Genomic DNA, 101,625 nt, shown 5'->3' with positions numbered 1-101,625 from the left:
CTCTGGCTCGGCCTGCTCGCTATCGCTTTCTTCTAGCGGTTCCAACCCCACGCGCCCCAGCGCCGGGGATTCGCGTGCCACCGTCTCTTCCTGGCCCCCACTCACTATCTCGACAGGCTCACCATCGTACCACTTGGCTCAGGCCGCGCCGCGAGGGGGGGTCGAGTCGGTACAGCTCATCGTGAGCCCAGGTGCGGTTTGGCCGGTTGACGGCGCGGGAGGCTTGGGGCACGTGCGTGTCCCATGTACCTCCCGCGTTTGTTTCAAGAGCAGGACCCCGAGCGGCTCATTGCATTCATGAAGCGCTACAGCTTCGCCACCCTCGTCACGGTGGAGGATGGCGCTCCGTTCGTCTCCCACCTGCCGTTCCTCGTCGAGCCCGGCTCGGGAGGCTCGAAGGGCCGGCTGCTGGGCCACATGGCGCGTGCCAACCCGCAGTGGCGCGCCTTCTCCGAGGCTCGGGATGTCCTCGTCATCTTCCAGGGGCCGCACACCTATGTGTCCCCCTCCTGGTACGTCACCGAGCCCAATGTCCCCACCTGGAGTTATGCCGTCGTCCACGCCCACGGACGGCCTCGCGTCGTCACCGAACAGGACGAGTGGATGCGCATCCTCCGCGACACCACCGACACTTACGAGGCCGGCTTCGAGAAGCCCTGGACCGTCGAGCGCGCGGGGGAGTTCGTCTCGCGCATCCTCCCTGGCACCGTCGCCTTCGAGATCTCCCTCTCAAGCGTCGAGGGCAAGTTCAAGCTCAGCCAGAACCGTGCCCCCGAGGATCGCCGCGCCGTCATGGAGCACCTTGAGCGCAGCGAGGATCCCGAGCAACGCGCTGTCGGTGCGCTGATGCGTGAGCGGGATGTTTGAGGCACGGTGAGGAAATGGCTGGTTACTCGGGTACTCCTCTTCCCAAGAAGCTCGGCATCAAACCCGGCTCTCGCGTTGCCCTCATTGATGCTCCCCAGGGCTTCGATGCCATCCTCGCGCCTCTGCCCGAAGACGTCGCCTTCATCTCCGGCGCCCGCGCGAAGTTCGATGTCGCCGTCGCCTTCTTCACCCGCGCGGCGGACCTCTCCCAACGCTTCCCCGCGCTCGTGAAGCGCCTGGAGCCCTCCGGCGGGCTGTGGATCTCCTGGCCCAAGAAGAGCTCCGGCGTCGCCACAGACCTCGACGAGAACCGGATCCGCGCCGTGGGGCTCGCCACTGGCCTCGTCGACAACAAGGTCTGTGCCGTCGACGACACGTGGTCGGGCCTGCGCTTCGTCGTGCGACTGGCTGACCGCCGCTGACTCGCGGCCCGCTGCTTCGCTCTCGCGGCCCCCCGGCACGGGAGCCGTGAGACGAACGGACAAAACAATGATTTTCCCGGGCATGGCTCGGCGGATGGCTCCAGCGCTACTCACTGGCCCGTTGTCGCCAACCGTTTCGCCACTCCTTCCCCGGGAGCTGTCCCATGAGCAAGCTGAACCCCACCCCCTGGACTCCGCTGCGCACGTTGCGCGCGGCCACCCTGAGCATCGCCCTCATCACCGCTGGCTGCGAGGGAGACGCTGGCCCCGCTGGTCCCGAGGGCCCCAAGGGGGACTCCGCCATCGTCGACCCCTCGCTCAGCACCGTCGAGAAGGCCATCGTCGGCATCGGTGGCAAGGACGCCGTCCAGGGCCTGCAGAGCTTCGAGCTGCAGATCTCCGCCTTGAACTACACCGCTGGTGAAGGCTTCCGCCCAAGCGATGCCCCCCTCCTGGGCAGTACTGTGGATGGGACCGTCATCAGCTATGACGTGGCGGGCGACAAGATCAACATCCACCAGAAGCGCAACCTGACCCTGTTCGTCCCTCTCGCCCAGGACTACCAGGAGATCATCAACGGCAACCAGGGCTACCTCGAGGGCAGCGAGAGCGTCTTCGGTCTGCCGGGTGGTCCGCTCCTGCCGGACCGTATCGCCGCCATCCGCCGGCAGCAGCGCCTGCTCAACCCGCACCTCATCCTCAAGGACATCGTCGCCAACCCGAGCCTCGCCCAGGACGGCGGTGCTGCACTGCTCGGTGGAATCCTCCACCACCTGCTGGTGGTGAATGATCCGTTCCACGCCCTCACCCTCTACGTGAATGCACAGACCGGACAGATCTCCAAGCTGGCCACCGTGGAGAACGAGCCGCTGCACCGCGATGTCCCCGTCGAGGTCTTCTACGAAGGCTGGGAGACGACGCCGAACGGACTGCGCTTCCCGAAGAACGCCTATATCGGTGTCGACGGGCATCTGGTCCACTCCGAGACGCGCAAGGCGGTGACCGTGAATGGCACCCTGGCTCCCGCGCTCTTCCAGCTCCCGGCCGGCAACCTGCCTCCCTACAACGCCGAGGACGCGGCGCGCGGTGCCTCCCAACACCAGTTCCACATGATCTTCGCCTCGTTCGGCATCCCGCTCGATGGCCTGGATCTCTCCCTGGCGGAGACGGAGCTGGCACCGGGCGTCTGGTACCTGAGGGGCTTCTCCCACAACACGATCGTCGTGGAGCAGGCCAAGGGCGTCGTCGTCCTCGAGGCGCCGCTCTACCCGGAGCGCGGGGATGCCATCATCGCCTGGGCGAAGCAGAAGTTTCCCACCAAGCCCATCACCCACGTCCTGGCCACCCACCACCACAGCGACCACGCGGGCGGACTGCGCGCTTTCGTGGCGGCGGGTGCCACGGTGGTAGCGCATGAGTCCGTGGCCAGCTTCTACCAGGAGCTCTTCCGCGCTCCGTCCACCATCCGCCCGGACAGCCTGGCGCGCACGCCCGCTCCCATCCGGCTGACGACGGTGCCAGCGGGAGGTTCCCTGCGGTTCGAGGATGCCTCGCACCCTGTCGTCGCGTACTCAATCGACAACACGCACGCGGCGGACATGCTGCTGTTCTATCTGCCCAACGAGAAGGTCGCCTTCGTTTCGGACCTCTTCAACCCGGGCCAGGGCGGCGTCGGCAACGGGCCCAAGGAGCTCTACAAGTCCATCACCCAGACGCACCAGCTGGACGTCACCACCATCACGGGTGGTCATGGCACCACGAGCACGCTCGCGGACCTGAAGGCGGCTGCCGGCGAGTAGGGCGGGCAGGCGGAGTGTCAGCGAGTGTGCCCCGGAGACCGGGCGATGTCTCCCGGATCCGGGGCGGTTCGTTTCGCGCAAGTCGCGCGTGGTAGCCTCCGGATCATCATGCAGCCCTCGAAACCCACCGGCATGGATGTGCTCGCGGATGTGCTCTCCGCCACTCGCATCGGGGGCACGCTGTTCTGCCGCTCCGAGCTGGCGGCCCCCTGGGGCATGCTCTTCGAGGCGGCTCCCCGCGCGGGCCTCCACATCATCGCCCGAGGCTCATGCTGGCTGCGCACTCGCGCCCGGGGCGAGCCCCTGCACCTGGCGCAGGGGGATGTCGTCCTGCTCCCGCACGGCACCGGGCACAGCCTGATCAGCGCTCCCAGCGTCCAGGCCCTGCCCTTCCTGAAGCTCGTCGGCAAGTGCCAGGTGTCCCAGGACTCCCACGGAATGAACCTGAGCCTGGACGGCAAGGGCCCCTCCACCGTGGTGCTGTGCGGCGCCTACCGCTTCGAACACGAGGGCATCCACCCGCTCCTCGCGCTGCTGCCGCCCGTCATCCACCTGCGCGCGGACGCGGGCGCCATGTCCGGTCCCCTGGAGGCGGTGCTCCGCCTGCTCGTGGCCGAGTACACCCAGCCCGGTCCCGGTACCATCACCGTCACGGCCCGGCTGGTGGACGTGCTCTTCATCCACATCATCCGCGGGTGGCTCGAACAGCAACCCGAGGGCAGCGCCGGGTGGCTCGGAGCGGTGAGGGATCCGCAGGTGGGCCGCGCGCTGGCGCTCATGCATGGTGAGCCCCGCCGGGACTGGACGGTCGAGTCTCTCGCCGCCGAGGTGGCCTGCTCTCGCGCCACCTTCGCACGGCGCTTCCGGGAATTGGTCGGCGAGCCGCCGCTCGTCTACCTCACGAGGCTGCGGATGGATGTCGCCGCGCGCATGCTGCGCGACAGTGATCAACCCCTGGCCGCCATTGCCGAGCGCGTGGGCTATGCCTCCGAGTTCGCCTTCAACCGCACCTTCCACCGCCTGCGCGGAGTTCCTCCCGGGCGCTACCGTGAGAAGGCCCGCGATGCCATGGAGGTGCCAGCCAGCGGCGGAGCGATGATGCCCATGTCTCCACTGGCTCCGTGGGCCCTTCCCCCGGCCACGGCGAAGTCCGGCCTGGGCAGGGGCCAGCGCGGGCTCGGGGAGCGCGGACGCGTCGCGCGCAGCGCTCCCCGCGAGGAGTGAGCTCGCAGGGGCGAATCTCCGCTCCCGTCTACTCGAACAGGGGCATCCCCGCCGCGGCCTTGCCGATGAAGTCGTAGAGCAGATCCGTCGTCGGTGACATGACGGTGGCTGCCCGAGCGTCCCGGAAGTACCGCTCCAACCCGACCTCCTTCCGGAAGGCCGCGCCGCCGCACACGCGCATGGCCAGCTCCGTCACCTCGGTGGCCATCTCTCCCGCCGCCGCCTTCACCTCCAGCACGCGCAGCTGGGCGTCCTCGCGCCCCTCCTCGAGCGAGTCCAGCGTGTCTCGCAGCAGGCCTCGCACCATGTCCGTCTTCAGCCGCATGCGCGCCAGGTACGCGCGGATGGTCGCCAGGCTCGCCAGGGACTGGCCCAGGTGATCGAAGCGCGTCGCCGCCACGTGCGCCGAGGCCTTCTTCGTCGCCGCCTCCATGATGCCCAGGTAGCAACTGGCGCTCAGCACCTGGAAGTGGGACAGGGCGATCCCCATCATGAGCTCGAACCCGCCCCCGTCCGGCCCAAGCATCGCCGAGCGGGGGATGAGCACGTTGCGCGCCTCGATGGGGCTGGAGGCGTTGCCGCGCAGCCCCAGCCCGTCGAACGCCCGGGGGTACGACAGCCCGGGCGCCTTGCCGGGCACCAGCCAGAGCGTGCTCAAGCCCGAGGCCGCCAGCGGCTTGCTGGACCAGACGTAGCTGTCCACCTGTCCCGCCGAGGTGGCCCAGCTCTTGTCCGCATCCAGGCGGACCGTATCTCCGTCAGCGGGTGCCGCGGTGCTCACGGGCGCCCAGAAATGGCTGCGCGAGCCCGCCTCGGAGAAGGCCAGCGTCGTGATGTGCCGTCCAGCGGCGATCTCCTGCCGCACCGCCCACGGGCCATGCTGCTCGATGATCGCCGTCGCGCAGTAGTGCATGCACAGCACCATGCCCGTGGAGCCACAGGCCGCGCCGATCTGCTCCACCACCCACGAGGCCGCTCGCAGCCCCTGCCCCGAGCCTCCCACGCCCTTCGCGCTCAGCAGCCCGAGGATTCCCTCGCGCCCCAGCGCTTCCATGGCGGCCCGAGGGAACGTGCCGTGCAGGTCCGTGACGAGGGCCTGGGGCTCGATGACTTCCGAGATGATGCGAGCCAGTGCGTCGATCATTTCCGGCTTCTCCTGTGAGGGTGAGGTGCGGCGAAGGCGGAACCCTAGCCGGTGCCCACGACGCGAGAGGAGACCCGGGCGCACCCACCTGGTCTCACCCCAAGGCCGGGAGTTCCGCTGTCAGACTCCACCGCTAGGGTGGAGGGGACTTGCAAGGCTGTTTCGTGTCCCGGTTTCCAACCCCTCCGTACCGGGATGCGGGCCGCACTCGGGACTCGGCGCCTGGGTGCGGCTTTTTTTGCCCCAAAAAGACCCGTGGGCCCGGTGCCCACCTCGGCGCCGCGCCCACGTGCCTTTCCCGTCCTTGTCGAACTGACCGAGGGGGATGCCCTCGGGGCCCTTACGGAAGGAACCGGGTGACCGCTGTCCCTCGCAAGGGACGACCGGCCTTCATCTGGAGCCTGGCGAAGTCGCAACTCCGCCTGCTTGCCCTGGGATCATACCCGGGATTGCCCGGATGTTCATCGTTCTTTGCACCTGCAAAGGTGGGTCCCGGTCTGGATCAATGGGTGAGAGTACTCCCCGCGTGGGGGATAGGTTTCAGGTTAGTCACTCAGGGAGTGCGCAGGGGGGACGGCCTGGGGCGCGCCAAGGCGGACGGCTGGGGAGCAGAGGGGCGTGGCCGCAGCTCGATTGCCCGGCTGCCCGGCGCTAGCGCTCGGAGCGGCGGCTGTTGTTGCGGATGTACTCCTCGCGCTCCTTGCGCGTCATGTTCGTCACGTCCACGAGATCCACCTCGAGCGCGCCCTCGTTGTCGGGCAGCCGCGAGTCCGGGTAGGTGCAGCGCAGCGTCTCGAGATCATCCAGCTGGTAGCGCTTCCCCGCCTCGAGGACGCGGTAGGTGGGCCGGGCGTTGGGGCCTCCGTCGTGGCTCATGCACAGCACGCGGCGCACGCGGCCCTTGGCGTCCTTGCGCAGCTCGGCGAAGTCGTCGCGCACGGTGAAGAGGTAGGTGGACTTCGGGTTGAGGCCGTGCAGCCAGAGCTGGTGCTCGCGCTTGAGAAAGACGGCGTGCTTCTGCGCGTCGAAGACGAGGTAGCGCGGGGGCCTCCACTTGGACTCGCTGAACTGGACGCGGACGGTGCCGCGGTTGTCGCCCAGCGGCGTCTCGTCGATGGCGAAGATGCGCATCCGCCGGGCACCCTTGATGGTGCGGCTCGAGCCGGAGAGCACGCCAAAGGAGTCATCCACGGGAAGATCGCCCTCCAGGAAGTAGGCGAGCGTGCTGGAGGTGGGGCCATTCTCCGTGTACGCCGCGCCGCCCTCGGTGCGCACGGTGTACGAGACGGAGGGGTTCAGGTCGATGGTGGCCGTCTCGTACTCGGGGACGGGCATGGCGTTGTAGGCCGTGCGCAGCACCAGCAGGCGCGTGGGGTAGACGAGTTCGTTGAAGTCGAGCGCCTTGTCCCCCTGGGCCTGGGCGGCGACGGTCTCGGCGCCCGCGTCCGCCGTGCCCGCGTCCACCCCGGTGATCGTGGTGACGGGCTTGGTGACCGGGGGCGGCTCGGGCACCGCGCGCTTCAGCTCCGCGTTCATCGCCGGATCCGTGCGGCCATCGGGCGTGAAGCGCTTGGTCCACGGCAGGTAGTCGGGCAGGGTGAGGACCAGGGTGTTGGCCTCGTTGATGATGAAGCCATCGACGAACGTCGGCGTCTTGCGGCCTGTGTCCTTGCCGTTGAGCTTGATCGAGGCGCCGCCAGGTACGGAGGTGAGCCAGACGGTCGTGGTGGGCGGAGGCGGTTCGGGAGGCTTGGGCCGCAGCACCGCGTAGAGGACGAGGACGACCACCACGCTGAAGATGCCCAGGCTGATGTTGCGCACCAGCTTCTGCGTGCGCTCGTTGCGCTCGGACTCCTCCTGGGCCTTGGCGGCGCGCACGGCGGCCAGGGGATCATTCTTGCCGCGGGCAGCGACGCGGGTGGGAGGAGCCTCCTCTTCCGTCGCCGGGGCACCGCTGACCGCGGTCAGGCTGGGCCGGGTGTCATCGAGCGGCGCGTCCACGGGCATGGCGAGCGAGGGCAGGCTCTCGGGCGGGGACTCCTCGGGGAGGAAGCGTGGAGGGGCCTCGGGGAGGCTGGAGCGTTCGCCCGTGAGCGGCTTGCGCGAGCCCGTCACAGGGATGCCCGAGAGGGTGGTACGCCGTGCCCCACCCGAACTCCCGCCAGGCAGCCGCCGCACACCCGTGGTGGTGATGCTGGAACCGCCCGAGCTGGCCGGCTTTGCGCCTCCATCGCTCGAAGGTTTGCTGCCCCCGCCGATCGAGTGACGGCCGCTCGTGCGCCCCGAGCCCAGGGCGGCGCGGTTGCCCGTGCCCGGCGTGCGCGTGCCTTTGCCTGGGGAAGAGATGCGCGCCTTGCTGGGAGGGGGGGCTGGGGCTGGGTTCTGCCACGCGGAGAGCTGATCGGCGAAGGTGGGCGGCAGCTCCACCTTGCGGCCCTCGGCGGTGAGATCCTCGGTGAACAGGTGCGCCACGAGCTGCGCGAGCAGCGAAGGGGTGAAGCGCGGGTTGTCCCGGTACAGCAGCTCCACCAGCGCCTCGCTGAACGCCTTGGCCGTGTGGAAGCGATCCTCGCGGCGCCGCGCCAGCGCCTTGGTGATGATCTCCTCCAGCTCCGGGCTGATGGCGGGGTTCACCTGCGAGGGAGGCGTGTAGTCCCCGGCGAGGATGCGAGGCAGCACGGTGACGAACTCGCCGTCATAGGGACGTCGGCCGCAGACCGCCTCGTAGAGCACCACGCCCGCGGCATACACGTCCGTGCGCGAGTCCAGGTCCTGCCGTCCCTGGGCCTGCTCGGGAGAGAAGTACGGGTACTTGCCCTTCACCACGCCGGGAGACGTCTTCTGCTCCACGACGCTGGTGGCCTTGGCGATGCCGAAGTCGATGACTTTGACTTCGCCCTCATAGGAGATGAGGACGTTGTCGGGGGACACGTCGCGGTGGACCAGGCCCAGGGCCTGCCCGTCCTCGCCCACGTGGCGGTGGGCATAGTCCAGCCCGTCGCACAGCTTGCTGACGACGTGGAGCGCCAGGGGAATGGGGAAGCAGCCCATGCCCGCCTTGGCGGCGCGGCGCAGGACCTTGGACAGCGGCTGTCCGTGCACCAGCTCCAGGGCGATGAAGTACTGGCCATTCACCTCGCCGAAGTCGAAAACCTGGGCGATGTTGCCGTGGCTCAGGCCGGCGGCCACCCGCGCCTCGCTGACGAACATCTCGACGAAGTCCGGATCATCGGCGAAGTGGGGGAGGATCTGCTTGATGACGCACGGCTTCGTCACGCCCGCCGCGCCCTTCAATCGCGCGCGGTAGGTGACGGCCATACCGCCCGCGGCGAGCTTGGACACGAGGACGTACTTGCCAAATTCCTGAGGCTGAGGGCCGGTTTCCGCCAAGGTGCAGGTGGTGGGGGTGGAGTCTTCGCAGCATAGCCTATTCCCAGGGGAATACCGGAAGAGGGCCAGCCGCCGATGGGACCTGAGAGGACGTGGGGTTGACCAGGACCCCCGGATTGCTCCCTCATAGGCGGCTCCAAGGGGTTCGTGTGGAGGACATGGCCGGTGCCCTCCTGAGAAGACTCGAGGCGAGGCAATGGCACACCCGCTGATGTCCCTGCTGCGTGGGGTGGGGATCGCGTTCATCGTGGCGCTGATGCCGGGGTTGGCGGCGGCGCAGGGAGAGGCACCCGCTCCTCCTTCGGTAGAGGGCGTGGGGCCGAGCGCCTCGGACGTGCCGCGGGCTGCTCCGGTTCTGGAGCCTGCTCCGATGGCTGTCGAGGGTCCCCTGGGGACACTGCCGCCCCTGGGCTCCGCGCTCTCCCCTCCGTCGCGCCCGGGGTTCCGGGTGCTGCCGGTGTTGGCCTCGGTGGTTCCAGGGCTGCTGTTTCACGGGATGGGGCCGCTGGTGGCGGGGGACACGCACTCGGCGGGACGGCTCTTCGCCATGGAGGGCACGGGGCTGGGGCTGCTCGCGGTGGGCGGGGTGCCCATTGCGCTGACGGGAGCATCGCGGCGCGTCATCGGCCCGCTGTACACCGTGTGTCTGGCGGGGGCGGGAATCTTCTCGCTGTCCGCCATGGCCAACATCTACTCGGTGGTGTCTCCGGCCTTCACTCCGGGAGTGGCCGCGCCGCGCCTGCCGCCGCTGGAGCTGGACTTCGGCTACCAGCACGTGAGCGATCCGAACTTCGACTATCGCCACTTCGTTGTACTGGGAGCCACGGCGCGGCTGGACTCGACTCGGCTGGAGGCCGCCGTGCGGCTGTCTCCGAACGAGGGCAACGCGCGGGTACGGCTGGGCGGTGCGTACCGGCTGCTGGGCGAGCCCGAGCAGGCGCGAGGCGGCGCGGACGGCACGGCGCTCGATTTCGAAGGCGGGGTGCTCTACCACCGCTTCCCCACCGAGGGCTTCGTGCTACTGGGCGGCGAGGTGGGCCTGCGAGGCCGGTATGCCATGGCGCGGCTGAGCCCGAGGCTGGAGGGCTCGTTCGCCGAGGTGAGCGCGGGCCTGGCGTTGCAGGGCTACAGCTTCTTCGGGCCGATCAACGATGATGCGCTCCACGAGCAGGTGTTGTTCACGTTCGGGTACGGCGTGTACCTGGGGCGCTCGGGGCCGCTGCGAGGCGAAGCGCTCCTCTATTACGACCACCGGAAGGACGACTACGCCGGGGGATTGAAGTTCGGAGCGGGCGTGCCGGGGTACTTCGGCCTGCGAGGCCGGGTGCTGCTGAGCGAGCACTGGGGCGTGTCCGCGGATGTGCAGGCGGGCTCGGCGTATGTGGCGCGAGTGTCGGCGGTGTACACGATCGGAGGTGAGCCGTGAGGCGCGTGGGACTGTTGCTGGCGTTGCTGCCGCTGGCCGGGTGTGTGCGTCCCGCGGAGGGGCGTGCGCTGAAGGACCTGGAGATCGGCCACGCCGAGGGGGCGGGACTCTCGGTGGTGGTGGAGGACGGCCTGGCGTCGGTGCGGAGCCTGGAGTCCGGAGCGCTGACGCTGTGGGGGAACGCTCCGGTCCTGCGCGTGCGAGCCACGCCCTCGGCCGCCGCGCCCGAGTGGTGGACGCTGATGGTGCGCAACGCCATGCCGGACGCGGAGCTTCAGGCAGAGGCGGGCGGCGAGGCGCTCGAGGTGGAGGACGGGCCTTCTCCGCTGCCGACGGTGAAGATGTGGCGGGTGCGCCTGCGGCCTGGAGCCGAGGCACGCCTCCAGGTGGCGCCGCCAGATTGGGCGACGGCCCAGCCCTTCCGGTTCGTGGCGCTGGCGGACGTGCAGGAGGCGCTGCCGCGCGTGGGAGACATCTACGCGCGCATCAACGAGGACCCGTCGCTGCGCTTCATCTTCTTCTCGGGAGACCTGACGGAGACGGGCAGCCGCGAGCAGTTGCAGGAGTTCCAGGAGCGGCTGGAGGAGTCACGCATCCCGCTGTACGCGACGCTGGGCAACCACGAGACGTTCACCCTGGACCTGCCGTACTTCGAACTGGTGGGTCGCGGCAGCCAGCACTTCACCTTCCAGGGAGTGCACTTCACGCAGTTGGACACGGGCAACGGCACGGTGGATCCGCTGGTGGAGGAGTCGCTCGACGGGTGGTTGGAGCAGGGCCGGGATGCGGTGCACGTGGTGGGCATGCACATCCCTCCGCTGGATCCGGTGGGGGTGCGCAACGGCTCGTTCTCCAGCCGCAACGAGGCGGCGGCGCTGGTGGGCAAGCTGGCTCGGGCTGGAGTGGACCTGACCCTCTATGGGCACGTGCACTCGTTCTACGCGTACTCGAACGCGGGCATCCCCGCCTACATCTCCGGAGGAGGGGGCGCCATCCCCGAGCGCTTCGATGGAGTGGGGCGGCACTTCCTCGTCGTGGATGTGGATCCTTCGAAAGGCGTGCAGGATGTAGCGGTGGTGCGGGTGGACTGAGCGTCTGCGGAGGCACAGCACGGATGGACTCATCTCTGAACCTCCAGGCCCGGCTGAAGCGCTGCCGCCCGGCGCACCTGCTGATGGGCCTGTTCTTCCAGGGGACGCTGGACCACCTGGAGCGGCTCATCGGGAGCGACGTGACAGGTGAGCTCCGGGCGCAGGTGAGGAGCACGGAGAAGCCGGTGCTCCCAGTCCTCTTCTATCCGGTGGGCGACTACCTGAAGCTGTTGCAGCTGGGGGCCCAGGCGCTGGTGGAGCGCGGCCGGAGCTTCTCGGCAGCGCTGGACGAGCTGGGGTACGGCACGGCGGAGGCGCTGTTCGCTTCCTCCATGGGGCAGATGCTCGTGGTGGCTGCGGAGAAGGGGCCTCACGAGGGCTTCGCGGAGCTGCCCGCGGTGCTGAAGATGATCGCCATCTTCGGCGCGCGGGAGTACCAGCGGGTGGACGAGACGCACGGCCGGCTCTCCTTGCGAGGAGAGCTCCAGGGGCCGTCCTGGAGCACGGGGCTGCTCCGAGCCGTCCTCGAGCGGGTTGTCGGCGGAGAGGGCACCGTGGAGGTAGGTTCCGAGACGTTCATCCCCTACCTGGACTTCACCCTGGAGCTTCGTTGGGGATGACGCCGCTGGCCTCGGGCGGGAGCGAAGGCGGCGGGGCCGATTTCTCGGCCTCAGGAACGAGCCTCTTGAAACGGACCTGAACATCTGTGCAGATAGAGGCAACCCTACCTCAGAGGTCTGCCATGTTCGATTCGTCCGGAAATGATCCCATCTCCCCCGCGCTGCAGGACTTGCTGAAGCTGTTCGGCCAGGAACTGTCCCAGGTGAAGTTCCCGGAGATGGACCGGGCAGTGCTGGAGCAGGCGGCCGAGCGGGTGAAGGAGAAGGCGGAGGAGGTGGCTCGGGCGCAGGCGGCGCTGGAGGCGGCGCGCCAGTCGCTCTACGAGAGCCAGGAGGCGCTGCTGCAGAAGGGGCAGCGGGCGCTGGCGTACGCTCGCATCTTCGCCGAGGAGGATGCGGAGTTGAGCGCGAAGCTGGATGCCATCAGCCTGCCGCGTCCGGCCCGCAAGGCGCCGCGAGCCGAGGGCGCGATGGCGCTGGAGGCTCCCGCGGTGCAGGCCGAGGAGAGCGCGCCGCGTCGCCGGGGCCGTCCGCCGAAGGCTCGGGGCAGCGCGCCGCTGTTCGCCGAAGGGGCCTCGCCCGAGGCCATTGCCGCCGTGGAGGCCGAGTCCGCCAACGGCACGCTGCACACGGCCTGAGAGGCCCCCGCACGAGGGGCTGCTGTCTGTACAGCAGTCCGGAGGGCAGGGCATTGGATCCCAGACAGATGTTCTGAACTGAAGCATTGCCACCGGAAAGGTTCATACACACCGTTTGGGCTCCAGGCGCGCCACCTGGGCACACAGGAGCCAGCTCATGAAGACGCTCTCGTCCACGGGTTCGTTGGATGAATCGCGGTGGTCCATTCCTTCCGCGGAGGTGACCTCTGTCTTCCAGTGGAAGTACGACGGAGGCCGCAGCCGGCTGCTCTCTCTCTACGAGAAGGGAAAGACGAAGCAGTGGGATGCCAACACGCGGCTGGACTGGTCGTTGCAGGTGAATCCGGAGAACCCGTTGGGGTTCCCGGACTTCTATGTGGTGCTGCACGGTTCGGACATCTGGGAGCGGATGGATGCGAAGGAGCGCGGCGAGGCGCGCTTCCACCTGGATGCGTGGCGGTTCTCGCAGTTCCTGCACGGTGAGCAGGGGGCGCTGGTGTGCGCCTCCCGCGTCGTCCAGACGGTGCCGGACCTGGATGCCAAGTTCTACGCGGCCACGCAGGTGTTCGACGAGGCACGGCACGTGGAGGTGTTCTCCCGCTACCTCCGCGAGAAGCTGGGGCTCATCTATCCCATCAACCCGAGCCTGAAGACGCTGCTGGAGCAGGCGCTTGGGGATTCGCGGTGGGATTTGACGTATCTGGCGATGCAAGTGCTCATCGAGGGGCTGGCGCTGGCCGCCTTCGGGTTGATCCGGGACTTCGCCACCGAGCCGCTGGGCCGCTCGCTGACGGCCTACGTGATGCAGGACGAGGCGAGGCACGTGGCCTTCGGGCGGCTGGCGCTCAAGGATCTGTACCCCCAGTTGACGGAGCAGGAGCGGGACGAGCGCGAGCAGTTCGCCGTGGAGGCCTGCTACCTGATGCGCGATCGCTTCCTGGGGCAGGAGGTGTTCGAGGAGCTGGGGCTGGACGTGGCCGCGTGCATCGAGCACATGCGGACGTCGGAGCTGATGCGCGAGTACCAGAAGATGTTGTTCTCGCGCATCGTGCCCACGCTGAAGGACATCGGGCTGTGGGGCCCTCGGCTGCGCGGTGCGTTCGCGGACATGGGAGTGCTGGAGTTCGCGGAGCTGGACACGGAGGCGCAGGGCCGGGCAGACGAGGATGTGGCTCACGAGCTGGAGCAGTTGCGCGAGACGCGGGACACCTATGTGAAGGGGGTCACCTCCGAATTAGAGGCGACGCACTGAAGCCGCGAGGGAGCGGGAGCTGGCGTGCCTGCCAGGCCGTCCACAGCAGCAGTGCGGAGAAGACGAGCGCATAGGGCCGCCAGAGCAGGAGCTGGCGGGCCGCGTCGGCGCCGAGCAGTGCATCCGAGGTCAGCACACCGGTGAAGCCCGCGAGGAGCACGAGCGCGAGCCCACCGCGTGTCCGGGTCTCGGCGGTGGCTCGGAGGAGGGGCCACGCCATGACGAAGTTCGCGCGCCAGGCGAGGGGCGAGAGCAGCGTTACACCGAGGCAGCACAGCGCAAGCAGGTCCACGGGGCCGGCTCGGCTCCAGGCGACCACGGCTACGAAGAGGAGGAGCGCGACGGCTTGCGCCACGGCGAGCGCCGAGCCAGAGGGCTGGGCGTCCGAAGGAAGCACGAGGGAGAGCAGCAGGGTGGGGAGTCCCTGAGGGTTGTGGCCGAGCGCCCACGGTGGGGTGGTGCGGGCGAGCGTGTCCAGCCAGGCGTGGCCCTGGGCGAGCAATCCGGAGAGTCCGTACCGCGCGACGGAAGGGATGGCGAGGACGAGCCCCACGCCAACGCTGGCGGCGAGCACCCGCCAGTGCTGGCGTATCAGCAGGAAGAGGGCGAGCAGTGCGGCGGGAGGCTTGAGGAGGACAGCCACGGCGAAGGCGGTGGCAGGGCGCCAGGTCTGGCCGCGCTCGGCACCCACGGCCGTGAGGGCCAACAGGAGCAACATCACTCCATCCACCTGCGCATAGAAGAACTCGAGGTGGAACGCGGGCAGCAGGGCCAGCGTGGCGAGCACGGGGGCCCAGGGCCAGGGGGAGCGTTCACCCACGGCGGGTTGCGCGCGAGAGGCGAGTCGGGCCAGGGCTCCCACCGCCGCCACGGAGCCCAGGTTCCACAGCGCCGCCGCGGCGCGCGCGGGCAGCAGGGTGAAGGGGAGGAACAGGGGGGCCGTCAGCGGGGCGTACTTGAAGGGCATGAAGCCATCGCCGGCGGGGTACAGGTCCGCGCCTGCCAGGAAGCGCTCTGCGGCGAGCAGGTACACGCGGAAGTCCAGGCCGCGCCGAGGATGCTGCCCGAGCACCACTGCCAGCACGGCCAGCACCAGCAGCAGTACACGGAAGGCCCACTCGGGAGCCGAGGCAGCGGGTCCGCGTCGGATGCTCATCCCCGGATCAGCGGGTGTCGTGGCGGCCATGGGCGGGCATGCTTCTAATCTCCTTCAAGCCTTTCCCTGAAGGAGAAAGCCGCCACTCGGGAGCCTCAGGTGGGGTTTCGCACCTACAAGCCGTAGGCCTCCAGGAGCCCCAGCCACACCTCGCTGAGCGTCGGGAAGGACGGCACCGCATGCCACAAGGTGTCCAGTGGAACCTCACCCGCCACGGCGATGGTGGCCGCGTGCAGCAGCTCGCCCACCTCGGGCCCGGTGAAGGTGGCGCCGACGATGACCCGGCGTGACTCGTCCACCACCAGCCGGGCCGTGCCATCCAGGTTCCGTCCGAGCAGCTCCGTCCCGGCCACATGGCTCAGGGACTGCTGCACGGTGCGCACGCGCAGGCCCTGCTTGCGTGCCTGTTCCTCGGTGAGCCCCACGGACGCTACCTGCGGGTGCGTGAAGATGACCTGCGGCGTCGCCCTGGCATCCGCCCAGGCCCGCACCTCCTTACCGGCGATGTGGTCTCCCGCGAGCCTCGCCTGGTACTTGCCCATGTGCGTGAGCAGGTTGCGCCCGTTCACGTCTCCGCAGGCGTAGAGCCAGCCTCCGTCCACGCCCTTGGCGCGGAGCTGATCATCCACCTCCACGGGCTTGCCCGGAGTCAGCCCCACCGTCTCCAGGCCGAGCTCATCGGTGTTCGCCACGCGGCCCATGGCCACGAGCAGCTCGTCCGCACGCAGCGTATCCCCCGAGGAGAGCGTCACCGTCACCTCGCCCTGACCGCCAGGCCGCTGGACGCGAGTGGGCTCCACGCCCAGGCGAACGGTGACGCCACTGTCTCGCAGGGCCTTCTCCACCTCTTCGCTCACGAAGGGCTCGTAGCGGGACAGCAGCCGGCGGCTCCTCTGAACCAGCGTCACCTCCGAACCGAGCGAGCGCCAGGCCTGTGCCAGCTCCACGGCCACCACGCCTCCGCCGAGCACTACCAGCCGCCGTGGCACCTCCTTGGCTCCCGTGGCGCCGCGATTGTCCCAGGGCCGTGCCTCCTTCAAACCGGGGATGTCTGGCAGTCGCGGGCGGCTACCGGTGGCCAGCACCACGGCCTTGCGCGCCGTCAGTTCGCGCGAGCCCTCCCGACCCTCCACCCGGACCGTGCGCGGGCCGCTCAGGCGTCCGTGGCCGCGCACCACGCGGATGTTCGCCTTCTCGGCCCACTGCGCCTGCGACTCGTCGTTGTAGTCGCCAACCATGTAGTCGCGGTGCTTCAGCACCTCGCGAGCATCCAGCGGAGCCTTTGCCGCTTCCTGGAGCCCAGGCGTATGCCGCGCGAGCCACTGGGCCTCGGCGGGTCGCAGCAGCGCCTTGCTGGGAATGCACGCCCAGTAGGAGCACTCACCTCCGAGTAACTCCTGCTCTACGAGTGCCACCGAGAGTTTGGACTCCTTTCCTGCACCCGCGCGCTCCGCGGCGACTTCACCCGCAGGGCCTCCGCCGATGACCACGACATCGAATGCTTCCGCCATGTGCTCACCCCCGTGTCTCCCTGCTGCCTACGCTGAGGGTCGGAGCACGCCAAGTCGCGAGGAGGCATCTGCCTCCAGCGCAACAGAAGCCATGTCCCACCGGTCAGCCGTGGGAATAGGGGGCCGCCGGCCGGGCTCTCAGCCGCCAAGAAGCCCTGGGCGCACGCTGCGCCGCGTCATATTCGATTCGAGCCACGCAGCCTCCCTGGTCGCAGTGGGCCGATCCGAGGCCTGCCTGCCATGGCGGCAGGCTTCGGGTGTACTCCATTGAACGGACGGTGCGCGGGGCGGTCAGTCCCCGGAAGAAGGATCCGTCGCCAATCATTGCGAGATAAGTTCCCGCCATGACGGGGATGGCCTACAATCCCGTCTCGGACAACGCGAACATGCTGGGGCGTCGTCTAATGGCAGGACGTCAGACTTTGAATCTGATTATCAAGGTTCGAATCCTTGCGCCCCAGCCACCTCGCTCTCGGGGGGTGTAGCTCCGCCACCCGAGACGCGTGCACACGGGGGTGGTGCCGATGCCGCAGAAGGTGCTCCTCCTCGTCTCTGTAGGCAGCCCGCCGCCCACGCTGCTCAAGGAGCTCGAGGAGCCGCTCGCCACGCACATGGGCATCACCGCCGTGCCGAGCAAAGGGGCCTTGCCCCGTCCCGATTACGCCTTCAACAAGGACCGCTCCCAGTACCACTGCAACGCCATCATGCGGCGGCTGGTGACGCTCCAAGAGCCTGGGCACTCCCTGGTGATGGGCATCACGGATGTGGATCTGTTCGTACCGGACTCGGCCTTCGTGTTCGGCGAGGCGGACCGTGAATCCCACTGCGCGGTGGTGAGCACCGCCCGCCTGCGAGCTGGAGCCGACGCGGATCAACTCCGCCGCCGCGTCCAGGTGGAAGGGGTGCACCAGGCCGGGCACCTGCTGGGGCTGTCCTACTGCGAGGATCCCCGCTGCGTGATGTTCTTCGCCCAGATGCCCGTGGACTGCGATCGCAAGCAGCTGGGACTGTGCAACATCTGCCGCAACGAGCTGGCGAAGCTCAACCGGTAGGAGCATCTCCTCCCTGTCATTGAATGAGGCCGTTGCGTTGACGTCTCGAAGGGGTGCCCCCAGAGTGTGGGCGCCTTCTTCAAGAGCAGGGAGCCTATGAAGTGCATGAGTCGGATGGTCGGCGCGTTGGTGTTGGCCGCGAGCCTCGCGGCATGTGAACCCATCGACATCGATGATGGTGGCGGTGGTGGGGGTGGTGGCAACGTGCTGTTCACCCGGGGATTCGCCTTCGTCCGCGAGGACCGGAACGTCTACGTGGTGGACGACGCGGGCGACCCCAACAGCCCGAAGCGGCTCACGACGATCGGCGGAGCTTCCCAGCCCGCGGTGTCGCGCAATGGACGCAGCGTCGTCTTCGTGCACCAGACGGCCACGGGCTTCGAGCTTCAGACGGTGCCCACGGATGCGAGCACCGGGCCCTCCACGGTGTTCGCCTCGGGGACGACGGCGTGCGCGAACTGCACCAACTTCCGCTATCCCACCTTCAGTCCGAACGGCAGTGTCATCGTCTTCGCGTTCAACCGGGGCTCGGGCAACTTCGCCCTGGGCCGGGTGAACGTGGACGGCAGCACCTTCCAGGTGCTCACCAATCAGCCCAGCACCTCCTTCGGCGCACCGTCGTTCTTCCCGGATGGGCAGAGCGTGCTCGCGCCGTCGGGCTCCACCAGCACCCAGCTCAGCCAGCTGTCGCGAGTGAGCCTCACCGGTACTGTCTCCTCCATCACCAACGACCTGGGCAATGAGGTGCTGTGGGTGGTGAACCGGGCCGCGGTGTCTCCGGACGGACAGCAGGTGGCGCTGGATGGACGCCTGTCATCGGGCGGCTCGCGCATCTTCGTCGGGCCGCTGAGCGCCCCCAACACGATCTCGCGGGTGACGGATCACCCCGGTGAGCCGGGTGCCCAGGACACCTTCCCCATCTGGATGAACACCAGCCAGGTGGGCTTCCTCTCCAACGCGGGCGGGACCACGAACATCTACCGGGTCAGTGTTCCCGCGACGACGGTGGGCTCGGGCACGTTGCTGATCCCCAGCGCCGGCGACCCCTCCTATGGAGGCCCGTAGGCCTCCGTCCTCCTGCTGCGTATCTCACAGGCCCGCTGAGCAGGCGAGCGGCCCCGCTAGCGCTTGTGCGGAGAAGGCGCCATGCTTCCGGCCCGGAGGTAGCTGATGTCCCTCTTCGATGCCGTGATGGCCGGTGATGAGGCCCGTGTGGAGGAGCTGCTCGCCGCGGGCGAGGATCCCAACCCCCTGGGAGATCGCGGCCGCACGCCGCTCATGGTCGCCGCCGAGGCCGGCCACGCGGACATCGTCCGTCTGCTGCTGGACGGTGGAGCCGAGCCGATGCTCACGGACGACATGGGCGAGACGGCGCTGCTGATGGCCGCCGCGCATGGCCACCCGGCGGTCTGCAAGCTGCTCATGCCTCACGCCAGGTCGGACGAGCGCGACATGGCGCAGACCCTGCTGAGGACCTCCGGCGGGAGCATCCTGGATGTGCCGCCCGGCCCCCCGGGTGATCGCGCTCCCCCCAGCGAACGCAGCCGCAAGATGGCCTCGGCGGGCGCGTATGTGGCCGAGAAGCTCGGCGACGACGGGCCGGCCAAGCGGCTGGCGCGGCTGCTGCGCTCGGAGAAGGGCCGCAAATAGGCAGGCCTCCGGGGGCCGGACGATATGCATGTCAGGCCCATGCGTTCTTCTCTTGCTGGGGCGGCCGGGCTCCAGGGTCTCGAGCCGGCGGGCAGCTCCCCGAATCGCAGTCTCAGGAGGATCTGCCATGAGTCACCGCGTCATGCGTTGGTGCCTGTTCCTCGGTCTGCTCGTGGGGTTGAGCGGTTGTGGCTCGGCGCGCCATCAGGAGGCGCTGTACCGCGCGACGTATCAGCACGTGTACGCCCAGCCGGTGGAGCAGGTGTGGCCCGAAGTCGTCAGGCTCGTGACGGCTCAGGGCTATGGGGTTCGCAAGAGCGGCAGCCAGTTCATCCTCGTCACCGAGTGGCGCAACGACACGGCGATGTCGCGCGTGGTCAGCTCCTCCTCTCGGCTCTACGCGGAGGGCTTCCGGGTCGACAACGGCTCGTGCGCGGTGCGCATCTTCCGGGAGACGGTCTTCACCGGGAACAAGGGCGCGATGACACCGCGCGACAGCATGTTCACCGACAGCCTGACGGTCGGCACCGCGGGCGATCTCAATCCCGCCGCCGAGGACGGTATCAGCCGGGTCCAGTACGTGGGCAATGCGCAGGACCGCACGCCCCTGACCAGTGGGCCGGTGCAGATGAACCGCAGCGTCAGCCGGGACGGCGAGCTGGAGTGGAAGCTGCTCCAGTACCTGGATGAGAACGCGGCCCTGGGGATCCAGGCCGAGCTCGCGCAGAAGGAGCGCAAGTAGCTCGGGCGCTTCGCTTCACGAGGAGCCCGAGCCCTGAGGCCCGTTACTCGGGCTTGGCGCTCACCGTGGCACCAGGAGTGACCGTGGCCGGGCCGGACTTCGTCTCGAGGGCGTCGGCCACCAACTCGGTGATGTCCTTCACCTTGATGTTCTCCTCGCGGCCCGTGTCGTTCACCGCGTCGCGCAGCATCGTCGAGCAGAACGGGCACGCCACCGCCACCACGCCGGAGCCGCCCTTCTCCTTGTAGTCGCCCACCTGGCCCGGCTTCTTCTTGTCCGTGGCATCCGGGAAGGGCGTGCTCGGCTGGGCCGCGTGCTGCAGCGTCAGCGCCGCCTCGTTGATGCGGTTGTGGTTGATGCGCGTGCCGATGTGCTCCTCCATCCACATGCGCCCGCCACCCGCGCCGCAGCAGAAGCCCTCGCGCTTGCTGCGCTGCATCTCGATGACTTCCAACCCCGGAATCGCCTTCAGCACCTCGCGCGGCGCGTCGTACACCCCGTTGTGCCGGCCCAGGTAGCACGGGTCGTGGTACGTCAGCTTCGAGTTCATCACCTGCGACAGCTTGATGCGCTTGTCCTTCAGGAGCTCGTTCATGAGCTCCGTGTGGCTGATGACGCGGTACTCGCCGCCGAACTCCGGGTACTCGTTCTTGATGGTGTTGAAGCAGTGCGGGCACTGGGTAATCACCGCCTTCACCCCCAGCCCGTTCCACGACTCCACGTTCATCTTCGCCATCGTCTGGTACAGGTACTCGTTGCCCATGCGGCGCGCCGTCTCGCCGTTGCACATCTCCTGCTTGGACAACGTCGCGAAGCTCACTCCCGCCTCGCGCATGATCTTCACCAGCGCCCGGCTCACCTTCTTCTGCTTGTCGTCGTAGCTGCCCGCGCAGCCCACGAAGAACAGGTACTCGTACGGACCGCCGCCATCGCCCCACGTGGGCAGGTGCAGATCCTCCGCCCACTCGTCACGCCGGTCCTGCCCGATGCCCCACGGGTTGCCCTGGCGCTCGATGCCCTCGAAGACGCGCTGGATCTCCTGCGGGAACTCCGCCTTCACCTGTACCTGGTAGCGGCGCATGTCGATGAGCCGGGGGATGTTCTCGATGAACACCGGGCACGCCTGCTCGCACCAGCCGCAGCTCGTGCACGCCCACACCGTCTCCGCCTTCAGCGCGCTGCCGATGATCTCCGGCAGGGGCTCCTTCACCCCGCTCGGGGCGTAGCCCTCCTCCACCCACTGCTCATGGTCCCAGAGCCAGTGCTTCAGATCCTGGTTCACGCCCTTGTGCGTCAGCGGCTTGCCGGTGATGTACGTGGGGCAGTGCGTCTGGCAGCGGCCGCACTCGGTGCACGAGTACAGGTCCATGCCCTGCTTCCACGTCAGGTCCTTCACCGTGGCGGTGCCGAACTCCTCCTTCTCCAGGTTCGGCGTGCCCAGCTTGCCGCTGGGCCTCGTGCGCTGGAAGAAGACGTTCGGCAGGCCGGTGATGATGTGGAAGTGCTTGCCGCGCGGCAGGAAGTTCAGGAACGCCAGGATGATGGTCAGGTGCATCCAGAACCCGGCCAGGCCCAACACGTGCGCGCCATGCGTGCCCAGCGCCATCATCCCCAGGCCCACCACGCTGGTGGTCGGCTCCCACCACACGAAGCTGCCGTTCTGCGCCACCATGTGACTGCCGCCGAAGGCGAACTCCGTCACCATCAGCCCGCCGATGAAGCCCAGGATGAGGTAGGCCTCCCACGAGGGCGTCATGCGGTCCGGCTTCACCTTGGAGCGCAGGAAGACGAAGTACAGCACGCCCAGCACCGCCAGCGTCGCCACCACGTCCTTCACCAGCAGGTACACGCGGTACAGGTTGAGCACCGGCGGGTGGTTCACCCAGAACGGGTGCCCCAGGTCCGTGAGCACCTCGAGCGCCGACTCGCTGAAGCCCATCGCGAACAGCGAGAGGCTGCGCAGCTGCAGCACCAGGAACGCCGCGAAGATGAACACGTGCATCAGGCCCGGAGTGAACTCCTCCGGATCCACCATGCGTTTCTGCCCGAGACCGAAGCGCAACAGCTGCATCGCGCGGAAGGGGATGTTGTCGAGCCGGTTCTCCCCCTTCATCGAGAGCAGGGCGCCGACGCGGCCTGCCATGGTCATGACGAAAACGGAGAGGGCAACAGCGATGAGCAGGCCTGTGATGATGGGGCTCATAGGGGCTCGGGGGCGCTCGGCAGCCTGTAAAACGGGTGGCGCATTGCCGCGATGCGGCAAGGACTGTCTCTCAACCTAACAAGGTTGATTCGCGAATCAAGCACGGAGGTGGGTGAGAAGCCCAGACCCTTGCCCTCGAATCCCAGCAAGCATTCGGGATTCGACGAGAGCAGGCGTCCAGCCGTGCGCTGCCCGACGTGCGTGGGCTGCGAGTAGCTCAACGGGTTTACACGCTGGGAGCACGTGCCCACCCTTCCGGTAAATCGGTCAACGCGTTGTGGAGACACCGCATGGTGCGGCTCTCCGTCGACCGAATGGGGGGCGCCCGCCGGGGGGCGAGCGGCTGTCGCCGTCTACCCGAGCCGCCGTCGCGGAGCGTCCGGAGGTTGCACCATGAAGCACGACGACACGACGTATCTGGACGATGACAATCAGGGCTTCGTCGTCCTGGGAGATGACGGAGAGAACCAGAAGGTGCTCCCGGTGACCGTGACTGCTGGCGGCCGACAGTGGACGTACAACGAAGAATCCTGGGGCGGTTGGGATCCAGAATAGGTCGAGCGCCCCCGCGGCCCGTGTCAGCGCGGGGGCCCCCGCAGTCCGCCATCGAAGCACTCCATCGAAGCACCCATCCGGGTCGTAGCTCCCCGCGAGTTCCCCGGTGTCTCCCGCTCGATTCCACGCGTTTTCCGGGACTCTGGCCGCAGGAGGGTTCCTGCGAGGCGCTGCAAACCCCTGGAATCCTTGAGGTACGAAGTAGGTTGAGACGCGCCGAGCGGACCTGCTGTCTCCTTATGTATAGGAAAGCGGCACAATAGCCCTCATCGAGGGGAATCGAATGAAGCTGACGGCCTGGGCAGTAGAGCGCGACAACGAGCAGGGCAGGGATGTCTCTCTGCTCGTCACCCTGGAAGCCGATGAGGATGCTCCTCGCGCTCCTGTTGCCGTCAATCTCCTCATCGATCGCAGTGCCTCCATGCGCGGCGCGCCTCTCGTTGCTGCCGTCGAGGCCGCGCAGGCCCTCGTCGCTCAGGCCGGGCCGCGCGATTACATCGGCCTGCTCGCCTTTGATGGCATGCCCGAGCAGGTCCTCCCTGTTCGCGCCATGGAGCCCGATGCCAAGGCCGAGCTCTCGGAGCGTCTCTCCGCGCTCGAGACGGGCTCCGGCACCGCGCTCCATGAGGCCGTGGATCTGGGTGCCGCCTCCCTGCGCCGCGTGCTCATCCCCGGTGCCCGGCCCAAGCTGCTGCTCCTCACCGATGGCGAGCCCTCCGTCGGCCCCGCCTCCATCATCGACTTCCGTCAGCTCGGCTCGAAGGTCGCTGAGTCCGGGCTCACGCTCCATGCACTCGGCCTCGGCCGCCACTACATGCCGGAGATCCTCGAGGCTCTCACCAGCCCCTCCGGCACCGGCTTCTCCCACGCCGATGACGCCGAGGCCCTGCCCACCACCGTGGCCGGCATCGTCACCGAGCTCTTCGGCGAGGTGGCCTCCGAGGCTCGCGTCCACGTTCTGCCCTCTGGCTTCTCCGAGCTGCGCTGCCGCCACCGCTATCCCGCTCGCGTCGAGGGTGACGCGATGAGCGTCCTGCTCGGTGCCATCTCCCAGGCCTGTCTGCGCCGGGCCCTCTTTACCGGCCGCCTGACGTCCGCCGACTGGAATGTCTCCGTCACGGCGTCCTTCCTGGAGCGCGGAGACACCCGTCGCCCCTCCGTGCCCGTGACTCGCGTCCTCCCGGACAGCCCTCAGGGCAAGCTCGTTCGCGCGGTCACCGTGGAGTTGGATCTCGTCGCCGCCGAGGGCGCTGCTTGGAAGGCCCTCTCCCGGCGTGATGTCGATGCCGCTGGCCGTTCGCTCAACGAGGCCGAGGCGGCTCTGCATGAGCTCGTTCGGCTGTCCGTGGAAGAAGTGCCCGCGCGCCGCCACCTGGAGCGTCTGGCGGATCTGCGGCTCGCCGTGGAGCGCCGTGTCGCCGAGCTGCCCGCCCTCATGGTCCGCCGCGCCAAGGCCGAAGGGGCTCGCACCTCCGTCAGCCAGGTGATCCGCATGCCCGTGAATCCCAAGAAGAAGGTGGAGCACTGAGGGCATGACCTCCTCGCTGGCCACCGTGCGCGATGCATTGCGCGAGTTCGAGGCCAGCGGCGCCTTCTCCGAGCCCGCCTTCATCGCCCTCCGCACGCTGCTGGCTGGTACCGTTCCCGGTGAGCTCGTCGACGGTCTGCTCGGGCTCTTCTTCGAGCGCCACATCCTTCACGACACCCGTCGGCGCGAGCTCCTCGCCATGGACGATGATGCGCTGGCGCGTGCCCTGCGCCATCGCTTCCGCCAAGTTGTCGCCGATGGCCGCGAGGATCATGAAGCCGCCCATGCGCTCGGGGCACACGTGCGCGACGTGCTCGCCCGCGTCGTGAGCGGACCGCCAACGGTGGCTCCCTGGCCCGCACTCATCACCCAGGGTCAGCGCTTCAGCCGCGCCCAGGTGGAGGAGGCCATCCGCGCCCATGCCGGAGAACTCGGACGCTGGCCCCAGTCCGCTGAAGCCCTCCGCGAACTCATGCGCCGCTATGCCCCGGAGGCTCCTACTCCTCCGGACGACGAAGAATCCGGGCTGCATGATCCACCCGAGGCGCTCCGGCGACGCATGGACGCCCAGCGGCTGGCCGGTCAGCTCCTCCAAGTGCTCCGGCCCCAGGAGCGCCTCCTCCTGCGCCACCTCCTCATGGAGGAGGGCACTGTCGAGGATTGGGCACGCGGACAGGGCCTTGCTCGCGCCACCGCGTACCGCGTGCTGGCCCGGCTGAAGACCGTGTGCCGCTCCGAGCTGGAAGGCCGCTCGAGCTCCACCCAACTCAAGGCCCTCGAGGCCCTGTTCGGACAGCGCGGCAGCTAGGCAGCCCGCGTCTCCTACACCTCCCACCTCTTAGAGAAGTCACCACGTTATCGGGTGAAACTCCCGGGGGGCTCGTGTCACATGCCTCTCCCGGGGAATGCCTGCCTGCCAGCAAGGTTGCGAGGGGCCTGACAGTAGGGGTGGCAGGGGCCGGGCCGACGGGTTAACGGGAGGCACATGAGGCGTCAGCGGCTATCGAGTTGGGGAGTGCTCCTGTGTGGGTGGGTGGCTTCGTCCGTGGCGTGGGCCGGGCCGCCCGCTTCGGCCGTGGGCTCCGGCGCTCCCGATGAGGGCGAGCCGCGCGTGGAGACCGAGCTGCTGGTGGACTCCTCCCAGGTGAAGCCCGGTGACGCCTTCCGTGTCGGCGTCCGCTTCAAGATGGATCCCGACTGGCACATCTACTGGAAGAACCCGGGCGACGCGGGCCTGTCCACCGATGTGTCCTGGGACACTCCTGGCAGCACCGTGGGCGAGCTGCGCTGGCCCTTCCCCGGCACCTTCCGCACGCCCGACGGCTTCATCATCACCTACGGCTACCATGATGAGGTGCTCCTCTTCGCCGAGGCGCGCGCCTCCGAGCAGGCCTCGGGCAGCCTCACGCTGTCGGCCGCGGTGGATGCGCTCGTGTGCCGCGAGCGCTGCATCCCCGCGCAGATGCTCCTGTCGCGCTCCCTGGCCGTGGGCACTCAGACCGTGCGCGATGCGGAGACCTCTGTCCACTTCGATGCCGCTCAGGCCCAGGTGCCGCTCACGCTGGAGGCAGCGAACCTCACCGCCACGCTCGCCCTGGAGTCCCAGAGCCTGAAGACGGGCCAGCCCTTCTCGGGGACGCTCACCGTGTCCACCCGCGAGGGACAGCTCCCTCAAGGCGTCGAGCCCGGCTTCTTCGTCCCCGAGCGCATCAAGGGAATCAAGCGCATGGACCTCACCGAGGAGGCTCCCGCTCGGTTCCGGCTCCAGGGCGATGCCTCGGCGAATGCTCCCAAGGAGGCCCCGCGCTTCAAGGGCGTGCTGCGGCTGGGCACCGCGCAGACCGGTTACCGCGCCGTCGAGGTGGATCTCCCGCTCGCTCCCGTGGAGGCCGTTCCTGTTGCCGCGAAGGCTCCGCCGTCGGTGGCTGCTCCGGTGGCTCCGATGCAGGCGCAGATGACGGCGCCCGGTGCGCCCGCTTCGGGGATGTCCCTGGGCGTGGCCCTGCTGTTCGCCTTCTTGGGTGGCGCCATCCTCAACCTCATGCCGTGCGTGTTCCCCGTGCTGGCGCTCAAGGCCTACGGCTTCACTCGCATGGCCCAGGAGGATCGCGGACGCGTGGGCCGCCATGCCCTGGCGTATACGGGCGGAATCGTCGGGACGATGTTGCTGCTCGCCTTCGTGGTGATCGCCGTCCGCGCGGGCGGCACCACCGTGGGCTGGGGCTTCCAGTTCCAGGAGCCCCTCTTCGTCTCCGCCGTCTGCGCCGTGCTCGTGGCCTTCGCGCTCAACCTCTTCGGCGTCTTCCACGTGGGCACTGATGGCACGGCGCTGGCCAGCAAGGTGGATGCCTCGCACGGCCTGTCTCGCAGCGTGGGCGAGGGCGTGCTCGCGGTGGTGCTGGCCACGCCCTGCTCCGCGCCGATGATGGGCACCGCGGTGGGCTTCGCCTTCGCCGCGGGCACCGGCACCGTGCTCGCCATCTTCACCGCGCTGGGCCTGGGGCTGGCGCTGCCCTTCTGCGCGCTCGTGATGATTCCCGGGTTGGCCAAGCGGCTCCCCAAGCCGGGCGCCTGGATGGAGCGCGCCAAGCAGTTGCTGGGCTTCGCCCTGCTTGGCACCGCCGTGTGGCTGGTGTGGGTCGTGGGCGGGCTGGCCGGCGTGGATGGCATGGCCCGGCTGCTCGCGTTCCTCGTGGCCGTCGCCGTGGGCACCTGGCTGTACGGTCTGGCGCAGGCGACGGAGGGGACTCGGCGTCTGGTGGGCATTGTCGCCGCGCTGGCCATCCTGGTGACCACCGCTGGCTTCGCCCTTCGCTTCGAGGAGGGCGCCGCCCCCACCGCGCGCGCCTCCACCGCGTCGGCCGCCCAGCCGTGGGACGAGGCAGCCGTGGCCGCCGCGCTCAAGGCCGGCCAGCCCGTGTTCATCGACTTCACCGCGGACTGGTGCCTCACCTGCAAGTTCAACGAGCGCACCGTGCTGACGAGCGAAGGGGTGCGCGCGGCCTTCACCCACCATCAGGTGGCCTTCTTCGTGGCGGACTGGACCCGGCGCGATGCTCGCATCACCGCCATGCTCGGAGCCCATGGCCGCGCCGGAGTGCCCATGTACCTGGTCATCAGCCCCTCCGCGCCCGAGCGCCCCGAGGTGCTCCCCGAATTGCTCACCGCGGACACCGTCATCCAGGCCGTGAGGCGGGCATCCGGGCTCAGCGCGGAATCAACGTGAGGGTGGCTGGTTACTCCGGGCGACAACAGTTTCACCGGCGAGGGAGGGACTCCCTCGTGCCATCCCCGCAGACAACAAGGAGCTGAAAGCCATGAAGCGTGTCTTGACCGCCCTCGCGTTCACCGCCGCCCTGGGCGTCACCGTTCCCGCCTTCGCCGCGGACACCGCCGAAGTAGGGAAGCCCGCCCCCGCCTTCACCCTCAAGGACGAGACGGGCAAGGAGTACTCGCTGTCCCAGTACAAGGGGAAGATCGTCGTCCTCGAGTGGACCAACCCCGGCTGCCCCTTCGTCCAGCGCCACTACAAGGCGAAGACCATGCAGAACACGTGGAAGGGCTACGACGCGAGCAAGGTGGTGTGGCTCGCCGTGGACTCCACCTCTTCCGTGACGCCGGCCTCCGCCACGTCCTGGAAGAAGGAGCAGGGCTTCACCTACCCCGTGCTGCTGGACTCCGATGGCAAGGTGGGTCACACCTACGCCGCGAAGACGACGCCGCACATGTACATCATCGATGAGAAGGGTGTGCTGCGCTACGCGGGCGCCATCGACGATGACCCGCGCGGCAAGAGCACCACCGCCACCAACCACGTGAAGACCGCGCTGGACGCGCTGCTCTCCGGCCAGCCCGTGACGGAGACCACCACCGAGCCCTACGGCTGCAGCGTGAAGTACAAGAGCTGAGCCGTCCCTGTCGTGTCCGGGCCTCTGTCCTCTCGACAGAGGCCCTCGTGTCACCCGCAGTCACGAGCCACCGGACGAGGTGAGCGCGGAGCTCCTCGGCTCTCGAGCCCTGGAGCCGCTGCTCCCACGCCCCGTGAGGCTCTCTTCCCCACATCTGCCTGACGTGTGTCACCCTGTAGCGGACCTGTACTTCTGATCCTGGAAACGCCTCCTGGGTGGCCCAGAGTGCAGAAGCGAGGTCAGAAACGAGCGCTCCCCCGAAGCCTCCATTAAAAGGAGGAATAGGGCAGGTGTCGGAGGGGGGAGCCGATGATCTGCCTTCACGGGATCCAAAACCTGCCTGCCCGCCCAACCGTAAGGCAGGCATGCCGTTGTTCACTCGTGTGTGCAGTATCATTGCAGAACTTCAGGTAAACGCCCGGATCCCCTATACCAGGGCGCTGACATTCCCCCGGGCGGGGCCGTTCCGCCCGGCGTCGTCTTGAGGTCCCCGTGTCCACGCGTCTGTCTCTCGCGCTGCTGTTGCTGGCCTTCACCGGATGTATTGATGGCAGTACCCCGGTGAACGTGGGCGCCACCCGAGGCGAGCCCGATGCCACCCACTCGACGGTGGAAGTCGTACCGGACACCGGGGTGGCCGCGGACGGGGTGTCGGTGGCACTCGTGAAGGTGACGGTGCGAGACCGCAATGATCGCGTGCTCTCGGGGGTGGCGGTGTCCTTCACCGCGACGGGCTCGGGAAACACGCTGACGCAGCCGCCCGTGACGGATTCCAGCGGTTTGACGCAGGGCTCCATCGCCTCCACGCGGGCCGAGACGAAGACGCTGACGGTGGTGGTGGGCAGTGGTGACAGGACGGTGGAGCTGACGCAGCACCCGGACGTGACGTTCGTTGCGGGTGACGCGTCGCGTCTCGAGTTCGTCACCCAGCCGCCGGGCTCGGTGCGTGCGGGAGAGGTGTTCGCGCCGGCCGTGCATCTGCGGGTGCTGGATGCCCAGGGCAACGTGGTGACGGCCCCGGTGGATGTGACGCTGACGCTGGAGCCTGCGGCCAGTGGTGCCACGCTGGGCGGCACCGCGACGCGCGCGACTTTGGAGGGTGAGGCGAGCTTCGATGACCTGGCAGTGACGCGCGCCGGCGTGGGCTACACGCTGGTGGCCAGCGGGCCGGGGCTCGTGTCCGCGACGAGCACGCCGTTCGATGTCACCGCGGGCCCCGCGGACCCCACGAAGACCCTCGTCGAGGTGAGCAAGAGCGGCGTGGTGGCGGACGGCACGGACTTCACCGTCATCACCGTCACCGTGAGGGATGCGTTCGACAACCCGGTGCCGAGCCAGGCGGTGGACATCTCGAGCACGGGTTCCGACAACACGCTGACGCCGTCCGGTTCCACCTCGGGAGCGGATGGCACCGTCACCGCGACGCTGAGCTCCACGACGGCGGAGGTCAAGACGATCCAGGCGACGGTGAACGGCGTCGTCGCTCCGCCCACGCCGCAGGTGACGTTCACCTCGGGGACGGCGGATCAGCTCGTCTTCGTCGTCCAGCCGCCCGTGCAGACCGTGGCGGGGCAGACGATGGCTCCCGCGGTGGAGGTGCAGGCGCTCGATGCCCAGGGCAACCGCGTCAACTCGGCCAGCTTCAACGTCACGCTCGAGCTGGAGCCGACGACCAGCGGCGCCACCCTTGGGGGCACCGTCACCAAGGCCCTGGTCTCGGGGGCGGTCAGCTTCGGTGACTTGAATGTGAAGAAGGCCGGCGCCGGCTACACGCTGCGCGCCACCGCGTCGGGCGTCACGGAGGCGCTGAGCAACTCGTTCACGATCGTCGCGGGGCCGGTGGACCTCACGAGGACGCTCGTCCAGGTGAGCAAGGGCACGGTGACGGCCGATGACTCGGACTTCACCACCATCACGGTCACGTCTCGCGACGCCTTCGACAACCCGGTGTCGGGCCAGGCCGTGGGGCTGTCGGTGTCGGGCACCAGCAACACGCTGTCGGCGGACAATGGCACTTCGGGCTCGGATGGCACCTTCAGCGCCACGCTCAAGTCCACCAAGGCCGAGCTCAAGACGGTCTCCGCCACGCTGAATGGCTCGGCGGTGTCTCCGCAGCCGCAGGTGAACTTCGTCTCGGCCACGGCTTCGCGGCTGTCCTTCGTGGTCCAGCCGCCCACGCAGACGGTGGCCGGGCAGACCCTGGCGCCCGCGGTGCAGGTGGAGGTGCTCGACCCCCAGGGCAACCGCGTCACTTCGGCCAATGCCAACGTCACGCTTGTTCTCGAGCCGGTGGCCAGTGGCGCCACGCTCGGCGGCACCACGACGAAGACGCTGGTTTCGGGCCTGGTCGACTTCAGTGACTTGAATGTGCAGAAGGCGGGGACGGGCTACACGCTGCGCGCCACCGCCACGGGCCTCTTCGATGCCGTCAGCACGGTGTTCGATGTCAGCGCTGGACCGGTGGACCTCTCGCGGACTCTTGTCGAGGTCAGCAAGGCCACGGTGACGGCCGATGGCACGGACTCGACCACCATCAAAGTCACGTCCCGGGACTCCTTCGACAACGCGGTCTCGAACCAGGCCGTGGGGCTGACGGTGTCGGGCACCAGCAACACGCTGTCGGCGGCCAGCGGCAACACGGGTTCGGATGGCACGTTCAGTTCCACGCTCAAGTCCACGAAGGCCGAGGTCAAGACCGTCTCCGCCACGCTGAATGGCACGGCGGTCTCGCCGCAGCCGCAGGTGACGTTCGTCTCGGGCTCGGGTTCGCGGCTGGCGTTTGTCGTCCATCCGCCCGCGCAAACGGTGGCCGGGCAGGCGATGACGCCTGAAGTGCAGGTGGAGGTGCTCGATGCCCAGGGCAACCGCGTCACCTCGACTAGCGCCAACGTCACGTTGAAGCTGGAGCCGGTGGCCAGCGGCGCCACGCTCGGAGGCACCACCACCAAGGCTCTGGCCGCGGGACTGGTCAGCTTCAGTGATCTGAATGTGCAGAAGGCGGGTACGGGCTACACGCTGCGCGCCACTTCCGTGGGCCTCACCGACGCGGTCAGTACGGCCTTCGACATCACCGCCGGGCCGGTGGATCTCACGAGGACGCTTGTCCAGGTGAGCAAGACCACGGTGACGGCCGATGGAGCGGACTTCACGACCATCACCGTGACGTCTCGGGACTCCTTCGACAACCCGGTTTCGAACCAGGCTGTGGGCCTGACGGTGTCTGGCACCCTCAACACGCTATCGGTGGCCAGCGGCAACACAGGCACGAACGGCACGTTCAGCGCCACGCTCAAGTCCTCCAAGGCCGAGGTCAAGACGATCACCGCCACCGTGAATGGCACGGCGGTCTCGCCGCAGCCGCAGGTGACGTTCGTCTCGGGCTCGGGTTCGCGGCTGTCGTTCGTGGTCCAACCGCCCACGCAGACGGTGGCCGGACAGACCCTGGCTCCTGCGGTGCAGGTCGAGGTACTCGATGCCCAGGGCAACCGGGTGACTTCCGCCAGCGCCAACGTCACGCTGACGCTGGGGCCGGTGGCCAGTGGCGCCACACTCGGTGGCACCACGACGAAGGCGCTGGCTTCTGGGCTGGTCAGCTTCAGTGATCTGAATGTGCAGAAGGCAGGGACGGGCTACACGCTGCGCGCCACAGCTGCGGGCCTCACTGACGCGGTCAGCACGGCCTTCGACATCACGGCTGGGCCGGTGGATCTCACGCGGACGCTCGTCCAGGTGAGCAAGACCACGGTGACGGCGGATGGCGCGGACTTCACCACCATCACCGTGACGTCCCGGGACTCCTTCGACAACCCGGTGTCCGGCCAGACGGTGGGCTTGGCTGTGTCAGGCACCTTCAACACGCTGGCGCCGACCACTGGCACCACGGGTACGAATGGCACGTTTACCGCCACGCTCAAGTCCACCAAGGCGGAGAGCAAGACCGTCTCCGCCACGCTGAACAGCTCTCCGGTCTCGTCGCAGCCGCAGGTGACGTTCGTCTCGGGCACGGCTACCCGGTTGGCTTTCGTGGTCCAACCGCCCACGTCGACCGGCGCTGGGCAGACGATGACTCCCGCCGTGCAGGTGGAGGCATTGGATGCCCAGGGCAACCGGGTCGCTTCTGCTAGCGCCAACGTCACGCTGACGCTCGAGCCAGTGGCCAGCGGCGCCACGCTCGGCGGCACCACGACCAAGGCGCTGGCTGCGGGTCTGGTCAGCTTCAGCGATCTGAACGTGCAAAAGGCGGGCACGGGCTACACGCTGCGCGCCACCGCCTCGGGCCTCACCGATGCGGTCAGCACGCTCTTCAACATCACCGCCGGAACTGTGGACCTCACGAGGACGCTCGTCCAGGTGAGCAAGACCACGGTGACGGCGGATGGCGCGGACTTCACCACCATCACCGTGACGTCGCGGGACTCCTTCGACAACCCGGTTTCGAACCAAGCTGTGGGCCTGACGGTGTCTGGCACCGGCAACACGTTGTCGGTGGCCAGCGGCAACACGGTCGCGGATGGCACGTTCAGCGCCACGCTCAAGTCCATCAAGGCCGAGGTCAAGACGATCGCCGCCACGCTGAATGGCACGGCGGTCTCGCCGCAGCCGCAAGTGACGTTCGTTGCAGGTACGGCCTCCAAGCTGTCATTCGTGGTCCATCCACCCTCACAGACGGTGGCCGGACAGACGCTGGCGCCTGCGGTACAGGTCGAGGTGCTCGATGTTCAGGGCAACCGGGTGACTTCCGCCAGCGCCAACATCACGCTGACGCTGGAGCCGGTGGCCAGCGGCGCCACGCTCGGAGGCACCACCACCAAGGCGCTGGCTGCGGGTCTGGTCAGCTTCAGTGACCTGAATGTGCAGAAGGCGGGCACGAACTACACGCTGCGCGCCACCTCAGCAGGTCTCACGGACGCGGTCAGCACGGCCTTCGCCATCACCGCCGGAACTGTGGACCTCACGAGGACGCTCGTCCAGGTGAGCAAGACCACGGTGACGGCCGATGGAGCGGACTTCACGACCATCACCGTGACGTCCCGGGACTCCTTCGACAACCCGGTTTCGAACCAGGCTGTGGGCCTGACGGTGTCGGGCACCAACAACACGCTGTCAGCGGCCAGCGGCAGCACGGACACGAACGGCACTTTCAGCGCCACACTCAAGTCCACCAAGGCGGAGAGCAAGACCGTCTCCGCCACCGTGAATGGCACGGCGGTCTCTCCGCAGCCGCAGGTGACGTTTGTCGCAGGCACGGCCACCCAATTGGCCTTCGTCGTCCAGCCGCCGACTCAGACGGTGGCCGGACAGACGCTGGCGCCTGCGGTACAGGTCGAGGCGCGGGATGCCCAAGGCAACCGGGTGACTTCCGCCAGCGCCAATGTTGCGCTGACGCTGGAGCCGGTGGCCAGTGGCGCCACGCTCGGAGGCACCACCACCAAGGCGCTGGCTGCGGGACTGGCCAGCTTCGGTGATCTGAATGTGCAGAAGGCGGGCACGAACTACACGCTGCGCGCCACTTCCGCGGGCCTCACGGACGCGGTCAGCACGGCCTTCGACATCACCGCCGGAACTGTGGACCTCACGAGGACGCTCGTCCAGGTGAGCAAGACCACGGTGACGGCGGATGGCACGGACTCCACCACCATCACCGTGACGTCGCGGGACTCTTTCGACAACCCGGTGTCCGGCCAGACGGTGGGCCTGGCTGTGTCGGGCACCAGCAACACACTATCGGCGGCCAGTGGCACCACGGGCACGAATGGCACGTTCACCGCCACGCTCAAGTCCATCAAGGCCGAGGTCAAGACCGTCTCCGCCACGTTGAACAGCTCTCCGGTCTCGTCGCAGCCTCAGGTGACGTTCGTTGCGGGTCCTGCCACCCGGTTGGCCTTCGTGGTCCAACCGCCCACGTCGACCGGCGCTGGGCAGACGATGACTCCCGCCGTGCAGGTGGAGGCGCTGGATGCCCAGGGCAATCGGGTCACTTCATCCACGCTCAGTGTGACGCTGGCGATCGAGCCGGTGGCCAGTGGCGCCACGCTTGGTGGCACCACCACCAAGGCGCTCGCTTCGGGCGTGGCCAGCTTTAGCGACCTGAAGGTGCAGAAGACGGGCACGGGCTACACGCTGCGCGCTACCGCCACGGGCCTCACCGATGCGGTCAGCTCGCTCTTCAACATCACCGCCGGGCCCGTGGATCTCTCGAGGACCCTCGTGGAGGTCAGCAAGGCCACGGTGACGGCCGATGGCACGGACTCCACCACCATCACGGTCACGTCGCGGGACTCCTTCGACAACCCGGTGTCCGGTCAGGCCGTGGCCCTCACGGCCTCGGGCACCAACAACACGCTGGTGCCGACCAGCGGCACCACAGGCACGAACGGCACGTTCACCGCCACGCTCAAGTCCATCAAGGCCGAGGTCAAGACCGTCTCCGCCACCGTGAATGGCACGGCTGCCACGGCGCAACCGCAGGTGACGTTCGTGCCAGGGCCCGCCGCCAAGCTGGCCTTCGTCGTCCAGCCGCCCGCGCAGACTGGCGCCGGGCAGACGATGACTCCCGCCGTGCAGGTGGAGGTGCTCGATGCCCAGGGCAACCGCGTCACCTCGTCCACGCTCAGCGTGATGCTGGCGCTGGAGCCGGCGGCCAGTGGCGCCACCCTGAGCGGCACCACCACGAAGGCCGTGGTCTCGGGCCTGGTCAGCTTCAGTGACCTGAGCGTGCGGAAGGCAGGCACCGCCTACACGCTGCGCGCCACCGCCACGGGCCTCACCGATGCGGTCAGTACCCCGTTCAACATCGTCGCCGGATCGGTGGATCTCACGAGGACCCTCGTGGAGATCAGCAAGAACACCGTCACCGCCGACAACACGGACTTCACCACCGTCACGGTGACCGTGCGCGATGCCTTCGACAACCCGGTGTCCGCCCAGGCCGTGGCCTTCACCGTCACGGGCAGCGGCAACACGCTGTCCGCAGCCAGCGGCTCCACGGGCACGAATGGCATCTTCAGCGCCACGCTCAAGTCCACCAAGGCCGAGGCCAAGACGATCTCCGCCACCGTGAATGGCACGGCCGTCTCTCCGCAGCCGCAGGTGACGTTTGTCCCCGGCCCCGCCGTGAAGCTCGCCTTCGTCACCCAGCCGCCCACGCAGACGGTTGCGGGGCAGGTCCTGGCGCCCGCGATCGATGTGGAGGCGCTCGATGCCCAGGGCAACCGCGTCTCCTCGCCCAACGTCAGCGTGACGCTCGTGCTCGAGCCGACGTCCAGCGGCGCCACGCTCGGAGGCACTGGGACTCGCATCACGGCCTCGGGCGTGGCCAGCTTTGGCGATCTCTTCATCCAGAAGGCGGGCACCGGCTACACCCTGCGCGCCACGGCTCCGGGCCTTACGTCCGCCGTCAGCAACCCGTTCAACATCGTCGCGGATGTTCCGTCGCTCCCGCAGACCACCGTCACGCTCAGCAAGAGCACCGTCGCCGCCGACAACCTGGACTTCACCACCATCACCGTCACCGTCAGGGATGCCTTTGGCAACCCGGTGTCGGGCCAGGCGGTGAGCCTCGCCGTCACGGGCAGCGACAACATCCTGTCGAGCACCAGCGGCCCCACGGCCGCGGATGGCACCTTCTCCGCCACGCTCAAGTCCATCATGGCGGAGATCAAGACCGTCTCCGCCACGCTCAACGGCAATCCCATCGCGCAGCAGCCGCAGGTGACGTTCATCCCCGGCCCGCCCGTGAGCCTGCGCTTCCACACCGAGCCGCCCCTCGCCGTGGGCGCCGGGCAGACGATGGTGCCCTCGGTGCAGGTGGAGGTGCTCGATGCCCAGGGCAACCGGGCGACCGGCTCCACCGCCACGATCGCGCTCGCAGTGGAACCGACGTCCAGCGGCGCCACCCTGGGCGGCACCGTGTCTCGGGCGGCGGTCGCTGGTATGGCCACCTTCGATGACCTGTTCGTCCGGCAGGCCGGCACCGGCTACTCGCTGCGGGCCACCTCGGTGGGCCTGAGCGATGGCGTGAGTGGGCTGTTCAGTGTCATCGCCGGCACACCCTCTCTGCTGACCTCCACGCTCACGGTGGCTCCCGCCAGTCTGGCGGCGGACAACGTCGCCGAGGCCACCATCACCGTCACCGTGAAGGACTCCTACGGCAACCCGGTGTCGAATCAGTCGGTGGTCCTCGCCGTCTCGGGCGTGAACAACACGCTCACTGCGTCCAGCGGCACCTCCGGCACGGATGGCAAGTTCGTCGCGAAGCTGCGCTCCACCACGGCGGAGGTGAAGAACGTCGACGCCACGGCGGCTTCGCTCACGCTGCCGACCGCCACCGTCACCTTCGTGGCGGGCCCTGTCTCAACCCTCAACCTGGTGGCCGTGCCCACGCAGTTGGAGGCCAACGGCACGGACAAGACGACGCTGACGGCCACCGTCGAGGACTCCTTCGGCAACCGCGTGCCCAACGTGGCCATCACCTTCACCGCGACGGGCTCGGGCAACATCTTCAACCCGGGAGACGGCAACACGGATGTCAACGGCCAGCGCATCGCCGGCCTGAGCTCCACCGTCACGGGCGTCAAGACGGTGACCGCCACAGGCGCGGGCAAGACGGGCATCGCCACAGTCACCTTCCTGCGGCCTCCCGCCCAGGTGATCAACCCGGTGCTGGTGGGCAGCACGGCCTCGAGCTGCGCGACGCTCCAGTACACGTTGACCCAGGCGGCCTCCTCTCGCGCCGACGTCATTGTCGAGTACGAGGACAACGGCGTCTTCAAGCGCGCCACCCAGGCGGGCTCCTCCACCGGCTCGGGCGTGCAGGGCGTGGCCACCTCGCCCACCGGCGTCACGCACACGTTCCTCTGGAACAGCACCGCGGATCTACCCTCGTCCACCGCGACCATCCGCATGCGCATCACCGCCCAGGTGCAGGGCGCGCTGCCCAGCAGCGGCTACATCAACGGTGTCGTCATGGCCAACGGCATGCAGTTCGCCGCACCGGGCCTCGTGCCCGCGGGCACCGCGCCGGGCCTGGTGGCTCGCGCGGACCTGAACAATGACGGGAAGACGGACATCGTGGTGGGCAGCGCCACCTCCAATGATCTTCAGGTTCTGCTGGGTGATGGCGCCGGCTCGTTCGCAGCCGCAACGCCCGTCACCGTGGGATTCCCCTCCTCGGCCCTGGTGGTGTGGGACGTGGATGGAGACGGGAAGATGGACGTGCTGACCGGCGGTGCCTCCAACAGCAACGTGTACCTGCTCAAGGGCACGGGCACGGGCACCTTCAGCGCGGCCACCGTGGCCACCACGCTCCAGGGCCCCGCGGCCGGCCTGGTGGTGGGCGACTTCAACCGCGATGGGAAGGTGGACCTGATTGCCACCAGCACGGCGGGCACCGTGGAGGTCGCCCTGGCTACGACGGCGGGGGTGTTCGGCGCTCCCACTCGCACCACCGTGGGCGGCTCGCCGCAGGCCATCGCCACCGCGGACCTCAACCTTGATGCCCGGTTGGATCTCATCTTCGTGGACCCCACGCAGGACGTGAAGGTGATGCTGGGCACCGGCTCGGGGACCTTCGGCGCGGTGACGCCGCTGGGCATGGGCGCGGGGGTGACAGCGCACTCCGTGGCGGACCTGAACAAGGATGCGCGTCCGGATGTGGTGGCGGCCCTGGGTGCCAGCGGCACGGTGCGTGTCGCACGCGGCAACGGGGATGGCACCTTCTCCTTGCAGACGGCCATCACCACGGGTGGTCAGCCCGCGGGGCTGGCCGTGGTGGACATGGACGAGGACAGCAACCGGGATGTGGTGGTGACGGGCGTGGGCAGCGATGTGCTCATTCTGTCCGGCAAGAGCGATGGCTCGCTGAACACCACGCCGCGAGTGACGCCCGCGGGAGGCCCCGCCACCTCGGTGGTGGTGCTGGATGCCGACCGCAGCGGCCGTCAGGACATCGTGGCGGTCCGCCCGGCCAGCAACGGTGTGGCGGTGCTGCTGAGCATGCAGGCTGATCGCTGCGAGGCTGCGCTCAACGCGGGCCTCCATCTGCAGGTGAGCCCCTCGCCCGCCGCCTCCACGGTGGCGGACCTGGATGGAGACGGCCGCCCGGATCTGGTGGTGGCCGTGGGCGGTACCACGGCGGGCGCCAGCGCGCTGGCCGTCGCCAAGGGCCGCGGCAATGGCAGCTTCTCCGCCTTCACCACCGTGTCCCTGGGCACCACCGCGCTCAACCCGCAGGGCGTGACGACCGGAGATTTCAACGGCGACGGGCGGTTGGACCTGGTGAGCGCCAACCAGAGCGCTAACACCGTGAGCGTGTTGCTGGACAACGGCGCGGGCGGCTACGGCACTCCGGCCACGTGGAACACGGGCGCCGGGCCGAAGGGGATGGCCACCGCGGACTTCGATCTGGATGGCAAGTTGGACCTGGTGGTCGCCAACAGCACCGGGAGCAACGTGACGGTGCTGTATGGCAACGGAGATGGCACCTTCCCCACCAGCTTCAACTTCAACGTGGGTGTCTCCCCGCAGAGCCTGGTGGTGGTGGACCTCAACGGAGACGGCAAGCCGGACATCGCCACGGCCAACTTTGGCGGCAGCAGCGTCACGGCCCTGCGCAACAACGGCGGCCGTTCCAGCACGGCCTTCACCAGCATGGGCAACACCGTGGCGGGCTACGCGCCACGAGCCATCAGCGCCGGAGACTTCAACGGGGACAACAAGCCGGACATCGTCGTGGTGGGCAACCCCAGCAGCGTGGGCGCGGTGAGCGTGATGTTGGGCGCGGGCGATGGCACCCTGGGCTCCGCCGCCACCACCTCCGCCAACCCGGGCACCCCCGAGTTCAAGGACCCGCGCGGTGTCGTCGTCGGAGACTTCGACCAGGATGGCAAGCTGGACGTGATCGCGGGCAACAACACCGATGTGAGCGTCATCCTGCTCAAGGGCCTGGGGACCGGGCGGTTCACCATTGGCTCTTCCACCGCCACGGGCACGGGCATCGTGGACATGGTGGGCAGCGACGTGGACGGAGATGGGTTGCCCGACCTCGTGGGAACCCTCACCGCGGACAACCGCGTCTTCGTGCTGCGCAGCAAGGGCATTGGCCTGCCTGGCCCGACGGCCTACCCGCTGCAGTCGGTGTCGGGGGCGGTGACTGGCCGCGGTGTCACCGTGGTGGACCTGAACAAGGACGGCAAGCCGGATGTGCTGACCACCAACCGCTCCACCAACAAGCTGAGCCTGTTGTTCGGAGACGGTACGGGCAACTTCCTGTTGTCCTCCACGGCTCCCGCGGTGGGTACTGCCCCCAGCTTCGCTACCACTGGAGACATCGATCGCGACGGCAACACGGACGTGGTGGTGACCAACAACAACTCCTCCACGCCCAGCATCTCCGTGCTGCTGGGAGATGGGAACGGGGGCCTGACGAAGCTGGCCACGGACCTCACCTATCCCGTGGCACCTCGGAGCCCCTTGCTGGTGGACTTCAACAGTGACGGAGCCCCGGACCTGCTCGCATGTGGTAATGCCGTGTACCTGCGCCTCAACACCGGCGGCGGCACCTTCGCCAACTACACCACGAACACTGTGGGCGGTGCGCCGCAGTCCGAGGTCGTCGCCGACTTCAACCTGGATGGCCGGCCGGATGTGGCGGTGACCAACAACGCCAGCTCCGCCGCAGTGGGCGTGCTGCTGGGTAACGGGGCCGGCGGCTTCGTGACCCCGGCGAAGACCCAGGGCTTGTCTGGTGCTGGCGTGGCGCTCGCTACGGCGGACTTTGACCGGGACGGGAAGCCGGACCTCGCCGTCACGGTCACTGCCAGCACGGGCGTGTATGACGTGAAGGTGATCAAGGGCCGGGGCGATGGCACCTTCGACTCCACCGTGTGGGCGACGCTGAGCTTCAGCGCTCCGTCGGTTGCTCCGGAGTGGATCCAGGCGACCGACTTCGATGGAGACGGGCGGGCGGATATCGCCGTGTCGGCGCCGGGCGTGGATGCGGTGATCATCTGGCGCGGCAACGGCGCCGGAGGCTTCTCCGCACCCTCCATCTGGGGCTCGACGGACCAGGCGCAGGCTGCGACGCTCGCGGACGTCAACGGCGATGGCCTGGTGGATGTCGTCAACGGCGGCTTCAGCCTGCTGGGCGTGCTGCCCGGCCGCTGAGCCGCCCGTGGGATTCAGGCCGCTGCGGGCTTCACGCCGGAGAAGACATAGGCGGACAGCTCGCGGCGGCGGCCCTTGCGCAGCACATCCAGGCGGACCTCGGGGTGGAGGGACAGGGCCATCAGGCGCTGCACATCATCCACGCTCCCCACCGGGCGCTGGTTGATGCCCAGCAGCAAGTCCTCTGGCTGCAGGCCCGCGTCGTCCGCGGGAGTCCCCTGCTGTACCTGGAGGATGAGCACCCCGCGAGGCTGGCCGGTGTCCCGGGCGTGTTCGGGTTCCAGCGCCACCGCTCGGGCCGCGACGCCCAGGAAGCGGCGCTCCACCTTGCCGCGCTGGATGAGGAGGCTGGCCACCCAGGCCGCGGTGGTGGCGCTCACCGCGAAGCCGATGCCCTGCGCGTAAGGCAGGACGAGGGTGTTGAGCCCCACCACCTGGCCGCGGGTGTTGAGCAGGGGGCCGCCCGAGTTGCCGGGGTTGATGGCGGCGTCTGTCTGGAGCATGCCCTCCAGGAGCGTGCCATCAGGCAGGGCGATGCTGCGGTTGATGGCGCTCACCACGCCCAGGGACACGGACTGCTCCAGACGGAACGGGTTGCCGATGGCCACCACGAGCTGGCCCATGCGCACGTCCTTGGGGTCGGCCAGGGGCAGGGTGGGGAAGTCCGAGCCCTCGGCGCGCAGGACGGCGAGATCCGTGGGGGCATCTCCGCCGACGAAGGAGGCCTTGCGCTCCTCGCCGGTGGAGAGCGTCACGGTCTGCTTTCGTGACTGGCGGACCACGTGGCGGTTGGTGAGCACGTAGCCGTCCGGAGTGAGGAAGAGGCCGGTGCCGTGGCCGCGGCCGTGCTCCACACCCACGACGGCGGGAGAGGCGCGGGCGACGAGCTCCTCGAGATCATCGGAGAACTGTTGCAGCAGTTTCATGGACGAAGCCTTTCTTTGGGGGCACGGCGCGTCACGAGCGCTTGCCGATGGTGAGGGAGACCTCGCGCAGCTCTCCGGCGCGCAGCACCTTGGCGGGGACGGTGGAGCCGACCTTCTCGTCGGCGAGGTAGCCGAGCAGATCCTCCACGCCCTCCAGGGAGCGGCCGCCGAGGTTCACGAGCACATCCCCCAGCAGCAGGCCGGCGCGGTGGGCGGGGCCGTCGGGGTCCACGGAGAGGAAGATGAGGCCGGTGTCCGCGCCAGCGAGGGAGGACAGGGGCTGAGGCAGGCGCACGGGGTAGGCGCCGACGCCGAGGTAGCCGCGGCGGATGCCGCCGTGTTCCTTGAGGGTGGAGACGACGCGGGTGAGCGTCTCGCCGGGGATGGCGACGGCGGCGGTGCGGGAGAAGGCGGCGGTGAGCAGGCCGAGGAAGCGTCCCTGGGCGTCCACGAGGGGGCCGCCGGAGAAGCCGGGAGGCAGGTCGGCATCGGTCTCCAGGTAGCGGTGGATGCGGCCGCCCGCGTGGGTGCGCCATTCATCTCCGAGGGCGCTGACGATGCCGAGGGTGGCGCGGGTGGTGCGGCCGGGGTGGCCGATGGCGAGGACGAGGTGGCCGACCTTCAGGCCCTCGAGGGGAGCGGGGGCGAGGGGCGTGAGGCCAGGGGCCTCGGTCTTGAGGAGGGCGAGGTCGGTGCTCGGGTCACGGCCGACGAGCTCGGCGGGAGCGGTGCGGCCCTCGGGGAGGCTGATCTGGATCTGGCCTTCGTGTTCGACGGCGTGGCTGGTGGTGAGGATGTGGCCATCGGAGCTCCAGACGATGCCGGTGGCGCCGTGACGGCGGCGGGCCTCCACGCGGACGACGGAGGGAGCGATGCGCTCGACGAGGGAGGCGATGGACTGGGAGAAAGAGAGCAGGTCGGACATGGCGTTTCCTTTCTGGACCAGAAACTAAAGGCCTCGGGAGCGCGCCACATCGGCGAGACGGATAGGGAGGAGACCTATCCGTTCAGGCAGGTGACCTCTTCTTTTGGAGGGGAGTGCTGGGCGGGACTGCGCGAGTGGGCAGGAGAGTCATGCTTTCGGGGAGGGGCGCAGGGCTCAGCTCTTGTCGGCTTGCTTGATCATCTGGAGCAGCCAGCCACGGTGGGAATAGACGCTGGTGAAGATGGACATGCGCTCTCCCGTGGGCTTCTGCGCGCCGATCGACGTGATCCCGATGAGCTCGTGCTTGTTGCTGCTCCTGACGCAAGCCCCTCCGCTGTCGCCACCCTGGGCATGAGATGCCACCTCGCCATCGAGCAGTTGCTGCTCTTCCGTCCTGAAGGCTGTGCTCCCCGTCTCCAGATAGATGAGCTGGGTCACTCGATTGTTTCCGAAGTGCCGGACGCCAAAAGAGGGAGACGCGTCATTCCCAGTGCCGTAGCCCACCATGGTGACGGCCTGTCCTACCCGGACTTCGGTCTCTGTGAGGCTGAGACGAGGAAGGGTGTCCTCCAAAGGCTCTTTCAAGAAGATGGCAGCGAGATCCGCATGGCTCCACACCACTCCTTGAGCCTGGCCACGTCGGCCCGAGATCATTTCGAGTGCGGGGTGGATCACCACTTCGCCGACATGGTCACGAATCTCCGGCCTGGAGGAGGAGCCTGTTGGGGTGGAAAGGTATCGGACCGTGGTCACGGTCACCGTCTCCGCACAGGGCGATTTCGCATCGATGATGCTCGTGAGCGAGACATCTTCGAGCGCTGACCCTCTCGAGACCACGTGCTTCACGACGCGGTCAGCGCGGGTGGGGCCCGTGGGTTCCATCCCAGTGAAGTGGGTGAGTCGGTCTTCGGCCTTGGTGGTCCTGGCCGCGCAGACACAGTGCCCCGCCGTGAAGACCAGCCGGGGATGGACGATGACGCCCGAGCAGGACTTGCGAGCGAGACGGCCTCTCTCCGTGACGATGCTGGCGCTCACCATGACAGAGGGCAGGTGGATGTTCTCCAGATCTGGCGTACCTGGAGCCACAAGCATCTCACCGGGAGGAAACAGTTCCGCGGATGGATCGGACACCTTGGATGGGGTGGAGGCACACCCAATCCACAGGGCCAACAAGGGGCAGCTCAGGCAGAGGATGGCGCGCCACGTTCGAAGGCTCATCATTCGCGGATTCCCCCATCAGGGTTGGGTTCGGCGGATGCTGCCAGGGCGATCTCTCGGAGCAGCCACGCCCTGAAGGGAGAGAGGTCTGTCATGGATGCTTCCCGGCCCAATCCAGTCGTCGAGATGCCGACGACCTCGGGGCCGTCGGGTGCCTCCCGAAAGCATGGACCTCCATCATCGCCCCTGAAGATGGAGTCATCCGAATTCTCGAGGAGGAACCTCTCGTCAGTGTCGGATAGGGATTTCAGCACTTTGCTCTGATGAACGAGCCGTCTTCCATCCAAGGCTCCCTGCGCCTCGTCGTAGCCGAAGCCCACTCGTGTCAACGTGTCATCGAGCCTGGCTGAGGTCTTCGCCAACCGAGCTGGACGGAATCCAGAGGGGACCGGCTCCTCCAGGAGGATGAGAGCCAGATCCGCATGGCTGGAGAGCACATCTTCCCCCTCCTTCAACCGAACCTCCAACTGTGGATGAGGACGGATCCGCCCTGGATGCTGCTGGGAGGTAGCGCCCCCGATCTGTCGGGGTTGGTGCGTGGCCTGGTCATAGAAGAAGACCGTCGCGATGGCACTTCGAGCACAGGAAGTGCCATCCACCCGTTGCTCCGGATCGCTGCCTGAAACGGAGACCTGACGGCGCTGGCAGACGCAGTGGCCAGCGGTGAGGACGAGGCGTGGGGCGACGATGACGCCACTGCATTCCCGGATCCTTCCCGAGCCAGGGCTCATCTGTGGATGGATCATGACTACGGAAGGAAAGCGGTTGTCTGCGTCGGGCTCCCCCACGGTTTCGAAAACGACAGCGCCTGCGAAGTCGGGTGAGGGGATTCCAAAGGGAGGATCGAGTTCGTTCAAGTCACCTGGGTCAGGGGATGGCGCCGCAGTTGAGGTCTCCTCGTGGGCTGGAGCAAAGCCCGCATCAACAGGGGCTCTGGAGAAACGGGTCGAGCACCCGCCGCACCCACCTGAGAGCCCGATGAGCAACGGAACCAGCACAAGGAGCGCGTGACGCAAGCGCATGGTCAAACCTGGGTCTCCCTCTGGAGCAACCGAGTACCGCGACCTTACGCTGGAGGCGCCATGGGCAGATAGAGCGTGAACGTGCCGCCCCAGTCCGGTGTGCTCCGCACCTGGTTACAACGTCACCCACCCCATGCGTGCGGCTCGGACGACGGCTTCCGTGCGCCGCTGGACCCCCAGCTTGGCGAGCACGGCGTTCACATGGAACTTGGCGGTGTGCTCGCTGATGGAGAGCCGGTCGGCAATGGCCTTGTTGGAGAGGCCCTCTGCCAGCAGCGCGAGCACCTCACGTTCGCGCGGTGTGAGGGGCTCTGGGCCGGGAGGCGTGGAGGTGGAGGCACGCGGAGTGGGGCGCACCGGCGAGAGCGCGGGCTCGAAGACGGCGAGCCCCCGAGCCACCGCCTGCAGTGCGGCCAGCAGTGCGCTGGGAGCGGCATCCCGGAAAAGCAGGCCTCGAGCGCCCGCGGCGAGAGCCAGCTCCGCCGCGGCCTCATCAGGCACCAACGCGAGCACGGGTGCCCCCAACTCGGGAGCGTCCAGGCGTCCTTCTGCCTCGGAGAGGCGCAGGCCCACGTCCCACAGCACCACGTCGGGAGGTTCGGAGCGGGTCGCCTCCAACTCCGAGAGGGTGCCAGCCGAGGCGATGGTGAGGTCCTCTCTGCCCAGCTCCGAGAGGGCGCGAGACAGGGCACCCCGGGCGAGCGGGTCCTCGGCAACGAGGGCGAGGCGCAGGGGAGAGGAGGACGAGTCCAGCACGTTCTCCCATGCCTAACCGGCCGGTGTGCGTTTCGCCGGGCCACGTGCGAGCTGTCATGCACCCCACACAGGGGGCCCAGGAGATGTAGCCTCCACGAGTGCTCTCTCGGTGAGGGAGGGGAGGAGAACACGGATGGGACGCTGGATCGCAATACTGCTCTGGGGACTGGGTGCGAGCGCAGGGGCGCAGGCGCAGGGCCGCTTCGCGAAGCTGGGGGACGAAGTGGTGTCCGAGGTGCGCGAGCGCTTCTACGACGCGAAGAAGGCCGAGGCCTGGGCCGCGAGCCACAAGGGCTACGCCGCGGCGGCGAAGAGCGAGGAGGACTTCGAGCGGCTCACGCGCAAGGCGTTGGCGGACCTGCAGACATCGCACACGGAGTACTACGCGCAAGACACGTGGGGCTACGTGGGGCTGTCGACGGTGTTCCGGTGGGTCTTGAAGCCGAAGAAGCCGGAGGAGTACGTGAGCCTGGGCGTGGATCTCGCGGAGCGCCCCGAGGGCCTCTTCGTGCGCCACGTGTTCCAGGGAGGCCCGGCGGAGAAGGCGGGGCTGCTGAGAGGCGATCGCATCGTCAGCGTGGAGGGGCAGCCCTTCCAACCGGTGCGCTCGCTGAAGGGTCGGGATGGCAAGCCCACGCGCGTGACGGTGGAGCGAGCGAAGGGCCAGCCGCCGCTGACAGTGACGCTGACACCACGGCTCATCGATCCGAAGACCGAGTGGCTCGAAGTACAGGCGAAGAGTTCGCGAGTCCTTCAGCGTGGGGGCAAGCGCGTGGCGTATCAGCACGTGTACTCATGCGCAGGCCCCGAGTTCCAGGACGCGCTGGCGGAGTACATCCTGTACCGCCTGGAGGATGCGGACTCGCTGGTGGTGGACTTCCGGGACGGGTGGGGCGGGTGCAACGCGGAGTTCCTCAACCTCTTCAACAAGAACCTGCCAGTGCTCACGTCGGAGGATCGGGCGGGCAAGCAGATGACGGCGAGGCCCTCGTGGCTCAAGCCAGTGGTGCTGCTGGTGAACGGCAACTCGCGCAGTGGCAAGGAGGTGGTGTCGTTCGCGATGAAGCAGCGGGGCATGGCCACGCTGGTGGGCGAGCGCACGGCGGGGGCGGTGATGGCGGGCGCACCGGTGCGCCTGTCCAACGGGGATCTCCTCTATATCGCCACGATGGATGTGGCCGTGGATGGAACCCAGCTGGAGGGCATAGGGGTGAACGTGGACGTCGAGGTGCCGGACGCGCTGCCGTACGCGGCGGGGAAGGATCCACAGCTCGACAAGGCGGTGGACGTGGCTGCCTCGCTGCGGCCGCCCGCGACGCCGGCCGAGGGCCTCAAGTAGGCCCCATGGCTCAGTAGTACACGCCGTCGAGTTTCTCGAGCACGGACTTGATGGCTTCCGGGGTGGTGCCGTTGCGCTTGGCAAGGTCGGGGGCGAAGTACGTGACGGCGGCGGTGGAAGCAGGCCGTTCCTCCCCATACCACTGGAAGAATTCGCGGAGCTTACCCGGCCAAGGCAGCGCGACCAGCTCAGCGGCTCTGCGCACGGGGTCCAGAATGGTCAAACCCGGCCACGGTGGGAAACGCATCGTCCGGGCATCGCAACTGAGGAAACGGGTCATATCCAGCTGCGCGGCGGTGAAGTCGCAATCCACGATGCTTCCGTCGGCCGTACCTTCCAAATTCCCGAAGTCGTTGCTGAAGTAGCGACCCTTGAAACGACACCCTGTCAAATGGGCGTGGTCCCAGCCGAAATTCTTCAGCACCCGGGTCACCTCAATGGTGCACTCCACGAGTCGCGTCTTGTTGACGTGAAGTCTCTTGGCGGGCACACCTACTACAAGGGTGCAACGCCGAAGCGTCAGGTGGTGACCCAGAAAGTAGAGCGAGTTGCGATCAGTGAGTTCCAACCGTTCGTTCTCGATGACCCGGTTCTCGTAGATGACGTTGTTCAGCCACATTCAAACGGCCCCTCAGAACGTGATCATCCGGAAGAACTCCTCGGCCATCCTTCGCCCGTGCAGTTCCATGTTCCACTCCGTCCCGGTGAGGATCTCGTATTTGATTCCTGTCGCCGGGTCCACCGCGTCGACACCGGTCTGACTCCACCGCAGGTGCCTGAACTGGTCGCGCAGCTGCTGCTCGACCCATCTCCCTCGGAACATGCGCTCCATTAGATGCGCCCTGATGTAGTCGCCCTGTTTGATGGCCTCACCGACCGCGTGAGATTCGGCGTCGCGCAGTTTGGTGCGGCTCCAAGCGTCCCTGACGCGCAGAGCCGCTGCCTGGAGCTCATCCCCCATTGGGTCCTTGGCCGGGATGTCCCGGATGGACCTGTTGGCTGACACGTGCCAGCGCTGGTTGTGGATGAGCACCTGCCGGTTGCCGCCTTGGTGGCGGATGATGAGGGTGGCTCCCGCCAGCCCCTCCTCAGCCTCTTGCGCCACCGCAGCCGCGCGGCTCCCAGGGCGGCGCACCATCAGAGTAACGGTCTGCTCCTCGGCAATGGCGGCCGCTTCCACTTCTCCTGCCGTCGCAAGGCTCATGCCTTGAGCCCCTGCCCGGGCCTCCGCCAGAGCGAAGCCCGGCAGCTTCGGCAACTGAGCGCTGAACCTCGCCGCGCCTCCCGTGATGGCCGCCGTCACGACCAGAACCAATACATGCGCCGTGTTCTGGCCCATGAGCTTGCGGAACTTCGCGCTGGCCTCCTCCACTTGCTCGAAGGAGGTGGCCCGGTCCACCTCGTGCACCAGGTGGCCCCATCCTTCCATCAGGTTCCACAGCGTGCTCACCGGCAGCCACGCCAACAGCGCTACCGTCAGGCTCGCGGCCAGCACCTTGCTCACCGGCTCGGGTAGCAGCCAGAGCGTCAAGTACACGCAGCAGGTCCACACCAACATTGCGACCAGCGCCTGTGGGGACACCATCCCCTTGAGCGCCACGCCCGTCTCCTGGAGCACCTCCTTCAACGCGAGCGCCAGCCCCAGGGTGCGCAGGTCCTCTCGTGTGAGGACGGGCCCATCCGCCAGCAACCCCAGGCAGTCACCTCCGCCGTAGTCCCGCTGGCACAGCCCCAGGTACTTGCGCTTCATCTCCGCCGCCGAGGCCACGTCCAGCGGGCTGTCGTCCTCCAGCGGCATCAGCCGCACCACGCGCTCGCGCTCCACCTCCGCCAGCAGGGTGCCTTGCAGCGAGCCCTCCATCAGCCAGTGCGCCGACTGCGCCGGCTGCGCTCCTGGGCGGTGCTCTCGCGCCAGCACCCTCATGGCCCGCTGGAAGTCCTCGGAGTCCACCTCCACCGGCTCGGAGGGCCCACTGCTCGCAGTAAGCACATGCAGCTCATAGCGCGCTGCCGCCACCTCCCTCTCCGCCGCGTCACTCTCCGGGTACTGCGCTCGGGGTGTGCCCGCGCACGCCGTCAGGTACGTCATCAGCAACGCTCCGGTTTGCCGCAGCCCCATGGCTCACCTCCTGTTTGCGGTGCCACTCACGCTACGCAAGCACCCGCAGCTCAGCGATGACGCATCAGGTTCTCCTCTCCTCCTGCACTCGCACGGTTCCTCCCTCCCTCCTCAACGACCCACCACATCGCCGTGCAGCGAGTGGTAGAGTCGAACCCAGGAGGTCACACGTCCTTGCTCCAACCCGCCACGAGGGCCTGGGTCGTTGTTCTGCTGGTAATGACAACCGCCGAGGCCCAGCCTCAGTCCCTGCGCGGACGGAGCGTGACGCTCTCTGGCAGCCCCCTTGAGCCGCCGCCGGAAGTGCGCGTAGCCGCCAGCATTCCGCTGGTCCTGCTGTTCGACGCTCCGATTGACAAGGATTCCTTGCAACTGGACGCCTCTCGCCTCCAACTCATAGCGACGGGAGAAAGCTCCCTCGTCATCGCTCCCGTGGTGAGCCCCAGCGAGAAGGAACGCTGGGTGCTCCGGGTGCGGTATGCGGACGGGGCCCGCCCAGAGTGGGCCGTCCTCGTGCTCGTCTCGCGCCCGCCCGAGGTGGATGGGCGCATCGACGTGGTGCGGCGGCCCCAATCCCTGGAGGCCTGTCAGGCCGCCCTGGCGGAAGCGCGCGCTCAGGCGGAGCTCCCCCGTGCGGAGGTATGGGAGCTCGCGGATCGGCTGGGTGGAGGCGCGGTTCAAGCCCAAGCCATCGACGCGCAGACGAGGAACACCCTGCACGCGAAAGGTACGGTCTACCTGCTCGCCACCGGGCTCCTACTGGATTTCCAGGTGCGGAATCCCCCGGACCTGCCGGCCTGGACGCCCATCGAGGCGGTGCTGCGCAGCGAGACGAATGGGGCGCTGGTGCCAGTGCGCACGATGGCTGTGAAACCGGGGCGGATTGCTCCCGGAGAAGAGGGGCGGGTAGCCGTGGATGCAGAGCTCCCCTCGCCAGGGGCAGGCAGAGTCTTCACGTTGGAGGTGAGGGATGCGAGCGGCAGGGGCTTCACCTTGGATAGCGTACAGCTCCCGGCGGCGCCTGCTAAGACGAGCGGTGGACAATGAGAGCGCGCCTGGACCCGGACAACCTGCCTGCGGGGGAAATGGTGGACAGTTGGCGGGTGGTGCGCCGGCTGGGCGGAGGCGCCTACGGCACCACGTACCTGGTGGAGAAGGGGGGCGACTTCTTCGCCATGAAGGTGGCGCGCCACCGCGAGCAGAGCGGGGATGAGCGGCTCACCGACGAGCGCACCCTGCGCGAGCTGTCATGCCTGCTGGCCCTGCGCCACCGCCACATCGCCCGGGTCTGGGCGCACGGCCGCTGGCCGCACCCCACCGAGGGCTTTCTCTACCTGGTGATGGACTACGTGGAGGGCTACACCCTGTCGCAGTGGAAGGAGGCGGTGTGCCCCACGCCTCATGAGGTGGTGGTGCTCTTGGAGAAGGTGATGGGAGCGGTGGCGCACATGCACGGGCTGGGCATCCTCCACCGCGACTTGAAGCCGGACAACCTGTTGGTGGGCAAGGACGGCGAGCCGGTGGTAGTAGACTACGGGGCGGCGCACTTCCCCGTGGGACCCCCGCTGACGAAACGAGGGCTGCCACCGGGCACCCCGCGCTACACCTCGCCCGAGGCAACGCGCTTCGATTTGGCGCACCGCCATGACAAGACGGCGCGCTACCAGTACACGGTGCCGGACGAGTTGTATGCGCTGGGCGTCACCCTGTATGACTTGCTGACGGACCCCTGGCCCTGCACCCGCCCCGAGCCCCTGCCGGTGGGCGGGTCCAACCCCCCGGACTACGCGCACGAAGTGAATGAGCGAGTGCCAGTAGCCCTCAGCCTCTTCACGGCCAAACTGCTGGAGCGAGACCCGAACAAGCGTCCCGAGAGCATGGAGAAGGCGCGCCGGCAGGTGGCCGAGTTCGCGTCGCTGGCCGGCGAGGACTGGGTGAAGCGGCCCGTGCACCCACCCCCGCCGCTGACTCCCGCCTCTTCCCGCCAGGCCCCCGCCAGGTCCCTCCTTGAGCGACTTCGCGAACGGTGGAGGCTTGCGCTGGGAGCAGGAGTGGGGCTGGGCGTGGTGCTGGCGGGAGTGTACCTGGCCCTCCACGCAGCCGCGCCTGAGCCCGTGCCCCTGCCCGCTTCGCCGTCCGTGGCCGAGAAGGCCTTGCCACGTGCTCCCGCCGCGCCCTCCTCCGGTACGCCCACGCCCTCGGGCCTGGCACCCGCGGACGCGCCCACGCTTGAGCCTGCTCCCGCACTCGCCCTCCCCCCCACTTCCCCCCAGGAGAAAGGCCCCACCGTGAAAGCCCGCTCAGCCCCTACTCTCTCGTCGTGCTTGCAGCAGGCGCCGCCCCGTGGCTCGCCTGCGTGGCGTGCCTGGTGCCAGTGCGCGGGCATCGTGGGCACGCTCGCAGCGCTCCAGGCCGGGTGCACCGGGCCCCAGGTGCGGCCTGCGTCGGAACCCTGCCCGCAGGAGGTCCTCGACGCGTATGCGGAGTTGGAAACCAGGCCGGGTCACGCCATTAGAGTCCAGTGGAATCGAGGCCAAGAGGGCGAGATGGTCTGGGTCAAGTTCGGCCCGCTCACCAGCGTGGTATCGCAGGGCAGCGACAAGTTGACGGAAGGCTCGCTCCTCTTCGGTGAACTGAAGCTGGTTGACCCAAAGGAGGGCACAGCCCGCGCCCGATTCACGCTGGCGCAACTCCCCAACGGCAAGAAGTACCCCGTCTGCATTGAGGCGCTCATTCAAAACTATGGGCATGTCAAGGAGGGGGCGATTGAGGGGCCTAACAATGTGACTGGTGCGATCTGGGAGCGTTGGAGGAAGACCTGGGACTCAGAGTGAGCGCACCACCTTCACAGCCGGTTGTGGAGGTGATCAGGCCAGCTCCACTCCATGGCCTGAGGTGACGTCCGCGATGCTTATGCGCGAGCCCTGCTGGCGATAGCCGCCGCGGAACGGGTGCTTCGCGATGAACAGGGGAGTGTCGAGGTCCGCATAGTGGAAGCCGCCCAGGCCCGCGGCGAGGTGGGCCGAGCAGCTCATGGCCAGGGTGCTCTCCACCATGCCGCCGATCATCAGCTCCAGGCCGGCGGCGCGAGCCAGGTGCCACATCATCAAGGACTCCACCACGCCGCACTTCATGGTCTTGATGTTGATGCCGGTGGCGGCGCGCTCGCGGATGAGGCGCAGCACATCCTCTGCGGAGCGGGCGGACTCGTCTGCGCAGATGGGGATGCGCGAGCCCCGGGTGACGGCGGCCAGTCCGTCGATGTCCTCCGCGGGGACGGGTTGCTCGAAGAGGGAGAGCGGCACGCCCGCGTTCTCCAGCCCGGCGAGGAAGGCGCGGGCCTGGGGCACGGTGTAGCCGCCGTTGGCATCCGCGAAGAGCCGAGCCTGGGGCGCCACCTGATGGATGGCCACGAGCCGCTCCACATCCAGCTCGGGAGACAGGGCGCCAACCTTCACCTTCAGGGTGGTGATGCCGCGAGCGACGATGGCGCGAGCGGAGGACTCGGCGTGGGCGCGGTCTCCGGCCGTCACCGTCATGTCGATGTCCAGCTCCGTGCCGGCGCCGCCGAAGAAGACCCACAGGGGCACGCGGTGGTGGCGGGCCAGCGCATCGAGGAGCGCCGTCTCCACGCCACAGCGAGCCGAAGGTTCATCCGGGAGCGCCTCGGAGAGCCACGCGGACAGTGGGCGCCAGGCACGAGCCTCCCGGCCGATGAGCTGCTCGCGCACGGACTGGATGGCAGCGAGCGAACGGGCCTGCGTCTCGCCGCTGACGGCGGTGAAGGGCGCCGCCTCGCCCAGGCCTGTGGTGCCGTCAGCGAGCGTGAGCCGCACGAGCACGTTGTGAGCCACATGCTGCGCGCCGGTGGCGATGGCGAAGGGCTCGGTGAGCGGGAGATCCAGCGGCTCGACGGTCAGCTCGGTGATGACGGTGGGGTTCATGAGGGCGGGCGGGACAGTACCCGGCTACTCCTTCCGGGAGAACCCACGCTTGGACAGCTCGATGCGAGCGATGACGCCCTTGTGGACCTCGTCCGGGCCATCGGCCAGACGCAGGCTGCGCGCCTGGGCGAAGAAGCCCGGGAGCTGCGTATCCTGCGAGAGCCCCGCGCCGCCGTGGATCTGGATGGCGTCGTCCACCACCTTCTGGAGCATGTTGGGGGCGACGACCTTGATGGCGGAGATCTCCGTCATGGCCCCGAGTGCGCCCAGTTCATCCAGCTTCCACGCGGCATACAGGGTGAGCAGGCGGGCCTGGTCGATGGCGATGCGAGCCTCGGCGACGTGCTCGCGGTTGCCTCCGAGGTTGATCAGCGGCTTGCCGAAGGCCTGGCGCTGCATGCCACGGTCGATCATCAGCTCGAGTGACCGTTCCGCCGCGCCGATGCAGCGCATGCAGTGGTGGATGCGCCCGGGCCCAAGCCGTCCCTGGGCAATCTCGAAGCCCTTGCCGGGCCCGGCGATGATGTTGGAGAGCGGCACCCTCACATTGTGGAAGTGCACTTCGCCGTGTCCATGGGGCGCGTCATAGTCGCCGTACACGGAGAGCATCCGGCGAATCTCGACGCCCGGAGCGTCCAGGGGCACGAGGACCATGGAGTGTTGGTTGTGGCGGCCCGCGCCGGCGTCCGGGGTGTGGGCCATGAAGATGGCGATCCGGGCGCGAGGATCTCCGAGGCCACTGGTCCACCACTTCTTGCCGTTGAGGACCACCTCGTCACCCTCGACGATGGCGGTGGCCTGCATGTTCGTCGCGTCGGACGAGGCGACATCGGGCTCGGTCATGCAGAACACGGAGCGGATCTCTCCGGCCAGAAGCGGGGTGAGCCACTGCTTCTTCTGCTCCTCGGAGCCGTACCTCCAGAGGACCTCCATGTTGCCGGTGTCGGGGGCGTTGCAGTTGAAGACCTCGGGAGCCATGAAGCTGCGGCCGGTCTCCTCGGCGATGGGGGCATACTCCAGCGTGGAGAGCCCCGCGCCCAGCTGGGCATCCGGGAGGAACATGTTCCAGAGCCCCTCGGCCCGGGCGCGCTTCTTCAGGTCCTCCATGAGCGGGTGGATCTTCCACTTCCGCCAGTCGCCGGTGGAGTTGGTGGCGCGAATCTCCTCCCAGTAACGGGTCTCCGCGGGTTCGATGTGCTCGCGCATGAAGCGACGCACGCGCTCGAGGTAGTCCTGGGTCTTGGCGCTGGGGGTGAAGTCCATCGGGGGTCCTTGGGAGACGGAAGGACCGGAGGATCGATGAAAGTGGGGACGGGGTCCATCAGTTCCTGGACCCTCGGTTGGCCTCGGCCCAGGAGCCGGTGTCGGCGAGCTGTGGCGCGGGTTTCGCCTGAGACCAGCGGAGCGGTACGCCGTTCGGAATCCACGTGCCCTCCGAGACACGGAAGCGCACGAGCCGCTCGGCTCCCAGGAATGCCTCGACCTCGGGCCCATCCCAGATGATCTCGGTCTCGCCCGTCAGCGAGAGGGTGCCTCCGGACGAGAAGTCGACGAACAGCAGGCCGGCACGCGGGTGGGCCACCAGGTTCCCCAGCGTGTTGAATTGAAGGTTGCCCGAGAAGTCCGGAATCGTGAGCACCGTGCGGCCCGACTCCTCCGTGACGCGCACGAAGCCGGGCCTGCCACCGCGATGCGAGACGTCGACGCCCTCGGAGGAGCCACCCTCGCCCGCGTTCGGGGAGGCAGAGGCGATGAAGAGCGTATCCGCCCGCTCCACGAGCGCGACCATGGCTTCGGACAGCCGCGAGCCCTCCTTATATACGGGGCGCGGAGCGCGGACGCGGGACGGCTCCGCCACGAAGAGCGGCTCGCGGGCCTGGATGTACTGCGGGCAGTTGCCGAAGCTCTGCTCAACCTGGACGGCGAACCGGTCTTCGTCGAGCTGGACCACCTTCCCGTTCATCCGGTTGCGGCGCCGCGTCTCGAGCTGAATCCCCAGAAAGCCCAAGGGCGCGCCGTGGGCGAGGTTCTGGCCCAGCGCATCCCCGAACCCCGGCATGGAGGTGATGACCAGCGTCCGAGGATCGGGCGACGCGATGAAGCCTGGGTGGCCCACCAGGATGGAGGCCCAGGGACGGCGTTGCCCATCCAGGCTGCCAACGATGATGAACGGCAGCTTGCAGAACAGCTCCCGGTGCTGATCCGGCATGAACGAGCGGATGAACTTGCGCCCGACCTGCTCGAGGCGGTCGCGCACGCCGACTCGCGTTTGCACGGCCTGCTCGCCGGCGTGGAATGGAGACTCCTCCTGAGGTGCCACGGACCTGAGCGCACCGGCACTTCTCGTTGAATCACTCTGGGACATGACGCGATCTCCGGTGAAGCAGAGGGACAGGGAAGAAGACTCAGGCCGTGGGCCGCGGGGGAGTCCGCCGCATCGGCACGAAGTGGGGCAGCGCCTCGACACGCGCCAGCCACGCGCGGATGTGGCCGTAGGGCTCTAGCGACACGCCGCCCTCGGGAGCGAGGGCCGTATAGGTGTAGATCGCCAGGTCCGCGATCGTCGGCGAGTCTCCCGTCAGGAAGTGCCGCTGGGCCAGGTAGCCGTCGAGCACCGTGAAGAGCTCCGCGGCCATGGTCTTGGCACCCTCGTAGTCCAGCTTCGTGCCGAGCACGGTGAAGCGGCGCGCCGCCGCGGGGCCATGGGCCAGTGGTCCAGCCGCGACTGAGAGCCACTGATGTACCCGGGCCGCCGCGACCGGATCGCGCGGGAGCCAGCTCCCCGACGGGTCGTAGCGCGTGGCGAGGTAGATGAGGATGGCGTTGCTGTCGGCCAGCGTCACCTCTCCGTCTTCAATGACCGGCACCTGGCCAAACGGGTTGTTCTTGGCCACGAACCCGGGGGCCTTCTGCTCCTTCTTGGTGAAGTCGAGATCAATGGTCTCGAACGGGAGCTTCAGCATCGCCAGGAGCAGCTCCACGCGATGACAGTGGCCGGACAGGGGGTGGCGATAGAAGCGGATGGGGCGGGCGGGAGGCGTCATGGACGAGAAGATGCTCGTTGCTGCCCGAGAGTGGAATGACCGTTCTTGACAATGCACTGTTCCACCGCGCGGAATAGTCCCGTGGACCGTCTCGAGACCCTGCGCGTCTTCGTCGCCGTGGCCGAGGAGTCTGGCTTCGCAGCCGCGGCGCGGCGCCTGGCGATGTCACCTCCGGCGGTGACACGGGCCGTCTCGGCGCTCGAGGAGCGGCTCGGCACACGCCTGCTCCATCGCACGACGCGCACCGTGCGCCTCACGGATGCGGGTCGCCAGTTCCTCACGGATTGCAAGCGGATCCTCGGAGAGCTCGAGGAGGCGGAGGCCTCGGCGGCCGGCTCTCAGACCGAGCTGCGCGGGATGCTCACCGTGACGGCGTCCATGATGTTCGGGCGCATGTATGTCGCGCCCATCGTCCTCGATTTCCTGGCCCGGCATCCGCAGGTGGTGGCGCGCACGGTGCTCCTCGATCGCGTGGTGGATCTCCTGGATGAGGGGGTCGACGTCGCCGTCCGGATCGCCCATCTGCCGGACTCGTCGTTGAACGCGATCCGGGTGGGGACGGTGCGGCGCGTGGTCTGCGCGTCACCTCGGTACCTGGCCGAGCATGGTCGCCCGCGGACGCCCGCCGAGCTGTCACGCTTCGATGCCATCACCTTCTCCCAGACGGCCTCCCAGCAGCACGGCTGGTCATTCACCTCGGGCTCGAAGGTGCAGACGGTCACCCCGCCCTCGCGGCTGATCGTCAACGCCACGGAGGTCGCGATCGCCGCCGCGGTGGCCGGGCGAGGGCTGACCAGCGTGCTCTCGTACCAGGTCGCCTCGGAGGTGCGCCGGGGTCAGCTCCAACTCGTGCTCGAGGACTACGAGCTCCCGGCCATTCCCATCCACATCGTGCACGCCGAGGGGAGGCGAGCCAATGCGCGGGTTCGGGCCTTCGTGGACTTCGCTGTCGAGCGGCTCCGGGCCGAGGAGTCTCTGAAAGGTCAGGAGTGATAAAAGCTCGCCCATGAGCTCCTTCCTGCCGCCGAGTCGCGTGTCTCTGCCCCTCCTGGCCTGCCTTGCATGGATGGCGCTGCCCGGACTTGCCCAGGCCAAGGACACCGACTCCAACGCCCTGGGATTCAAGGCGTACGAGAAGGGGGACTACAAGAAGGCGCACGGCCTGTTCGAGAAGGCGCTGAAGCAGAACCCGGACAACGCCTATGCCCGGCTCAATCGCGCGCGGACCACCACCCTCCTGAACAAGGGCAAGGAAGAGGTTGGCACCTTCGACTACTGCGACTACGGGTCCAACTGGATCTTCCGGGCCCTGGCCGACCTGTCGAGGGCGGTGGAGCTGGACCGGGCCGTGGTCCTTCCGAAGATCGACGAGGACGCGAAAGGGCTGAAGGCACTCAAGGCCCGCTCGGAGTACAAGAAGTGGCGCAAGGCCGTGAGCGTCCTGGCTGGCGAGGCCGGCGGGGCGGAGAAGGTGATCCGCGAGTCGCCCGAATGGTTGTTCCAGGCCCCCCGAGACATCCCCGTGTTCATCACCCTGAAGCCCGACAAGAAGATCATCGAGTCGCGCCCCCCGGAGGACGAGAAGCCTGCGGGCCAGTGGAGCCTCAAGGGCGAACAGCTCATGTTCACGCCGGAGAAGGGCAAACCGGCAGCCTGGAAGGTGATCACCGAGAAGTACGCCTTCAACGAGGGCCAGGACTTCTTCTTCGAGCTCCAGCTCGTTCCCGTTGACGCGGAGACGTCCGCATCCGGTTGGCTCTCGGGGCCGTTGAGGATGGGCCCGCTCGAGGGAGACTGCGAGTAGCCGGACCACGCCCAGGGGCTCAGTGGCGTCTTCGCTCCAGCTCCCGGGTGAGGGACGCCTCCAGGTTGCGCAGCACCTCCTCGGAGTCGATCGTCGTGTCCGCGGAGTCCCAGTTCACCAGCGGATCCGCGATGTCCATGCGCGCGGTGAGCGAGCGCAGCTGACCCAGCGCCCGCTCCAGGGTGAGCAGCAACTGGGCGTTCTCCGGAGAGCGCTGTTGCAACAGGCTGACGCCCACCTCCAGTGACTGCAGCGGAGTATTGGCGGCGTCGCGCATCGCGAGGAACAGCCGCGCCACCCGCTCCAGGGACTCGGCCTCGGAGCGAGCCTTCAGCAGCCGCTGCTCGATGCGCTGCGTCCGCACGCGGAAGGCCAACAGCCCGCACGCCGTGCCACCCCACACGAGGGTGATCCACGGCTCCCACGGCATCTCCAGCCGGTTCTGCAGCCCCAGCCCATACCAGAGGACCACGCCCTCCAGCGCGAAGGCCCCGACGAACCCAAGCCCGGGCCCCATCCCCATGGGCGCCAGCAGGCCGATGCCCAGCATCAACAAGCGGTGGCCCGTCAGCGGTTGCCACACGAGCCCCGAGCTGGCCATGGCCACCTCCGCCACGGCGAAGATGATCAGGTACGGGACCGCCACGGCGGAGAAGATTCCCGAACTCAGCCGAGGGCTCGCCGTGCCTCGCCGTGCGAACAGCAGCACCAGCAACCCCAGGGCCTCCAGCACATGCAGCGCGCGCAGCGCGGGGAGCACGAGGTTGCCAGGGTGCACGCGCCAGTCGATCAGGACATACGCTGCCTCGCCCAGCAGCGTCAGCAGCGTGGCGAAGAAGGCCCCCCACCAGGCCCTCGCGCGCAGCTCCTCCGGCACCGGCAGCGGCGCCCGCTCAGCCTGCCCGCGAGCCATGGGGGCCCCTCACCAGCGCCATCAGCTCCTTGGTGTCCACGGGCTTGGACAACACCCGGGCGTGCGTCAGCTCATGCGCCTGGCGCACCAGCGGATGCGAGCGCGCATGGCCGGTGAGGAAGACGATCTGCCCGCCGAAGCCCTGTTCCCGCAGCCAGTGGTACGCATCCAGCCCGCTGGGCAGCCCCGAGCCCAGGTTGACGTCCAACACCGCCAGCTCGCACCCCAGCACCTGATCCTTCTGACGGACCATCGCCTCGTACGAGCCGGCGCTCACGCAGCTCTCCGCGCCCGAGGCCACCAGCAGCTCGCAGAGCAGGGTCCTCAAATCCTCGTTGTCCTCGAGCACGAGCACGCGTTGCACACCACCCCCCGCGAAGAACCCTCCAGGCACAGGCTCGACCCCCGGTTCCGGGACCGCAAGCCGCAGCGCAGCACCACCGGTGCCTATCGTACAGGCGTTCTGCCTCACGGTAAGTGCCCGTCCTGATTTGTGTCCTACATTGTGGGATGGGGCTGTGCGTCAGTCGAGCCTGAACAGTCGGAAGCCTTTTTCCGGGCCGATCACGCGCAACTTCCACGGGACTGGTGCGACAATGGATTCGAGGATCACCCGCCCATGCCTTCAGAGATGGGCCGAACCACATTGAGGAGTAGTGTCATGCGCGTCAACGGCTCAGGGGGCCCTTTTCGCCCCAAGCAGGCTGAGACAGAAACAGCCAAGCCTGCCAGTAGCAAGGAAGCTCCGCAGGCGACGGTAGCGCGGGGCCCGGAGACGCGGCAGTCCTCAACAGTGGCGGGTGATGGCTTCGAGTCCGTTTCGCGCTCGGGTGGTACGGGCAAGGCCACGGGTTCGGCGGCCGCTCGGACCCCGCCCGCGGAGGTTCGCACCCCGAGCGCGGATTACTTCCGCCAGCGCCATGACGACTACGTGCGGCGCAACCCGGGCGCTCCGGTGCCGGAGCTGTACCTGGGCCAGGGGCAGAAGTCCCTGGAGAAGCTCTCCAGCCTGGGTGCCAAGGAGCTGCAGCCCGCGGGGCTGGCGTGGCGCGACCGGGCGGTGAAGGCGCTGCAGGACGCCGTGGAGCTGAAGCGGGCGTCGGACCCGGCGGCCTTCGCGCAGCTGGAGCGCGATCCCGAGGCCTTCAAGAAGTTCTCGGCGGATGCGCTCGCCAAGGCGTGCGTGAACTCGGGTCTGCTGAACCTGCCGGCGCAGGATCAGGTGAAGGTGGCCACCACTCCGGAGCTGCGCGAGCTGCTGGGCAAGGACGGCGTGAAGCAGGTCGCCGACACGATTGGCCGGCTGAAGCCGGAGGACGTAGCCCGGGGCGGCAAGGCGGTGGAGGAGCTGGGCCAGGCCGTCGCCGAGTTCCGCAAGAGCCTCAAGCTGCCGCGGCTCGAGCTGCCGCGGTTGCCGGTGCCGAGCCTCCGCCTCTCCTGAGCGCCCGCCGCGCGCAGCTGCACCGGGTGACGGTCCGAGAGCAGGAGTGCGCCCTGGAGGTGGGCCCCCACGCGGACGTGGCGGGCCCCTACGGCCTGGGGTTGGACCGCCAGAGCCGGGTGTTCGGCCGGCGGTCCTGAGCCTCGGGCGCTACAGCTTCACCTCTTCCCGGTCCCCGTGGGTGATGTAGCCGGTGCCGGCCTCGGCCAGCTTGGCCATCAGCTTGTCGGCGCCATTGGAGCGGCTGAAGGCCATCTCGTTGCGCGTCACCCCCACCAGCGTGAGCAGCTGCACCTTGCCGGAGGGCAGGGTGAACTCGGCCGCGCGCGAGGGGTCCTTCACGAAGACGAAGCCGTTCAATTTCGTCTCGCCGCCGGTGAGTGAACCCTCCACCGGGTAGCGGTGACCCAGCGCGAAGGCGCGCAGGCACACGAGGTTGTAGGCCATCATGTCCAGCAACCGGAACACCGGCCACGACGCCTCCTCGGGCGTGTGGATGACCATCTCGTAGCCGATGCCACTCGAAGCGCCGTCGGCGAGCTCCGCTCCCGGCGCCACGGTGAAGGGGTTGGACAGGCCGCTCGTCACATAGGACCAGTAGGGGAACTGCTCGCTGGGCGGGGCCACGCGGACACCCATGGGCCCCCAGTTCGGATCCAGCTCCTGCACTTGAGCCAGGTCGCTCTCGAGCCAGGCTTGCAGCGCATCTGTTTGATCCAGCGTGTAGACGTTATCGCTGATGGCCCCGAAGAGCTTCGGGTACTCCACCTCGTCGCGGTCGGCCCAGCAGTCCTCGTACCACTGGACGAAGTCTTCATCCGTCTCGGGCGCTTTCATGAGCGCGACTCTAAAGGTCCTGGTTGGTTTCACAACTTCGAAACTCTCGAGGTGTGCTCCTGGTGGGAAATCCTTTGCCCACTCAGGGGAGCCCTTCTTCCCAGGTGGGGGCTCCGAGCAACCCGCCGAGCGCCGGTCCGGAGCCCGGAGGTGGCTTCCGGTGGACACAAAGGGGCCTGGGGGCGCCCGGTACGGGACGTGAAGAGGCCCCGGTGGGCACGGGCCCGGACTGATCGGGAGCCCGTCTTCGCCACGGGGAGAGCTACATGCAGAGGGGATGGAGGGTCGCGGTCTTCACTGCGGCGCTGGGAGTGGGAGGCACGGCGTACGCGCACGAGTTCGACTGTGAGAAGCGCGTCAACGGCCAGCCGGTCGTCCACGTCGAGGAGTACCCCATCACGGTCCGCTTCGATGATCGCCTCATCAACATCCACCCGACGGCGCCGTCCCTGGCGCTGAATGCCGAGGACACGGGGCTGACGGGCCGGGGCTGGAGTTTCGAGTACGCGCTGCCGCTGGCGGTGCCGGTGGGGGAATCGGCGGACCAGAAGTTCCTGATCCAGCTGGGCAGCTACGAGGAGTGCCGGGCGCTGGCGGCCCAGGACGGCTCGGACGACGGGGCCTTCGACAGCACCTTCCGGGTGGTGTGGCCGTTGGGCGAGGACCAGTGCGCGGCGAGGCTCGTGTGTGATCCGCCGTACGTGCCGCCTCCGCCCACGGATTGCGAGGTGACGAACAGCTGCCCGGAGCCGCGGGTGACGCGGGACGAGGGCTTCTTCAAGGTCCATGAGCAGGCGCTCCAGCAGTGCGTGGAGCTGTTCCCCATCGAGCTGGGGAGCCTCGGGACGGTGTCCACGCTGGAGCAGGCGCTGGGGGTGCTCTGGGGCAGCCCCTCGCTGTACCGCAACGGCGAGTCGCGCACGCCGCTGGACACGGCCCGCTTGCTGCTGGCGAGGCAGGTGCTCGTGGCGCACTGCAACGCGTACCTGTTCGGCTCGTTCACGCGCCCCGCGGACCTGCTGGATACCGGGCGGACGGCGCTCTCCGGCGCCCAGTGCCAGGGCATCGGGGCGCTGCGGAGCGCACTGAGGGAGATGAACGTCGAGGGACGGGAGCTGGTGCTGCCCGCGGATGTGGATCCAGGCCCGCCGACGCCGGCCCATGCGCAGAGCATCGCCGACGACTTCACGCAGCCGAGCGGACAGAACTGCCTGCCGGGCGGCCAGTGAGCCGCGGACCCACCACCCACTTCGAGGAGAACACACCATGAAGAAGCTGATGCTGTCCGCGCTGAGCGCCGCCGCTCTCGTCCTGTCCGCCTGCGGAGACTCCGAGCGCTCTCTGAACCCGGGCTCGCCGGGGCTCACCACCACGCGCACGCCGGACGGGGTGACGGCGGGCCGGAACTTCGAGCTGCGCCTGCGAGGAACGAACGCGGAGGCCTATGCCTCCGTGCTGGTGCCGGTGCGCTCCCTGGAGGTGTCGACGCCGGAGGGCCAGGCGCTGCCGGTGCGCCTGGCGGCGCGCACGGTGGACCTGACGGTGAAGGACCACGCGTACCTGGTGGGCCACTTCTTCGTCCCCGAGGGCGTGAGCACGGTGAAGGTGAAGATGACCTTCGACGACTTCGGCGGTTGGGAGCAGGGCGGGAAGGCGGGCTCGCTGGACACGCAGGTGGCGCCGGTGAGCTTCGATGCGCCGGTGGCCTCGCTCTTGGAGCGCGGACGCGCGGTGCTGTTGCTGGACGTGAGCCGCTCGCTGCAGCCCACGGCCGAGGCGGAGCGCCTGCTGCTGCCCACGCTCAAGGTGAACTACTAACCCGTCAGCGGCCAGGGCTTGAGGCCGGCGAGACGTTCGGCCTCCTCCACGGCGGGGGTGAGGTGCTCCCGCTCGCGGCGCAGGAAGTCGCGGATGGCCCGATTCAGGTGCTGATCGAAGATGAAGTGGGCGCTGTGCACGGCGGTGGGCTCGAAGCCGCGAGACACCTTGTGCTCGCCGCCCGCGCCGGGCTCGAACACCTTGCGGCCCGCGCGGATGCACTCGTTCACCGAGTGGTACAGGCAGACATTGAAGTGGAGGAAGGGGTGCTCCTCGAAACACCCCCAGTAGCGTCCGTAGAGCCGCTCCGGCGTCACGACGTTGAAGGCGCCGGCGATGACGCGCTTGCCTCGCACCGCCTCCACCATCTCCATGGACTGCGGCATGTCGCGGAAGATGCGGGCGAAGAAATCCGGGGTGAGCTGCACCTGGCCCCACGAGTAGCGCTCGCAGGTGGCCGCATAGAAGGCGTGGGCGCGCCGTGCGTGCTCGGGGCCGAGCGCCTCGCCCGGAACGGTGCGAAGGAGGATGCCCTGGGTCTCCGCGGCGCCGCGCTCGCGCCGCAGTTGGTTGCGCCGCTTGGAGCTGAAGCGGGCCAGATAGTCATCGTAGGAGCTGTAACCCGGGTTCTTCCAATGGAATTGCAGCGTCATCCGCCGCGCCATGCCGGACTGCTCCAGGAAGTCCGCCTCCTCCTCGGTGGGGTAGATGACGTGGATGGAGGAGCAACCCTCTTCGCGAGCGCTCTCGATGGCGGCCTCCATGAGCGCGTGGCGGGCCTCGCGTACGTTCTCTCCGGGAGCCACGAGGAAGCGCGGCGCGGTGGCGGGAGACAGGGGCGCGCCGATGACGAGCTTGGGGTAGTACTCGACGCCCATGCGCGCGGCGGCCTGTGCCCAGGCGAAGTCATAGATGTACTCGCCCATGCTGTGGTACTTGCGATAGGCGGGTGAGGCGGCCACGAGCGTCTCCCCTCGCCACAGCGTCAGGTGGTGTGGAGCCCAGCCTGTGTCGCGCTGGGCGCTCCCGCTCTCCTCCATGGCAGCCAACCAGGCATGCTTCACGAAGGGGGGAGCATCCGGTCCCGCGAGCGTGTCCCACTTCTCGGCGGGGAGGTCGGTGATGGAATCCAGCACCTGGACGCGGATCGACGGATCGAGCACGGGGACAGTTCTAACGCGGACTCTGGATGTGTGCCGCATCCCTGGCGTCCGAGCGGGCCGGCGGGGAGGGAGCGGGCGAGCGTTCAGCCCCAGGACAGATCGTACTCACAGTCCAGAACGCCAATAGGTCGGGCACGGACCTGGGGATTCTTGGCGTGAACGGACTCGAGCACGGCGAGCAGGACGCCCTCATTGTAGAGGGGGAGCATGAAGTCGCGCTTCATGAGGACGCGGGCGCTGGTGTCACTGAGCAGGGTGACGGTGCGCTCGCCATAGCTCACGGCCGAGCGGTAGCCGGAGGCGAGGTTGCCCATGACGCGCTTGGGCGAGTCCCCCGAGAGCAGCAGGAGGGTGCGGCCGGCCATGGAGCTGAGGAAGTCGCGGGTGGCCTGCATGCCGAGGCGGCGCTGGGTGGGCTCGGGGCCGCCGAGCTGGGCGCTGAGCACCTGGGTGGCGGCGAGCGCTACTCGGAGGAAGTCGGAGACGGGGTAGCTGGAGAAGTCGATGAAGCGCCGCTCGAAGCGCTTGTCGTTGAGGATGGCGTGGCAGCGCTTGATGGCGGGCTCGCCGCCGAAGGTGGTCACCGCGGACAGGATGCCATTGAAGAACAGGCCACGGGCCGTGTCGGAGGGAGTCGCGAGGGCGATGCGCCGCTCGTAGTCGGACTCCACGCCACTGCTGTTGGATGTCGCAGCCGCGTTCGTGTGCGTCATGGCGACAGAAGGGCTCCTGAAGGGCAGTAGAACCTTAGCCCATGGGGAGGGACCTTGGGATCAACTCTGCGTGTGGGTATGGGGGAGATGGCCCAACAGGTAGGTTGCGGGCGGGCGCTCGTCCGGGCACAACGCTTCTCCGTGGTGGGAGCCTCAACGACCTGCCCTGAGGGGTAGCCCGTATCTTTCACCCAGGAGCACTGTGCCCTACGCTGGGACCATGCGGTGGGTCGCGCTCTGTGTATTGGCATGGCTGCCGGGGTGCGTCAGTGCCCCGCCTCGGGCCTTGGAGACAGAGGACTATGGCTTCGAGGGAGAATCCCGTTTCGTGTGGGTTCGTGGGCCATGGGAGGCGATCAGGCCTTCCACCAACGTGGACGAGGTGATCGACCAGTTGTGTCCGGCGGTCATGGCGCTTCCCCGCGCCACACTCCGAGACTACGGGCAGGAGTACTGCGGCCTCATCTACAGCCTGGGGGACGGTGAGTACTTCGCAAGCAAGCCCTCTCCGCTGAGTGACATACGGCTGGTGGGCCCGGCCAGGAGCAAGAGCTGTTATTCGCCCAGCAGCGTGAGGGATGCACGAGGCCGGGCTTCCCCTCTTGCCGACTACCACGGGCATCCGTGGGCGCCCTCCGCGCTGTCAGACCGGGACCGGCGTGCCAACACGCAGCTTTGGTCCATCCGCATCCAGTTCGACTCGAAGTGCACCCTTCAGAAACTCATCCCCTATGTCCACGAGGACCGTCCGGGTGAGGTGTATGAGCGCCGCGGGAAGACGTGGAAACTGGTGGGCATCATCAAGCCTGAGGACAAGGCCTCGGGTCTGGTCACTTCCGTGGAGGGTGGCGAGTGAGGACACGTCCGTGAGAGGGCCTGGGACGAGGAGGATCATGAAGCGCGCGCTGCTCTTGCTGGGGTGCCTCGCGCTGTCTGGCTGTGCCCTGCTGCGCCGCTACCCACAGCCGGTCCATGCTCCGCCCGAGGAAGCCGCCCGGGTGGAGTTCCCGAAGTTCGATCTTCCCGAGGGACGACAGACCCTCTCGGGCCCTGCGCTGCGGGCGATTCAGCTCGCCATGGACGACTTCCTTCCCTGGGACACCCAGCCGCACAAGGGGGCTACGCCCAGAGAGGTGTGCCTGTACCAGCGCGAGTCCTACGACGTGACGGTCGCCCCCGGACCCGAAGGCATCATGTTCGTTCGCTTCACCGTCCGGGATTCAGTCTGCGACGTGAACGGGCCTCCCATCCTGGACATGGGGGCCACGTACGCAGTGGATGTGCAGCGGTGGCTCATTCTGGCCATTCAGCCGGAATGACTTGCCGTGCAAGGGGGCCGCCCCCTTGTTGCAGGCCGTGATGACGCGTGACAAGGAGGTTGCGAGAGAGCGTGTGCCGGGGCACAACGCGGCGGCCCATCAGGGAGGAGCCCACGTGGAGCGAGCGGACATCGTCACTCTGGACAAGCGGCACGTCTGGCACCCGTATACAGCGATGGAAGCCTACATCGCCGAGACGGACCCGTTGGTGGTCGTCCGCTCCGAAGGTCCCTACCTCTATGACGCGGACGGGCGGCGCTACCTGGATGCCAACGGCTCCTGGTGGGTGTCCACGCTGGGCCACCGCCACCCGCGCCTGGTGAAGGCATTGGTGGATCAGGCTTCCACGCTCGCTCACTCCGCCCTCGCGGGTATCACCCATGAACCGGCGGCTCGGCTCGCGGCGGAGCTGGTATCCGTGGCGCCTGGGGCTGGGCGTGCCGATGTGCCCACCGAGCACCGGCTCAATCGCGTCTTCTATTCGGACAACGGAAGCACGGCGGTCGAGGTGGCCATCAAGATGGCCGCGCAGTACTGGGCGCAGAACGGGCGGCCCCAGCGCACACGCTTCATTACGCTCTCCGGTGCCTTCCACGGTGAGACTGTGGGTGCCACCAGTGTGGGTGGCGTGCCGGAGTTCCGCGAGGTGTTCGGACCGCTGCTGTTCGACGTGGTGCACGTGCCCGCTCCTTCGGAGGAGGGCGGCTGGGAGCGAGCCTTCGCCGAGGTGCAGCGGACGCTGCGCGAGCACGGAGACTCGGTAGCGGGCGTCATCCTCGAGCCCGTCATCCAGGGCGCCGCGGGGATGCAGATCTACTCACCGGCCTTCGTGCGCGCGGTGCGAGAGGCGACCCGGGCTGCGGACACATTCCTCATCGCCGACGAGGTCTTCACGGGGCTGGGCCGTACGGGCGCGCGCTTTGCCTGCGACCTGGCTGACGTGGTGCCGGATCTCCTCTGCCTGGCGAAGGCGCTGAGCGGTGGGCTGTTGCCCTTCGGCACGACACTGGCCTCGGAGCGGGTGTTCTCCGGTTTCCTGGGCGCGAAGAGCCGGGCGCTCTACTACGGGCACTCGTACTGCGGGAACCCGCTGGGCGCGGCGGTGGCGCGCGAGGTGCTCGCTGTCTACCGAGATGAGGACGTGCCGGGCCAGGTGGCACGCAAGGCGCCTCGGGTGAAGGCCGCCTTCGAGCGCATGGCCGAGACGATTCCGGGCCTTGAGCGGCCGCGGGCCCTGGGCATGGTGGGCGCGGTGGATCTGGGAAGTGGCGGATACTTCGCGAACAGCGGCTGGCGTGTCTACGAGGCTGCACGCCGCCGAGGCCTCTACTTGAGGCCACTGGGAAACACGGTCTACATCACGCCCGCGCTCAACATCCCGGACGAGTCCCTCGACGAGCTGCTCCACGGTGTCGAGGACTCGCTGCGCGAAGTCGCCGGGCGGTGACTCAGCCTCGCACCAATCGGACCACCAACTCACAGAGGCTGCTCAGGGACGGGACCTTGCCTCTTACGCAGTCCCGGGCCTGACTGTGTGGGGCGAACGCCAGCCGGTTCAGGATTCGATCTCGGGAATTGAGGTCCTTGTGCCGGAGCGCACTCGTGATCAGGTCTTGTGCGAGGGTCGGCTCGCAGTCCGCCGAAGCCTGGATGACGGTCTCCATGTTGCTCTCCAGGAGACAGATATGGAGCCGCTCGGTGCCAAGCTTCTTGAGCTCGTCTGAGGGCAAAGGGGGCTTGTCCGCATCGAAGACGGCGATCACCGGGCGCCCATGCCCCATCAGCCTGTCCAGTTGCCGGGGATCCTTGATCTCCTGGAGCAGCTTGGCGTTGCCCTTGAGCGGTCGGCCATCCTTCAGGGCTTCTCGCTTCAGGCGCGAGAAATCGTTGCCCAAGAGGTCATTCACCATGGCGATGACCAGGTTGTGAAGGCCGAACTCCTTCCGAATTCCTCCTTGGTCCTCGTAGAGCAGCGTCACCGGCTTGTAGGAGCTCATCGGGAGGGCTCCGGTTTCGTCATGATGGACGCCAGGTGTCCCTCTTCACGGATGTCCCCGAGCCCGCGGTAGCGCTGCAGCCATGCCTCCAATGCCTCGGGATCCGGCCGGAAGAGCTGGGTGGTCCGAGTGCGTTCGTCCAGCTCGAGGAGCACCACGGACTCCGCTGGGTGTGACAGCAGGTCGAGCAGATGATCGGAATGGGTACCGAGGATGACCGGATGGGCGCGTGACATCTCCTCGCAGAAGCTCGCCAGTCGCGCGAGGAGATAGGGGTGGAAGTGCAGATCCGGCTCATCCAGCGCCATCAAGGAGCAGGGCGCCTTGAGTCTGACCAGGGCGACCAGGGCCATGTATGCCAGCGTGCCGTCGGACAGTGAAATCGCCGGGAGTTCCTGCTCCAGCCCCGCGTACTTGAGGTACAGGCCAACGTTGCCACCTCCCGGCTCGGCGCGAGTGATGACACTCTCGATGTCTCGACCGAGGCCCAACTGCACGTACTCCATGGTCTCGGTCCACTCGTTCGGCGAGGCGCTGTTCTTCAGCTCCGCGAAGGCATTGGCGAGGTTGCTTCCCCCTCGCGCGAGCCGAGTCGCGCGATCGTACAATTGGGGCTCCCGGGCGGGGTTCAGGAGCCTCTGCTCGCGCGCCACCCAACGCGCGGCGATCTGAAAAGGGGGATGGACCTCCACGGTCCCCAAGGCCTGCATCATCCGCGACATGGCCGGATGCGGCGGGCTCACACCAAACGCGGAGAGCGCAAGCTGCTCATCGCTGAGCCTCTTGAGCTCCTGGCGCTTGTCGTCCTCGACTTCGATGAATCCCTGTCCCGTCCTTGGCCGGGAGATGATGGAGACGGGGTTGCCGTTCGACCAGGCGGTCAGGGACTCGGATTCCAGAGCCGCTCTCCCCCCTGCGTCCATGAGCGCCACTTCGTACTCGAGAGGATCTCCGCCACCCTCGATGCGGACTCCCAGCTTGATCTGGTGCGATCCCTGCCGAAGCAGCGAGAACAGGCCACCGTGAATGCTGTAGAACTCGGAGAAGAAGCTCGGCTTCGCTGCGCGCCGCAGCAACTCACACGCTTCGATGAAGGTGCTCTTTCCACTTCCGTTCTCACCGATGAGGACTGTCAGCCCGTTGAGCCGGACACGAACGCGCTCCAATGTCCGCACGCCCTCGAACCAGACTTCAGTGATACGGTCCCTGGCAGGTTCCATGGTGTGGGTTTCTATCCCATGCAGGGAGCCAGAGGCCACGAGCGATACACAGGGGGAGCTGTGATCATCCTTCACCAGGGCCCTGCGGCATGGGGCGTCGCCAACATCAGCCCGTTCTGTCTGAAGCTCGAGAGCTACCTGCGGATGACCGGGCTGCCCTACAAGGCGCGGCTGGCGGACTTCGGCAAGGCACCCAAGGGGAAGATTCCCTTCATTGAGGAGGACGGGAAGTACCTGGGAGACTCGCAGCTCATCATCGAGCACCTCCAGGGCAAGCATGGAGGCTCCATGGACGCGAAGCTGAGCGCGGAGAACCGGGCCCGAGGCCACCTCGTGCGGCGCGTGTTGGAGGAGAGCGTCTACCAGCACATCCTCCAGGAACGCTGGGCCAGTGACGACGGCTGGCGCGTGTACAAGCCCGTCTTCGAGGGCTTCTTCCCTCCCGTCGTCGGCGCGGTCGCCGCGCCCCTGATTCGCCGCAAGGTCGTCCAGGGGCTCCACCGTCAGGGCCTGGGGCGGCACCAGACCGAGGAGATCCTCGAGATGGGGAAGGAGGATCTCTCAGCGGTGGCGACAGTCCTCGGCGACAAGCCATTCCTGCTCGGAGACAGCCCCACCTCGTTCGACGCCACCGTCTACGCGTTCATCGCCAGCATCCTCGTGTTCCCGTTGGACACGCCGCTGCGCCGGTTCACGCAGGAGCAGAAGAACCTCGTCCAGTACGTCGATCGCTTCCAGCAGCGCTTCTTCGCCAACTGGAGCCCTCCGGCCTGAACAGACGGGAACTCAGGCCCGCTGCCGCCGAACCTTCAATGTCCGCACCACCAGCGCGAGCGCGAAGGCGCTGACCACGACGATGGCCAGCACGTGCTCCACGTGCCCGAACCCCGCCGCCACGCGGTCGATGCTTCGGGCGAACACGTACCCGAGTCCCACCAGCAGCGGTGCGCTGAAACTCAGGGCCAGCGCATCCCAGAGCAGGAACGTCCGGGTGCGCATGCCCTGCGTCGCCGCCATCGCGAACACGAGCACCCGCATCACGGACATGTACCGTCCGAAGAAGACGACCTTGCCCCCGTGCCGCTCGTAGAGCCGAGCGATGCGCAAGCGGCGCTCGGGCGTGAGCATCGCGCGGATCCACCGCTGCTCGTACACCCGAGGCCCCAGCTTCCGCGCCGTGTGGAACAGCAGCAGGTCTCCACAGAGCACGCCGGCCATGCACACGGCGATGACCAGCGGCAGCTGCACCACCCCCAGGTGCGCCAGCGCCCCGCCCGTTAGCAGGACGATGTCCTCGGGAAGCGGCAACCCCATTCCGCCCGCCACCAGCGCCGCGAATAGCAGCGCATACGAGCCGTGCGTGAGCAGGAACCCCAGCAATCCGTGCCCCATGGCCCCCTCAACTCTTCACGATCGGTGGTGTCATCGCGCGCTCCTGCCGCAGCAGGACCAGCTCGCGGACGATGATTTGCAGCGTGGCCACCACGGGCACGGCCACCACCGCACCGATGATGCCCGCCAGCTCCGCGCAGAACAGCACGCCCAGCAGCGTCAGCAGCGGGTTGACGTGCACCGTGCGGCGGAACACCAGCGGCGCCAGCACGTTGCCTTCGACCTGCCCATAGATGATGAAGTAGATGAGCACCGCCAGCGCCTTGAGTGAGCCGCCCGTGGCCCACGTCAGCAGGGTGATGACGCCGCCGGCCACCACCGGGCCCGCGTAGGGCACCATGCTGGAGAACCCGCTGGCGATCCCCAGCGGCAGGAAGAAGGGCATGCCCAGCACCGCCAGCATCGTCGTGGTGAGCGTGGCGTTGATGGTGCAGATGAGCGCCAGCCCGGACAGGTAGCCGCCCGTGGCGTGGTACATCTTCCTCATCACCCGCTCGTAGCGCTCGCGATGCTGGGTGGGGACCAGCTCCAGCAGTCGCTGCAGCAGCCCTCCGCCGAACACCAGCATGAACACCACCAGGAAGAAGACCGTGATGGCTCCGGTCAACAGGGTGAACGCCCCGCCGATCGCATGCAGCAGCGACGGCACGGCCACCTCGCTGATCGCGCTGGTGGGAGTCGAGCCTCCCCGCTCCCCGAAGAACTGCTTCAGCGTCGACAGGTGCGAGTTCGCCAGCCGGAACAGCCGCAGCGAGCGCACCTGCTGCATCAGCTTCGGGGACTGGGCGAGCAGCTCCCCTCCTTGAGAGAAGGCCGCGGGGATGACCAGCAACCCCAGCGTCGTCACCACCGCCACCAGCGCGACCAACACCACGGTGATGGCCTGCCACCGCTTCAGCCGCTTGCGCTCCAGCCACGACACGCCGTGCTCGAGCGCCAACGCCAGCAACAGGGCAATGCCCGTCAACGTCAGGGCAAACCGTGTCTTCACTACGAGTACGGCCAGCACCACCACTGCCAGCGCCGAGAATCCCACCGTGAACACCGTCTTCGGTGTCACCTGGGATCGCCGCCAGTTCATCAAGTCGCCTGTCGCCACGGTGCCTCCGCCGCCCCCTCACGCCCCTGACTCACCGATGTGCCTCCTCCGGCTGGCGGGCAACCAGCACCGGAGGTGGCGCGGCTGGCTGCTCGCTGCGAAGCGTCCACCGGTCAACGTCGGGCCCCGCCGTGTGTCGGGTCCACGCGCACCCGGAGAAATCCGAACGCGGAGAGATCCAGCCGAAAAGGCTCGCGACAAGAAAGAGCAGTGAGCGCTGGAAGAATCCCGGGGTCCTTCAGGCCGGGTGTGCTCGAGGGAGAGCGGATGAGGCGGTTCAAGTCACTGGGTCTGGTTCTCGCTTCCCCCTTGCTGGGGTGCGGCGCGGGTTCCTCCCAGTCGGCGGTCCCAGCCTCGCTCACGCTCCCAGACTCGCTGGGGCAACCCGGTGTTCGACCTGGCTCTCTTCGTCTTTGGACCCAACGGCAACTTCGTGGCGACCAGCGCCTCGGGGACCTCCGCCGCCGAGTCCGTTTCCATTCCCCGCCCCGTGGCGGGCACCTACCGCGTCCAGCTCAAGGGGTTCCTCAACGGCCCCACGCAGTACACGGGCACCGCGGTGGTGGATCAGCTGGTACCCCTCCCTTAGCGAAACAGTCCATGGCTGGCTGAGGGACCGAGGCCACGGGTCGCTTGAGAGGGAGCGACCCGGGGCCCGGAATTTTTCGGAGTCCGCCGCACGAGCGCCGCGGCCCGGCTTCGAGCAGTGAATCGGCGCTCGCCGCACCGGGCCTCCCCATGAGGCTGGCTGCCGGTGCCGGGTTGAACCAGACTGTCCTGGACGCCCCCCCACGTCGGGAGGGGAGGCCTGCGAACCTTCGCGGGTGCATGTCTCGTGCTGGGAGGCAGTCCATGGTTTCGTCTCGTCTGGCCTGGGGACGGCTGCTGGCGGTGGCAGCGGCGCTCTCCGTGGCGGGTTGCAAAGGCAGTGAAGGTGCGGAGGGCCCGGCGGGGCAGCAGGGTCCGGCAGGGCCGCAGGGTCCGGCAGGGCCGCAGGGGCCCGCTGGAGAGTTCGGACCTGCGGGCGAGACAGGCCCGGCGGGTGCCACGGGCCCGGCGGGTCCTCAGGGGCCTTCCGGCGCGTTGGGCGTGTACGGGGATGGCTCGGCGGGCGCGTGGACCGTGCCCTCGGGGCCCACGGTGGATCTGACGGGCCCCAACGGGCTCACGCTGCTGCCGGCGGGCGCCAACACCCAGTTCACGGAGATCAACATCATCGGTAACCTGGTCGTCCCCAGCGGCATGGTGCTGCGCGCCAAGGGGAACGTCACCATCTCGGGCACCATCCTCGTGGTCCCCAGCGGTGGGGACAATGGCACCTACCGGCCGCCGCAGGGCGTGGCGCTCACCGCCGCTTCCAATCCCCAGGGAGGGTTGGGACTGCAGGCGCTTCAGGCGGCCAACCTGCTGCACCGCCCCAACGTGGGAGCCGGTGCCGGCGCTCGCGGTCCCAGCAACACCGGTGGCGAGGCGGGCTCCACGCTGGCCATCTACGCCGGGGGCGATCTCACGCTGGAGCCCAGCACCTTGATTCGAGCCAACGGCGCCAACGGAGTGACTCCGAGCACCGCAGGGCAGGACATCCCGGGCGCGGGAGGAGGAGGCGGCGGCATCATCGTCCTGCTGGCCAAGGGCACGGTGCTGATCAAGGGGTCGATGCAGCTCAACGGGGGCAATGGCTCGGCAGGCTTCGCGGGGGGCGGCACCGGCCAGGGCGGTGGAGGAGGGGGTGGGGGCGGTATCCTCCACCTGCTGGGTTCCACGATCCTTCCCGTGACGGGCACGCTCCAGACGTTCGGCGGCAACCCGGGTGCGAACGCGGGCACGGGATCCCTCATCTCGGGAGGAGGCGGTGGCGCCAGTGGGGGCAGCGGCGGCACGGGCGGAGGTTCCGCCTCGGTGATCACCCCCACCGCTGGAGCCGCCGGCTACGTCCTCCAGACCGTCACACCGTCGCCGGAGAACCTGCTGCTGTAGCCGTGGCGCGAGAGGCGCGGGCCCGGAGCCGTGGGCCCGTCCTCCTCCGCTGGGCGGCGCTCAGTTGCGCGAGGGGAAGACGCCCTGGAGCGCGATGATGAAGTTGATACACAGGAACGGAGACATGTTGTTGTGCGGCTGGCTGCCTCCAGCGAGGCTCATGGCTTGCGCGGCCATCGTGGCATTGGCCGTGTTGCTGTACGCATTCACGGGCTGGCCGGTCGAGTCGATGATGACCGCGGGGACGGTCCCCTGGGGAGAGAACTGGTCTCCCTGCGCGCCGTTCGCTGCGAGCGAGTGGTTGTGCGCGGGCATCTGGTTGGCGACCAGCGTCACGGTCTCCACGCCGCCTTGTTCCCCCAGGGTGCGCGGCGAGAGGCCCGGACCTTGCCCCGGTTGCATGGGGTAGCGCCCCCTGAGGTCTGGCAGCGCGAACGTGGTCTGCCCATTTCCTCCATACGTGGTGCCCAGGATGGCGAAGAGCGCTTGGTTCTGCGCGATCGACAGCAACTGCCCCTCGCAGAAAGCCCAACCGCGGGGCGCGAAGTTGCCAGAGAACAGCCGGATCTCACCAACGAACGGCTCGGACATGCGGGCTGCCTTTCACACGAAGTGTTGGTGGAGCAACAAACCACGGCGTGCTGGCACGGGGAAGCACCTGCTGGGTGAAGCACCAAGGAAAGCCATGGATTCCTGGCAGCTCCGGGTAGGAATGCATCATTACGACCCGACGAATGCTCGCCATGCCCTGAGGCCGGGAGCAGACTCGCCGCCGATCCAGAGACACCGTGTGCGGCCTCGCACGCATCGCTGAGGGCGGGAGGTTTCGTGTCTCGGTGGCCCCGCCCGCGTCCCGACGCAGCTCGAACGAGGGGAGACATCCATGACGTGGCGAAGTGTTTCTGGCTGGCGCTGGCTGAAGGCTCTTCCACTCTCGGCCCTGTTGATGATGGGGGCCTGTAAGGAATCCGAAGGGCAGAAGGGCGATCCGGGTCCAGCGGGGCCGGCAGGGCCCGCGGGTGCGGCGGGTCCGCAGGGCGAGGCGGGTCCAGCGGGGCCCGCGGGTCCGCAAGGAGAGCCGGGTCCATCGGGAGGGCCGGCGGGTCCGCAGGGCGATCCGGGGCCGACGGGTCCGGCAGGTGCCAAGGGAGACAAGGGAGACAAAGGCGACAAGGGCGACACGGGAACGACGGGTCCCATCGGTCCTGCGGGCCTGGCCACGTTGGCGAAGACCACGCCGGAGGCAGCGGGGGCCAACTGCGCCACGGGCGGCGTGAGGCTGGAGCTGGGCTCGGACACCAACGCCAATGGCGTGCTCGACACCGGCGAGGTGATCACCGCGCTGACGAAGTACGTGTGCAACGGCGCGCAGGGTCCGCAGGGAGTGATAGGTCCGGCGGGAGCCACGGGCCCGGCGGGAGCCACGGGTGCGGCAGGAGCCACGGGTGCGGCGGGAGCCACGGGTGCGGCGGGTCCGACAGGCCCGCAGGGCCCCGCGGGAGCGCTCGCGGTCTTCGGCGATGGCTCGGCGGGGGCGCTCAATGTCGCCACCTCGTTGGATCTCTCGAACACGACGACGGTCAACGCGCAGCCGTACAAGACGAACCTGCAATTCTCGTCGATCAACATCACGGGCACCCTCACCGTGCCTAGCGGGACGATCCTGCGCGCGACGGGAGACGTGACCATCACGGGCACCATCAACGTCCTTCAGGGCACGGAGGATACGGGGAACGGTCCCCCGGCTCCCGGTGTCTCCAAGGGCATTCCGGGTTCCTTCCACGGAGGCACTGGCATCTCGCTGCTCGCGGCTTCTCGGTTGACGAGACCGGAGCCCGAGGCGGGAGGCGCGGGGGATGGCACGCTCAACAACGGGACGGGCGGAGCCGGAGGAGGTTCCCTCATCATCGCGGCGAAGGGGAACGTCAGCATTCCCTCGGGTGGAACCATCACCGCGCCGGGAAGCAATGGCGCCACTGCGGGGACAGGCAACGACATCGGAGGTCCGGGAGGAGGCGCCGGTGGAATCATCGTCATCGCGGCGAAGGGATCGCTCACCGTGGGTGGAACCATCCGTGCCAACGGAGGGAGTGGGGGGCACGCCGTCAGCTCGGCCACGACCACGACTACGGGAGCAGGTGGCGGTGGCGGTGGTGGCGGTGGCATCGTCCATCTCATCTCCAGCAATCCCATCTCCGTGACAGGGACCGTGCAGGCGAACGGTGGAATCGCAGGCGTTGATCAGCTGATTACGTCAGGGTCGTTCATCAACGTCGCTGGAAGCGGTGGTGGCGCCTGCGGTGGAGATGGAGGCAATGGAGGAGGTGGTACATCCACCAACGCTACTGCGGCCGCAGAGGCTGGGAGCCCGGGCCACGTCATCCAGCTGACGACGCCCAACCCCGAGAACCTGCTGTGAGGTAGCCCGGCCACCTGGCCGGTGCAGCACTCAGCGGCCCGCGGGCACAGCGCTCGCGGGCCGCGTCATTCCAGCGGTGCGCACGCCCAAGGTTCAGCCCTCGCGGTGCCCGGGCCTCCACTCGAGCGCGAGGTACGGATCCGCGCTGTCCTCCGTTCCCGCCACAGCCGTGAAGCCGAGCCGCGCATAGAGCCTCCGGGCCGGATTGTCCCGAGCCACGCTCAATCGCAGCGGCTTGCCCGCCTCGGTGGCCTCTTGCTGGAGCGCTCGCAGCAGCGCGGTGCCTACACCCGTGCCGCGGTGCGCAGGCAGCAGCGAGATATCCACCAGCCGCAGCTCCTCGGACTCGCGCGCCACCCACAGGCGGCCAGCCGGGCGCTCGCTTACGAGTACCAGCTCATGCTGCGAGTGTGGGTAGCGTGACTGGTAGCCCTGGCGCTGCGCCATCCACTGCACACGCAGGAGCATGTCGCGCTGCGCCGCCGGTAGACCCAAGGATGCAATGTCCGGGCGTGTACTCGCGTACAGCTCGACGAGGAACGCGTCATCCGCGGGTTGGACGGGGCGCAGTGAGAAGGGGTGGGACACGGCCCGATCCACCTTAGCGCGAATGCGGCGATCCGACGTCTCACGTTGGACACCACGCTGAACAAAACCCCCTCCTCCAAGCGTCAGAGCAGAGGGAGCGTGGCGTCAGACCCACATGAGACGCTTCCGGGTGTGAGCGCGGGAGAGCCCATGAAGAAGACACGACATGGCAAGTCCACCTCGGACCCCCAGGAGGCCAGTGAGAAGGAGCGAGAGCTGAGGGAACTGGCCCGCCGCCTGGCGGACCTGGACGGGGACGCGCTGGACGCGCAGCTCCTGGTGACGTTCCGCGAGGCCCGAGACACGGGCGCGGTGCCGGCCGATGCAGGGTTCTTCCTCGTGGCCCACATCCTCCTGGCCATGGCGGACGAGGCGATTCCGGAAGACGCGAAGGTGCGCACGCTGGGACACGAGCTGGAGGTGATGGAGCGCGACTACGGACTGCCCGAGGAGAAGTCCTGGGCCCCCGGCGAGGCCCCCGAGGAATGGGAGGCGCTCAGCCGGCAATACGAGATGGCGTGCGATGAGGCTCGAGCGAACTTCTTCCGCACGTATGGCGAGGCGGAGATGGCGGAGTTGTTCCTGCATGATCGGGTCGCCTTCATCCGCCGCTTCGAGAGCGGCCGGCGCTTCTTCCACGGGCTGCCGATGCTGCCGGACTACCTGAACTGATGAAGATGATGGCGAAGATCTACGAGCTGGTCAGCCCCTCGGGAGCGACGGTGGCGCTCGTCGTGCTCTTGCTCCTCTCGTTGGGCATCTCGATGGCACTGTACGCGGCGCTGGTGCGGCGCTCCGAGCGGCACACGCCCTTCCAGACGGCGAGCGCCATCCAGGTGCCCTTCGCGGCGCTGCTGAGCACGGGGGTGTTCGCGCTGCTGTTCGGGCCGCTGTTCGCCACCACGCTGCAGGGTTTCTACCGGGTGGAGTTGCTCGACGACGAGGTGCGGCTGCACTACCTGTTCCCCGCGCATACCGTCACGGTGTCTCGGCTGGAGCTCACGGACGCGGAGCGGGTGCCCTCGCACAAGGGGCGTTGGCACCTGCGGCTGCGCACCCAGCAGGGCGACACGTATCAGAGCTCCCTGGCGAATGATCGCGCCGTGCTCGAGTCCTGGGAGGGCGTCCACGCCTACTTGGAGAACGCGGACGCGCCCTGAGCTCCACGCGCCGCGTGGAGCGGCCGGAGGGTTCTCGGATTTTCTGGGAGGATGCTCGGAATTCTGAGGGCTCCTCGGGCCCGTTGCCGCTCGCCTTCGAGGCATACGGGCGCGGCACGACGCTTGCGATACGCGGGAGCATGACAACTCGATGGCTGCTCTTGCTCCCCGTCCTGGCGCTCACGGCCTGCTGGCCCACCGATGAAGAAGAGATGGACTGCGCCACAGTCCTCTGTGTCCCGTGCGCTCCGGCTCTGATGGTTCGCCTTCACGGTTCGGGCGGGCAGTCTCCGCCCGAGGCCGTCCTGGAGGGTGCGCCGGGGGGATGCAGCGTGGATGGGAGCACCACGGTGTGCACCCTCTCCGATTCGCGCTCGGGCCACTTCGAGTTCGACATCCAGCCCACCGGCTACGAGAAGGTCCACGTGAGCGAGACGGTGGCCGAGATGGAGACGCACGGAAGCTGCTGCTCCTGCGGCTACATGCCCCGGGCCGTGGACGTGCAGCTCAAGCCTCAGTAGGCCTGCCTGCCCCCTGGCGAGCAACGAAGCCATGGGTACGGGGCTCTCCTTGCGTCCAGGTGTGCGCACAGGCAGCGCGGTGCACACCTTGGTCAGAGGAGAGGAGGCCACGGGCATGATCGCGACCCAAGCGCTGCACGAGGCCGGCCAGAGTCTCTGGCTGGACCATCTCACACGCGAGCTGCTGAACCAGGGCACGCTGCGGCACTACATCAACGATCTGGCCGTCACCGGCCTCACGTCCAATCCCACCATCTTCGACCAGGCCATCCGGCGGGGCGAGGGCTACGACGAATCGATCCGCGCCGGGCTGGAGCGAGGACTGCGCGGCGAGGCGCTCTTCTTCCAGCTCGCCCTGGAAGACCTGACGCGCGCGGCGGCGCTCTTCCAGGGGCTCCATCATCAGACGCAGGGAGAGGACGGCTGGGTGTCCCTGGAGGTGTCTCCGCTGCTCGCCTGGCAGCCGGTGCCGACGCTCGAGCAGGTGCTCATGCTGCATGCTCGCGCCAGCCTGCCCAACCTGTTCATCAAGATCCCCGGCACGCACCCGGGTCTGCGGGCCATCGAGGAGGCCATCTACGCGGGGGTTCCCGTCAACGTGACGCTCCTCTTCTCGGTCGAGCAGTACCTGGCCGCGGCCAATGCGTACATGCGAGGAATCGAGCGGCGGCTGGAGGACGGGCGCTCACCGGATGTGCCGTCGGTGGCCTCGCTCTTCGTCAGCCGCTGGGACAAGGCGGTGCAGGGCAAGGTGCCGGAGTCGCTGCGCAACCGGCTGGGGATCGCCGTGGCGCAGCGAACCTACCGGGCGCACTGCGCGCTCCACGAGAGCCGGCGCGCGCGGCACCTGGAGTCCGAGGGCGCCGCGCTGCAGAAGCTGCTGTGGGCGAGCACGGGTACCAAGGATCCGAGCGCTCCGGACACCCTGTACGTGGAGTCGCTCGTCGCCCCGGACACGATCAACACGATGCCGGAGAGCACACTGCTGGCCTTCGCCGATCACGGCCGGGTGGGGTCGCCGCTGCGGCGGGACGGCGGGGACTGCGAGAAGGTCATCGAGGAGTTCGTCTCCGCGGGGGTGGATGTGGAGTCGCTCGCCGAGCAGCTCCAGCGGGAGGGTTCCGATTCCTTCACGAAGTCCTGGAACGATCTCATGGCGTGCCTCGTAGAGAAGAGCGAGGCTCTGGGCGTGAGCCAAGGGGCGGTGCGCTGAGGCTCTCAACCTGGAGAGCCCTCTGCCATGTCCCAGCCCGAGGAGACCGAGGTAGCCCGCTTCAAGCGCTTGGCGGCCGAGCGCGCCGTGGAGCTCATCCAGCCCGGTATGGTGGTGGGGTTGGGCTCGGGCAGCACGGCGGCGTTCGTGGTGCGCCGGCTGGCCGCCCTGCGCGCGGGGGGGCGGCTGATGGACGTGGTGGGAGTGCCCACGTCGCTGGAGACGGAGTCCCTGGCGCGCTCGCTGGGCGTGCCCCTCTCCACGCTGGAGGAGCATCCCACGGTGGATCTCACCATCGACGGAGCGGATGAGGTGGATCCGCGCCTGTGCCTGATCAAGGGCGGCGGTGGAGCGTTGCTGCGCGAGAAGGTCGTCGCGCAGGCGAGCCGGCGGGAAGTCATCGTGGTGGACGAGAGCAAGCTGTCGCCCCGGCTCGGGACGCGCTGGCCGGTGCCGGTGGAGGTGCTGCCGTTCGGCTGGAGTTCGCAGGCGCTCTTCCTGGAAGGGTTGGGAGCGCGCGCCACGATGCGGGTGAGCCGGGATGGGACGCCCTTCCGCACGGATCAGGGCAACTTCATCTTCGACTGCGCGTTCGGCCCCATCGACGAGCCCGCCGAGCTGGCCCGGAAGCTGGAGGCGCGGGCGGGGCTCGTGGAGCACGGGCTCTTCATCGGCCTGGCCACCGAGCTCATCGTGTCGGGCCCGAGCGGCGTGGAGTACCGCCGCCGCCCGGACTGAAACTACAGCTCTCCCCAGAACAGGGCCAGGAGCCCGGCGCGGTTGGTGACGCCGTACTTGCGCAGGAGGTTGGTGACGTGGACCTCCACCGTGCCCTCGCTGCGGCCCAGCACCGAGGCGATCTCCTTGTTCGTCTTGCCTCGCGCCACCAGCTCCAGCACCTCGAGCTGTCGAGGCGTGAGCTGGGCCGTCTCCTTGGCGCGGCGCAGCTTGCGGGTCAGCTCGCTCTCCTCGATGGCGGGCGGCTGCTCGGTACGGGACGTGCGCGCCACCTCCAGCGCGACGGAGAACCAGGGCACCAGCTCGTTGAGCACGTCGTCCACGCTCCCCTGGCCGGGGCCGTGCGGCAGCTCCACCTCCAGGCGTCCCACGGCGCGGCCACCCACCTCGAGGGCGAAGCGGCGTTGCTCGCCCGTGCCTCGCTCTCCCGACACGCCCAACAACTGCATCTGGCCGTTGGTCCCCGTGGCCCAGAGCTCCACCCAGCCGCAGCCGAACTGGAAGCGCAGCAGCGACACCAGCGCCTCCGCGAGCGCCTCGCGATCCGGGTACTGCGTCAGCTCGCGCGCCACTGCGGGCACGTCCGCGCGGGTGGGGCGGCGTCCCGAACGAGGCTCGTCGGCGGGCAGATCCAGGTGCGTGCGGAACACGCAGACGGGGTGGCCCAGGGCGCGGCACTCGGGGTGCTCGAGCTGGGTGACGCGGCCTCCGAACAGCTCCAGCGTACGTCCCAGGTAGCCCAGCATCGTGATGCACAGGGTGCGGTTGACGACCACCCAGTCCCGGAGCTCGGCGGAGATGTCGGGCCCGTTCTGCGTCGAGCGCCACGTCCCCGTGTCATGCGAGCGGCGCCAGTACATGTTGATGTGGCGGATGGCGAAGGAGGGGCGCATCAGCCGCAGGTACCAGCGGTGCACTCCGGACAGCTCCCGGTCCGCGTCGAACCGGCCGATGTCGATCAACAGCGAGTCATCGGCCTGGAGCTGCTGGCTGATGGCGTTCATTACCCGCTCCAGCAGCTGCACCTCGTACCAGGCACCCGGATCCGCGGAGGAGATGCGCCCCCGGTCATCATCGGACAGGTGTGAGAGGACGAGCTCCCATGTGGCGTCTCCGAACCGTTCGCGGACGAAGTCGCGCCGGCTGGAGAACTTGATGCCCGGGACGAGACCCGTTGAGGATGTGGGGCGATCGGATTGAGGAAGAAGAGAATCGTCAGGACGCAATGGACACCTGCAGTGAACCCTGAAGTATCGACTCAGAGGAAGAGTCTTGTGACATGACGCAGGAAGACGCACTCCAAGTCAACACCTGCCGAGCTGAACAGTGTAGCCCATGTGCCGCCCCGAGGCTTGCTGGGAGGGCGCAAGGGATTCGATTCTTGCTTGAGCTGATGTATCAGCGGAGGCGCTGGAGATCCGCGGTGGTATCCACGTCTTCTCCGCCACCCTCCAGCATCACCTCCACCACCCGCGAGGGCTCTCGAGCGATCACCTTCCGCGCGCCCTGATCCGGCGCGATCGCTTCCAGCTCCGGGAAGAGCGAGCGTGAGAACAACGCGGGCACACCGCGTGTCCCCTCATAGCCCGAGGCGACAATGGGTTTGTTCGTGCGCTGGAAGGCCTTCACCAAGGCGCGCAGGTGGCTGGCATCCACGCGGAACTGATCGCACAGCAGCACCAGCACTGCATCCACCTCGGAGCCCGAGCCTGCCGGCTCCCGCGTGTCGAACGCGCGCAGGCCCACGCGCAGCGAGTTTCCCAGGCCCTCCTCCCAGTCCTCATTGCGCACCGTCTGCACGGGCAGTCGGTTCAGCTCCGCGGCCACCGCTTCCGCCTGGGCTCCGAGCACCGCCACCACGGGCCCGCATCCGACTTCCACCGCCGCCTCCGCCGCGCGGCGCACCAGCGTCTTGCCCTGGTGCATGAGCAGCTGCTTGGCCCGCCCCAGCCGGGAGGAACCTCCCGCGGCCAGCAGCAGCACTCCGACCTTCACGCCAGTCTCCGTGCGGCCGGGGGTGCCGAGGCGTAGATGGGAGTCTGCCGGTAGCGCAGCTTGCCCCCGTCACGGTCCGCCAGGACGGCTCGCAGCTCGGCGACGATCGAGAGCGCTACCTCCTCTGCTCCCTCCGCCCCGAGATCCAACCCCACCGGTGCGTGCAGCTTGTCCAACTGCGCGGGCGTGGGCGCGGAGGTCAGCTCTCCGATCAACCGCTCCGTGCGCGCTCGTGGACCCAGCACTCCCAGGTAGCGCAGCGGCAGAGGCAACAGCTTCGCCAACAGCTCGCGATCCTGCGGCAGGCTGTGCGTCATCACCACCGCCATGGTCCGCTCGGTGAGCGAGAGCTTTTCCTGCAGCTCGCGAGCCTTCGCGGACACCAGCGCATGGGCCCGAGGGAAGCGCCGGCGCAGCGTCTCCAGCGTCTTGTCCGCCACCACGGTGACGTGCCATCCGAGCGCCACCGCCTGCGTCACCACCGGCACCACGTCGAAACCGCCGCCGAACAGCACCAGCGGCACGGGCGGATCCACCACCTCCACCAGGATCTCCGCGCCTCCACACGGGCCGCTCCACGTCTTGCCCACCACCAGCGCCTCGTCCGCCGCCGCTCGCACCGCGTCCTTCAGCGGCCCGGAGAGGTTGCTCGCCTCCACTCCATCAGCCCGCAGCAGCAGCCGCTTCCCCACCTCGCTGTCCGGCCCCCGGTACACCGTGGCCAGCACCGCGCGCCGGGACTGCCGCCGCGCCTCCTCGACGAACGCGAGCGGATCCACCGGCCCGGGCTCGCTGCGCTCGAGTAGCACGTCCACCACGCCGTTACACCCCAGCGCGAAGGACAGCCCATCCTCATCCTCGGCGTTGTCGCCCGTGGAGTCGTAGCGCAGCAGGCGCGGCCCCGTGGCCGTCCAGAAGAAGGCCTTGCGGATGATGTCGCCCTCCAGGCAGCCGCCGCTCACACCTCCGGCCAGCCAGCCCTCCTCGCTCATCACCATTCGCGCCCCGGGCCGGCGATACGCCGAGCCCGACACCGCGACCACCGTGGCCAGTACCAGAGGCCCCTTCGTCCGAGCCCGTGCTCGGAGAATCTCGTCCAGTTCCTTCAAGTGTCACTCCCAGCCACGTGGACTCTACCGGTGCACACCCTTCGGGCATAGGCGCCCCGCCGACAAATGGCGAAAACGGAAAGTCCGCGCCTGAGTGGCCGCTGTCCAGGCCGTGGTGCGTGCACGGTGCACCGGGGCGGCGAGGTGCGCCTGGGCTGGGATTCCGGGCGCACTCGCACTCAGCGCATCAGTTCTGCCAGACAGCCTCGAAGGAGGCCGAGTCCTGCGTGGCGTTTGCTCTCTCCCATGCGGCGCTCACGCTCGCATCCGACAGGGAGCCGACGACGCATCCGCGAAGCTGTTGGCCACAACCAAGTGACATTGCTCGGGTGATGTCGGAGGAACAGGGAGCTTCCACCACCAGCAAGGACACCGCGGCGCTCCGCAATCGCTTCGAACGCGTGAAGGCGAAGCTCAAGTCCTTGATGGAAGAGGAGGGGATGTTGGAGGGGTCGTGAGGTAGTAGCAGCTCATTTGAGATCCAATATTTGGGGTTGAAATCATTGAGACGGGCAGGCAGACTCTGGGGGCAATCCCTCTCATCTTCACCGAGTGAATTCGTGTACCTTTGCGGCTGGCCCTCAAGGTGCCTGCCCGGATGTCACTCTCCACTCACTCTCGTTCTGTGTCTTCCCGCGCTGCCGCGGCGCTGTCTGCTCGCGCGCTGGCGAATGTCTCCCCCGAGCGTGCGCCGCTTGCCGTGGGCCCGCTCTCCCCCAGTACGTTCACCCCGCGCCTGGCGTACGAGGTGATCATGGCGCTGGATCTCGACGGTGACGGCTGCATCACCGCGCGAGACGCCGAGCGTGCGCGGGCCATCAACCTGCGCTTCGCGGTGGACTTCCAGCTCGGGCCCGGCATGAGCGTGGCGCTGGCGAGCCCCGAGCGGCTGGCGCACGTGGCGGATGTGCTGGCGGAGGAGATCCTCGAGGGCCGAGGGGATGTGCATGGGCTGCCGGTGGCGCGGATGCTGGAGCGCCGCACGGTGGCGCTGCGGCGGTTGCTGGACCGGGGCTGGGAGGGGTTGGTGCGCCGGGCCGACCGGTTCGAGCGGTTGGGCGAAGCGCTCGCGCAGATGCGGGTGAAGAGCCCGGATGGGAAGTGGCGCCTGTACGTGCCCGCTGAGGACAAACAGGCCCTGAAGAAGCTGCGTCCCCAGGCGGCGCGCCACGGTTGGGAGGTGGTGGCCCTGCGCGAGCCTCGAGAGCAGGCGGAGTGGCAGCGGCTGATGCGCGAGCCGGGGATGGCCTACCTGCCGAAGCCCTACATCGTCCCGGGTGGGCGCTTCATGCAGATGTTCGGCTGGGACAGCTACTTCAACGGGCGCGGCGCGCTGAGCTCGGGCCATGTGGAGCTGGTGCGCGACATGGTGGAGAACCACGTCTACGCCCTCGAGCACTACGGGAAGATTCCCAACTCGAACGTCAGCATCCACCTGTCTCGGACGCAGCCGCCGCTGTTGCCGAGGCTGGCGCTGGAGGTGCACCAGCGGCAGCCGGATCGGCGAATGTTGCAGCGGGTGGCGAAGGCGGCCATTCGCGAGCTGGAGACGGTGTTCCGCTCCGGCCCGCGCGCGACGGAGAGCGGACTGTCCCGTTACAAGGACGACGCGGAGGGTCCTGACGCGGAGGACCTGTCGGCGTTCTACGGCGAGCAGCGGCCGGACGACGTGGAGTTCCACCGGCACGATCGGGCGATCCGGGAGAGTGGTTGGGACATGTGCCACCGGTTCGGCACGGCGATCCACGACCACGAGCCGGTGTGCCTGAACTCGCTGCTGTATCAGTACGAGATGGATCTGGCGCGCATCCTGCGGCTGCTGGAGGGCGCGAACTCGCCGCGGGCGGCCCGGTACCAGAAGGCAGCGAAGGCGCGGGTGCGGACGATGCGGGCGCGCTTCTGGGACGAGGGGCGGGGGATGTTCTTCGACCACGACTTCGTCTCGGAGAAGCGTTCGCAGTACGAGTCGCTGGCTACGTTCTATCCGCTGTGGACGGGGTGGGCTTCGCGCAAGGAGGCCGCTGCGGTGGCTGCGGCGCTCCCGCGCTTCCTGCAGGCGGGTGGGGTGTCCTCGAGCAGTCGGGCCTCTCGCGAGGCGGCGGGTGGGGAGGATCTGCAGTGGGATTGGCCGTTCGGCTGGGCGCCCCACCAGATTGTCGTGGTGGAGGGGTTGCGGCGCTACGGCTTCCACGCCGAGGCGGATCAGGTGGCGTACCGGTGGCTGTCGATGGTGATGGACATCGCGGGGAAGCACAACGGCCTCATCAAGGAGAAGTACGACGTGGTGAGGTGCTCGGCGGACGTGCCGGTGGAGTACGGGAACCAGGGCGCGGATCGCGGGCCGTACATGGCGCCTCGGGCCGAGCGGACGCTGGGCTTCGCGTGGACGAACGCGTCGGTGCTCCTGCTGCTGGAGGGGCTGTCGGCTGAGCTGAGGGAGACGCTGGACGTGGGCGTGTCGGCGGAGAGGGTGCCGGGCCCGAGCGACGTCCCTGTGGGTGGCAACGAGCCGCTGCGCGCCATCAGCTGAGCGGAAGCGCCGTCATGCCCCTGGGTGGCTGCCCTGGGGCAGGTATGCCAGAGTTGGGAGGATGCTCCCCAGACTCCTGACTTCGAAGGCGCTTGCCCTCGCGGCGATGCTGCTGCTCGGGAGTGGGTGCAAGGGGAGCAAGGCCGAGGAGCCTCGGACGCCACTCTCGCAGGATGCAGGCCGTCCCGTGGCGGGCGCTCCCGATGCCGCCATCGAGGCCTGGGAGACTCCCTCCTTCGACAATCGGCTGATCGAGCTCGCCGGCGAGCTCGATATCTACAACCGGTACAGCTCGGCTGTGGTGGTCTCCGTGAAGTTCAGTGAGACAGAGCGAGGCCGATGCAGCGGTGCGATTGTCGGACGCCGCTTCGTCCTGACGGCGGGGCATTGTGTCTGTCGTCGGAGAGCAGCCGGCGCTGGGAAGACGGCCATCATGGATGCGGCCGAGTGCGCGCGGGTCGCCACCATCGAGACAGTGCTCTACATGCCGACGGAGGGCATCACGGATGCCGCTGCGTTGAGCAGGGGTGTCCACGACGGCGAAGTCCAGGTGCACCCTGAGTTCGAGCTTCGTTTCGATGAGCAGGGCCAGGTTGCCTCGAGCCATGCGGATCTCGCCTTCGTCCGCCTGGGCCGGCCCTTGACGATGGAATTCCGGCCGCTCCCTTTGGATGGGGAAGCGATCCAGCTTGGCGAGGCTATCACCGTGGTGGGCTACGGCTACGATGAAGTCGTTGATGCCTACGGCACGGATCGCCGCTTCCTCAGGAACACGGTAGCCCGAGTGCTGGATGCACACGGCGAGCGAGTCCTGGTCGAGTCACCAGGGCGGAGCCTGTACAGAAGCGACAGTGGGGGCCCCTGCGTGCGCGAGAGCGCCAAGGGTCTCTCGCTCGTGGGGATTTCCAGCAGGAATCTGGGCGAGGGATCGACCTTCACGAGCCTTCGTCCGTATCAGGACTGGCTGCGCGCTCGGATCCAGGAGTGGGACGCCGCTGCAGCGCGGAGCGACGAGCCGCGCCCGAGGTAATGTGGTGGGAGTGATACCCAAGGAGGCTGGATGCCGCGCCTGAGGACAGCACTGACGCTGACTGTCGTAGCGGTCGCGCTGCTGTGGATGGGCAGCGGGTGTGGAGGGCGTGCTGTGAGCCAGGGGATCGAGCACTTCGGAACTGGCAATGAGATCTCCGTGGTGTCGGAGAGCATCGTCGACAGCGAGAATCATTACTTCTCCACGGTGAAGATCAAGGCGACCGTCTTCAAGCCAGGAGTCGGGCACATCGACAAGGAGTGCAGCGGTGTGCTCATCGACGACCGGTTGGTGCTGACAGCAGGCCACTGCGTGTGTAGCGAGCGGAAGCCCGTTGCTCCGGAAGCGCTCGACACGACCATTGTTGACAAGCGGTCCCCGTGCGCCGAGACAGGGTACGTCCGGTTCTTCAAATACAAGTCCTCGGAACCGCTCGCGAGCGATGGCAGTGTGCCCGTCGAGGAGAGCAGGCTCTACAGGGGCAAGGTGCAGGTTCACCAGGGCATCAAGCTCGTCTACAAGGAGGTCGAGACGGAGCCCGGCAGGACGGTCAACGCGACGATCTTCAGCGAGGCAGACATCGCGACCATCTCCCTGGAGAGCCCGGTCGAAGAAAAGGTGAAGCCTGCATCGCTCGCAAGGAAGCGGGTGGGTCACAACGAGAAGGTGGTCCTGGTCGGCTATGGCCTTCCCTATCTCGGCGGAGGTATCGGGAGGGACCGCCGCTATGGCGAGAACTATGTCGTCTCCAGAAGGACCGATGACGCGGCTTTCCAGGTCGGTCGGCAGGACGTCGAGGTGGCTGGGACGTATTCGGGCGAAGTGCCGGATTCGCGGGTCAAATCAGGCTCGTACCTCACCCCGGGTGACAGCGGCGGCCCCTGCTTTCGCAAGGTCGGGGACGAAGTGCAGCTCGTAGGGGTCGCGAAATCTGTCCGTGCTGGTACGTTGACGCTCTCGGCGTACACGAGCGTCTTCAAGTACCTGGATTGGTTGAGTCAGAGGATCGAGGAATCACGAAAGGCCGCCAGCAACTAGGTCGTTCGGCTTCCCGGATGGCGAAGGAGCATTGCGATGGGCGCTTCTGCAGCTGAAACCCAGACCCACTTCCGCACCTGCAACCTCTGCGAGGCCATGTGCGGTGTTCGAATCGAGGTGGCGGATGGCCGCATCACCTCCATCCGTGGCGATGAGCAGGACCCCTTCAGCCGTGGGCACATCTGTCCCAAGGCTGTGGCGCTGAAGGATCTCCATGAAGATCCCGAGCGCCTGCGCCAGCCGATGCGGCGCACCGCCAACGGCTGGGAGCCCATCTCCTGGAAGGAGGCACTGGACGAGGCCGCACGGCGGCTCCATCAGCTCCAGAGCGAACGGGGCAAGGACGCGGTGGCCACCTACCTGGGCAACCCCACGGTCCACAACCCCGGGGCGCTGCTCTTCATGCCTCAGCTGCTGCGCACCCTCCGCACGCGCAACATGTACAGCGCGACCTCGGTGGATCAACTGCCGCACTTGCTGGCCTCGCACCTGATGTTCGGGCACCAGTTGCTGGTGCCCATCCCGGATCTGGACCGGACCCACTACCTGCTCGCGTTGGGCGCCAACCCGCTGGCCTCCAACGGGAGCATGATGACGGCGCCGGATGTGAGGGCACGGCTTCGAGCCATCCAGCAGCGTGGCGGCCGGGTGGTCGTGGTGGACCCGCGCCGGACCGAGACGGCACGCATTGCGGACGAGCACCTCTTCGTCCGACCGGGCACGGACGCGCTCTTCCTCTTCGCTCTGCTCCACCTGCTGCTGGAGCGTCCTCGTCTGGAGCGCCTCGCCTCCTTCACGGACGGACTGGAGACAGTGCGCGAGCTGGCCCGCGAGTTCACGCCCGAACGTGCCGCCGGCCCCACGGGCATCCCCGCGGAGGTCATCCGCCGCATCGCTCGAGAATTCGCCGAAGCCCCCACGGCCATCTGCTACGGGCGGGTGGGCACCTCTACGCAGGCGTTCGGCGGACTGTGCCAGTGGCTCATCAACGTCATCAACGTGGTGAGCGGCAACCTGGATCGCGAGGGTGGCGTCCTGTTCACGCGCCCGGCGTTCGATATCGTCGGAGGCCCTCGTGCGCTGGCCAGCGGCCGGGGAGGCTTCGGGCGCTGGAAGAGCCGCGTGCGAGGGCTGCCGGAGTTCGCCGGAGAGCTGCCCGTGGCGGCACTGGCTGAGGAGATCCTCACGGAGGGGCAAGGTCAGATTCGAGGCCTGCTCACCTTCGCGGGCAATCCGGTGCTCTCGACGCCCAATGGAGGACAGCTGGACAAGGCCCTGACGTCGCTGGACTTCATGGTGTCCATCGACCCGTACCTCAATGAGACGACGCGGCACGCACACCTCATCCTGCCGACGCCCTCGCCGCTGGAGCGCTCTCATTACGACATTGCCTTCCACGTGCTGGCGATCCGGAACACGGCCCGTTACGCGCCCCCGCTCTTCGAGCCTCCAGCTGGGGCGATGCACGACTGGCGGATCGCACTGGAGCTTCAGCACCGGTTGGAGGTGCTCCGCCATGGCAGCAGCGTGCGGCGCACCTTCAAGTACCAGGCGCTGAAGCGGATGGGCCCCGAGGGCATCCTCGAAGTGGGCCTGCGAGCCGGTCCCTACGGCCTGCGCGCGAAGGGGCTCCGGAAGAGCCTGAGTCTCTCGGCGCTGAAGCAGCATCCGCATGGCGTGGACCTGGGGCCGCTGAAGCCGAGCCTTCCCCAGCGGCTGGCCACCCAGGGCAAGCGCATCCAACTGGCGCCCGCGCCCTTCGTGCAGGACGTGACGCGTCTAAGCGAGGCCTTCCCCGAAGGCACGGCTCCACTATCGGGCAACGAGCTGCTGCTGATCGGCCGGCGCCATCTGCGCGACAACAACTCGTGGATGCACAATGTGCCCATGCTCATGAGCGGGAAGTCCCGGTGCACGCTGATGATGCATCCGGAGGATGCGAAGGCGCTCGGGCTGGCGGAAGGCGATGAGGCCCGTGTCACCTCACGCGTGGGAGAGGTTTCCGTCCCGGTGAACGTGACGGACGAGGTGATGCGCGGAGTGGTGAGCCTGCCGCACGGCTATGGCCACCGTCGTGAGGGCGTGCGCCTCGGCGTGGCGACAAAGCACTCGGGCGTGAGCCTCAACGATCTCACCGATGATCAGCATCTGGACGCGCTCTGTGGCAACGCCGCATTCAGCGGAGTGCCGGTCCGCATCACCCGTGTCTGACCTGGGGAGCCCTGTCGGCCGCGCAGTTTCCAAACCTGTCTGACAAGTGGACAGGTTCGCACGGACCGCGCCCGACAGGGCACTCCTGTGTCATCCGAGCAGCCCACATCAGCTCGCGCGCAGCACCCGTCCGAAACCGCGCTCCTGGCCGAGCCGCGGTGTCACGGAGCCATCCGCCACGGCCTCGCGGCCGGAGATGAGCACGGCCTTCACGGCGGCATCATTGCGGCGCACCAGCCGTACGAAGCCTCCGAAGTTCTCCATGGGAGCCTCGGTGGCCACTTCGAGCTTCTCGTCCAGTCCCTCGGGGTTCACCACTACCACGTCCGCGCGCTTGCCCTGCGCGAGCACGCCCGCGTCCAACCCGATCCACTGGCCAATCTCTCCGGTGAGCCGATGCACGGCGCGCTCGATGCTCATGAAGGGATGGCCCCGGCGCTCGGCCTCGCGCACCCTCCGCAGCAGCCGCAGCGGGAAGTTGTAGTGCGCCATGTTGCGCAGGTGCGCCCCCGCATCCGAAAAGCCCATCAGCACGTCCGGATGCTGGCAGATGAAGTCCAGCTCCTCAGGCCTGTCATTGGCCATCACCGTGAACCAGCGCAGCTTGTCCCCATACGTGGCCACCAGATCCAGGAACACGTCCACCGCGTGTCGGCCCTGCTCCTCCGCCACCTGCGCGAAGGACTTGCCCACCAGCTTCTCGTCCGGGCAGTCGAGGATCTGCGACTGATTGAAGTCCCGGTGGAAGGCCTTGGGCAACCAGCGGCTCGTCCACTGGCGGCGGAAGCGCTCGCGGTAGGCCGGATCCCTCAGCAGCTCCGCGCGCGCCGCGGCATCCTGGAGGTGCAGGGCCGCGGTGCCCGCGCCGAACTCCTCGAAGACGACCAGGTCGATGCCATCCGCCCACAGGTCGAACACCTCGGGCAGCGCCTGCCACCGGAAGTCCGCTCCCAGCAAGCGGTTGAACGTGCGCGAGAGCACGCCTATCAGCCGGTGGATGCCTCGGCTGGCCCGCGCATCCATCATCGAGATGACCGTCGTCTTCAGCGGCTTGCGGAACAGGCCCACGCTCTCCAGGAGGAACAGCAGCACGTTCACCTTGGTGCTGATGTTGGGCACGCCCTGGAAGACACGGCCGCGCTCGCGCAGCAGGCGCGTGAGACGCCGGTACTCGCTCCAGTGTGCGAAGGTGGAGGGCAGGGGCTGGCTGCGGATGTCCCGGGTGCCGCCCATCTTGTCCCACCTGAGCGTCTGGATGGACAGGCCCAGGTAGCCCAGTTCCAAGCCCTCGCGGACGAGCCCCTCCATGCGGGCCATCTCCTCGCCATTGGGACGCTCGCGGCGGTCCAGGCTCCGGTGGAGCCCCATCACGTGCGCGCGCAGCGCGGAGTGCCCGAGGAACGAAGCGACATGAGGCCCCAGCGGCAGCGAGTCCAGGTGCTCCAGGTACTCGCCCAGCGTGTTCCAGCGCTTGCGCTCCTCGAGCAGCGAGCGCACGGTGTCGTAGGGGATGGCCTCCACGCGGCAGAACATGTCCGCCAGGTCCTCGGCCGTGCCCACCGCGAGGCTCAGCGAGCAGCTCCCCATCACCACGGTGGTGACGCCGTGCCGCACCGACTCCGAGAGCGAGGGCGCCAGCTCCACCTCGGCGTCATAGTGCGTGTGGAAGTCGATGAAGCCCGGCATCACCCAGTGCCCGCGCGCGTCGATGACGCGGGTGGCCGGTGTGCGCGGTAGCGGGGCCTCGGAGAGCGCGGCGACGGTCTCTCCCTGGATGCCGACGTGACACGGGCGTGGCGGGCCTCCGAGCCCGTCGAAGACGAGGCCATTCTCGATGATGAGATCCATGCGAGCTCCTCCTGTCTTGATGCCGAGGCCCCGCAGTAGAGGGCGGGTCGACGGCAAAGCCAAGAGGGGCATTGGCCCGGGAGGCTCGTCCTTGACGGAATGAGCCTCCCCGCCACTTTCGGGCTGGACGCGCGTCAGAAGCGCCCGCAGCCCTCTTCACCCAGCGCCAGGGTCGTGATCCGAGGAGGCCAATCTCCACACTCCTCGCCGACCACCAGGGTCGTGAGGCCGCCGCCCTCCTCGCCTAGTGCCAGGGTGGTCAGCCCCTTCCCACCCTGGACCTGCTCCAGGGTCTTCGTGGGCAGCTCATATTGGATGAAGGACTTCCGCGTACCTTGCTTGCTCATGGGGGTCTCCTCGGACAGGAAAGGGGTCAACCTGTCCTCGGAGACTGAGGTGGCCCTCAGGGCTTGTGACGGGAGCAGCCGCGAGGCGATACCTCGGCGGTGCAGGTCAGCGATTGGTGCCCCGGCCTGTCTCGATAGACTCCATCCACTGGCGCAGCTCCACCGGGTCCGTGGGTAGATCATCCGACCAGTACCGCACGCTGCCGTCCCAGCTCACGGAGGCCATGTGCTGGTCGTCCAGGAATGCCACGCCGGTGACACGCGCGGCGTGACCTCTCATCACTCGGCTCTCGTTGGTCTCCAGGTCGAACAGCCGCACCGTCCGATCGAGGCTCGCGCTGACCACCCGGCGGCCATCCGGCGAGAGCGCGAAGTCGGAGATGTCTCCCTGGTGGCCCTTGAGCACCCCGTGAGCCTCCGCCGTCCACCCATCCCAGAGCCGCAGGGTGCTGTCCTTCTCGCTGGAGCTGATCAGCAGCTTCCCGTCCGCGGACATGACGACCTTGCGGACGCCATTGCCACTGGCATCCGCGCGCTTGCTCTGGCCTGTGTCCAAATCCCAGATGCGAACGGTGTGGTCCATGCTCCCGCTGATCAGCCGCCTGCCATCCGGAGAGAAGAGCAGGCTGCGCACGGCGTCCTCGTGGCCTCGCAGCTCCTCGACGCTGCCTTCCCCGAGACGCCAGAGCCGGAGCTTCCCCGCCTTGCTCCCGGAGGCGAGCTTCTGGCCGTCCGGCGAGAAGGCGAGCGCGAGCACCGGCTCCTCATGGAGGCCGAGAGCGCGCCCCTTGCCGGAGCCGACCTCCCACAGACGCACTTCACCAGAGGCATCCGCCGTGGCCAACCTCTGGCCATCGCGGCTGAAGGTCAGGGCCGTGGTGGGGTTGGCATGGCCCTCGAGCTTGTGCACGAGCTTGCCGGTGGTGGCATCCCACAGGCGCACCAGGCCGTCCTTGCCGCCCGTCGCCAGCCAGCGGGCATCCGGTGAGAACTGGAGGGTGATGGGCTCGTTGAGGTGAGGTGCCTCCAGGGTGACGCTGGCCTCGGTGGACACGTTGATCAACTGGAGGAAGTCGCCTCCGGCGGCGGCGACCTGCTGGCCTCCCGGAGCCACCGCCATGGCACTGAGGAACACGAGGCTCTTGGCCAGGAGCCGGTTGGCCTCGGGCCTCACGCTGAACAGGCGCGTCGTCCCGTCATAGCTGCCCACGGCGAGCCACTTGCCGTCCGGCGAGAAGTCGAGCGGATAGACGGCTCCCTGGTGGCCTCGGAGGACGCGGCTGTGGCCGGTGGTCAGGTCCCACAGCTGCGCGGTGCGGTCATCGCTGCTGGTGGCCAGCAGGTGTCCGTCCCGGAAGAAGAGGATCTCGTTGACGCGCCCCTCATGCGTCCCCAGCAGCTCGCTCTTGCCGGTGTTCAGGTTCCACAGCCGCACCTGGCCCTCCGCGTTGCCGGTGGCCAGCTGCATCCCGTCCGGCGAGAAGGCCAAGTACGAGAGGGAGCCGAGCTGCTCGCCGAGGATCTGCTCCTGGCCGGTGCGGGGATCCCAGAGGCGCAGGGTCTGGTTCATGCTGCCGGTGGCGACCTTGTCTCCTCGGGGAGAGAACGCGAGCGTCACCACCGTGCTGCCGTGCTCCAGGGTGCGCGAGGTGCCCTGCTCCAAATCCCAGAGCTGCGCGCGAGGGCCCTCCAACGGCTTGACGATCACATAGCGCCCGTTGGGGGACATCTCCATCATGTTGAGGTTGCCCAGCCCGGTCTTGAACATCTTCTCGAGCGCGCCGGTGGCCACGTTCCACACCCGCAGCATGTCATCGCCCCGATTGGTGGACACCATGCGGAGCCCATCCGGGGTGAAGGCGATGGAGTCCGCGGGCCCCGGGTGCGTGGCGAGGATGCGGCCCTCGCCGGTCTCCAGGTTCCACAGGCGCACGGTGCGGTCCTTGCTCGTGGTGGCCACGTGCTTGCCGTCCGGGGTGAGCGCCATGTGCCACACTTCATCGGTGTGGCCGGTGAGCACGCGGGCCTCATCGCGCTCCATGTTCCAGACGCGCACCGTGTGGTCGTCGCTGCAGGTGATGAGGAACCGGCCATCGTGGGAGAAGACCAGGTCGGTGACGATCTCCTTGTGGCCGCGCAGGATGGTGGCGAAGCCGCGCGCCCGCGCGTCCGCCGCGATGGTGCGGACCGCTGACCATTGGTTGAAGCCGGGAGACAGCTTGCCGAGCCACGTGAGCGTTTCGTTCGGATCCCGCTCCATGGCGGTGCGGGCGTGCAGCAGCGTGAGCTCGTCCGCGCGCTGCAGCGTCTGCAATTGGGCGGCCTCGGCACGGTCTCGCTCGGCCATGACGCGCAGCACGCCCGCGGTGCCCATGACGGCCAGGATCAGCAGGGCCACCGCCGTCACCGACACGACGGCCCGGTAGCGCCGCACCCAGCGCCAGAAGCGCTCTCCCAGCGAGTACGCGTGCGCACCGACGATCTGCCCTGTCTGGAAGCGCCGCAGGTCCTCCGCCAACTCGCGCGCGGTGGCATAGCGCTCGGCCGGATCTCTCGCCATGGCCTTGGCCACGATGGCCAGCAGATCCGCGGGGATGCCCTTCTGTCGCTGGTTGAGCGCCAGGGGCGGGCCTCGCACCACTTGATCAATCACCTGCGCGGATGAGCCGCTGTCATAGGGCCGGGTGCCCGCCAGCAGGTGGTAGAGGATGGCGCCCAGGGCGTACACATCGGCGCGCTCGTCCACGGGACGGCCCGCGGCCTGCTCGGGCGGCATGTACGCCGGCGTGCCCACCACCATGCCCAACTGGGTGAGCGAGGGATCCGCGCCCTTCGGCGTCACGGGCAGGGTGGCCTCGTCGCTGGTGTCCTGGGTGAGATCCTTGGCTAGGCCCCAGTCGATGACGACCGTCTCGCCGAAGGCGCCCACCAGCACGTTCGCGGGCTTGAGGTCACGGTGGATGATGCGCTCGGTGTGGGAGTAGGCGATGGCCTCGGCCACCGCGAGCACGTGGGGCAGCAGCGCGAGCCGCTCCTGCAGCGTCCGCTTCTCGGAGATGACGTCCGCCAGGGAGCGGCCCTTGACGAACTTCATCGCGAAGAAGGGCTCGCCCGTGGCCCAGCGCCCTGCCTCGTAGACGGGGACGATGGAGGGGTGCTGCAGCCGCGCGGTGATGAGCGCCTCGGCGACGAAGCGCGCCTCCACTTCACCGCCCCGGGTGATCAGCTCCTTGATTGCCACCGGGCGGCCCAGGTGCCGATCCCGTGCCTGGAGGATGCGGCCGATGGCGCCATGGGCGAACTCACCCGAGATGTCGTAGCGATCCAGCTGCACCAGCGGGAGCGCCTGGGCAGCAGCCTGGGACGTGGCGGTGCGGCCGGGCAGCGTCGAGTCGAGCCCGGAGCCCGAGCCGCTCTTCCGAGCGGCGGGTATGTCCCATGTTGGATCGTCTTTGCTCATCAGCTGAGGCCCCGTAGCTTCCTCCAAGACGGGATCCATCGCCACTCGGGCATGCAGTACCGGGGCCAGGGGCTTTTTCCGGAAAAACACGGGCTCGGGAAGAGCGCTGCTCGCTGGGATGCTCTCCGAGCGGCTCAGTGCAGGCCGCAGAGCTCCTCGCTGATCTCCCAGAGCCGCTTTCGCGCGCTCACGTCGAACGCCTGAGGGGCCGGGCGCACTTCGCGTCCGCGGGCGAAGTAACGGCCCGTGATGCCCGCGACTTCGGGCGAGAGGGCCAGGAACACGGAGGTCTCCGAGGCCTCTTCCACCGAGTCGCTGCCGCTCATGCCGAGGCCCTCGTTCAGCAGCTTCGTGTTCACCACGCCTGGGTGCAGGCAGTTGGCGGTGAGCTGCTCGGGAGGCACGCGCTCGGCGAGCTCGAAGGTGAAGAGGATGTTGGCCAGCTTCGCCTGGGCATAGGCCGCGTAGCCCTGGAAGCCGCGGGCGATCTGGAGATCCTCGAAGCGCATCCGGCCCCGGGAGTGCGCGATGGAGCTGACGTTCACCACGCGCACGTGAGGCCCCGACAGAGGGCCCTTTCGAAGCAGGTGCGTGAGGAGGAAGGGCGCCAGGTGGTTGACCTGGAATGTCGTCTCCAGCCCGTCCTCGGTGAGCACGCGCTCGTTCATGAAGACGCCTGCGTTGTTCAGCAGCACGTCCAACCGGGGGAAGCGCCCGGCGAGCTCCTCCGCGCCCTGACGCACGCTCCGCAGCGAGGCCAGGTCGAACGCCACGCCCTCCACGCTGGCTCCGGCCGTGTCGAGCGTGCGCCGGGCATCGTCCACCTTTGCCGCGCTGCGGCCATGCACGATGACGCGCGCGCCCTGCCGGGTCAGTTCGAGCGCTGTCTGGAGGCCAATCCCTGACGTCGCACCGGTGACGAGAATGATGGGTCCATCCGCCATGGGACCAACCCTACCCCACACGTCACCTGTCTTCCCAGTACACGAGCGGACAGCGGGGGGAGAGGGAGGCGGTGGCAGGCCCTACAGGGCGCGGAGCACCCCGGACAGGGCGATGCAAAGCACCCAGAGCGCGCTGCTGCCGAGCACTCCCAGCACGAGCAGACCCGTGCTCTTGCGCGAGTCCGGCGGGACGGAGTGGGCGCGGAGCACGACGGTGTGGCTCCACTGGTCTCCCATGCGCTGGCTCATGAGCGAGCCGGACATGGCCCGGTACGCGGGCACGCCGAGCGCATCGACACAGAGGGCCAGGTTGCGCACGAGGGCGCCCTTGAAGGTGGAGGGCGTCAGGTCCTCGGAGGTGACGCGCAGGCGGAGGATGCACTTGCCGAGCGTGGCGCCGCCCACCGCCTCGGCGGTGACGCAATAGAGCAGGCCACCGAGCAGGCTCCACGCCACCCCGGCGGGGGTGAGCATCCGCGTGGCGGCCCCCCAGTCTCCGTGCACGCTGCCGCGGGACGCGAGCGCGTGAAGGAGCAGTGAGCCGAGCTCCGACCCGAGAGCGATGAGCAGGAGTCCGAAGATCAGGTCGATGAGACGAGCCACGAGCCGCAGGCCGAAGCCGGCCGCGCTGTTGCTCGCCACCTCCACCACCATCGAGGGCGACAGTTCCATGGGACTCCCGGGAGAGCGCCCTCAGCGTACACGCTCCGGCTGTCCGGGAGCAGGGCCGGGAGACCTACATCTACCGGTAGGGGTAGAGCCACTCGAGGCCGCGCCACACGTCGTCGCGCCACGCTGGATAGTTGTGGCCTCCCGAGTACTCCCGGTACTCCACGCGGTGTCCGGCCTCCTCGAGGACGGGGTGCATGCGCCGGTTGCCCTCGAGCAGGCGTTCGAAGGAGCCGCAGTCCATCCACACGGAGAGCTTGCGGCGCGGGGGGACTCGGGCGAGGTCGAACACCACGAAGTCGTGGTTGGAGAGGACGAAGTCGTCCTGGCGGATGGCGAACGCGCCGGACTGGCTGAGCACGCGGCCGAAGAACTCGGGCATGCGCAGGGCGGTGTAGAGGGCCATCAGCCCGCCGAGGGAGGAGCCGAGGATGCCGTGGACCCCTGGGTTGCGGCGCTCGTCGACGAGGTTGAGCTTCTGCCTGGCGAGGGGAATCACCCGGTACTGGAGGAGGCCCACCGTGGCCTCGTTGCACGCGTACTCGAGGGTGCGGGCCGGGCCGCCATTGGGGACGAGGGCCAGCGCGATGGGGCGGATGCGGCGCTCTCGGATGAGGTTGTCCACCACAGTGGTGAGGCTGGCGCGGCGCAGGTAGTCGGAGCCGTCGAGCACGACGACCAGCGGATAGGGGCCGGGATCGTTCGGCTCATAGAGGAGGATCTCCCGGGAGTCTCCGCTGGCCAGCTCCGAAGTTTCGATGGTGTGGCGGGTGACGCGGCCTCGTGGGGCGCCGCGCTGCCGCTTGGCGAGCGGGGTGGGCGAGTGCTCCGGCATGGAGAAGGAGTGGTTGAAGGCTCCGATGCCGTTGTCGACGAGGTGCTCGTTGAGGGGATCCTTCACCCGGCGGCCCTGGGCGTCGAAGAGGGAGTACTCCACGTAGGCATCGCGAGGGAGCGTGAGCGTGCGGGTCCACAGGCGCGGGCCCACCTGCTCCAGCGAGAGGGATTGGCCGGCCCAGTCCTGGAAGTCTCCATGGACGAGGACGGGCTTGCGTCCGCGCCACACGAAGGTGGCGGTGTCTCCCTCAATGACTGGCGAGCCCTCTTCGAGGGCGCGCGCTTCCAGCGTCTCGGTATCCATGCAGGCGGGAGGATAGACGGTTGCCGCCCGCGCTGGGGGCCTTGTCGAGACTTGTGTCGAGGGACGGTGTCACTTGGGCGGGAGGGAGGTGTTCCACGTGGGGGGAGCGCTTCATGGAGAACGTTGCCCTTTTGACTTCCCAGGAGACTTCGCATGTTGAGAGCCTTCGTGGCCGCTTTGGCCGTGGCGTCCCTGATGTTTGCCGGGTGCTCGGATGAAGAGGCTCCCTCGAACGAGCAGCCCCGCTCCACGGAGCCGGTGGACCAGTGGTTCACCGCGAGCGACGGGGTGAAGCTGCACTATCTGGAGATCGCGGGAGAGGGCACGCCTGTGATTCTCTTGCACGGCTACATGGGAACGGCGAGCGGGGCGTGGGTGGCTCCGGGCTTCTCGAAGGTGCTGGCGGAGCGGCACCGGGTCATCATGCTCGACCAGCGGGGGCACGGTGAGAGCGACAAGCCGCACGAGGCCTCGGCGTACGGTGAGCGCATGGTCACCGATGTCATCGAGCTGATGGACGGGTTGAAGATCAGCAAGGCGCATATCGGCGGTTACTCCATGGGAGGTTCAATGGTGCGCGTGCTGATGGAGCGGGTGCCGGAGCGATTCATCACGGCGAGCATTGGCGGAGCGGGGGTGGAGGAACTCGACGAAGGGCTCAAGGCGGAGGCGGAGGCGCGAGATCCGAAGGGGACGGATCCGGAGGAGGCGGAGTTGCTGAAGCTCATCGAGGAGTCCCAGGCGAACATGCCGGAGCCGGATCTCGTCGCGCTCGGTGCCGTGGGACAGGCCTGGGGAACGTGGTGGCCTCAGCCGATCGATCTGACGGCAATTGGCTTCCCGGTGCAGGCGGTGAACGGAGAGTTCGACAACCCGTATTCGAGGACGACGCGGATGACGCGCGAGCTGCGGCAGTTCGAGAACGTTATCGTGCCGGGCCGCACGCACCTGACGACCATCATCGACCCGCTCTATCTCAACAGCCTCGTGACGTTCATCGACACGCACGAGCCCCAGTGACGGGGCACGGCTGCATGGCGAAGCGCTGAGGGTTCATTGATGGGGGCCGAAGCCCAGATTGTCCTGGGTCATCCACCGGCCCACGAGCGCATCGCGAGGGTACCCGGCCAGACCGAGGACACAGGCGGACCGGTAGCTGTGCCACGCCCAGAATTTGAAGAAGCCGCCGACGAAGAAAGCTCCTGGGATGGCGGGCACGAGCCACCAGGACAGGCCGATGAGGGCAATCGCGGCGAGCGCCAGCACGGGGCCAGAAGCCACGGCGACGAGGTGGAGGCGCTTGCGGGCGGTGATCACGGCCTTGAGGGTCTCCATCGCCTCTTCCGCGGTCATCGCCCTGACGCGTTCTGGGGAAACGAAGAGCCATGCCATGGGGTTGACCCCTCCGCTTGCTTCCAGATTATCGGAGGGCTCGTGGGGAGGCTCAAGGCTCTTCGCCTTCTCTGTGTACCCTCGTGCTACCGCAAATGTTTTCGCTTGCCCTTGATCATCTGACCGCCAAGCTCTGCGCACTTCTCAGTCCCCATGAGCGGGATGAGGTGAGAGGCAAGCCTGGGGTGCATCTCCGTTCGTTCGCTCTCGGCCGCCGTCGTGAGGTCCAGGCAGGGAGGACCATCCGAGCCCAGCCCAAAGAGTTCGAAGGATTCTAGTAACCGTTCACAGGTTGGAAGCAGGTTGAGGGGGAAGCAGGCAGAACCCAAGCCGACATGATAGGTAGGGAGCGGAGTGTTCTACCTACAGAGTGAGCCCATCCGAATCCATACCGGCCCAGGTGGTCCAACTGCAGGTGCTGCTGGGGGCAGCGCTGGAGAGAATCCGGCAGTTGGAGCAAGAGAACGCGCGTCTGAGAGAGCGGTTGGGGCAGAACTCGACCAACTCCTCGAGGCCGCCGTCCAGCGATGCGCCCGGGACAGGACGCGCCAAGAAGAAGAAGCGCCGCGGGCGACGCCCCGGAGGGCAGCCAGGACATGCCAAGCACGAACGAGCCCTGGTGCCGCAGGAGAGCGTCGATGAGGTGGTGGAGTTGCTGCCCGAGCAATGCCAGCAGTGCCAAGGCAAGCTGAAGGGCAAGGACCCTGAGCCCCAGAGGCATCAGGTGGTGGAACTGGAGCCTGTGAAGGCACGGGTGACGGAGTACCAGAGCCACCAATTGAAGTGCCAGCGGTGCGGCAGCCTGACGCGAGCCGAGGTACCGGTCGAGGTGCGCAGCGCATTCGGGGAGCGGCTGGGTGCGAGCATGAGCCTGCTGGTAGGTAAGTACCGTCTGTCCAAGCGGCTGGTGTGCGAAGTGCTCTCGGACGTGGGGGGCGTGAGGCTGTCGGTGGGGAGCGTGTCGAACCTGGAGCAGCAAATGAGCGCGGCCCTCCGTGCGCCCGTACAGCAGGCGCGGGCGTATGTGCGCAATGCCAGGGTGGTTCACGCCGACGAGACGGGGTGGACCCAGGGAGTGAAGGCAGGGCGAGCGGCGCGTGCCTGGCTGTGGGTGGTGGCCAGTACCCTGGTGGTGGTGTTCCAGATTGCACTGAGCCGTGGGCGTCAGGTCATCCAGCAACTGCTGGGCACCGACTTTGTGGGCTGGCTCATCACCGACAGGTGGAGCGCCTACGACTGGTATGACTCGGGGCTGCGCCAGGTGTGTTGGTCGCACCTGACGCGAGACTTCCAAGGCTTCATTGACAGAGGAGGCCCCAGCGGGCGCATCGGCCGTCAGTTGATGAGCCAGCGCAACCGCATGTTCCAGTGGTGGCACCGTGTGCGCGACGGCACGCTGACGCGCCAGGAATTTCAGAAGCGGATGCTCCCAGTCGAGCGGACAGTGGGCACCCTGCTGCGGCAGGCGCTCGGGTGCGGGCAGAAGAAGACGGAGGGGGTCGCCCGGCGAATCCTTCGGCTTGAGAAGTGTCTGTGGGTGTTCGTGGACGTGCCGGGCGTGGAGCCGACCAACAACTCCGGCGAGCGCGCCATCCGCCAGGGCGTCATCTATCGCAAGCTCTCGTTCGGTACGAGAAGCGAGCGCGGCAGCCGGTTCGTCGAGCGCATCCTCACGGTGGTGACGACTCTCAAGCAGCAGAGGCGCAATCCGCTGGAGTTCCTCACACAAGCGCTGTGGACCTACCGCCGCGGCTTGCCTCCGCCCTCGCTTCTGCCTACCTCCGATCTTGCTCAGGCGGCTGTCGCGGCCTGAGCCGGTGAACGGTTAGTGCGCCGGGATAAACCGGCATGGAGTTGCGAATGAAAGAGTCGTACATCGAAGGGCTAGCAACCCACGATGGCCCCGAGTCATGCGCCGACACTCGTGAGGGTGCAGGTGAAGCGTT

83 protein-coding genes and 1 tRNA gene are annotated in these 101,625 nt (G+C 68.0%); 47 read left to right on the top strand and 37 right to left on the bottom strand.

Annotated elements, in window-relative coordinates:
• Positions 1–243 precede the first annotated feature (243 nt).
• The 4 genes from KY501_RS48080 to KY501_RS48065 all read left to right on the top strand — a co-directional run bounded on the left by KY501_RS48080 (position 244) and on the right by KY501_RS48065 (position 4,312).
• Positions 244–867, top strand: a complete 624-nt coding sequence (locus KY501_RS48080; protein WP_224372036.1) for an FMN-binding negative transcriptional regulator — start codon at positions 244–246, stop codon at positions 865–867.
• A gap of 14 nt (positions 868–881) precedes the next feature.
• Positions 882–1,289: a DUF3052 domain-containing protein gene (locus KY501_RS48075; protein WP_224372034.1), complete on the top strand. Its 408-nt coding sequence runs from the start codon at positions 882–884 to the stop codon at positions 1,287–1,289.
• 164 nt (positions 1,290–1,453) lie between these two features.
• Positions 1,454–3,088 (top strand): MBL fold metallo-hydrolase, encoded by a 1,635-nt coding sequence (locus KY501_RS48070; protein WP_224372032.1) that lies wholly within the window; start codon positions 1,454–1,456, stop codon positions 3,086–3,088.
• Between the two features lie 108 nt (positions 3,089–3,196).
• Complete coding sequence (locus KY501_RS48065) at positions 3,197–4,312, top strand: AraC family transcriptional regulator (protein WP_224372030.1); 1,116 nt, start codon at positions 3,197–3,199, stop codon at positions 4,310–4,312.
• A 28-nt stretch (positions 4,313–4,340) separates the two neighbouring features.
• Here KY501_RS48065 and KY501_RS54130 read toward each other — a convergent pair whose 3' ends face one another.
• Complete coding sequence (locus tag KY501_RS54130; RefSeq protein WP_309243060.1) at positions 4,341–5,540, bottom strand: acyl-CoA dehydrogenase family protein; 1,200 nt, start codon at positions 5,538–5,540, stop codon at positions 4,341–4,343.
• 567 nt (positions 5,541–6,107) lie between these two features.
• A complete protein-coding gene (locus tag KY501_RS48055; RefSeq protein WP_309243059.1) occupies positions 6,108–8,798 on the bottom strand; it encodes a protein kinase domain-containing protein in 2,691 nt (896 codons plus the stop codon).
• 244 nt (positions 8,799–9,042) lie between these two features.
• On the opposite strand from KY501_RS48055, the gene KY501_RS48050 reads away from it, so the two are divergent.
• From KY501_RS48050 to KY501_RS48030, 5 genes are all read left to right on the top strand, one after another.
• The gene (locus KY501_RS48050; protein ID WP_224372025.1) at positions 9,043–10,272 is read left to right on the top strand and encodes a hypothetical protein; all 1,230 of its coding nucleotides are present in this window, start codon (positions 9,043–9,045) and stop codon (positions 10,270–10,272) included.
• The gene (locus KY501_RS48045; RefSeq protein WP_224372023.1) at positions 10,269–11,363 is read left to right on the top strand and encodes a metallophosphoesterase family protein; all 1,095 of its coding nucleotides are present in this window, start codon (positions 10,269–10,271) and stop codon (positions 11,361–11,363) included. Before KY501_RS48050 ends, KY501_RS48045 begins: the two co-directional genes overlap by 4 nt.
• A 23-nt stretch (positions 11,364–11,386) precedes the next feature.
• Positions 11,387–11,983, top strand: coding sequence for a TIGR02265 family protein (locus KY501_RS48040; protein WP_224372021.1), 597 nt, complete (start codon positions 11,387–11,389; stop codon positions 11,981–11,983).
• A 122-nt stretch (positions 11,984–12,105) separates the two neighbouring features.
• Positions 12,106–12,621, top strand: coding sequence for a hypothetical protein (locus KY501_RS48035; protein ID WP_224372019.1), 516 nt, complete (start codon positions 12,106–12,108; stop codon positions 12,619–12,621).
• A gap of 157 nt (positions 12,622–12,778) precedes the next feature.
• On the top strand, positions 12,779–13,873 hold the full coding sequence (locus KY501_RS48030) for a ferritin-like domain-containing protein (RefSeq protein ID WP_224372017.1): 1,095 nt from the start codon (positions 12,779–12,781) through the stop codon (positions 13,871–13,873).
• Here KY501_RS48030 and KY501_RS48025 read toward each other — a convergent pair.
• Positions 13,845–15,059, bottom strand: coding sequence for a glycosyltransferase family 87 protein (locus KY501_RS48025; RefSeq protein WP_224372015.1), 1,215 nt, complete (start codon positions 15,057–15,059; stop codon positions 13,845–13,847). The two genes, KY501_RS48030 and KY501_RS48025, sit on opposite strands and share 29 nt — an antisense overlap.
• Before the next feature lie 83 nt (positions 15,060–15,142).
• On the bottom strand, positions 15,143–16,540 hold the full coding sequence (locus KY501_RS48020) for a dihydrolipoyl dehydrogenase family protein (protein WP_224372013.1): 1,398 nt from the start codon (positions 16,538–16,540) through the stop codon (positions 15,143–15,145).
• A gap of 390 nt (positions 16,541–16,930) precedes the next feature.
• Here KY501_RS48020 and KY501_RS48015 point away from each other — a divergent pair.
• The 5 genes from KY501_RS48015 to KY501_RS47995 all read left to right on the top strand — a co-directional run bounded on the left by KY501_RS48015 (position 16,931) and on the right by KY501_RS47995 (position 19,984).
• Positions 16,931–17,004, top strand: a tRNA-Gln gene (locus tag KY501_RS48015).
• Positions 17,005–17,064: 60 nt separating this feature from the next.
• On the top strand, positions 17,065–17,592 hold the full coding sequence (locus tag KY501_RS48010) for a non-proteolytic archaemetzincin-like protein (RefSeq protein WP_224372011.1): 528 nt from the start codon (positions 17,065–17,067) through the stop codon (positions 17,590–17,592).
• 105 nt (positions 17,593–17,697) lie between these two features.
• Positions 17,698–18,657: a TolB family protein gene (locus tag KY501_RS48005; RefSeq protein WP_309243058.1), complete on the top strand. Its 960-nt coding sequence runs from the start codon at positions 17,698–17,700 to the stop codon at positions 18,655–18,657.
• A gap of 105 nt (positions 18,658–18,762) precedes the next feature.
• On the top strand, positions 18,763–19,242 hold the full coding sequence (locus KY501_RS48000; protein WP_224372007.1) for an ankyrin repeat domain-containing protein: 480 nt from the start codon (positions 18,763–18,765) through the stop codon (positions 19,240–19,242).
• Between the two features lie 127 nt (positions 19,243–19,369).
• Positions 19,370–19,984, top strand: a complete 615-nt coding sequence (locus KY501_RS47995; protein WP_224372005.1) for a hypothetical protein — start codon at positions 19,370–19,372, stop codon at positions 19,982–19,984.
• 43 nt (positions 19,985–20,027) lie between these two features.
• Here KY501_RS47995 and KY501_RS47990 read toward each other — a convergent pair whose 3' ends face one another.
• Positions 20,028–22,187: a heterodisulfide reductase-related iron-sulfur binding cluster gene (locus KY501_RS47990; protein ID WP_224372003.1), complete on the bottom strand. Its 2,160-nt coding sequence runs from the start codon at positions 22,185–22,187 to the stop codon at positions 20,028–20,030.
• A 393-nt stretch (positions 22,188–22,580) separates the two neighbouring features.
• Between KY501_RS47990 and KY501_RS47985 the strand changes: the two genes are divergently transcribed.
• The 6 genes from KY501_RS47985 (at position 22,581) to KY501_RS47960 (ending at position 40,340) form a co-directional block, all read left to right on the top strand.
• Positions 22,581–22,742, top strand: a complete 162-nt coding sequence (locus tag KY501_RS47985; RefSeq protein WP_224372001.1) for a hypothetical protein — start codon at positions 22,581–22,583, stop codon at positions 22,740–22,742.
• Positions 22,743–23,025: 283 nt separating this feature from the next.
• Positions 23,026–24,270, top strand: coding sequence for a vWA domain-containing protein (locus tag KY501_RS47980; RefSeq protein WP_224371999.1), 1,245 nt, complete (start codon positions 23,026–23,028; stop codon positions 24,268–24,270).
• Between the two features lie 4 nt (positions 24,271–24,274).
• The gene (locus KY501_RS47975; protein WP_224371997.1) at positions 24,275–25,078 is read left to right on the top strand and encodes a hypothetical protein; all 804 of its coding nucleotides are present in this window, start codon (positions 24,275–24,277) and stop codon (positions 25,076–25,078) included.
• 177 nt (positions 25,079–25,255) lie between these two features.
• Positions 25,256–27,496: a protein-disulfide reductase DsbD family protein gene (locus KY501_RS47970; protein ID WP_224371995.1), complete on the top strand. Its 2,241-nt coding sequence runs from the start codon at positions 25,256–25,258 to the stop codon at positions 27,494–27,496.
• A gap of 91 nt (positions 27,497–27,587) precedes the next feature.
• Positions 27,588–28,178: a thioredoxin family protein gene (locus KY501_RS47965; RefSeq protein ID WP_224371993.1), complete on the top strand. Its 591-nt coding sequence runs from the start codon at positions 27,588–27,590 to the stop codon at positions 28,176–28,178.
• A 492-nt stretch (positions 28,179–28,670) separates the two neighbouring features.
• Positions 28,671–40,340, top strand: coding sequence for an Ig-like domain-containing protein (locus tag KY501_RS47960; RefSeq protein ID WP_224371991.1), 11,670 nt, complete (start codon positions 28,671–28,673; stop codon positions 40,338–40,340).
• 14 nt (positions 40,341–40,354) lie between these two features.
• Here the strand turns inward: KY501_RS47960 and KY501_RS47955 are convergent, their stop codons facing one another.
• The 5 genes from KY501_RS47955 to KY501_RS47935 form a co-directional block, all read right to left on the bottom strand.
• On the bottom strand, positions 40,355–41,266 hold the full coding sequence (locus tag KY501_RS47955; RefSeq protein WP_224371989.1) for a S1C family serine protease: 912 nt from the start codon (positions 41,264–41,266) through the stop codon (positions 40,355–40,357).
• A gap of 31 nt (positions 41,267–41,297) precedes the next feature.
• Positions 41,298–42,191 carry a S1C family serine protease gene (locus KY501_RS47950; RefSeq protein WP_224371987.1) on the bottom strand — a complete coding sequence of 298 codons (894 nt, stop codon included), beginning with the start codon at positions 42,189–42,191 and terminating at the stop codon, positions 41,298–41,300.
• A gap of 174 nt (positions 42,192–42,365) precedes the next feature.
• On the bottom strand, positions 42,366–43,412 hold the full coding sequence (locus KY501_RS47945; RefSeq protein WP_224371985.1) for a trypsin-like serine protease: 1,047 nt from the start codon (positions 43,410–43,412) through the stop codon (positions 42,366–42,368).
• Positions 43,409–44,431, bottom strand: coding sequence for a trypsin-like serine protease (locus tag KY501_RS47940; protein ID WP_224371983.1), 1,023 nt, complete (start codon positions 44,429–44,431; stop codon positions 43,409–43,411). Before KY501_RS47940 ends, KY501_RS47945 begins: the two co-directional genes overlap by 4 nt.
• Positions 44,432–44,545: 114 nt before the next feature.
• A complete protein-coding gene (locus KY501_RS47935; protein ID WP_224371982.1) occupies positions 44,546–45,187 on the bottom strand; it encodes a response regulator transcription factor in 642 nt (213 codons plus the stop codon).
• Positions 45,188–45,320: 133 nt separating this feature from the next.
• Here KY501_RS47935 and KY501_RS47930 point away from each other — a divergent pair, with 133 nt between their 5' ends.
• On the top strand, positions 45,321–46,526 hold the full coding sequence (locus KY501_RS47930) for a S41 family peptidase (RefSeq protein WP_224371980.1): 1,206 nt from the start codon (positions 45,321–45,323) through the stop codon (positions 46,524–46,526).
• Between the two features lie 10 nt (positions 46,527–46,536).
• On the opposite strand, the gene KY501_RS47925 is transcribed toward KY501_RS47930, so the two are convergent.
• Both KY501_RS47925 and sitA5 read right to left on the bottom strand, forming a co-directional pair.
• Complete coding sequence (locus tag KY501_RS47925; RefSeq protein ID WP_224371978.1) at positions 46,537–47,145, bottom strand: hypothetical protein; 609 nt, start codon at positions 47,143–47,145, stop codon at positions 46,537–46,539.
• Positions 47,146–47,157: 12 nt separating this feature from the next.
• Positions 47,158–48,645, bottom strand: coding sequence for a SitA5 family polymorphic toxin (gene sitA5 / locus KY501_RS47920; protein WP_224371976.1), 1,488 nt, complete (start codon positions 48,643–48,645; stop codon positions 47,158–47,160).
• A gap of 174 nt (positions 48,646–48,819) precedes the next feature.
• Here sitA5 and KY501_RS47915 point away from each other — a divergent pair, with 174 nt between their 5' ends.
• Positions 48,820–49,692: a DUF2381 family protein gene (locus tag KY501_RS47915; RefSeq protein WP_224371974.1), complete on the top strand. Its 873-nt coding sequence runs from the start codon at positions 48,820–48,822 to the stop codon at positions 49,690–49,692.
• Positions 49,689–51,479 (top strand): serine/threonine protein kinase, encoded by a 1,791-nt coding sequence (locus KY501_RS47910; RefSeq protein WP_224371973.1) that lies wholly within the window; start codon positions 49,689–49,691, stop codon positions 51,477–51,479. Before KY501_RS47915 ends, KY501_RS47910 begins: the two co-directional genes overlap by 4 nt.
• 33 nt (positions 51,480–51,512) lie before the next feature.
• Here the strand turns inward: KY501_RS47910 and KY501_RS47905 are convergent, their stop codons facing one another.
• The 4 genes from KY501_RS47905 to KY501_RS47890 form a co-directional block, all read right to left on the bottom strand.
• Positions 51,513–52,589, bottom strand: coding sequence for a dipeptide epimerase (locus KY501_RS47905; protein ID WP_224371972.1), 1,077 nt, complete (start codon positions 52,587–52,589; stop codon positions 51,513–51,515).
• A gap of 24 nt (positions 52,590–52,613) precedes the next feature.
• Positions 52,614–53,852: an acyl-CoA dehydrogenase family protein gene (locus KY501_RS47900; RefSeq protein WP_224371971.1), complete on the bottom strand. Its 1,239-nt coding sequence runs from the start codon at positions 53,850–53,852 to the stop codon at positions 52,614–52,616.
• Positions 53,853–53,910: 58 nt separating this feature from the next.
• Complete coding sequence (locus KY501_RS47895; protein WP_224371970.1) at positions 53,911–54,864, bottom strand: pyridoxamine 5'-phosphate oxidase family protein; 954 nt, start codon at positions 54,862–54,864, stop codon at positions 53,911–53,913.
• Between the two features lie 130 nt (positions 54,865–54,994).
• Positions 54,995–55,633, bottom strand: a complete 639-nt coding sequence (locus KY501_RS47890; RefSeq protein ID WP_224371969.1) for a glutathione S-transferase family protein — start codon at positions 55,631–55,633, stop codon at positions 54,995–54,997.
• 81 nt (positions 55,634–55,714) lie between these two features.
• On the opposite strand from KY501_RS47890, the gene KY501_RS47885 reads away from it, so the two are divergent.
• Positions 55,715–56,626 carry a LysR family transcriptional regulator gene (locus tag KY501_RS47885; protein ID WP_224371968.1) on the top strand — a complete coding sequence of 304 codons (912 nt, stop codon included), beginning with the start codon at positions 55,715–55,717 and terminating at the stop codon, positions 56,624–56,626.
• A 13-nt stretch (positions 56,627–56,639) separates the two neighbouring features.
• On the top strand, positions 56,640–57,437 hold the full coding sequence (locus KY501_RS47880) for a tetratricopeptide repeat protein (protein ID WP_224371967.1): 798 nt from the start codon (positions 56,640–56,642) through the stop codon (positions 57,435–57,437).
• 19 nt (positions 57,438–57,456) lie between these two features.
• Here KY501_RS47880 and KY501_RS47875 read toward each other — a convergent pair whose 3' ends face one another.
• Together KY501_RS47875 and KY501_RS47870 are read right to left on the bottom strand one after the other, a co-directional pair.
• The gene (locus KY501_RS47875; RefSeq protein WP_224371966.1) at positions 57,457–58,350 is read right to left on the bottom strand and encodes a hypothetical protein; all 894 of its coding nucleotides are present in this window, start codon (positions 58,348–58,350) and stop codon (positions 57,457–57,459) included.
• Complete coding sequence (locus tag KY501_RS47870; RefSeq protein WP_224371964.1) at positions 58,331–58,714, bottom strand: response regulator; 384 nt, start codon at positions 58,712–58,714, stop codon at positions 58,331–58,333. The genes KY501_RS47875 and KY501_RS47870 overlap by 20 nt, the downstream gene beginning before the upstream one ends.
• A 297-nt stretch (positions 58,715–59,011) precedes the next feature.
• Between KY501_RS47870 and KY501_RS47865 the strand changes: the two genes are divergently transcribed.
• Complete coding sequence (locus tag KY501_RS47865; protein ID WP_224371962.1) at positions 59,012–59,791, top strand: hypothetical protein; 780 nt, start codon at positions 59,012–59,014, stop codon at positions 59,789–59,791.
• Between the two features lie 150 nt (positions 59,792–59,941).
• Here the strand turns inward: KY501_RS47865 and KY501_RS47860 are convergent, their stop codons facing one another.
• Positions 59,942–60,628: a suppressor of fused domain protein gene (locus tag KY501_RS47860; RefSeq protein ID WP_224371960.1), complete on the bottom strand. Its 687-nt coding sequence runs from the start codon at positions 60,626–60,628 to the stop codon at positions 59,942–59,944.
• A 266-nt stretch (positions 60,629–60,894) separates the two neighbouring features.
• On the opposite strand from KY501_RS47860, the gene KY501_RS47855 reads away from it, so the two are divergent.
• The gene (locus tag KY501_RS47855) at positions 60,895–61,857 is read left to right on the top strand and encodes a hypothetical protein (protein WP_224371958.1); all 963 of its coding nucleotides are present in this window, start codon (positions 60,895–60,897) and stop codon (positions 61,855–61,857) included.
• Between the two features lie 37 nt (positions 61,858–61,894).
• Positions 61,895–62,446, top strand: coding sequence for a hypothetical protein (locus KY501_RS47850; RefSeq protein ID WP_224371956.1), 552 nt, complete (start codon positions 61,895–61,897; stop codon positions 62,444–62,446).
• Here the strand turns inward: KY501_RS47850 and KY501_RS47845 are convergent.
• A complete protein-coding gene (locus tag KY501_RS47845) occupies positions 62,443–63,609 on the bottom strand; it encodes a GNAT family N-acetyltransferase (protein ID WP_373691729.1) in 1,167 nt (388 codons plus the stop codon). The genes KY501_RS47850 and KY501_RS47845 overlap by 4 nt on opposite strands.
• Positions 63,610–63,692: 83 nt before the next feature.
• Positions 63,693–64,322: a DUF2378 family protein gene (locus tag KY501_RS47840; RefSeq protein WP_224371952.1), complete on the bottom strand. Its 630-nt coding sequence runs from the start codon at positions 64,320–64,322 to the stop codon at positions 63,693–63,695.
• 220 nt (positions 64,323–64,542) lie between these two features.
• Between KY501_RS47840 and KY501_RS47835 the strand changes: the two genes are divergently transcribed.
• The 3 genes from KY501_RS47835 (at position 64,543) to bioA (ending at position 67,088) form a co-directional block, all read left to right on the top strand.
• Complete coding sequence (locus KY501_RS47835) at positions 64,543–65,178, top strand: hypothetical protein (RefSeq protein ID WP_224371950.1); 636 nt, start codon at positions 64,543–64,545, stop codon at positions 65,176–65,178.
• A 37-nt stretch (positions 65,179–65,215) separates the two neighbouring features.
• Positions 65,216–65,641 (top strand): hypothetical protein, encoded by a 426-nt coding sequence (locus KY501_RS47830; RefSeq protein WP_224371948.1) that lies wholly within the window; start codon positions 65,216–65,218, stop codon positions 65,639–65,641.
• Positions 65,642–65,756: 115 nt separating this feature from the next.
• Positions 65,757–67,088, top strand: a complete 1,332-nt coding sequence (bioA, locus tag KY501_RS47825; RefSeq protein WP_224372038.1) for an adenosylmethionine--8-amino-7-oxononanoate transaminase — start codon at positions 65,757–65,759, stop codon at positions 67,086–67,088.
• Position 67,089: 1 nt separating this feature from the next.
• Here the strand turns inward: bioA and KY501_RS47820 are convergent, their stop codons facing one another.
• Both KY501_RS47820 and KY501_RS47815 read right to left on the bottom strand, forming a co-directional pair.
• The gene (locus tag KY501_RS47820; RefSeq protein WP_224371946.1) at positions 67,090–67,638 is read right to left on the bottom strand and encodes a hypothetical protein; all 549 of its coding nucleotides are present in this window, start codon (positions 67,636–67,638) and stop codon (positions 67,090–67,092) included.
• Positions 67,635–68,858, bottom strand: coding sequence for an AAA family ATPase (locus KY501_RS47815; protein ID WP_224371944.1), 1,224 nt, complete (start codon positions 68,856–68,858; stop codon positions 67,635–67,637). The genes KY501_RS47820 and KY501_RS47815 overlap by 4 nt, the downstream gene beginning before the upstream one ends.
• Before the next feature lie 60 nt (positions 68,859–68,918).
• Between KY501_RS47815 and KY501_RS47810 the strand changes: the two genes are divergently transcribed.
• On the top strand, positions 68,919–69,632 hold the full coding sequence (locus tag KY501_RS47810; RefSeq protein ID WP_224371942.1) for a glutathione S-transferase family protein: 714 nt from the start codon (positions 68,919–68,921) through the stop codon (positions 69,630–69,632).
• A gap of 12 nt (positions 69,633–69,644) precedes the next feature.
• Here the strand turns inward: KY501_RS47810 and KY501_RS47805 are convergent, their stop codons facing one another.
• Positions 69,645–70,250 (bottom strand): DedA family protein, encoded by a 606-nt coding sequence (locus KY501_RS47805; RefSeq protein ID WP_224371940.1) that lies wholly within the window; start codon positions 70,248–70,250, stop codon positions 69,645–69,647.
• Positions 70,251–70,257: 7 nt separating this feature from the next.
• Positions 70,258–71,331 (bottom strand): AI-2E family transporter, encoded by a 1,074-nt coding sequence (locus KY501_RS47800; protein ID WP_224371938.1) that lies wholly within the window; start codon positions 71,329–71,331, stop codon positions 70,258–70,260.
• A gap of 406 nt (positions 71,332–71,737) precedes the next feature.
• Between KY501_RS47800 and KY501_RS47795 the strand changes: the two genes are divergently transcribed.
• A complete protein-coding gene (locus tag KY501_RS47795; RefSeq protein WP_224371936.1) occupies positions 71,738–71,938 on the top strand; it encodes a hypothetical protein in 201 nt (66 codons plus the stop codon).
• Between the two features lie 263 nt (positions 71,939–72,201).
• Positions 72,202–73,326 carry a collagen-like protein gene (locus KY501_RS53525; protein ID WP_255637437.1) on the top strand — a complete coding sequence of 375 codons (1,125 nt, stop codon included), beginning with the start codon at positions 72,202–72,204 and terminating at the stop codon, positions 73,324–73,326.
• 60 nt (positions 73,327–73,386) lie between these two features.
• Here KY501_RS53525 and KY501_RS47785 read toward each other — a convergent pair whose 3' ends face one another.
• Entirely contained in the window at positions 73,387–73,917 is a 531-nt protein-coding gene (locus KY501_RS47785) for a phage tail protein (protein WP_224371934.1), read from the bottom strand.
• Between the two features lie 292 nt (positions 73,918–74,209).
• Here KY501_RS47785 and KY501_RS47780 point away from each other — a divergent pair, with 292 nt between their 5' ends.
• A complete protein-coding gene (locus KY501_RS47780; protein WP_224371932.1) occupies positions 74,210–75,745 on the top strand; it encodes a DUF7151 family protein in 1,536 nt (511 codons plus the stop codon).
• 93 nt (positions 75,746–75,838) lie between these two features.
• Here the strand turns inward: KY501_RS47780 and KY501_RS47775 are convergent, their stop codons facing one another.
• A complete protein-coding gene (locus tag KY501_RS47775) occupies positions 75,839–76,333 on the bottom strand; it encodes a GNAT family N-acetyltransferase (protein WP_224371930.1) in 495 nt (164 codons plus the stop codon).
• Between the two features lie 150 nt (positions 76,334–76,483).
• On the opposite strand from KY501_RS47775, the gene KY501_RS47770 reads away from it, so the two are divergent.
• From KY501_RS47770 to rpiA, 5 genes are all read left to right on the top strand, one after another.
• The gene (locus KY501_RS47770) at positions 76,484–77,005 is read left to right on the top strand and encodes a hypothetical protein (protein WP_224371929.1); all 522 of its coding nucleotides are present in this window, start codon (positions 76,484–76,486) and stop codon (positions 77,003–77,005) included.
• Entirely contained in the window at positions 77,005–77,493 is a 489-nt protein-coding gene (locus tag KY501_RS47765) for a hypothetical protein (RefSeq protein WP_224371927.1), read from the top strand. The genes KY501_RS47770 and KY501_RS47765 overlap by 1 nt, the downstream gene beginning before the upstream one ends.
• A gap of 140 nt (positions 77,494–77,633) precedes the next feature.
• A complete protein-coding gene (locus KY501_RS47760; protein ID WP_224371925.1) occupies positions 77,634–78,014 on the top strand; it encodes a hypothetical protein in 381 nt (126 codons plus the stop codon).
• Positions 78,015–78,129: 115 nt separating this feature from the next.
• The gene (tal, locus tag KY501_RS47755; RefSeq protein WP_224371923.1) at positions 78,130–79,227 is read left to right on the top strand and encodes a transaldolase; all 1,098 of its coding nucleotides are present in this window, start codon (positions 78,130–78,132) and stop codon (positions 79,225–79,227) included.
• Positions 79,228–79,254: 27 nt separating this feature from the next.
• A complete protein-coding gene (gene rpiA / locus KY501_RS47750; protein WP_224371921.1) occupies positions 79,255–79,965 on the top strand; it encodes a ribose-5-phosphate isomerase RpiA in 711 nt (236 codons plus the stop codon).
• A 2-nt stretch (positions 79,966–79,967) separates the two neighbouring features.
• Here the strand turns inward: rpiA and KY501_RS47745 are convergent, their stop codons facing one another.
• From KY501_RS47745 to KY501_RS47735, 3 genes are all read right to left on the bottom strand, one after another.
• On the bottom strand, positions 79,968–81,191 hold the full coding sequence (locus tag KY501_RS47745; protein WP_224371919.1) for a LuxR C-terminal-related transcriptional regulator: 1,224 nt from the start codon (positions 81,189–81,191) through the stop codon (positions 79,968–79,970).
• A gap of 172 nt (positions 81,192–81,363) precedes the next feature.
• The gene (locus KY501_RS47740) at positions 81,364–81,960 is read right to left on the bottom strand and encodes a nucleotidyltransferase family protein (protein ID WP_224371917.1); all 597 of its coding nucleotides are present in this window, start codon (positions 81,958–81,960) and stop codon (positions 81,364–81,366) included.
• Complete coding sequence (locus KY501_RS47735; RefSeq protein WP_224371915.1) at positions 81,957–83,069, bottom strand: XdhC family protein; 1,113 nt, start codon at positions 83,067–83,069, stop codon at positions 81,957–81,959. Before KY501_RS47735 ends, KY501_RS47740 begins: the two co-directional genes overlap by 4 nt.
• 332 nt (positions 83,070–83,401) lie before the next feature.
• On the opposite strand from KY501_RS47735, the gene KY501_RS53520 reads away from it, so the two are divergent.
• From KY501_RS53520 to KY501_RS47715, 5 genes are all read left to right on the top strand, one after another.
• Positions 83,402–83,527 carry a hypothetical protein gene (locus KY501_RS53520; protein ID WP_255637436.1) on the top strand — a complete coding sequence of 42 codons (126 nt, stop codon included), beginning with the start codon at positions 83,402–83,404 and terminating at the stop codon, positions 83,525–83,527.
• A 140-nt stretch (positions 83,528–83,667) separates the two neighbouring features.
• Positions 83,668–85,599 (top strand): trehalase family glycosidase, encoded by a 1,932-nt coding sequence (locus tag KY501_RS47730; RefSeq protein WP_224371913.1) that lies wholly within the window; start codon positions 83,668–83,670, stop codon positions 85,597–85,599.
• Positions 85,600–85,660: 61 nt separating this feature from the next.
• Positions 85,661–86,629, top strand: a complete 969-nt coding sequence (locus tag KY501_RS47725; protein WP_224371911.1) for a trypsin-like serine protease — start codon at positions 85,661–85,663, stop codon at positions 86,627–86,629.
• Between the two features lie 30 nt (positions 86,630–86,659).
• Positions 86,660–87,667, top strand: a complete 1,008-nt coding sequence (locus tag KY501_RS47720) for a trypsin-like serine protease (RefSeq protein ID WP_224371909.1) — start codon at positions 86,660–86,662, stop codon at positions 87,665–87,667.
• A 36-nt stretch (positions 87,668–87,703) separates the two neighbouring features.
• On the top strand, positions 87,704–89,878 hold the full coding sequence (locus KY501_RS47715; protein WP_224371907.1) for a molybdopterin oxidoreductase family protein: 2,175 nt from the start codon (positions 87,704–87,706) through the stop codon (positions 89,876–89,878).
• Between the two features lie 108 nt (positions 89,879–89,986).
• On the opposite strand, the gene KY501_RS47710 is transcribed toward KY501_RS47715, so the two are convergent.
• The 6 genes from KY501_RS47710 to KY501_RS47685 all read right to left on the bottom strand — a co-directional run bounded on the left by KY501_RS47710 (position 89,987) and on the right by KY501_RS47685 (position 98,287).
• Positions 89,987–91,726 carry an N-acyl-D-amino-acid deacylase family protein gene (locus tag KY501_RS47710; RefSeq protein ID WP_224371905.1) on the bottom strand — a complete coding sequence of 580 codons (1,740 nt, stop codon included), beginning with the start codon at positions 91,724–91,726 and terminating at the stop codon, positions 89,987–89,989.
• Between the two features lie 134 nt (positions 91,727–91,860).
• Entirely contained in the window at positions 91,861–92,073 is a 213-nt protein-coding gene (locus KY501_RS47705) for a hypothetical protein (protein ID WP_224371903.1), read from the bottom strand.
• A 106-nt stretch (positions 92,074–92,179) separates the two neighbouring features.
• Positions 92,180–95,533: a protein kinase domain-containing protein gene (locus KY501_RS47700; protein ID WP_224371901.1), complete on the bottom strand. Its 3,354-nt coding sequence runs from the start codon at positions 95,531–95,533 to the stop codon at positions 92,180–92,182.
• Positions 95,534–95,667: 134 nt separating this feature from the next.
• The gene (locus KY501_RS47695; RefSeq protein WP_224371899.1) at positions 95,668–96,477 is read right to left on the bottom strand and encodes an SDR family oxidoreductase; all 810 of its coding nucleotides are present in this window, start codon (positions 96,475–96,477) and stop codon (positions 95,668–95,670) included.
• A gap of 81 nt (positions 96,478–96,558) precedes the next feature.
• Positions 96,559–97,149, bottom strand: a complete 591-nt coding sequence (locus KY501_RS47690) for an RDD family protein (RefSeq protein ID WP_224371897.1) — start codon at positions 97,147–97,149, stop codon at positions 96,559–96,561.
• A gap of 70 nt (positions 97,150–97,219) precedes the next feature.
• Positions 97,220–98,287: an alpha/beta hydrolase gene (locus KY501_RS47685; RefSeq protein ID WP_224371895.1), complete on the bottom strand. Its 1,068-nt coding sequence runs from the start codon at positions 98,285–98,287 to the stop codon at positions 97,220–97,222.
• A 153-nt stretch (positions 98,288–98,440) separates the two neighbouring features.
• Between KY501_RS47685 and KY501_RS47680 the strand changes: the two genes are divergently transcribed.
• Positions 98,441–99,307 (top strand): alpha/beta fold hydrolase, encoded by an 867-nt coding sequence (locus KY501_RS47680; RefSeq protein ID WP_224371893.1) that lies wholly within the window; start codon positions 98,441–98,443, stop codon positions 99,305–99,307.
• Positions 99,308–99,340: 33 nt separating this feature from the next.
• Here KY501_RS47680 and KY501_RS47675 read toward each other — a convergent pair whose 3' ends face one another.
• A complete protein-coding gene (locus KY501_RS47675; RefSeq protein ID WP_224371891.1) occupies positions 99,341–99,679 on the bottom strand; it encodes a hypothetical protein in 339 nt (112 codons plus the stop codon).
• 370 nt (positions 99,680–100,049) lie between these two features.
• Here KY501_RS47675 and tnpC point away from each other — a divergent pair, with 370 nt between their 5' ends.
• On the top strand, positions 100,050–101,492 hold the full coding sequence (gene tnpC, locus KY501_RS47670; RefSeq protein ID WP_224371889.1) for an IS66 family transposase: 1,443 nt from the start codon (positions 100,050–100,052) through the stop codon (positions 101,490–101,492).
• Positions 101,493–101,625: the final 133 nt, after the last annotated feature.

This window comes from Hyalangium versicolor (assembly GCF_020103695.1).
GTDB classification, from domain to species: domain Bacteria; phylum Myxococcota; class Myxococcia; order Myxococcales; family Myxococcaceae; genus Hyalangium; species Hyalangium versicolor.
This window is presented reverse-complemented; position numbering and strand designations above follow the sequence as displayed.

Bases quoted from the DNA above. Each gene is read 5' to 3' on its own strand.
- KY501_RS47905 (WP_224371972.1), bottom strand. From the start codon at position 52,589: ATGAACCCCACCGTCATCACCGAGCTGACCGTCGAGCCGCTGGATCTC.
- KY501_RS48000 (WP_224372007.1), top strand. From the start codon at position 18,763: ATGTCCCTCTTCGATGCCGTGATGGCCGGTGATGAGGCCCGTGTGGAG.
- KY501_RS47675 (WP_224371891.1), bottom strand. From the start codon at position 99,679: ATGGCATGGCTCTTCGTTTCCCCAGAACGCGTCAGGGCGATGACCGCG.
- KY501_RS47955 (WP_224371989.1), bottom strand. From the start codon at position 41,266: ATGAAACTGCTGCAACAGTTCTCCGATGATCTCGAGGAGCTCGTCGCC.
- KY501_RS47940 (WP_224371983.1), bottom strand. From the start codon at position 44,431: ATGCGCTTGCGTCACGCGCTCCTTGTGCTGGTTCCGTTGCTCATCGGG.
- KY501_RS47840 (WP_224371952.1), bottom strand. From the start codon at position 64,322: ATGACGCACACGAACGCGGCTGCGACATCCAACAGCAGTGGCGTGGAG.
- KY501_RS47950 (WP_224371987.1), bottom strand. From the start codon at position 42,191: ATGTCCGACCTGCTCTCTTTCTCCCAGTCCATCGCCTCCCTCGTCGAG.
- KY501_RS47875 (WP_224371966.1), bottom strand. From the start codon at position 58,350: ATGGCTCGCGGGCAGGCTGAGCGGGCGCCGCTGCCGGTGCCGGAGGAG.
- KY501_RS47725 (WP_224371911.1), top strand. From the start codon at position 85,661: ATGCTCCCCAGACTCCTGACTTCGAAGGCGCTTGCCCTCGCGGCGATG.
- KY501_RS47800 (WP_224371938.1), bottom strand. From the start codon at position 71,331: ATGAACTGGCGGCGATCCCAGGTGACACCGAAGACGGTGTTCACGGTG.
- KY501_RS48030 (WP_224372017.1), top strand. From the start codon at position 12,779: ATGAAGACGCTCTCGTCCACGGGTTCGTTGGATGAATCGCGGTGGTCC.
- KY501_RS47715 (WP_224371907.1), top strand. From the start codon at position 87,704: ATGGGCGCTTCTGCAGCTGAAACCCAGACCCACTTCCGCACCTGCAAC.
- KY501_RS47830 (WP_224371948.1), top strand. From the start codon at position 65,216: ATGAAGCGCGCGCTGCTCTTGCTGGGGTGCCTCGCGCTGTCTGGCTGT.
- KY501_RS47860 (WP_224371960.1), bottom strand. From the start codon at position 60,628: ATGAAAGCGCCCGAGACGGATGAAGACTTCGTCCAGTGGTACGAGGAC.
- KY501_RS47995 (WP_224372005.1), top strand. From the start codon at position 19,370: ATGAGTCACCGCGTCATGCGTTGGTGCCTGTTCCTCGGTCTGCTCGTG.
- KY501_RS47925 (WP_224371978.1), bottom strand. From the start codon at position 47,145: ATGTGGCTGAACAACGTCATCTACGAGAACCGGGTCATCGAGAACGAA.
- KY501_RS47765 (WP_224371927.1), top strand. From the start codon at position 77,005: ATGAAGATGATGGCGAAGATCTACGAGCTGGTCAGCCCCTCGGGAGCG.
- rpiA (WP_224371921.1), top strand. From the start codon at position 79,255: ATGTCCCAGCCCGAGGAGACCGAGGTAGCCCGCTTCAAGCGCTTGGCG.
- KY501_RS47945 (WP_224371985.1), bottom strand. From the start codon at position 43,412: ATGATGAGCCTTCGAACGTGGCGCGCCATCCTCTGCCTGAGCTGCCCC.
- KY501_RS47865 (WP_224371962.1), top strand. From the start codon at position 59,012: ATGCGCGTCAACGGCTCAGGGGGCCCTTTTCGCCCCAAGCAGGCTGAG.
- KY501_RS48020 (WP_224372013.1), bottom strand. From the start codon at position 16,540: ATGGCGGAAGCATTCGATGTCGTGGTCATCGGCGGAGGCCCTGCGGGT.
- KY501_RS47700 (WP_224371901.1), bottom strand. From the start codon at position 95,533: ATGAGCAAAGACGATCCAACATGGGACATACCCGCCGCTCGGAAGAGC.
- KY501_RS47680 (WP_224371893.1), top strand. From the start codon at position 98,441: ATGTTGAGAGCCTTCGTGGCCGCTTTGGCCGTGGCGTCCCTGATGTTT.
- KY501_RS48050 (WP_224372025.1), top strand. From the start codon at position 9,043: ATGGCACACCCGCTGATGTCCCTGCTGCGTGGGGTGGGGATCGCGTTC.
- KY501_RS47695 (WP_224371899.1), bottom strand. From the start codon at position 96,477: ATGGCGGATGGACCCATCATTCTCGTCACCGGTGCGACGTCAGGGATT.
- KY501_RS47705 (WP_224371903.1), bottom strand. From the start codon at position 92,073: ATGAGCAAGCAAGGTACGCGGAAGTCCTTCATCCAATATGAGCTGCCC.
- KY501_RS47710 (WP_224371905.1), bottom strand. From the start codon at position 91,726: ATGGATCTCATCATCGAGAATGGCCTCGTCTTCGACGGGCTCGGAGGC.
- KY501_RS47760 (WP_224371925.1), top strand. From the start codon at position 77,634: ATGACAACTCGATGGCTGCTCTTGCTCCCCGTCCTGGCGCTCACGGCC.
- KY501_RS53520 (WP_255637436.1), top strand. From the start codon at position 83,402: ATGTCGGAGGAACAGGGAGCTTCCACCACCAGCAAGGACACCGCGGCG.
- KY501_RS48070 (WP_224372032.1), top strand. From the start codon at position 1,454: ATGAGCAAGCTGAACCCCACCCCCTGGACTCCGCTGCGCACGTTGCGC.
- KY501_RS47690 (WP_224371897.1), bottom strand. From the start codon at position 97,149: ATGGAACTGTCGCCCTCGATGGTGGTGGAGGTGGCGAGCAACAGCGCG.
- KY501_RS47820 (WP_224371946.1), bottom strand. From the start codon at position 67,638: ATGAGCTCCTACAAGCCGGTGACGCTGCTCTACGAGGACCAAGGAGGA.
- KY501_RS47980 (WP_224371999.1), top strand. From the start codon at position 23,026: ATGAAGCTGACGGCCTGGGCAGTAGAGCGCGACAACGAGCAGGGCAGG.
- KY501_RS47730 (WP_224371913.1), top strand. From the start codon at position 83,668: ATGTCACTCTCCACTCACTCTCGTTCTGTGTCTTCCCGCGCTGCCGCG.
- KY501_RS47990 (WP_224372003.1), bottom strand. From the start codon at position 22,187: ATGAGCCCCATCATCACAGGCCTGCTCATCGCTGTTGCCCTCTCCGTT.
- KY501_RS47835 (WP_224371950.1), top strand. From the start codon at position 64,543: ATGCGGTGGGTCGCGCTCTGTGTATTGGCATGGCTGCCGGGGTGCGTC.
- KY501_RS48075 (WP_224372034.1), top strand. From the start codon at position 882: ATGGCTGGTTACTCGGGTACTCCTCTTCCCAAGAAGCTCGGCATCAAA.
- KY501_RS47910 (WP_224371973.1), top strand. From the start codon at position 49,689: ATGAGAGCGCGCCTGGACCCGGACAACCTGCCTGCGGGGGAAATGGTG.
- KY501_RS47880 (WP_224371967.1), top strand. From the start codon at position 56,640: ATGAGCTCCTTCCTGCCGCCGAGTCGCGTGTCTCTGCCCCTCCTGGCC.
- KY501_RS47855 (WP_224371958.1), top strand. From the start codon at position 60,895: ATGCAGAGGGGATGGAGGGTCGCGGTCTTCACTGCGGCGCTGGGAGTG.
- KY501_RS47890 (WP_224371969.1), bottom strand. From the start codon at position 55,633: ATGACGCCTCCCGCCCGCCCCATCCGCTTCTATCGCCACCCCCTGTCC.
- KY501_RS47975 (WP_224371997.1), top strand. From the start codon at position 24,275: ATGACCTCCTCGCTGGCCACCGTGCGCGATGCATTGCGCGAGTTCGAG.
- KY501_RS47930 (WP_224371980.1), top strand. From the start codon at position 45,321: ATGGGACGCTGGATCGCAATACTGCTCTGGGGACTGGGTGCGAGCGCA.
- KY501_RS47985 (WP_224372001.1), top strand. From the start codon at position 22,581: ATGAAGCACGACGACACGACGTATCTGGACGATGACAATCAGGGCTTC.
- KY501_RS47720 (WP_224371909.1), top strand. From the start codon at position 86,660: ATGCCGCGCCTGAGGACAGCACTGACGCTGACTGTCGTAGCGGTCGCG.
- KY501_RS47900 (WP_224371971.1), bottom strand. From the start codon at position 53,852: ATGGACTTCACCCCCAGCGCCAAGACCCAGGACTACCTCGAGCGCGTG.
- KY501_RS47970 (WP_224371995.1), top strand. From the start codon at position 25,256: ATGAGGCGTCAGCGGCTATCGAGTTGGGGAGTGCTCCTGTGTGGGTGG.
- KY501_RS47785 (WP_224371934.1), bottom strand. From the start codon at position 73,917: ATGTCCGAGCCGTTCGTTGGTGAGATCCGGCTGTTCTCTGGCAACTTC.
- KY501_RS48005 (WP_309243058.1), top strand. From the start codon at position 17,698: ATGAGTCGGATGGTCGGCGCGTTGGTGTTGGCCGCGAGCCTCGCGGCA.
- KY501_RS47965 (WP_224371993.1), top strand. From the start codon at position 27,588: ATGAAGCGTGTCTTGACCGCCCTCGCGTTCACCGCCGCCCTGGGCGTC.
- KY501_RS47850 (WP_224371956.1), top strand. From the start codon at position 61,895: ATGAAGAAGCTGATGCTGTCCGCGCTGAGCGCCGCCGCTCTCGTCCTG.
- KY501_RS48010 (WP_224372011.1), top strand. From the start codon at position 17,065: ATGCCGCAGAAGGTGCTCCTCCTCGTCTCTGTAGGCAGCCCGCCGCCC.
- KY501_RS48035 (WP_224372019.1), top strand. From the start codon at position 12,106: ATGTTCGATTCGTCCGGAAATGATCCCATCTCCCCCGCGCTGCAGGAC.
- KY501_RS48025 (WP_224372015.1), bottom strand. From the start codon at position 15,059: ATGGCCGCCACGACACCCGCTGATCCGGGGATGAGCATCCGACGCGGA.
- KY501_RS47770 (WP_224371929.1), top strand. From the start codon at position 76,484: ATGAAGAAGACACGACATGGCAAGTCCACCTCGGACCCCCAGGAGGCC.
- KY501_RS53525 (WP_255637437.1), top strand. From the start codon at position 72,202: ATGGTTTCGTCTCGTCTGGCCTGGGGACGGCTGCTGGCGGTGGCAGCG.
- KY501_RS47685 (WP_224371895.1), bottom strand. From the start codon at position 98,287: ATGGATACCGAGACGCTGGAAGCGCGCGCCCTCGAAGAGGGCTCGCCA.
- KY501_RS48065 (WP_224372030.1), top strand. From the start codon at position 3,197: ATGCAGCCCTCGAAACCCACCGGCATGGATGTGCTCGCGGATGTGCTC.
- KY501_RS48040 (WP_224372021.1), top strand. From the start codon at position 11,387: ATGGACTCATCTCTGAACCTCCAGGCCCGGCTGAAGCGCTGCCGCCCG.
- KY501_RS47805 (WP_224371940.1), bottom strand. From the start codon at position 70,250: ATGGGGCACGGATTGCTGGGGTTCCTGCTCACGCACGGCTCGTATGCG.
- tal (WP_224371923.1), top strand. From the start codon at position 78,130: ATGATCGCGACCCAAGCGCTGCACGAGGCCGGCCAGAGTCTCTGGCTG.
- sitA5 (WP_224371976.1), bottom strand. From the start codon at position 48,645: ATGGGGCTGCGGCAAACCGGAGCGTTGCTGATGACGTACCTGACGGCG.
- KY501_RS47815 (WP_224371944.1), bottom strand. From the start codon at position 68,858: ATGGAACCTGCCAGGGACCGTATCACTGAAGTCTGGTTCGAGGGCGTG.
- KY501_RS47780 (WP_224371932.1), top strand. From the start codon at position 74,210: ATGACGTGGCGAAGTGTTTCTGGCTGGCGCTGGCTGAAGGCTCTTCCA.
- KY501_RS48080 (WP_224372036.1), top strand. From the start codon at position 244: ATGTACCTCCCGCGTTTGTTTCAAGAGCAGGACCCCGAGCGGCTCATT.